Origin of the sequence: Streptomyces sp. NPDC008125 (assembly GCF_042957125.1) — a bacterium.
Lineage (GTDB): Bacteria > Actinomycetota > Actinomycetes > Streptomycetales > Streptomycetaceae > Streptomyces.
On sequence record NZ_JBIBHR010000006.1, the window covers coordinates 172,649 to 287,991 of the forward strand.

Annotated in this window: 73 protein-coding genes and 3 pseudogenes (2 of these 76 running past the window's edge); 43 read left to right on the forward strand and 33 right to left on the reverse strand. The window is 71.3% G+C overall.

The features are described 5' to 3' along the window. A protein-coding gene (aroC, locus tag ACFZAX_RS12660; protein ID WP_390961195.1) for a chorismate synthase crosses the window boundary here: on the reverse strand, positions 1 to 232 show its 5' end (the start). It extends 953 nt beyond the left edge of the window; only the first 232 of its 1,185 coding nucleotides appear in the window; its start codon is at positions 230 to 232; its stop codon lies beyond the left edge, outside the window. Between the two features lie 1,015 nt (positions 233 to 1,247). On the opposite strand from aroC, the gene ACFZAX_RS12665 reads away from it, so the two are divergent. The 13 genes from ACFZAX_RS12665 (at position 1,248) to ACFZAX_RS12725 (ending at position 16,217) form a co-directional block, all read left to right on the forward strand. Continuing rightward, positions 1,248 to 2,273 (forward strand): 3-deoxy-7-phosphoheptulonate synthase, encoded by a 1,026-nt coding sequence (locus ACFZAX_RS12665; protein WP_390961196.1) that lies wholly within the window; start codon positions 1,248 to 1,250, stop codon positions 2,271 to 2,273. Between the two features lie 114 nt (positions 2,274 to 2,387). Further along, positions 2,388 to 3,758: an aldehyde dehydrogenase family protein gene (locus ACFZAX_RS12670; protein ID WP_390961197.1), complete on the forward strand. Its 1,371-nt coding sequence runs from the start codon at positions 2,388 to 2,390 to the stop codon at positions 3,756 to 3,758. After that, positions 3,745 to 5,172: an MFS transporter gene (locus ACFZAX_RS12675; protein WP_390961198.1), complete on the forward strand. Its 1,428-nt coding sequence runs from the start codon at positions 3,745 to 3,747 to the stop codon at positions 5,170 to 5,172. Before ACFZAX_RS12670 ends, ACFZAX_RS12675 begins: the two co-directional genes overlap by 14 nt. Further along, positions 5,162 to 6,487, forward strand: coding sequence for an AMP-binding protein (locus tag ACFZAX_RS12680; protein WP_390961199.1), 1,326 nt, complete (start codon positions 5,162 to 5,164; stop codon positions 6,485 to 6,487). The genes ACFZAX_RS12675 and ACFZAX_RS12680 overlap by 11 nt, the downstream gene beginning before the upstream one ends. Further along, positions 6,484 to 8,214 carry a prenyltransferase/squalene oxidase repeat-containing protein gene (locus ACFZAX_RS12685; protein ID WP_390961200.1) on the forward strand — a complete coding sequence of 577 codons (1,731 nt, stop codon included), beginning with the start codon at positions 6,484 to 6,486 and terminating at the stop codon, positions 8,212 to 8,214. Before ACFZAX_RS12680 ends, ACFZAX_RS12685 begins: the two co-directional genes overlap by 4 nt. Before the next feature lie 13 nt (positions 8,215 to 8,227). Further along, entirely contained in the window at positions 8,228 to 8,650 is a 423-nt protein-coding gene (locus ACFZAX_RS12690; RefSeq protein WP_390961202.1) for a hypothetical protein, read from the forward strand. Positions 8,651 to 8,685: 35 nt separating this feature from the next. Then, entirely contained in the window at positions 8,686 to 8,961 is a 276-nt protein-coding gene (locus ACFZAX_RS12695; protein ID WP_390961203.1) for a phosphopantetheine-binding protein, read from the forward strand. Further along, a complete protein-coding gene (locus tag ACFZAX_RS12700) occupies positions 8,958 to 9,992 on the forward strand; it encodes an acyl-CoA synthetase (RefSeq protein ID WP_390961204.1) in 1,035 nt (344 codons plus the stop codon). Before ACFZAX_RS12695 ends, ACFZAX_RS12700 begins: the two co-directional genes overlap by 4 nt. 1 nt (position 9,993) lies before the next feature. Continuing rightward, positions 9,994 to 11,385, forward strand: coding sequence for an amidase family protein (locus ACFZAX_RS12705; RefSeq protein WP_390961205.1), 1,392 nt, complete (start codon positions 9,994 to 9,996; stop codon positions 11,383 to 11,385). Positions 11,386 to 11,473: 88 nt separating this feature from the next. After that, a complete protein-coding gene (locus ACFZAX_RS12710; RefSeq protein ID WP_390961206.1) occupies positions 11,474 to 12,223 on the forward strand; it encodes an SDR family oxidoreductase in 750 nt (249 codons plus the stop codon). 65 nt (positions 12,224 to 12,288) lie between these two features. Next, positions 12,289 to 13,341 (forward strand): phenazine antibiotic biosynthesis protein, encoded by a 1,053-nt coding sequence (locus ACFZAX_RS12715; protein WP_390961207.1) that lies wholly within the window; start codon positions 12,289 to 12,291, stop codon positions 13,339 to 13,341. A 515-nt stretch (positions 13,342 to 13,856) separates the two neighbouring features. Beyond that, positions 13,857 to 15,101, forward strand: a complete 1,245-nt coding sequence (locus ACFZAX_RS12720; RefSeq protein ID WP_390961208.1) for a hypothetical protein — start codon at positions 13,857 to 13,859, stop codon at positions 15,099 to 15,101. Between the two features lie 69 nt (positions 15,102 to 15,170). Continuing rightward, positions 15,171 to 16,217, forward strand: a complete 1,047-nt coding sequence (locus ACFZAX_RS12725) for an alcohol dehydrogenase catalytic domain-containing protein (RefSeq protein ID WP_390961209.1) — start codon at positions 15,171 to 15,173, stop codon at positions 16,215 to 16,217. A gap of 253 nt (positions 16,218 to 16,470) precedes the next feature. Here the strand turns inward: ACFZAX_RS12725 and ACFZAX_RS12730 are convergent, their stop codons facing one another. Beyond that, complete coding sequence (locus ACFZAX_RS12730; protein ID WP_390961210.1) at positions 16,471 to 16,971, reverse strand: hypothetical protein; 501 nt, start codon at positions 16,969 to 16,971, stop codon at positions 16,471 to 16,473. Between the two features lie 195 nt (positions 16,972 to 17,166). Then, positions 17,167 to 17,295: a hypothetical protein gene (locus ACFZAX_RS12735; protein WP_390961211.1), complete on the reverse strand. Its 129-nt coding sequence runs from the start codon at positions 17,293 to 17,295 to the stop codon at positions 17,167 to 17,169. A 213-nt stretch (positions 17,296 to 17,508) separates the two neighbouring features. Between ACFZAX_RS12735 and ACFZAX_RS12740 the strand changes: the two are divergent. The 7 genes and pseudogenes from ACFZAX_RS12740 to ACFZAX_RS12770 all read left to right on the forward strand — a co-directional run. Beyond that, positions 17,509 to 17,622, forward strand: a pseudogene (locus tag ACFZAX_RS12740) (hypothetical protein); the annotation flags it as partial. 299 nt (positions 17,623 to 17,921) lie between these two features. Next, a pseudogene (locus tag ACFZAX_RS12745) lies at positions 17,922 to 18,357 on the forward strand (NADP-dependent phosphogluconate dehydrogenase); the annotation flags it as partial. 136 nt (positions 18,358 to 18,493) lie between these two features. Then, positions 18,494 to 19,552 (forward strand): Dyp-type peroxidase, encoded by a 1,059-nt coding sequence (locus tag ACFZAX_RS12750; protein WP_390961213.1) that lies wholly within the window; start codon positions 18,494 to 18,496, stop codon positions 19,550 to 19,552. Then, positions 19,552 to 20,349 (forward strand): family 1 encapsulin nanocompartment shell protein, encoded by a 798-nt coding sequence (locus tag ACFZAX_RS12755; RefSeq protein ID WP_390961214.1) that lies wholly within the window; start codon positions 19,552 to 19,554, stop codon positions 20,347 to 20,349. Before ACFZAX_RS12750 ends, ACFZAX_RS12755 begins: the two co-directional genes overlap by 1 nt. 215 nt (positions 20,350 to 20,564) lie before the next feature. Next, positions 20,565 to 21,920 carry a tetratricopeptide repeat protein gene (locus ACFZAX_RS12760; protein ID WP_390961530.1) on the forward strand — a complete coding sequence of 452 codons (1,356 nt, stop codon included), beginning with the start codon at positions 20,565 to 20,567 and terminating at the stop codon, positions 21,918 to 21,920. A 207-nt stretch (positions 21,921 to 22,127) separates the two neighbouring features. After that, entirely contained in the window at positions 22,128 to 23,828 is a 1,701-nt protein-coding gene (locus tag ACFZAX_RS12765) for a helix-turn-helix domain-containing protein (RefSeq protein ID WP_390961215.1), read from the forward strand. Between the two features lie 175 nt (positions 23,829 to 24,003). Beyond that, the gene (locus ACFZAX_RS12770; RefSeq protein WP_390961216.1) at positions 24,004 to 25,404 is read left to right on the forward strand and encodes a diaminopimelate decarboxylase; all 1,401 of its coding nucleotides are present in this window, start codon (positions 24,004 to 24,006) and stop codon (positions 25,402 to 25,404) included. Positions 25,405 to 25,838: 434 nt separating this feature from the next. On the opposite strand, the gene panD is transcribed toward ACFZAX_RS12770, so the two are convergent. Both panD and ACFZAX_RS12780 read right to left on the reverse strand, forming a co-directional pair. Continuing rightward, the gene (panD, locus tag ACFZAX_RS12775; protein ID WP_390961217.1) at positions 25,839 to 26,264 is read right to left on the reverse strand and encodes an aspartate 1-decarboxylase; all 426 of its coding nucleotides are present in this window, start codon (positions 26,262 to 26,264) and stop codon (positions 25,839 to 25,841) included. A gap of 1,104 nt (positions 26,265 to 27,368) precedes the next feature. Then, positions 27,369 to 27,581: pseudogene (locus ACFZAX_RS12780) on the reverse strand (integrase core domain-containing protein); the annotation flags it as partial. Between the two features lie 738 nt (positions 27,582 to 28,319). Between ACFZAX_RS12780 and ACFZAX_RS12785 the strand changes: the two are divergent. Together ACFZAX_RS12785 and ACFZAX_RS12790 are read left to right on the forward strand one after the other, a co-directional pair. Next, a complete protein-coding gene (locus ACFZAX_RS12785; RefSeq protein ID WP_390961219.1) occupies positions 28,320 to 34,367 on the forward strand; it encodes a DNRLRE domain-containing protein in 6,048 nt (2,015 codons plus the stop codon). A 117-nt stretch (positions 34,368 to 34,484) separates the two neighbouring features. Continuing rightward, positions 34,485 to 34,709, forward strand: coding sequence for a hypothetical protein (locus ACFZAX_RS12790; protein ID WP_390961220.1), 225 nt, complete (start codon positions 34,485 to 34,487; stop codon positions 34,707 to 34,709). Positions 34,710 to 34,768: 59 nt separating this feature from the next. Here ACFZAX_RS12790 and ACFZAX_RS12795 read toward each other — a convergent pair whose 3' ends face one another. The 15 genes from ACFZAX_RS12795 to ACFZAX_RS12865 form a co-directional block, all read right to left on the reverse strand. Next, positions 34,769 to 36,268, reverse strand: a complete 1,500-nt coding sequence (locus ACFZAX_RS12795; RefSeq protein WP_390961221.1) for an FAD-dependent monooxygenase — start codon at positions 36,266 to 36,268, stop codon at positions 34,769 to 34,771. A gap of 650 nt (positions 36,269 to 36,918) precedes the next feature. Beyond that, positions 36,919 to 37,623, reverse strand: coding sequence for a DUF4232 domain-containing protein (locus ACFZAX_RS12800; RefSeq protein WP_390961222.1), 705 nt, complete (start codon positions 37,621 to 37,623; stop codon positions 36,919 to 36,921). 559 nt (positions 37,624 to 38,182) lie between these two features. Next, the gene (locus ACFZAX_RS12805) at positions 38,183 to 38,536 is read right to left on the reverse strand and encodes a hypothetical protein (RefSeq protein ID WP_390961224.1); all 354 of its coding nucleotides are present in this window, start codon (positions 38,534 to 38,536) and stop codon (positions 38,183 to 38,185) included. A gap of 482 nt (positions 38,537 to 39,018) precedes the next feature. Next, positions 39,019 to 39,609: a pyridoxamine 5'-phosphate oxidase family protein gene (locus tag ACFZAX_RS12810; RefSeq protein ID WP_390961226.1), complete on the reverse strand. Its 591-nt coding sequence runs from the start codon at positions 39,607 to 39,609 to the stop codon at positions 39,019 to 39,021. A gap of 41 nt (positions 39,610 to 39,650) precedes the next feature. Further along, positions 39,651 to 40,886 carry an amidohydrolase gene (locus ACFZAX_RS12815; protein WP_390961227.1) on the reverse strand — a complete coding sequence of 412 codons (1,236 nt, stop codon included), beginning with the start codon at positions 40,884 to 40,886 and terminating at the stop codon, positions 39,651 to 39,653. Continuing rightward, positions 40,883 to 41,947, reverse strand: coding sequence for a methyltransferase (locus tag ACFZAX_RS12820; RefSeq protein ID WP_390961228.1), 1,065 nt, complete (start codon positions 41,945 to 41,947; stop codon positions 40,883 to 40,885). The genes ACFZAX_RS12815 and ACFZAX_RS12820 overlap by 4 nt, the downstream gene beginning before the upstream one ends. After that, positions 41,944 to 42,834, reverse strand: a complete 891-nt coding sequence (locus tag ACFZAX_RS12825; protein WP_390961229.1) for a 4'-phosphopantetheinyl transferase superfamily protein — start codon at positions 42,832 to 42,834, stop codon at positions 41,944 to 41,946. Before ACFZAX_RS12825 ends, ACFZAX_RS12820 begins: the two co-directional genes overlap by 4 nt. Before the next feature lie 5 nt (positions 42,835 to 42,839). Then, the gene (locus tag ACFZAX_RS12830; RefSeq protein WP_390961230.1) at positions 42,840 to 43,763 is read right to left on the reverse strand and encodes an EamA family transporter; all 924 of its coding nucleotides are present in this window, start codon (positions 43,761 to 43,763) and stop codon (positions 42,840 to 42,842) included. Continuing rightward, positions 43,760 to 49,333 (reverse strand): amino acid adenylation domain-containing protein, encoded by a 5,574-nt coding sequence (locus ACFZAX_RS12835; RefSeq protein ID WP_390961231.1) that lies wholly within the window; start codon positions 49,331 to 49,333, stop codon positions 43,760 to 43,762. Before ACFZAX_RS12835 ends, ACFZAX_RS12830 begins: the two co-directional genes overlap by 4 nt. Next, the gene (locus ACFZAX_RS12840) at positions 49,330 to 50,172 is read right to left on the reverse strand and encodes an aminoacyl--tRNA ligase-related protein (protein WP_390961233.1); all 843 of its coding nucleotides are present in this window, start codon (positions 50,170 to 50,172) and stop codon (positions 49,330 to 49,332) included. Before ACFZAX_RS12840 ends, ACFZAX_RS12835 begins: the two co-directional genes overlap by 4 nt. Next, positions 50,165 to 50,425, reverse strand: a complete 261-nt coding sequence (locus ACFZAX_RS12845) for an acyl carrier protein (RefSeq protein WP_390961234.1) — start codon at positions 50,423 to 50,425, stop codon at positions 50,165 to 50,167. Before ACFZAX_RS12845 ends, ACFZAX_RS12840 begins: the two co-directional genes overlap by 8 nt. Continuing rightward, positions 50,425 to 51,303, reverse strand: a complete 879-nt coding sequence (locus tag ACFZAX_RS12850; protein WP_390961235.1) for a diiron oxygenase — start codon at positions 51,301 to 51,303, stop codon at positions 50,425 to 50,427. The genes ACFZAX_RS12845 and ACFZAX_RS12850 overlap by 1 nt, the downstream gene beginning before the upstream one ends. Before the next feature lie 113 nt (positions 51,304 to 51,416). Continuing rightward, positions 51,417 to 53,417, reverse strand: coding sequence for an AMP-binding protein (locus tag ACFZAX_RS12855; RefSeq protein ID WP_390961236.1), 2,001 nt, complete (start codon positions 53,415 to 53,417; stop codon positions 51,417 to 51,419). An 835-nt stretch (positions 53,418 to 54,252) separates the two neighbouring features. After that, positions 54,253 to 55,014 carry an isocitrate lyase/phosphoenolpyruvate mutase family protein gene (locus ACFZAX_RS12860; RefSeq protein WP_390961238.1) on the reverse strand — a complete coding sequence of 254 codons (762 nt, stop codon included), beginning with the start codon at positions 55,012 to 55,014 and terminating at the stop codon, positions 54,253 to 54,255. Positions 55,015 to 55,316: 302 nt separating this feature from the next. Beyond that, positions 55,317 to 56,786 carry a non-reducing end alpha-L-arabinofuranosidase family hydrolase gene (locus tag ACFZAX_RS12865; RefSeq protein WP_390961239.1) on the reverse strand — a complete coding sequence of 490 codons (1,470 nt, stop codon included), beginning with the start codon at positions 56,784 to 56,786 and terminating at the stop codon, positions 55,317 to 55,319. Between the two features lie 580 nt (positions 56,787 to 57,366). Here ACFZAX_RS12865 and ACFZAX_RS12870 point away from each other — a divergent pair. The 3 genes from ACFZAX_RS12870 (at position 57,367) to ACFZAX_RS12880 (ending at position 61,749) form a co-directional block, all read left to right on the forward strand. After that, positions 57,367 to 58,821: an endo-1,4-beta-xylanase gene (locus ACFZAX_RS12870; RefSeq protein ID WP_390961240.1), complete on the forward strand. Its 1,455-nt coding sequence runs from the start codon at positions 57,367 to 57,369 to the stop codon at positions 58,819 to 58,821. Positions 58,822 to 59,046: 225 nt separating this feature from the next. Continuing rightward, a complete protein-coding gene (locus tag ACFZAX_RS12875) occupies positions 59,047 to 60,582 on the forward strand; it encodes a family 43 glycosylhydrolase (protein ID WP_390961241.1) in 1,536 nt (511 codons plus the stop codon). Positions 60,583 to 60,744: 162 nt separating this feature from the next. Beyond that, positions 60,745 to 61,749 carry a substrate-binding domain-containing protein gene (locus ACFZAX_RS12880; RefSeq protein ID WP_390961242.1) on the forward strand — a complete coding sequence of 335 codons (1,005 nt, stop codon included), beginning with the start codon at positions 60,745 to 60,747 and terminating at the stop codon, positions 61,747 to 61,749. An 11-nt stretch (positions 61,750 to 61,760) separates the two neighbouring features. Here the strand turns inward: ACFZAX_RS12880 and ACFZAX_RS12885 are convergent, their stop codons facing one another. After that, the gene (locus tag ACFZAX_RS12885) at positions 61,761 to 63,272 is read right to left on the reverse strand and encodes a CocE/NonD family hydrolase (protein ID WP_390961243.1); all 1,512 of its coding nucleotides are present in this window, start codon (positions 63,270 to 63,272) and stop codon (positions 61,761 to 61,763) included. A gap of 57 nt (positions 63,273 to 63,329) precedes the next feature. Here ACFZAX_RS12885 and ACFZAX_RS12890 point away from each other — a divergent pair, with 57 nt between their 5' ends. The 4 genes from ACFZAX_RS12890 (at position 63,330) to ACFZAX_RS12905 (ending at position 70,004) form a co-directional block, all read left to right on the forward strand. Beyond that, positions 63,330 to 63,908 carry a SigE family RNA polymerase sigma factor gene (locus ACFZAX_RS12890; protein WP_390961244.1) on the forward strand — a complete coding sequence of 193 codons (579 nt, stop codon included), beginning with the start codon at positions 63,330 to 63,332 and terminating at the stop codon, positions 63,906 to 63,908. Further along, positions 63,905 to 64,639, forward strand: coding sequence for a hypothetical protein (locus ACFZAX_RS12895; RefSeq protein WP_390961245.1), 735 nt, complete (start codon positions 63,905 to 63,907; stop codon positions 64,637 to 64,639). The genes ACFZAX_RS12890 and ACFZAX_RS12895 overlap by 4 nt, the downstream gene beginning before the upstream one ends. Before the next feature lie 604 nt (positions 64,640 to 65,243). Next, positions 65,244 to 68,540: a right-handed parallel beta-helix repeat-containing protein gene (locus ACFZAX_RS12900; RefSeq protein ID WP_390961532.1), complete on the forward strand. Its 3,297-nt coding sequence runs from the start codon at positions 65,244 to 65,246 to the stop codon at positions 68,538 to 68,540. A gap of 213 nt (positions 68,541 to 68,753) precedes the next feature. Further along, entirely contained in the window at positions 68,754 to 70,004 is a 1,251-nt protein-coding gene (locus tag ACFZAX_RS12905; protein ID WP_390961247.1) for a S8 family serine peptidase, read from the forward strand. 240 nt (positions 70,005 to 70,244) lie between these two features. Here the strand turns inward: ACFZAX_RS12905 and eccCa are convergent, their stop codons facing one another. Next, positions 70,245 to 74,210, reverse strand: a complete 3,966-nt coding sequence (gene eccCa, locus ACFZAX_RS12910) for a type VII secretion protein EccCa (protein WP_390961533.1) — start codon at positions 74,208 to 74,210, stop codon at positions 70,245 to 70,247. Between the two features lie 294 nt (positions 74,211 to 74,504). Here eccCa and eccD point away from each other — a divergent pair, with 294 nt between their 5' ends. The 10 genes from eccD to ACFZAX_RS12960 all read left to right on the forward strand — a co-directional run bounded on the left by eccD (position 74,505) and on the right by ACFZAX_RS12960 (position 99,017). Further along, positions 74,505 to 75,905, forward strand: coding sequence for a type VII secretion integral membrane protein EccD (gene eccD, locus ACFZAX_RS12915; RefSeq protein WP_390961248.1), 1,401 nt, complete (start codon positions 74,505 to 74,507; stop codon positions 75,903 to 75,905). A gap of 19 nt (positions 75,906 to 75,924) precedes the next feature. After that, positions 75,925 to 77,484: a type VII secretion protein EccB gene (eccB, locus tag ACFZAX_RS12920; RefSeq protein WP_390961249.1), complete on the forward strand. Its 1,560-nt coding sequence runs from the start codon at positions 75,925 to 75,927 to the stop codon at positions 77,482 to 77,484. A 178-nt stretch (positions 77,485 to 77,662) separates the two neighbouring features. Beyond that, positions 77,663 to 77,995 (forward strand): hypothetical protein, encoded by a 333-nt coding sequence (locus tag ACFZAX_RS12925; protein ID WP_390961251.1) that lies wholly within the window; start codon positions 77,663 to 77,665, stop codon positions 77,993 to 77,995. 55 nt (positions 77,996 to 78,050) lie between these two features. After that, positions 78,051 to 78,374 carry a WXG100 family type VII secretion target gene (locus ACFZAX_RS12930; protein ID WP_390961252.1) on the forward strand — a complete coding sequence of 108 codons (324 nt, stop codon included), beginning with the start codon at positions 78,051 to 78,053 and terminating at the stop codon, positions 78,372 to 78,374. 86 nt (positions 78,375 to 78,460) lie between these two features. Further along, positions 78,461 to 78,898, forward strand: a complete 438-nt coding sequence (locus ACFZAX_RS12935) for a type VII secretion system-associated protein (RefSeq protein WP_390961253.1) — start codon at positions 78,461 to 78,463, stop codon at positions 78,896 to 78,898. Between the two features lie 76 nt (positions 78,899 to 78,974). After that, positions 78,975 to 82,079, forward strand: a complete 3,105-nt coding sequence (locus ACFZAX_RS12940; protein WP_390961255.1) for an AAWKG family protein — start codon at positions 78,975 to 78,977, stop codon at positions 82,077 to 82,079. Positions 82,080 to 82,137: 58 nt separating this feature from the next. Beyond that, positions 82,138 to 82,587, forward strand: a complete 450-nt coding sequence (locus tag ACFZAX_RS12945; RefSeq protein ID WP_390961256.1) for a YbaB/EbfC family nucleoid-associated protein — start codon at positions 82,138 to 82,140, stop codon at positions 82,585 to 82,587. 3 nt (positions 82,588 to 82,590) lie between these two features. Next, positions 82,591 to 82,941, forward strand: a complete 351-nt coding sequence (locus tag ACFZAX_RS12950) for a hypothetical protein (RefSeq protein ID WP_390961257.1) — start codon at positions 82,591 to 82,593, stop codon at positions 82,939 to 82,941. 7 nt (positions 82,942 to 82,948) lie between these two features. Further along, on the forward strand, positions 82,949 to 97,621 hold the full coding sequence (locus ACFZAX_RS12955) for a hypothetical protein (protein WP_390961258.1): 14,673 nt from the start codon (positions 82,949 to 82,951) through the stop codon (positions 97,619 to 97,621). Between the two features lie 79 nt (positions 97,622 to 97,700). Beyond that, positions 97,701 to 99,017: a ricin-type beta-trefoil lectin domain protein gene (locus tag ACFZAX_RS12960; protein ID WP_390961259.1), complete on the forward strand. Its 1,317-nt coding sequence runs from the start codon at positions 97,701 to 97,703 to the stop codon at positions 99,015 to 99,017. A 170-nt stretch (positions 99,018 to 99,187) separates the two neighbouring features. Here ACFZAX_RS12960 and ACFZAX_RS12965 read toward each other — a convergent pair whose 3' ends face one another. The 3 genes from ACFZAX_RS12965 to ACFZAX_RS12975 form a co-directional block, all read right to left on the reverse strand. Beyond that, positions 99,188 to 99,907 (reverse strand): methyltransferase domain-containing protein, encoded by a 720-nt coding sequence (locus tag ACFZAX_RS12965; RefSeq protein WP_390961260.1) that lies wholly within the window; start codon positions 99,905 to 99,907, stop codon positions 99,188 to 99,190. Between the two features lie 268 nt (positions 99,908 to 100,175). Beyond that, positions 100,176 to 101,105, reverse strand: a complete 930-nt coding sequence (locus ACFZAX_RS12970; RefSeq protein ID WP_390961261.1) for a M48 family metalloprotease — start codon at positions 101,103 to 101,105, stop codon at positions 100,176 to 100,178. 15 nt (positions 101,106 to 101,120) lie between these two features. After that, positions 101,121 to 101,480: a BlaI/MecI/CopY family transcriptional regulator gene (locus ACFZAX_RS12975; RefSeq protein ID WP_390961262.1), complete on the reverse strand. Its 360-nt coding sequence runs from the start codon at positions 101,478 to 101,480 to the stop codon at positions 101,121 to 101,123. A 354-nt stretch (positions 101,481 to 101,834) separates the two neighbouring features. Here ACFZAX_RS12975 and ACFZAX_RS12980 point away from each other — a divergent pair, with 354 nt between their 5' ends. Next, positions 101,835 to 102,671, forward strand: a complete 837-nt coding sequence (locus ACFZAX_RS12980; RefSeq protein WP_390961263.1) for an undecaprenyl-diphosphate phosphatase — start codon at positions 101,835 to 101,837, stop codon at positions 102,669 to 102,671. A 106-nt stretch (positions 102,672 to 102,777) separates the two neighbouring features. Beyond that, positions 102,778 to 103,422 carry a VTT domain-containing protein gene (locus ACFZAX_RS12985; protein ID WP_390961264.1) on the forward strand — a complete coding sequence of 215 codons (645 nt, stop codon included), beginning with the start codon at positions 102,778 to 102,780 and terminating at the stop codon, positions 103,420 to 103,422. Positions 103,423 to 103,449: 27 nt separating this feature from the next. Here the strand turns inward: ACFZAX_RS12985 and ACFZAX_RS12990 are convergent, their stop codons facing one another. Continuing rightward, complete coding sequence (locus ACFZAX_RS12990; RefSeq protein ID WP_390961266.1) at positions 103,450 to 104,385, reverse strand: M48 family metalloprotease; 936 nt, start codon at positions 104,383 to 104,385, stop codon at positions 103,450 to 103,452. Between the two features lie 427 nt (positions 104,386 to 104,812). Between ACFZAX_RS12990 and ACFZAX_RS12995 the strand changes: the two genes are divergently transcribed. Beyond that, positions 104,813 to 105,181, forward strand: a complete 369-nt coding sequence (locus tag ACFZAX_RS12995) for a BlaI/MecI/CopY family transcriptional regulator (RefSeq protein ID WP_390961268.1) — start codon at positions 104,813 to 104,815, stop codon at positions 105,179 to 105,181. A gap of 94 nt (positions 105,182 to 105,275) precedes the next feature. On the opposite strand, the gene efeU is transcribed toward ACFZAX_RS12995, so the two are convergent. The 3 genes from efeU to efeO all read right to left on the reverse strand — a co-directional run bounded on the left by efeU (position 105,276) and on the right by efeO (position 108,689). After that, a complete protein-coding gene (gene efeU, locus ACFZAX_RS13000) occupies positions 105,276 to 106,136 on the reverse strand; it encodes an iron uptake transporter permease EfeU (RefSeq protein WP_390961269.1) in 861 nt (286 codons plus the stop codon). A 63-nt stretch (positions 106,137 to 106,199) separates the two neighbouring features. Then, positions 106,200 to 107,441, reverse strand: a complete 1,242-nt coding sequence (gene efeB, locus ACFZAX_RS13005) for an iron uptake transporter deferrochelatase/peroxidase subunit (protein WP_390961270.1) — start codon at positions 107,439 to 107,441, stop codon at positions 106,200 to 106,202. 105 nt (positions 107,442 to 107,546) lie between these two features. Then, a complete protein-coding gene (gene efeO / locus ACFZAX_RS13010; protein WP_390961271.1) occupies positions 107,547 to 108,689 on the reverse strand; it encodes an iron uptake system protein EfeO in 1,143 nt (380 codons plus the stop codon). 1,133 nt (positions 108,690 to 109,822) lie between these two features. Here efeO and ACFZAX_RS13015 point away from each other — a divergent pair. Continuing rightward, entirely contained in the window at positions 109,823 to 110,026 is a 204-nt protein-coding gene (locus ACFZAX_RS13015) for a hypothetical protein (RefSeq protein ID WP_390961272.1), read from the forward strand. Positions 110,027 to 110,579: 553 nt separating this feature from the next. On the opposite strand, the gene ACFZAX_RS13020 is transcribed toward ACFZAX_RS13015, so the two are convergent. The 4 genes in view from ACFZAX_RS13020 to ACFZAX_RS13035 are tightly spaced (each overlapping or abutting the next) and all read right to left on the reverse strand, a layout consistent with a single transcriptional unit that may run on beyond the window. Further along, positions 110,580 to 111,968: a phosphomannomutase/phosphoglucomutase gene (locus ACFZAX_RS13020; protein WP_390961273.1), complete on the reverse strand. Its 1,389-nt coding sequence runs from the start codon at positions 111,966 to 111,968 to the stop codon at positions 110,580 to 110,582. After that, positions 111,952 to 113,574, reverse strand: a complete 1,623-nt coding sequence (locus tag ACFZAX_RS13025; RefSeq protein WP_390961274.1) for an alpha-amylase family glycosyl hydrolase — start codon at positions 113,572 to 113,574, stop codon at positions 111,952 to 111,954. The genes ACFZAX_RS13020 and ACFZAX_RS13025 overlap by 17 nt, the downstream gene beginning before the upstream one ends. Beyond that, entirely contained in the window at positions 113,571 to 114,815 is a 1,245-nt protein-coding gene (locus tag ACFZAX_RS13030; RefSeq protein ID WP_390961275.1) for a Gfo/Idh/MocA family oxidoreductase, read from the reverse strand. Before ACFZAX_RS13030 ends, ACFZAX_RS13025 begins: the two co-directional genes overlap by 4 nt. Continuing rightward, positions 114,812 to 115,343, reverse strand: partial view of a glycosidase gene (locus ACFZAX_RS13035; protein ID WP_390961277.1) — the final stretch only. The gene runs 545 nt beyond the window's last position; 532 of the gene's 1,077 nt are visible here — the last part of the coding sequence; its start codon lies off the right edge, out of view; the stop codon is at positions 114,812 to 114,814. Before ACFZAX_RS13035 ends, ACFZAX_RS13030 begins: the two co-directional genes overlap by 4 nt.

A 115,343-nucleotide genomic window follows, 5' to 3' on the forward strand; every position in this document is an offset into this window, starting at 1 on the left:
TGATCGCGACGGGCGAGCCCAGGGTGAGCCCATGACGGACACCGCCCAGGAAGGTCACCTCATCGCGCTCGAACTTCATCCGGGCACCACGCCCATGGCCAAGCCGTCGCCGTGCCAGTTGGTCGGCCACGAGGGCCGCAGTGACCGGAACGCCGGCCGGAAGCCCCTCCAGGGTCGCGACAAGTGCGGGTCCGTGGGACTCTCCGGCGGTCAGCCAGCGCAACCTGCTCAACGGTGCTCCTTCGTCATGTCAGCGGTGCTGACGGGAGGCCCGTCGGATTCGACGGGAAGTTCGTGGCGGGGAAACCGCCTTCGCGGTTCTGTGCCGAAGCCCATGGCGACCTCTCCGCCGTCCGGGCCGTCGCTCGGATCAACAGCGGCAGTCCGCCGCCGGGGCGGTGTCCGCATGGGCACCGGGTCCCAGGGCGCGCCGGACAGGGGCTTGTGCGGGCGGGCCCGCGACTGCGGGGAAATCGCCGAAGGGGAGGGTCCCCTGGCGGCTCAGGGCGGCGAGGACCGCCCTGCGGTTTCCGCGTCCGCACCACGCACCCGGGTCCGGCCGACGGCCCCCCGACCGGTTCCGGTCACGTCCCAGGACCCGTCCGACGGCCGTCGTCCACCGGCGTTCCGAGTGCTGCCGACGCCGTCCGGAACGCGATTTCGTCGTCGCCGACGGGCAGAGCCGGCACTCGGCTGGCGCCCTCCGCCACGGCGGGCAGCAGCGGCCTGTCGGCCGCACCCTTCGATCCGGGTATCCCGGCGGCCCCGACCACTCCACGGCCCGGACCGGTACACGGCGAGTGCCACGGGGCATCCGCCGTCACATTCCCCAGCAGAGCACACTTCAAGGCCTCTTACTGAGCGCCAATTTCGCCGGTGGAGGCGAATGGGTGAAATGCAGCGAGTCCTGCCGTCACAATACTAGGCGGCCACACCCTCGCTCGAACGTGCAGCAAGGTGCACGACAGCTTGCTGCACTCGGCAGAGGTGGCGTGCCACCCTCCGGCCGGGCCAGGGTAGGAGCGCGAGTTCCGCAGGATTGCCAGTCCAGACGGGCCGACAGGAGTGGGCGCCGACGTCGCCGCCCATCCGCCCGAGTAATGCGCTGAGAATGCACAATTGCTGTGCTGAGCAGGACGAATTGAGGAACGATGCAGAGTCTTGATGTGCTGCCCGAAGAATACGCGGAGCCTGCGGCCGGGAAATTCAGGTCGGACGCGGTCGGCGGAAAACACCGGACGCGCCAGGTGACCGCACCGGATGAACTCCTGAGTGAACTGCCCCTGAGCGGGCTCGCCTCCCGCACGGTTCGCGCCGGGCGCCTGATGACCCGCCAGGTACTGAGCGGCAGCGACGACCGCCTGCTCGTCCTGGTGGGTCCCTGCTCGATCCACGACGTGAACGCCGGTCTGGCGTACGCGAAGTCGCTGAGCGAGCTGGCAGCCGGTCTCTCGGACGACCTGGCGATCGTCATGCGTGTGTACTTCGAGAAGCCCCGGACCACGGTGGGCTGGACCGGGTTGCTCGCCGACCCGGCCCTGGACGGCAGCCTGGATGTCGACCGAGGGCTGCGCGCCGCGCGTGCGCTGATGCTGGAGATCGCCGAACTGGGCGTCGCCATCGGGACGGAGTGGCTGAGCCCGGCGGCTCCGGCGTACCTGGCCGACCTGGTCTCCTGGGGCGCGATCGGCGCGCGGACCGTGGAGAGCCAGGTGCACCGCCAGCTGGCGAGCGGGCTGCCGATGCCCGTGGGTATGAAGAACGGCAGTACGGGCTCGGTGGCAGTCGCCGTCGACGCCATCCGCTCCGCGGCAGCCCCGCACGCCTACCTCGGTGTCGACCCCGGCGGCCGGCCGGTGCTGCTGCGCACGAGCGGGAACCCCGACTGCCACGTGGTGCTCCGGGGTGCTTCCGGACGGCCGAATTACCACGCCGGGGACGTGCGCGAGACGGCACGCAGGCTGGCTGCCGCCGGACTGCCGACCGGAATCCTGATCGATGCCAGCCATGGCAACAGTGGCAAGAGCCACGAGCGGCAGGCGCTGGTCGCCCGGGAGATCGGGTCCCAGATCGCCGCAGGCAGCACGGACATCCGGGGCGTCATGCTGGAGGGTTTCCTGATACCCGGACGCCAGGAACTCGGCACCGGAGAACCCGTTTTCGGTCAGAGCATCACTGATGCCTGCATGGGCTGGGACGCCACGGTGGACGTGCTGCGCGACCTCGCGGACGCGGTCCGCCGACGCCGCGACGTGGTGTCCCAGCCGAGCTGACCGGACCACCCGCGGCCGGCGGGTCCGCCTACGCGCCCATCCACCCAGGCATCACGACCGTACGCACCACGACCGTACGCATCACCACTGGCCGAAAGGAACTGGAGACCGAGCATGTTGGAAATCGCCGCGCTGGGGCCGACCGGGCACTACAGGACGCGGACCCGCATCTCCGTGGCGGACGCCCGGGGCGTCCCCGCCCTAGAACTGGCCTCGGTCCCCGGCCTTGTCGTGTCCCACTGGATCGAGTCCCTCCGGAGCAGTGCACCGCTGCCCTTCGCGGAGAGGGCGGACGTGCTGCGCAAGGCGGCCGACGTCTTCGAGGACCAGCAGATCCTGGGAGACGGCCTCGACGCACATGAACAGCGGGTGTCGGCCCTCACGGGCACCCCCATCACGATCGTGCGGGAGTGCGACCGCCTCATCACCGCGACCTTGCGGGACGTCCTGCGAGCGCCGTTCCTGGCGAAACCCACGGGGTGCGGAAGCATCGGCGGGTTCATGGCGGAGGCTCCCCCGGCAGGCGCCGCCTGGTGCCGCACCGGTGAGGTCTTCGCCGTGCACGCGGCGGGCAACAGCCCGGGAGTCCACTCCATGTGGCTTGAGGCCCTGGCACTCGGCTACCGCGTCGTCGTACGCCCCTCCAACCGTGACCCGCTCACCCCCTTCCGGCTCATCACCTCGCTGCGGCGGGCGGGGGTTCCGGACAGTCACCTGGTCATGGCACCCTGCGACTACGCCACGGCGGACCTGATCATCGACCGGGCCGACCGTGCTCTCGTCTACGGCGGCCAGTCCGTCGTGGACAAATATCGCGACCGGCGCGACGTCCTGACGCAGGGGCCGGGCCGCTCGAAGCTGGTCGTGGCCGCCGACGCCGACCGCGCGGCGGGACTGGAACTGGCGCGGGCGGGCGCTCTTTACCATGCGGGCACCGCGTGCACCGCGACCACGGGTGTGCTCGTCGAAGAGGACGCCACCGGCTTCTCCGTTGAACTCGCCGAAGCATTGGCGCGGGTCACGCCGTCCCCGCTTCCCGGTGACGACGAGGCCCGGCTGCCGTGCATGCCGCGGAGCGACGCCGAACGGCTGGTGGAGGCGGTGCTGGAGCGGGTCGCCCCGGCGGCCGTACGGCTGCCACCGAGGGTCGAACTGCTGGACGAGGAGGGCGCGTCGGCCGTCATCACTCCTGCGGTCATCGAATTGGATTCTCCGAAGGACCCGCTCCTGTCGCGCGAGATGCCCTTCCCGTGCGTGTGGGTCGCCCCCTTCGAGCGGGACGCCCTGGACACCCTCGACGACTCGCTGGTGCTTTCGCTGCACACCCGGGACGCCGGACTGGTCGACCGAGCCCTGGACCTCCCGGCGGTCTCCAACGTGTACCGGGGCAAGCCGACGTCGTGGACCCATCCGGATGTACCGCACGACGCGTTCCTGGGTGAGTTCCTGATGCGGGCCAAGGGAGTGGCCCATGGCGACCAGTGAACAGCAGGCACGGCTCGCACCGGAACAGCCGCGGGAGTCGTGGGCCGCGCTCTGGGCGCTGCTGGCCGGAGCGTTCCTCGGCACGCTGGACACGACCGTCGTCAATATCGCGCTCAGGACGGTCCAGGAAGCCTTCGGGGCGAGCGTCGAGCAGGTCCAACTGGTGGGCACCGGCTACATCCTGGCCTTCGCCGCATCACTTGTGCTGGGCGGCAAACTCGGCGACAGGTTCGGCCGGCGAGCGGTTTTCCGCACCGGCGTGCTTCTCTTCCTCCTGTTGTCCGTCGCCTGCGCGCTGGCGCCGAGTCTTGCGGCGCTCATCGTGCTGCGCGTACTGCAAGGTCTGTCGGCCGCGCTGATGGTTCCCCAGGTCCTGGCGATCATCAAGGCGTCGTTCCGGCGGAAGGCCGAGATCGCCATGTCGCTCTACGGAGCGACGCTGGGCACGGCGACCATCAGCGGCATGATCGTCGGAGGGCTCCTGGTCGGGGTGGCCGGCTGGCGGTCGGTCTTCGTCATCAACGTTCCGATCTGCGCGTTCATCCTGCTGGGGAGCCGCCGCGGACGTGTTCCCGAATCACACGGCGATGTCCAGGGATTCGACGTTCTCGGGCCGGTTCTGCTGGTTTCGGCGATGGTGACGATGCTGGTTCCGCTGTCGTACCCCGGCTTCCTCTCGCCGCGCACGGTTCCCGCGGTGGTCGTCGCGCTGGTCGCCCTGGTGGCCTGTTTCTGGAGCTACGAAAGGTCCCTGGAGCGGCGGAAGGGGGACGTCGTGCTGGTCCCGCCCGCCATGTTCGGGCGGGGAAGCGTGGGCGTGGGCCTCACCGTCCTCGGCATCTATTTCGTGGGAACGGCCGGTTTCAATGTCGTGCTGGCCTTCCATCTCCAAACGGGATACGGAATGACCCAGCTCCGCACGGGAGTTCTCACCTCGACCCTGGGCATCGGATTCGCCCTGGGGTCGGCACTGGCGCACAAGGCGACGCGGCGGCTGGGTCCGACGGTGATCGTGGCCGGCTGCGCCGCGATGGTGGTCACGCGCATCGTTCTGATCGCCGGCCAGAGCCTGCCCGCGTCGGGAGCGCTCGCCGTGACGTCCGTCATGGCGGGAGCCACGGGAATCGCCCAGGGCGTCGTCGTCCCGCCGCTCATGAATCTCGTCCTGCGCTCCGTGGCCACCCGGTTCTCCGGAGTCGCCTCCGGTGTGCTCCTGACCGTCTGCAACTGCGCGATGGCCGCCGGACAGGCCCTGTTCCTCGCCCTGTACGCCGGCCACGGGGAAGCGGACGCATCGGCATCGTTCATCTCGACACAGTGGGTCATGGCGGCTCTGGCCGCTCTGACGGTTCTGGTGTCGCTGTCAGCACTCGGAATGTTCCGCCGCGATCAAGGAGTGGCACATGAAGATTAACTCCCGAAACGACCTCGACTTCATGGAGCGGATACAGCGGGACGTGACCGCCCACCACCGTGACGAGGAGTACGACGAGCAGTACTACGAGGGCAAACTCCAGGAGGTCTGGCACCGTGCGGTCCAGACACCCGCGTACGGTTCGCTGGGCGCCTTCTCCGTGCAGACGTTCCGGGGCCTCCCCGCGACCACGAAGGACCGGTTGAAGGCCCAGCCTCTCGAATTCCTGCGGGTACCGGTGGGCGGCGGCCTGAAGTACTACCAGACCACCGGCACCACGGGAACGCCCACCCCCACGCCCAGGACCGCCCAGGACATGATCGCCAACACGGTGTCCGTCGCCGAGGCCTGGCGCCCGATGCTGGCGGACAGCGACCACCGTGCGCTGATTCTGCTCCCGTCGGACATCGTCCCGGTCGCCGACCTGATGGTCGGAGTCTGCGAGTTCCTGGGAGTTCCGCACGTCAAGGCCTATCCGTTCACCACGGGGATCTCCGACTGGGACCGCATAGTCGGCCTCTGGGAAGTCTTCGAGCCGACAGTGCTGTTCGTCGCGCCCGGGGTGCTCCTGCAGTTGTCACAGATCTTGAAGAAGCGCGGGCTGCTGGACCGGCTGCGCGAGTCGGTCCAGCTCCTCATGCTGCTCGGCGAGGTGAGCACCCCCGAGTTGCGCGAGATGGTCGGTCAGTGGTGGAACGCGCGGGCATACGACGCGAGCTACGGCAGCACGGAGAGCGGAACCCTGGCCGCGTGCTGCGCCCAGGACAGACTCCATCTCCTGCGCGGCGCGAACTACTTCGAGATCGAGGGCGAGAACGGCATCACGCCCGCCGAGGCCGGCCGCACCGGCCGTTTGGTGGTCACGCCCCTCAACAATGACGCCCGTCCGTTCCTCCGTCTGGACATGGGCGATGAGGTGTCCCTGACCGGGGACTGCGCCTGCGGCGCGGACGCACCGGCCGTGACGGTGCACGGCAGGGGAAGCGACGGGACAGCGATCAAGGGCAAGCGGGTGCGCACCAGGGACGTCGAGGGAATCGTCTACTCGAACTACGACGTCATGGGGTATCTGATCGAGGTCGACGAGGCGGGCTCGATGGCCCGGCTCCTTCTGGAGCGGGACCCGGAAACCGGCCGGGACACCGAGGACGCGAAGAAGGATCTCCTCCAGCGGCGCACGCACCAGCGTTTCGGCTTCCGCTGGGACGAGGTGCGGTTCGTCAACCGCCTGCCGATGACCACGAAGAGCGGCGGCTCGCAGAAGAGCTGGAAACGTTCCAACTTCCGTGTCGTCAGTGAGGCGGGCCAGTCATGACGTACGAGACGCTGCTGCGGTCGTCCGGGGTCGTCTCGGGCGAGTCCGATCTGTGGTGCACCTACGCTGCCGTGCGGACACTGACATGGCTGGACCGCGTGGGCGACCTCCCGTCACCCGGGAGCGCACTCGGCTTCCTCGCGTCGCGCCGGAACTCCGACGGGGGCTACGCCTGGTCGGCCGGTATGCCCTCGGACGCCTGGGCCACGTACTACTGCACTCAGGCGATGCGCGACCTGACGGCGGACGGCGAGAGCGTCACCGACCGGCCGAGTTCCGCCTGGGTGTGGAGCGCCGAACACGCCGACGGCGGGTTCGCCATGTCGCCGGGCCAGGCGTCGGACGTGTGGGCCACCTACTACGCCGTACGCACGCTGGTGGAGATCCACGGCGAGAAGCCGCCGCCCGGCCTGCACACCTGGCTCGGGGCACTGCAGGCGCAGGACGGGGGGCTCGCCTGGAGCCCCGCCCACGCGAAGGACGGCACGTCCGACGTTCGGGCCTGCTACTACGCCATCACCGCCTGGAGCGCGGCGACCGGAGGGCAGGGCCCGCTGCCGTGGGACCGTGAGCGGCTGACTGGCTGGCTCAAGGACCGGCAGAGCGCGGCCGGCGGGTTCACCTTTCAGGCCGGCGACACGACGGACTGCCTGTGGGCGACGTTCCGGGCCACCAGCGCGCTGCGGCGTCTGGACGAGAGCCCACGCGATGCCGAGGCCTGCGTGTCCTGGATCCGCGGGCGGCTGCGGCCGGGCGAGTCCTTCACCAGGTGGCCCGGCTACCCGGTGCAGGATGTGTGGGCCGCGTTCTGCGGCGTCGGCGCGCTCAGAGAACTGGGCGCCGCTTTCGGGGACATCGCCGACGGGGTGGTCGAGGCCCTGCTCTCGTTCCGGACCGGGGAGGGCGGGTTCACGTACCGCACGCCCGACCTCGCGTCCGACGTGCTGACGACCTCCGCCCACCTGCTGTCCGGCGACTTCCCGGTCGCCGATGAGCCCGGTGTCGTGCGGTGGATGGAGAACTGCGTGATGCCGAACGAGGACGGCATCATGTATATGCCCGGCCGGGGCAGTGAGGTGCGGTGCACGCTCTGGGCCCTGTCCGGAGGAGCGTTCGCGGAGGATCGGTCGGCCCGGACCCGGATCGCGGACTGGCTCGCCGGCTCGATCCAGAACCCCGACGGGGGGTTCGGATTCTGGGAGGGCCGCGCGTCGGACATGGTGTCGACGTGCGCGGCCGCCGAGATCTACCGGCTGACCGGCGGTGACTCGGTACCGGTACGCATGCGGGGCGTCGCCCGGTTCGTCGCCTCCTGCGAGATCTCGCCCGGCCACTACGCCAACGTGCCCGGAGGCACGCCCACCCTGCGGGCCTCTCTGCAGGCGCTCAGGGCGCTGCACCGGGCGGGCGAGCCGGACGCCGGACGCGTGAGCAACACACTGGCCCGGCACCGGGTGCGCGGCGGGGGCTTCGCGAACACGGGCAGGCGCGTGCCCGATCTGCTGAGCACCTACGAGGCCACGCTGGCGGCGGACATGTCAGGCCTGGAATGGGACACCGAGCACATCCGGAAGTTTCTGGGCAGCGTGCGCACGGCGGACGGCGGCTTCGCCTGGACGCCCCTGATGGCCGTGAGTGGCGGTCCGCTCGCCGACTGCCTGGGACGGCGCCTGGAGCTACGACTGTCCGCGGAGCGGCACGCGCTGCCCCCGCTGGCGATCTCATGAGAGGACAAGACCGTTGCCCACCATCGAAGTGACCAGCACCCCCCTGACCGCCTCCGCGAGGCTGAAGTCCGCGCTGCGCCTCACACGATGGCTGGCGGCACACGGTTCCGACGCCGCGCACGTGGTGGTCGTCTTCCGTACCGCGGAGCCGATGACCTACTTCGCCGGCGGGATGCCGCTGACCAGGTACGGGGACGAAACCGGCGCGGGCGAGGACAGGCGGGCCCACTGGGCGTCCGTCGTGTGCCATGTCCATCCCGGTCGTGACCATCCGTACCTGTCGGAACTGGCCCAGGAGATCCGGGAGTCGCTCGGTCTGGCCGAGAGGTCCCCACATTGCCTGGTCCGTTTCGAACCCACCCACCCCGACCGGGTCTTCTACCTGGAATCGGGATCGATGACGAGCAGCGGCCCACAACAGGCAAGCCGCACCTGAGAGACCGGCCACCACAGCGAGAAGGGTCCATCGACATGCAGACCACCGACCGTACGGTCATCACCACCCGCGTTCTCACGGTCCTCGAAAAGCGATTCGGCGAGGCCGCCCGCTCGCTGCCCAGGGAGGCCGACCTGTCCGACGCGCTGCCGGGCTTCGACAGTCTCGCAGCCCTCGAATTCGTGACCGCCGTCGAGGGAGAGTTCGACATCGAGGTCGACTTCGTGGGCGACGACGTGCGCTATTCGTTCAGCACGCTCGACCGGGTCACCGAATACGTGCGTGAGCGCGTGGAAGACCAGGGGGCATGACGGCGACGGAGGATCGTACGGGCGAGATCCGCTTCGAGACGTCCGGCAGCACGGGTGTCGCGCGCCGCTGGTTCCGGCTCCCTCTCCAGATGGAGCGCGAGGTGGAACTCATCGGCACCGGCCTGGTGGGTCCCGTCGACCAGGTGATCAACTACGCGCCGCCGCAGCATCTGTTCGGCGCACTGTTCGGACAGTGGCTGCCGCGCATGGCGGAGGTCCGCGTCCATCACGCGTGGGCCGACCCCTTCGAGCCTCCGGCCGTCTCCCCCGGCGCCCGCGTCCTGGTCGTCTGCGTCCCCATGGCCTGGGATCTGCTGCGCCGCACCTGGCCGTCCCTGCGACACGCCGGCTCGGTCGTAGCCCTGCACAGCGCGGCGGCGCCGCCGGGCTCCGCGTACGAGTTCGTCCGCCGGGCCGCCCCCTTGCTGCGGGCCCACGAGATTCTCGGGTCCACGGAGACAGGTGGCATCGCCCACCGGCCGCTCGGCCCCGATGGGGACGGAGCCGCGTGGCAGGTGTTCCCCGACGTCACCTGTGTCCGCGCTGCCGGTGCGGGGCAGGGCGAGGAGCTGGTGGTACGCAGCCCGCGTCTCGCCCGCCCGGAGAACGAGCCGCGGCCACCGGCCAAGTGGTCGACGGGCGACCTCGTGGACTTCCTCGGCCCCGGCGCCTTCCGGCTGGTCGGCCGGAGCGGTTCCCTGCTGAAGGTCAACGGAGTCAAGGTGCATCTGGCCGAGGTCGCCAGGCAGTTGAGCGCACGGCTGCCGGACACGGACTGCGCGGTGATGCCGTTGCCCGGCGATCCGCTGGCCGGCGAGGGATACGCCGTCTTCTGGTCCTGCGGCCCCCGCCGCGCTCGAGGAGACACTCTCGCTGACATCAGGTCGGCCCTGCGCGGGTTCCCGAGCCCGTCGCGCGTCATCGAGCTGACGGTCCTTCCGCGGACAGCCGCCGGAAAACCTGACACACGTCTGCTGACCGAGGCGCTTCGACCGCCGGCCGGAGCGCGCTTTCCCGAGAAAGGTGAATGACATGGAGGTGAACGACATGGCGCAGTTCTTCCCCGGTGCGATCGCCGGCGGGACGGCCGACGGCCCGGACATCGGCCGCAGGGACGACGACGGCACCGGCACCGGCCCCGCCGCAGCCGGCCACCGGGCGATGCCATCGATACTGAGCGGGTCGCTGCGCGACCGGTTCCGCGCCGCCGCCGAGAACCCTGAATGGGCAAAGGCGTGCGCGGAGTCGGGTCGGCAGTGGGCGCGTGACGCCGATGAGCGCTATCGGGCGATCAGCGAGATGCATCCGACGCGACAACCGCTGCTGCGCGTCGGCGTGAAGGACAACATCCACTGCGCGGGGTTCTCGACCCGTGCGGGATCGCGCCGGTTCCGTACGTATCCGGGGGAAACGGCGGCCGTCCTCGCGGGCGTACCGGCCGACCACATCACCTGCAAGACACAGCTGACCGAGGCGACGCTCGGGCTGGACGCGGGCTGCGGAAATCCATTGGCCCCCGGCGGCTGGCCGGGTGCGTCGAGCACCGGGAGCGCGGTGGCCGTCGCCGCGAACATCTGCGACGTGGCGGTGGGCACCGACTCCCTCGGCTCGGTGCGAATCCCGTCCATGGCGTGCGGTGTGGTGGGGCTGCGGATGACCCACGACGAGGCGCTGCTGGACGGCGTGCTGCCGGTGTCCCCCTCGCTGGACGCGGTCGGATGGTTCGCCAGGACCCTGGACGATCTGCGGTTCGCCCTGGAACGGTTCGAGGTCGTCGAACCCCTCACCCCGGCTGAGCGGAAGCCTCTGCGGGTCGCGCTGGTCACGGAGGTCCTCGGGGACGACGACTGCGAGCCGGGCATCCTGCGGGCGTACGAAGCGCTGACGGACACCACGACGGGCCACGGCGTCGATGTCGTGCGCATCGCGCTGGGCGATGCGTGGAAGGCCCGCCTGCCCGCCTGGGCACTCTGTGCACGGGAGGCGTTCGACTCGCTGTCGCCGCACACCGGCCTGCTGGATCCCCTCGGCGAGGACGTGGCGAACGTCCTACGGCTCGGCGAAGGCGTCGCGCGACACGAGGCCGAGGAGGTGCGGGCGCTCCAGCGCCCGCTCGGGGAGGAACTGCGCGCGAGGCTGGATGCCCTGGAGATCGACGCATTCGTCCTCCCGGTCTACCCCTTCACGCTGCCGTCCCCGGAGGCCGTCCACTCCTGGCCCATGCTCTTCCCCGACGTCCGGGATCCCGCGGCCGAGGCCCTCGCCGGATACACGCCGATAGCCAGTCTGCTGGGCTGGCCGGCCTTGTCCGTTCCCACCGGCGGGCAGTCCTCCGGAGGGGGCCGTCAGCTGGGTGTGCAGCTGGTCGGGCGCCCAGGCGCCGAGGGCTTGCTGATCGAGATGGCTGAACGCATGTTCGCCTGAGCGGCCCCCACCCGGAATATCCTCTTTCTGAGCATTCGAAGTATTTCGCATCACCCGAACCGACGTGATTGATAAGAGGAGTTGAGCCATGTCCAGGTTGATCGTGGTGACCGGCGCGAGCGCCGGTCTCGGCAAGGCCACCGCGCAGCGGTTCGCCGAGAACAACGACAAGGTGCTGCTGATCGGGCGGCGGGAGGGCCGCCTCGCCGATGCGGCAGCGGAGATCAGGTCGAACGTGGAAGGCGCGGACGTGGACCTGCTCGCACTCGACATGTCCGAGGCGAATTCCGCATCCCTGCTCCAGGAGTACGTGCGGTCGAGCGGACTGACCGTCAGTGGGCTCATCTGCTGCGCGGGTTCGGCCCCTCTGTCCGAGGGCGAGGACGTGAAGTCGGTCCTCACCGAATGGCAGGAGGCCTATCAGTCGAACGTGCTGACCTCGGTCATCGCCGTGGAGGGAACCGCTCCTGTCATGGCCGACGGCGGCGCCATCGTTCTCTACAGTTCCATCGCCGCCTACCGGGGGTCCGGCGGGACGGGTGCCTATGGCGCCGCGAAGGCCGCCCTCCACTCGTACGTCCACACCCTGGCGGCGCGCTTCGGCCCGCGCGGCATCAGCGCGAACGCCATCGCACCCGGCTATTTCGCGGGCACCGACTTCTTCGGCGACCGCCTCACCACGGAGCGGGAGACCTTGCTCGTCAGCCAGACCGCACTGGGCCGCGCCGGCGATCCGGCGGAGGCCGCAGAGCTCGGCTTCTACCTGTGCTCGGAGCGCGGCCACTATGTCACCTCGCAAATCCTGCAGATCAACGGCGGTTCCTACCACGGTGTCTGACGGAACGCCAAGCATGCGCTCTTCGCTCTTCGATCTTCTGAACCGAGAATGTGTGGTGACACGCCATGAACGCCCGTGAACAGGCTGACGAGCACATCCGCGCCATGATGCGCTGGCACTTCGACCCGGCCACGGGGTCGCGCTTCTGGCTGGACCGCCGGGACCGGCTGGGCTTCGACCCGGTCGAGGACGTGCGGTCGGTGGACGACCTGCTCAAATTCCCCAACAGTGTCGACGAGTTGCGGGATGCGCCGATCGAGGATCTGATCCCCCGGGGCCTCGGCCCCTCCGAGCCGGTCTACGCCGTGTACGAGAGCGGCGGCACGTCCGGTGCGCCCAAGCGCTTCGTGATGTTCGAGAACTGGTTCGACCAGTACATGGAGTGGGAGAACTCCCACTACACGGAGGACGGCGAGGGAAACGCCCTCGCCGTCGCACCCAGCGGGCCCCACATGCTCGGCGACTACTCCAAACGGATCGCCAGGGCCAGGGGCGGGGTCCGGTTCAGCATCGACCTGGACCCGCGCTGGGTGAAACACCTCATCGGCACCGGGGACACCGCCGGCGCGAGCGCGTATGTCGACCACCTGGTCGACCAGGCGGAACTCGTCCTGAAATCCCAGGACATCGCATTCCTCATCACCACTCCCCCGCTCCTCGCACGGATGGCCGAGCGCGCCTCGGTCCGCTCGCTGATCGGGGAGAAGGTGCGTCTGGTGGTGTGGACCGGGGCTCATATGGATCTCGACACACTCGACTACCTGTCTGCGGAGATCTTCCCCAAGACACGGTTCCGGGGCTCGTACGGCAGCACCTCCGTGCTCAGCGGTACGGTGCAGCGGCCCGACCCGGAAGGAACGGGGAACGTGGTGTTCGACTCGTACGCGCCTCATGTCATCTACCGCGTGGTCGACCCCGTCTCCGGCAGTCCGGTCGCCTTCGGGCAGGAAGGGGCGGTGGTCATGAACTACGTGACCAAGTACGGCCTCGTGCCCAACAGCCTCGAACGCGACCTGGCCACACGGGTCCCGAGCCCGACGGGCGCCGGGGACTCCCTGCAGAACATCCATCCCGTCGCGGAGATGGACGGCCAGAAGATGATCGAGGGCGTGTACTGAGGCCGTGTCCGACCATTCACGTCGGATCAGCGGGCGGTGTGCCATGCATCGCAAGGCTGAGGACCGCCCGTGTACATCCGGTACACGGGCGGTACGACAGCGCCGCAAGGTGCCGTGTCGGACGGACACATCCATCTGCTCGCCCTTGCCCACGCGATCGACCTGCGGGGCGTGGACCGGGCCTCGCCGGCCGTCAGGGCGGTGCACGCGCTGGTTCGTGAGCAGAGCGAGTACGTCGACCGGGACCGACGTCTCGACGTGGGCATCCGGGCCGTGACCGACCCTGGTCGGGACCGGAGCCCTGCGTCGCGCCGCCGGCCTCAGCGAAGAGGACTTCGCCGCGGGCCGAGAGTTCGGCCCGATCGCCCCGCCTCGGCCCGTGGGAGAGCGCACCGTGCCGCGGCCGAAGGGGCCCGACCGGGACGACGATCGTGTGCCCGTCCGTCACTGAAGAGCCGCCCGTACCGGGCACGTCGACAACAGGCCCCCTCTCCACTCACGAGAAAGCAGGTGCCATGACTCGCACGACGGCAGCACACACCAGAGTGCTCGCTCCCTCGGAGAGCGTCAGCTCGCCGGCCCGCAACACCATTCGTATGGCGGTCCACTGCAGCGGTCCGCTCGCCCCGGACATCCTGCGGCGCGCCTGGAAGCTCGTGGGCCACGAGGACCCGGGCCTCGCGGGAACGCTCCGCCACCTCGACGGCGCGTACGTCTTCGAACCCAGCCAGGACCGGGCCGGCCTCGTCAAGCAGGTCGAGGAGATCCCGGACGGCGAACGGCTGACGGCCCACCTCACGCTGGACGAACTCGACTGTGTCGCGGCCCTGGAGATATGTACCGTCGGCGAGGACTCCCACATCGTCTCGCTGCTCATGCGCCATTCACTGGCGGACGGCAAGCACGGGCTCCACGTGCTCGACCGCCTCTGGAAGCTGTACACCGAGCTCACCGAGGGCAGTGAGCCCACCGTGCTCGAACCGATCGTCTCCGGCTCGCTCGAAGCCTCGCTCGGAGGGCGGCGCATTCCGAAGGGCACCCGCCGCGAACCGGAGCCGGGTGCGCCGGCGGTGTACCGCTCCGCGCCGGACTGGGACGGAACCCGCCTGAGCGGGCTCGAACACGGCCGCGTACGACTGACCACCGGCGAGACGGAACAGCTGGTACGGAGCTGCAAGGAGCGCTCCATGTCGCTGCACGGAGTGGTCTCGGCCGCAGTACTCCTCTCGCTGAGCCGGAGCCGAACGGACCTGCACAGGTTCGACCTCACCTCGGTGATCAACGTCCGCCCGCACATGGACCCCCCGCTGCATCCGATCGAGGGGACCTACATCCTCGGCTACTCGGTCTCCACCGTCGACGTGACGCTCTACTCCGACGTCGACAGCATCGCCAAGGCAGTCGTCGACAACCTGCGGGCCGACCTCCAGTCGGGGGCCGCCCAGACGTCCAGCGTCGACAACGCCGGGCTGCAGAACGCCGGAGCGGTGCCCACCATGCTCTCCAACCTCGGCGTCGTACCGGAGTTTTCTCACCCGGAGAACATCGTCTTCACCGACTTCAGCGCCTGGAACGAGATGGACCTCGCCCGTCCGGGGAGCCCCGACGTCCTGGCGGCCTACGGAAACATGCTCGTGGCCTCGACGTTCGCCGGCCGGCTGGGCATCGACCTGTTCCACGGGCGCGAGATGTTCCCCGACGGCTGGAGCGCCGCGCAGGTACGGCAGATCACCGAGATCCTGACCTCGTACGCGTCCTAGGGCGCCGTCCAGACGCGAGGCTCAGCCTGCGCACTCCTCTCTTCTCGTTCTCCGACCCGAGGGATCGCCATGCCCCACACCCTTGCGCTGTCTCTGCCCTTCAAGGGAGCGCAATTCAGCCGGACCACCATCGAGCGACGCGCGCTGCGCCCCGACGACGTACGCATCGACATCAGGTTCTCCGGCATCTGCCACACCGACCTGCACTTCGGCCACGACGACTGGGGCGGGACCTTCTTCCCTCTCGTGCCCGGACACGAGATCGCCGGTGTGGTGGCCGAAGTCGGTGAAACGGTCACCCGCTTCAAGGCCGGGGACCGGGTCGGCGTGGGCTGCATGGTGAACTCCTGCGGGAAGTGCGGCCCCTGCAGGTCGGGTGAGGAGCAGTACTGCGCTGACGGCTTCGTCAAGACGTACTCCGCCCGTGACCACGACGGAACCGTGACGCTGGGCGGCTACAGCCAGTCCGTGGTCGTCTCCGAGCATTTCGTCCTGCGGATTCCGGATGCGCTCGAACTCGACTCCGCCGCACCGCTGTTGTGTGCGGGCGTCACGGTCTACTCACCTCTGCGCAGGTGGCAGGCGGGTTCCGGCAAAAAAGTCGCCGTGCTCGGTATGGGCGGCCTGGGGCACCTCGGTGTCAAGATCGCCGCGGCCATGGGGGCCGAGGTCTCCCTGCTGGGCCACTCGCCGGACAAGGAGGACGACGCGCTGCGGTTCGGCGCCGCCCGCTTCGTGGACACCCGGAATCCGGACGTCCTCACCGGTCTCGCGGGTCACTTCGACCTCATCGTCAACACCGTACCGGCCCGCCTTGAGCTGGACACCTACCTCGGCCTGCTCGATGTCGGTGGGACCCTCGTGAACGTGGGCGCACCGGGCGACCCGGTCGCCTCGTACAACGTGTTCTCCCTGCTGGGTGCCGGCCGGAGCATCGCGGGCTCCTCCATCGGAGGCATTCGGGAGACGCAGGAGATGCTCGATTTCTGCGCCGGTCACGGCATCGCCGCGGAGATCGAGCGGATCTCCGCGGATCAGGTGGCCGAGGCGTGGGAAAACATGCCGGACGTCCGATATCGCTACGTCATCGACGTCGCGACCCTCGCCTCGGACTGACCTCCTGGAGCGGGCCGCCGTGCCGCCCTCCGTCGGCACGGTGACCGGGCGCCCACGCGGGAGTCGGAATCCTCTCGGGCTCGCCACCGATGGCCCGCCCCGCGCAGGGCGGAGCGACCCGGCGCGGCCCAGGTTCGCCTCTTCTGCGGTGGGCGGACGGCGCGAGGAGTGTGGTGGGCCGCGCGGCCGGCCGAGGGCCGCTGCCGGGCCGGGCCGATCCGGCCCGGTGGTCGTACGGAGGGGGTCGTGCCGGTCAGCCGCGCGGCTTCTGGAGGTAGTCGTAGTAGTGCTCGTCGCCCACCAGGACCGACGTGACGTACGCGGGCAGCCCGTCGGCGTCCCGTTCGACCTCCTGCGAGGTGTGCCGGGTGAAACCGAGCGACACTCCGGGGATCACCGGGTACTCGGGGCGTGAGGTGTCGACCGTCCAGCCCCGTCCGGTGGCGTGCCGGAGGAGCTCCGCGGCGGGGGTGGTGAACACCTCGTCCTTCTCCAGCAGGACGCGCGTGCCGGATGTGCGGCCCTCGCCGGGCCACCACAGCTCGACGGTGGTGACATGGGTCCCGTCGCCTTCGAGCAGTGCCTGTACGCCTACGTGGTCGAGGGTCCACGAGACCTTCGCAGAGTTCCTGCCGGGGCGCCGCAGCACCCGGGGCTCGCCCCATGCCTCGGGCGCGGCGGCGAGTACCTCGTCGAGCGTCATGCCCAGGAGGATCGGCGCGACTCCGCGCGGCGGGTCGAGTACCAGATCCATGGCCCGCCCTCAGTCCTTCGGCGTCTGCGCCTCGTCGTTCCAGCCCGTCATTTCCGGAGGTCGTAGTCCATCCTCCCCCCTTGTCCTGAAGCATGGCCTGGAACTTCCTGGTGTGCTGGAGGCTGTCGACCATGTCCTTGATGTGGGTGTCGCACTTGTCCCCGTAGAGCGCGCGGATCTCGTCGATGTCCATCTTCATGGCCTGGTGCGGAAGCCGGCCGCGTCGAGATGCGCGTAGGCCCCCTTCGCCGGGATGTGGTTGATCTCCTGGTCGACGGAGTTGACACGTTGGCCGTGCTCGTCCAGCAGGTTCGCCTGTTTCATCCCGCTGTACCAGCCGCCGTCTCCGTGCACCCTTGGCGATCAGGCCCTCGGGGTCCATCCGGGTGGACGGGTTGGTGGCGTAGGCCACCAGGTCGGGCGCCGGGCCAAGGCCGAGAGGGTCGGGGGCCGCGCGTGAAACCGGCTTGGGCAATGCTGCTGGTCTGGGGTTCCCCCGAGATGCGGTGGGCGGTGACAGCGGGTCAGATGGATGTCATGATCAAGCGGCTGGCAACCGATCTCGGGGTGTATCCCGAGGCCCTGCGCGGCTGGATCCGCCAGGCCGATGCCGAGGCCGAGGCCGGCGAGCGTGACGACCGGCCGACCACCGCCGAGCGCGAGGAACTCGCGGCCCTGCGCGAGGAGAACGCCCGGCTCAAGCGGGCGAACGAGATCCTGCGGACGGCCTCGGCTTTTTTCGCGGCCCAGCTCGACCCGACCCGGCCCAGGTGACGCGCTCTTCACCGAGTACCCGCATCCGAAGGTCGAGCCCACGCTCCAGGGACTGCACATTGCCTCCTCCACCTACTACCGCTGGCGCCGCGCCGAGAAGCAACCGTGCGAACGGGTCCGCAAAGACGTCGAACTCACCGACAGGATCCGCGAGATCCACACCGATTCCGGCGGGATCTACGGCTCAGGGCTTCCACCGGATCCGGGCGGGCAGCGAGGAGTACGGCTGGAACGTCGGCCTGGGCGCCGTCGCCGGGATCTGGCGGGCGGGCTGCATCATCCGGGCGGCGTTCCTGGACCGTATCCGGGCGGCCTTCGACAATCGGCCCGCGCTGCTGAGCCTCCTCTCCGACAAGGACTTCGCCCGGGGGATCGGCGCGGCGCAGGCCGGCTGGCGGGCGGTGGTGGCCCAGGCGGCGCTGCCGGGGGTGCCGGCGCCCGGGTTCGCGGCTGCCCTCTCGTACTACGACGGGCCGCGCCGAGCGGCTGCCGGCCGTGCTGACCCAGGGGCAGCGGGACTTCTTCGGGGCGCACACCTACCGGCGTACCGACCGGGAGGGGTCGTTCCACACGCTGTGGGGCGGCGACCGTTCGGAGGTCGACGCGGGCTGAACACCCGGCAGGACGCGCGGGTCCGTCCCCGCCCGGACGGGCCGCGCCCGGGTGCGGCCGGACCGCGCCTGTGGGTGAGTGGCAGTAGCCCCTGCTCCCGCCCCGCCGCCCCGCCGCCGTCCCTGGAGTGCGCCCGATGCCCGATGCCGTTCCGGACCCCGTCGCAGTGCAGCCGGTGGTGGCTCCGCTCACCGAGGCGGCTCTGATCCTCGTCGGCACGATCGAGCCGGGTGGCGAGGAAGACGTACGCTCCGTGCTGCCGGAGGTGGCCTCGATCGCCCGGTCCCTGGGCTTCCGTTTCCCGGACGCCGGGCTCTCCTGCGTGCTGGGTTTCGGCTCCCACGCCTGGGACCGGCTCTTCGGCGGCGGCCGTCCGGCGCTGCTGCACCCGTTCCAGGAGCTGCGAGGACCGCGCCACACCGCTCCGGCCACCCCCGGCGACCTGCTCCTGCACATCAGGGCCGAGCGGGCGGACGTCTGCCACGAGTGGGCCGCGCAGCTGCTCGGCCGTCTCGGCGGGGCGGTCCGGATCGTGAACGAGACGCAGGGGTTCCGCTACCTCGACCACCGTGACCTGCTGGGGTTCGTCGACGGCACGGAGAACCCGGTGGGCGACGACGCCCGGGCCGCCGCACTGGTGGGCGGGGAGGACCCCGCGTTCGCCGGAGGCAGCTACGTCCTCGTACAGAAGTACCTGCACGATCTGACCGCCTGGAAGGCGCTGAGCACCGAGGAGCAGGAGCGGGTCATCGGCCGCACCAAGGCGGACGACGTCGAACTTCCCGAGGGTGTCCAGCCCGCCGACTCGCACGTCGCGCTCAACACCATCACCGACCCGGACGGCACCGAACGGGACATTCTCCGCGCCAACATGCCGTTCGGCAGCTTCGGACGGGGTGAGTTCGGTACGTACTTCATCGGGTACGCGGCCGATCCCGGCGTCACCGAGCGGATGCTCCGCAACATGTTCCTCGGCGACCCGCCCGGTACCCACGACCGCATCCTGGACTTCTCCACCGCGGTCACCGGCACGCTCTTCTACGCCCCTGCCGCCGGCTTCCTCGACGCGCCGCCCCCGCCCCCCGCCGCCGCGGGCCTCCGGCCGGTGCCGGAGACGGCCGCCCCGCCGATCCTCCCCGCCCACCCCGCCGACGGTTCGCTGCGCATCGGCAGCCTGCAAGAAAGCGCCCAGTGATGAACAATCTGCACCGAGAACTCGCCCCCGTCACCGAAGCCGCCTGGCAGCAGATCGAGGAGGAGGCGCGGCGGACGTTCAGCCGCCATGTCGCGGGCCGCAGGGTCGTCGACGTCACGGACCCGGAGGGCCCCGCCCTGGCGGCAGTCGGCGACGGCCACCTGCGGCCCATCGACCCGCCCACCCCGGACGTGCTGGCGCGGGCCCGTACGTCGATGCCGGTGATCGAGTGGCGGGTGCCGTTCACCGTGGCCCGGCAGGCGGTGGACGACGTGGAGCGCGGTTCCGACGACAGCGACTGGCAGCCCGTCAAGGACGCGGCGCGCACCTGTGCGTTCGCCGAGGACATGGCGATCATCGACGGGTACCCGGCGGCCGGGATCACCGGTCTGCGGGACGGCTCCTCGCACGATCCGCTGCCGCTGCCCGCCGACGCGCGCGACTACCCCGCGGCCGTCAGCCAGGCACTGACCCGGCTGCGGCTCGCCGGTGTCGACGGCCCGTACCGGCTGCTGCTCGGCGCCGACGCCTTCACCGAGGCGACCGAGACCTCCGACCACGGCTACCCGGTGGCCACCCACATCGGCCGCCAGCTGGACGACCCCATTCTGTGGGCGCCCGCGATCAAGGGCGGGGTGCTGCTGTCCACCCGGGGCGGGGACTTCGAACTGCGGCTCGGCCAGGACCTGTCCATCGGCTACCAGAGCCACGACGCCACCGACGTGCACCTCTACTTCCAGCAGGCCTTCACCTTCCGGCTGCTCACCCCGGAGGCCGTGGTCCCGCTCATCGCCTGATCCCTCACGGCAGCCGCCGCGCCGCCTCCGTACGCGGTGACACAACCGCCTTCATCGGGCAATTGACCCGAGGACGCACCCCTCGCCCCCGCCCCGGGACGATCTGGTCGATACTCATCTCCCGTACCTCTCGCGGTCGGGGTGTGTACCGAGGCGAAATGAGGGGCCACGTGGCGGAGAAGAACCCGACCGGGCGTCGGACGGAACGCGGACCGGTGGACGATCCCACGACGATCGGCCGACGCGTCCACCGGCTGCGCGCGGAGCGCGGCCTCACCCAGCGTGAGCTCGCCGAACCCTCGTACACGCCCGCCTACATATCCACGCTGGAGGCCGGCCGGGTCCGGCCCTCCGAGGCGGCCGTCCGGCACCTCGCCGAGCGGCTCGGCGTGAGTTACGAGGAGATCGCCACCGGGCGCCCCGCCCACCTCGCGACCGAGTTGCGGCTGCGCCTGGTCGAAGCCCAGCGCACCCTGGCGACCGGCGCCGCCGATGACGCGGTGGCCGACTTCACCGAGCTGCTCGCCGAGGCCGAACGGCTCGGACTCGACCAGGAGAGTGCGTCGGCGGCCCTGGGACTCGGCGAATGCGCCCTGGAGACCGGCGATCTCCCCACTGCCCGGCGGCACTTCGAGGCGGCCGAGCGCCTGCTCGCGGACTCCCCGCTCTCCCAGCGGGCGCGGGCCGTCCGGGGCCGGGCCGTCGCGCACCTGCTGGCGGGCGAACTCCGCTACGCCTGCTACCTGCTGGAAAACGCCATCGAGGAGCTGAACTCCTCCGGTCTTCCGGACCCCGGCGCGCTTCTGCTGCTGTACACGGCGTCGATCGCGCCGTACATGGACATGGGCGCCCACGCACGGGCCGCACAGGCGGGTGAGCTGGCGCTCGCCCTGGCCCCCCGGGTCGACGATCCGGAGCTGGTGGCGGGCATGCACCGCGGGGTTGCCCGGTCCCTCATCGCGGCCGGGCGCACCGCCGAGGCCGACGCCTCGCTGGCCCGGGCGGCGGAGATCTACCAGCAGCTCCAGATCCGTACGGAGATGGCGCACTGCCATTGGATGCGCGGCTACGTACGGGCCCAGGGCGGCGACCTCGCGGGCGCCGAGAGCGAGCTGCGCGCCGCCCGGGACATGCTGGCGTCCAAGCGGGCGGCCCTCTACACGGCCCAGGTCGAGGTGGAGCTCGCGGACGTCCTGCGCCGCCAGGGCAAGGCGCGTCAGGCCGAGGACCTGCTGCACCGGCTGCTGGGCGAGCTCCAGCCGGACCGGGGCGCGGTGCACGCGGCCGGGGCGCACCGGCTCCTCGGGCTGATCCACGAGGACGACGGGGAAACCGACACCGCCGAGGAGCACTACGTCAAGGCGCTGGCCCTGCTGGAGCGCGCCGGGGCGGCCGGGGACCTGGCGGACGTCTGCCGGCTCCTCGGCGACCTGTTGCGCCGGGCGGGGCGCACGGAGGCCGCCCTGGACGCGTACCGGACCGGCCTCGGGCACCGGGCGGCCCCCGGTTCCACCACCCTGGGTCCCGCTCCGGTGAGCCCGCGCCCGATCCTGGGGGGCGCCGGGCAGTAGGAGGCGCGCCCCCGCTGCCCGGCGGATCTCCTCCCGAAGCGCGGGGCGACGGGCGGGGCGACGGGCGGGTGGGGCTACGGCGGGCGCGAGAGGCGGGCGTGCCGGGCTCCTTCGACGGGGCGGGCGCGAGAGGCGGGCGTGCCGGGCTCCTTCGCGGGGCGGGCGACGCCGTCCGGGCGGGCCGGCCCGCCTCCTATCCTCGGTGCCATGACCAGTGGCCCGGCTCCTTCGACCGAACCGCCCTCGCCCTCGCCCGCGCCCGGGGTCACGCGCCGGGACGTCACCCTGCGGGACGTCCTGGCCTTCGACGACAGCGGCACGCTACGGCTGCTGCTCGCCCCGGCCGGGCAGGACGTTCCCGTCCTGGGCACCGCGTTCGCCGAGCGCGGCACACCCGGGTCCGCCCGGGGGCTGCTGCTCCTCGCCGTGGGTACCGGCACCTCCTCTCCGGACGCGGTCACCGCGGTGCGCCGGGCCGCCCGGCAGGGAGCGTGCGCGGTGGTGCTGCGCGACGGTGGCGATGCCGGACCAGCACCGGAGGTCCTGGACGCCGCGCGGGAGCAGGGGATCGCCGTTCTGGCCCGCGCCGCGTGGGCGGACTGGACGGACACGGCGACGCTACTGCGCTCGGCCCTCGCGTTCGGGGCAGTGGACGGCGCCGCTCGGGAACCGTCGGCCGACGACCTCGCGCCCGGTGGGCTGAGCGCGCTCGCCGCGGTGATCGCAGCCGCCACCGGCGGGGCGATCACCATCGAGGACACCCGGTTCCGGGTGCTGGCCCACTCCGCGACCCGTCCCGAGGCGGACGGGGTCCGCCGCTCCACCGTTCTCGGCGGCCGGGTACCCGAATGGCGGGTGGCCGAGATACGCCGCAGCGGCCTGCTGCGCACGCTCTGGACCTCGCGCGAGGTGATCCACCGTCCCGCCGGAGGAGACAGCCCCGAGCGCCTGGTCGTCGCGGTGCGCAGCGGCCCCGAGATGCTCGGCTCGATCTGGGTGGCGGCGGACGGCAGCCCCCTGTTGCCGGACGCGGCCCGCGCGTTGCTCTCCGCCGCCGCGACGGCCGCACCCCACCTCGTACGCCACCGGCTGCGGGAGAGCGGCGAGGTGCGGCGGCGCGATCACGCCCTGCGCGGGCTGCTGCGGGGCGAGGGAGACCTCAGGACCCACGCCTGGTCGCTCGGGCTCGCGGCCGGCACGCCGTGCGCGGTGGTGGCGGTGGCCGCCGAATCGGTCGCTGATCCGGTGACTCCCCCACTGGACCGGACCCTCGACGTACTGACCCTGCATGCCGCCTCGTACCGCCCCGACGTGCGGGTGCTCCGGGAGGAGGAGCGGTTGCTCGCCCTGCTGCCCGTCGGCTCGGGAAGGGACCGGGAGGCCCTGGGGCTCGCCCGGGAACTGGCGGCCCTCGCTTCCTCGCTGTCCGGCGGGATGCCGGTGCTCGTGGGTGCGGGGGCCGTGGTGGATTCCGTCCTCGGTGTCCCGGCCTCGTGCGAGGAGGCGTCCCTCGTCGTCCGGGTGCTGCGCGAGAGGCTGGCCGCACGCGACTCGGGTCTCAACGAGGACCGGGCGGCGGTGCGGTGGGCGGGCGCCCCGGGACTCGGGCCGGTGGTCGACGTGCGGCGCATGCTCGACGCGGTGCGGCCGCTGTGGGAGGCGGGCGGAGGTCCGGTGCACGACCTGGTGCGCGCCGATCTCGCGGCCGGCGGCGAGCTGGTCCGGTCCCTCGCCGCCTACCTGGACGCCGGGGGTGACGTCCCGGCCGCCTCGCGCCGCCTCGGCCTGCATCCCAACACCCTGCGTTACCGGTTGCGGCGGGTCGGGGAACGACACGGGGTGAACGTGGACGACCCGGACACCCGGCTCCTGCTGACGGTGGCGGTCCGCCTCGCCGCCGGCTTCTGAGACTGCCCGACGCGCGCCGGGCACCTGGACTTTTTTCACCTGTTCGCACCGGTTCGGTCGGTGCTCACACCTTCTGAGGCCATCTGCCCGGCGTTTGACCGACAGAACGAGTCTCACCTGCAGGCTTGGCCCCGCCGACGAAGACCGGGGCCCGCCGATCGGCGATCGTCACCCCATGACCCAGACGTTTTCGGCCTCCGGCACACCGGCCACCCCGAAGTACGCCCATGTCGTGCGCCGCGCGATCGCCGACGGCCTGCTCGGAAGTTCCCAGCCCGTCGTGGGCTTCCTCGACCCCCAAGGGGTCCGGAACTCGGTCGACGCCCTGCGGGAGGCGTTCGCCGGTGCCCCGCAGGTCCTGCACACCTTCGCGGCGAAGGCGTCCCCGCTCGTTCCGGTGCTGCGCCTGCTCGCCTCGTACGGAATGGGGTGCGAGGTGGCGAGCCCCGGGGAACTCCGGCTGGCCGTGGACGCCGGTTTCGCGCCCTCGACGATCGTGCTGGACTCCCCGGCCAAGACCCGCGAGGAGATCCGGCTGGCGCTGGCGCTCGGGATCGCGGTCAACGCCGACAGCCTCGACGAACTGCGCCGCATCGGCACCCTGCGCTCGTCCAACTCCGCCTCGGTCATCGGACTGCGGGTGAACCCGCAGGTCGGAGGCGGTGCGATCGGCGCCATGAGCACGGCCACCGCGACGTCGAAGTTCGGCGTGGCACTGCGGGACCCCGGGGCCCGCGCGGCCGTGGTGCGCGCCTTCGCCGAACACCCCTGGCTGACCCGGCTGCACTCCCACGTGGGCTCCCAGGGCTGTCCGCTGGACCTGCTCGCGGCCGGTGTCGCGGAGACGTACCGGCTGGCCGAGGAGATCAACGCCCACCTCGGCGAGCGCAGGATCACCAGCCTGGACATCGGCGGCGGGCTGCCGGTGAACTTCGCCGACGACGAAGTACGGCCCACCCACGGCGACTACGTCACCGCGCTGCGCACGGCCGTACCGGACCTGTTCGACGGGCGGTACGCGCTGGTGACGGAGTTCGGCCGGTCGCTGCTGGCGAAGAACGGGTTCATCGGGGCGCTCGTCGAGTACACCAAGGACGCGGGCGGGCGGCGCATCGCCCTGACCCACGCGGGCGCGCAGACCGCGACCCGTACCGTCCTGATGCCAGGGGCATGGCCACTGCGGGTGGGCGCCTTCGGGCCGGACGGCCAGCCGAAGAACGGGCCTCTGCTCGCGCAGGACATCGCGGGTCCCTGCTGCTTCGCCGGCGACGTGGTCGCGTACGCCCAGGAGCTCCCGGAGCTGCGCGAGGGCGACTTCGTGGTGCTCTACGACACGGGTGCCTACTACTTCTCGGCGCCGTGGGCGTACAACAGCCTGCCGAGGCCGGCGGTGTACGGCTTCCGTACGACGGACGGGGGCGACGGGCACGGCGGGGTTCGTTTCGCGCCGGTGCGCGATGCCCAGACACTGGAATCGATCGCGGCGGAGAACGGCCTCGGCCACGCCGACGCGCTGGTGAGGCTCGGCGGAGTGAACAGCGACGTGCACGGAGAGGTGGGCAGCGCCTTCGCGTGACCGCGGGCGCCCGCGCCGCCCCGCACCCGGGCGGGCCCGTCCGGCACCTCGCGCCGGACGGGCCCGATGCCCGGGATCAGCCCGCGGGCTGCGGGGACGGCTCGGGATCCGGTACCGGCTCGGGGCCCGGCGCCGGCGGCTGCGGAATCGGGTCCGGAGCCGGGCCGGGCGGTACGGGCCCGGGGCCCGGCGGCGCCGGAGGCGGGGTGGGCACCGGCGTCGGCGGCCCGGGCACCGGCGGCGGGCTCGGTACGGGCGACGGGTGGACGGGATCGGGGTACGGCTGAGTCATCGCGACCCTCCCATGGTGCGAACGGTACGAGTGGGGCTCATCCCCACCGTCTCCCGCTGCGGCTGCCCGCGCCTGCCGGGACCACACCTCCCACGCCCGGACCGCACCCGGTCGGCCGGGGCCCGCCCGATGCCCGTCGGCGTCAGCGGGCGGACGGGACCGCGTGCGGGCTGCGCTCGGTGGGGGTGCCGGGTACCGGCGCGGAGGCGTCGTTCCCCAGCGCGACGATCCGGTTCTCCGCGTCGACGTGCACCACGCTGGGGACGAGCGTGCGCGCCTCCGCGTCCTCGACCTGCGCGTAGCTGATCAGGATGACCAGGTCGCCGGGGTGCACGAGGTGCGCGGCGGCGCCGTTGATCCCGATCACGCCGGAACCCCGCTCGCCCTCTATGACGTAGGTCTCCAGGCGGGCGCCGTTGGTGATGTCGACGATGTGCACCAGCTCACCGGGGAGCAGGTCGGCGGCTTCCATCAGCTCGGCGTCGATCGTGACCGACCCCACGTAGTGCAGGTCGGCCTGGGTCACAGTGGCACGGTGGATCTTGGACTTGAACAGAGTGCGCAGCACTTTGGACTCCTCTAAGACGGCTCCCTGCCTGCTTTCTGCAGGTCAAAGGCGGCCCCCACCTTACACCGGCGCGTGCCGAACGATGCCAGTGAGGAACATCGCTCCGGTCAGCCGAGACGGGTTCCTCCCTGGGTCTTTCCCCCCGCTCAGGCGTCTGTTGGGGCGATCGCCCCGGAGCACGTAGAGACTCATACTGACCGGATGCCGACCTACCTGATGAGTCATCAGGCTTCCGGGGGACCCACTGCACATGGACGACGTACGCCCACGCACCACCAAACTGTCGGGCACCGACATCGCTCCGCTTCGCGGAACACGGCCACTTCGGCCATCAACCGGTCGACGCCTGACCGCTCCGGAAGTCGGCTCGCTGCCTGCCGCCCGTCCGAGGCCCCTCGGCAGCGTGAAGCTCGCGAGCGACGGCTTCCCGCCCGGCAGCCCCGCGAGCCGCAGGCACGGACGGCAGGAGAACGACCCCGGCCGGCGACGCACAGCCCCTGCGGCACTGAGAGCGGAAGCGCCTGTGGGCCCGGCTGCCGACATTGCTAGGCGAGTAGGGCTGAGTGTTTGGGATGCGAACGTCTATTCCATGATCCGACAGAACCCATCAGCACGCGGCCGGTCGCGACACGATAAAAACGGAACAGCAGGGTCTCCCCCGGGTGGTCGTCATGGAGCCGGACGACAGCCGGCACCCACGCGAGCCGATTCTGAGGGAGAACCGCGAACCAGGGCTCGCCGCTCGCCCCGAAGCGCGAGAATCGTCGCATGGTTTGCCCATACCCCCGCACTCCTTCCCCCGACTGCGAGGATGCGGGGCGCCTGCGCAGTGAGGCGGCCGAGGCCAAGCACACCGCCGCGATGCGGGCGGACGGGTACGAGCCGCTGGAGCCCTGTCCCGGGAACGGGAGCCGCGGCGGTCCCGGCACCTGCCGTGCGGAAACATCGTCTCCCCGCGACCGGCGTATCTCAGCGCTGGGCGGGTCGGGTGCACGGAGTGCGCGAAGGAGAGCCGTCGGGCGATCCTCCGGGAGCGCGCCGACGGGGCCGAGCGGGCCGAGGCGGACATGCGGTCCGTCGGCCTGGAGCCGCTGGATGTATTGACGCAGGGTTGTTGACGCGGCTGATCGGGGCCGGCCTCCGAGTGCGGTGTGGCAGCGGTGGTGGTTGTAGGTGTGAGAGGAAGTCTGCCCGGGCTGTGGCTCGTTCGTCGTGTGACGTGCAGGGCCGTTGGTGGGCCCACTCGTCGGCCAGGGTGCGGTTGAAGCGTTCGGCTTTGCCGTTGGTCTGGGGCCGGTAGGGGCGGGTGAGTTTGCCGGCAGCGCCGAGTCCCGCCAGGGCGGCCTTCCAGGCCAGGCCCTTTCAACTAGGCCCAGGCGAAGCTCAAGCGGCTGGCCGACCGCGGGATCCCGGCCGAGACCGAGCCAGGCTTGTTCACCCAGCCCCGGCCGTCATCGACCAACGTCGCCACAACCTGCCCCCTTGGCCAGCACGAAACGAAGAATCGAGCATCAGGCCCCATACCGTGCTCTGACGTTCCGTCACCGACTACCGCATCCCGGGGAACCTCAGTCCAACTGCAGGGCCGTCCGCTCCCCGCGCGCCCACTGCGGATGCCGCCCAGCGGGCAGCGAAAAGCAACGGGCCGCGCCGCGTGCTCCAGACGTCCCAGACTCCGCTGCTCGGCGGCACCGCGCCAGACCTGAACGGCGTCCAGGACAAGGAGAGCCGTGCCCACCTGTACCAGAGGTCGCAAATGCTGCATCGCGGTGATCGTTTACCTCTATGATCACGCCACCCACAGCGTGGAGATCGTGTGGGGAAGTAGTGACTACAAGGGGAGGACTGATGAAACGAAGACTTCAAGGCGCGCCTCGGCAGCGCCACAGATCGCCAGCGGCTCTAGGGCGAATAGCCCTGACTTTGGCCGCGGCGATGGCCGCCCAGGCTGCGACGGTTTCGGTCGCTACTGGGACAGCGTTCGCAGCCAACTCGGTTGCGGCGGAGGTCTCTGCGTCTACGGAGACCAAGCCAACTGCCTCATCGGCGAATTCAGTGGCGGCGGCGCTGCTGATGGCCCGCCTGCAGGACCGGAAGATCGAGGTGCTGTCGGAGCGTACGGCATCCGCAACGACGTATGCCTTGCCCAGTGGAGAGCTTCAGACCTCTACCTATGCCGGGCCGATCCGGCAGAAAGTGGGAGGCACGTGGAAGGACATCGACACATCGCTCACCGACACCGGAGCGTCACTGGAGCCGGATGTGGCAGCAGCCGACATCACGGTGTCCGATGGCGGGGACACCGCGCTGGCTGCAGTCGACAAGGGAGACAAGTCCTTTGGTCTGGGCTGGACGTCGAAGCTGCCGACACCGTCCGTGGACGGCGACACCGCGTCCTACAAGCTTGGTGACGCGGAAACCCTCACGGTAACCGCGCTTGCCCAGGGTTTCTCCCAGAATGTCGTGCTGAACCAACGTCCGGCCGACGCGCCTGAGTACCGAATCCCCCTGCTCCTTGAAGGGCTCAAGCTGTCAGTGGCCGATTCCGGCCACTTGATGCTCAAGGATTCTGACGGCAAGCTCGTCGCCGAGGCGCCGGCACCGATGATGTGGGACTCATCAAAGGACGCCACCTCGGGTGAGTCGAAGCACGCTGCCCGCGTATCGACGAAGGTCGAGACCGCGGACGACGGAACCCAGGTCCTCACCCTGGCCCCGGATGCAGACTTCTTTGCGCAAGAGCTGACCTATCCGGTCACCGTCGATCCCACGACCACGCTCGCAGCCAGCACCGATACGTGGGTGGCCACCAACTACCCTGACTCACAGGTCTCTTCGACCGAGCTCAAGTCGGGTACCTACGACGGCGGCACCACCAAGGCACGCGCATACCTGAAGTTCGACGTGTCGGCCTTCAACGGCAAGCACATCACTGACACCAACCTTGCCCTGTACTCGTACTACTCGTCGACATGTGGCACGTCGGGTTCGGGCACTCAGGTGCGTCGTATCACCTCGACCTGGTCGTCGTCGGACATCACCTGGGGTGCCCAGCCGTCCACCACAGCCACCGGTGAAGTGATCAACAAGGCGGCGCTGGGATACGACAGTTCCTGCCCAGCGGGCACGATGAACTTCGACATCGATGCGATTGTGCAGGCGTGGGCGTCTGGTTCGGTCAACTACGGCATCCGGGTCGCGGGCGCCTCGGAGACCGACTCCCTGACGTGGCGCCGCTACCGTTCCGCCAACTACGTGTCCGGCGACGGTTCGACAGAGCCGCACCTGACGGTGACGTACAACTCCTACCCCTCGGGCGCCAGTTCGCCGGCGATCGCGCCCTCGCAGGTCAACGCGTACAACGGCATGCGCTATGTCACCTCCCTCACTCCGACCCTGTCGGCCAAGGTGATCGACCCGGACGGTTCCAGCACCAAGGCGCAATTCGAGCTCACCGCCGACCCCGCATACGCGGACACAACGTACGCGTACACGGGTACGACCTCATCGGTGGCCTCGGGTTCGACGGCGAAGCTCACCATCCCCTCGGCGAACTCACTCCCGTCGGGCAGGACCCTGCGCTATCGGGTACGTGCATACGACGGCGTCGACTACGGCCCGTGGTCCGGATACACGACATTCAGACTGAACACCGGGCTGCCCGAGGCTCCGACAGTCACCTGTGACCAGTACGAAGAGAATGGCTGGACGGCGAAGGCCGCGAGCGCAGTGTCCTGCACCTTGGACACCACCTCCACCGACGGCGCCGGCTACCTCTGGGGGCTGGACAACAACAGCCTGCCGAACAAGAAGCTGGACACCACGAACGGCACCGGCGGTGATGCGCTGACGATCAGCATCGATCCGGCAAACGGCTGGCACACCCTCTACGCCCGTACGATCGACTCTGGAGGGAACGCCTCTACCGCCACCACCGCCTACAGTTTCGGTGTCGGGGCGGACGGCGCGGCGATTCTGTCCCCGCAAGACAGTGCCGAAACAGCCCGCCGACTGACTCTCTCGGCCAAGGGACTGACGACCTACACCGGGGTGACCTGGCAGTACCGCCGTGGCGAAGAGGACTCCTGGCGTTCCATTCCGGTCAAGGACGTCACCGCCTCCGGTGCTGCGGTCTCGGCCTGGCCGGTCGGTGTCACCAACGGCAGCGCAACCAAACTGGTGTGGAATACCGTTGCCTCGCTCTCCGAGGACGGCGTGATCGAGCTGCGTGCCGGCTTCACCAACGGCAGCAGCACTGGCTACTCGCAGACCGTCGATGTGACTCTGGACCGCGACGCCGGCGCCGCACCGGACGCGCCTGCGGGTCCGGGCTCCGTAAATCAGCTGACCGGTGACTACACCTTGTCGGCTCCCGATGCCTCGGCGTTCGACACCACGGTGAGCCGTTCCTACTCGTCCCGGGCGAACGACACGGACCGTGAGGGCCAGGCCGACATCTTCGGGCCGGGATGGACCTCTTCAGTCACCGCCCAGGGAGCGGCCTACACCCAGCTACGCGCCACATCCAGCACCTCGGTCGAGATCTTGACCGAGGATGGCAGCGCCATTGCATTCACCAGCACCGCCAACGGCGGCTGGAAGGCTCAGCCCGGCCAAGAGGCACTGACCCTGACGGGCGCACTGTCGGGGACAAAGTTCACCCTGACCGACACCGATGCCAACAACACGGTGTTCACCAAGGCCACCTCTGCGGCTCCGACTTGGACGCTGTCGTCCACGGCGTCGGCTCTGAGCGACTCATCTGTCACCGTTGCGTCGGAGTCGGTCGTAGTCGGTGACCAGACGCTGGCCCGGCCCAAGTACGTGATCTCGCCGACTCCCGCGGTCACCACGTCCACCTGCCAGGCGGACCCGTCGACCAAGGGCTGCCGTGTACTGGAGTTTGTCTACGCCTCCACCACCACAGCCACCAGTAGTGCCTTCGGGGACTACCAGAACCAGGTCAAGGCCGTGAGGTTGTGGGCCACCAGCCCGGGCGCCTCTGCGTCCACGGCCGAGGCAATCACGTCCTACGCCTACGACTCCGCCGGACACCTGCGTAGCGTGTGGGACCCGCAGATCAGCCCGCCGCTGAAGACGTCCTACACCTACGACTCCGACGGCCGCATCGCGACCCTCACCGAGCCAGGTGAACTTCCGTGGACCTTCACCTACGGCAAGGCGGGCTCCGCTTCGACCGCCGGTGAGGGCATGCTGCTGCGGGCATCGCGCTCGGCACTCGCCAGCGGGTCGAACAGCGAGGTCTCCGGGACCGCCGTGACCAGCGTCGTCTATGACGTGCCGCTCTCCGGTTCCACTGCCCCCTACCAGCTGGACAAGGCGACGGTCGCAACGTGGGCACAGGACACTGCGCCGACGGATGCCACGGCGGTCTTCCCGCCGGGCTCTGCTCCGTCCTCCCCCACTGGGAGCAACCTAGCCTCGGACGCATATGCCAGCGCCACCATCACCTACATTGACGCCAACGGTGAGGAGACGAACACCGCGGCGCCAGGTGGATCGATCACCACAACCGGGTACGACGAGTTCGGCAACACGGTCACTGAACTCAGCGCGGCCAACCGCGAACTGGCCCTGGGTAAATCCAGCGATGCTGCAGACACGCTGACGACGCTCGGCCTGACCGACTTGTCGACAGCTGACCGAGCCCGACTGCTGTCCGTGGTCTCCGAATACTCTTCCGACGGTGAGCGCCTCCAGGACGAGTACAGTCCCCTCCACGAGATGACTCTCAGTGAGAAGCTGGCTGGTTCCGCCGCCGAGACCTCACTACCGGCAGGCACGGTTGTTCCGGCTCGTACGCACACGTCGTATCGGTACGACGAGAACCGACCCTCCGACGCGGTTCTGTCGGATCTGGTGACCACAACCAAGACCGGTGCCTTCATCGACGGATACGGCGCAGAGGGTGACGTCCGCACCGTAACCACCAGCTACGACTGGGCTACAGGCCAGACGAAGGGGAGCGGCGGCGACGATTCGACCGGAATGGTGACCACGTACAACGCCGATGGGAAGGTCGCAACCACACGTACCTCGGGATCGAACGGAGGCGACGCCGCGACCGTCACATATGAGTACTACACCGCCGGTGGAAGTGGCGTCTGCGCAGGTCGGCCCGAGTGGGCCGGCCTGGTCTGCAAGACCTCACCTTCAGCCAAGATCGCCGACGGCGGCAGCAACCCGGACGAGGCCACCACCACTGTCTTCACCTACGACAGGTGGATACAGATCGCTACCAAGGCTGAGACGGCCAATGGCGTGACCCGCACCACCACCATCGGAAAGGACAGTGCGGGCCGCCCGACCGGTACCACCATCACGGGTGGTACCGGTCAGGAAGTCCCCTCGGTCACCGTCACCTACAACGAGACCAACGGCCAGGTGGCGACTCGGAGCGCCGGCGGGCAAACCATCTCCTCCACGTACGATGTGTTGGGGCGTCAGACGTCCTACGGCGATGGCGCGGGAAACACCACCGTCATGTCCTACGACGTCGTTGACCGCCCGGTGAAGGTCACGGATTCGGCGCCGGCCAGCGTGACTTACACCTACGACGGTTCCGGCAACCGGAAGACCCTGACAGACTCGGTCGCCGGCACTTTCAGCGCTACGTACAACGCCGATGGCGCACTCACCTCCGAGACCCTTCCCGGCGGCAATCGGCTGACGGTGAGCATGGACACCACCGGCAGAGAAACCGGCCGCCTCTATGCCGATGCCAACGGAAACACGATTCTTTCGGACAATGCGCGCTACAACACCCGCGGTGAACAAGTCGGTCACACCCAGACCGACGGCTCCACCACGGACACCTCCTATGCCTACGACAGTGCCGGACGCCTCATCCAGGCCGCCGACACCACCGCAGCCGGCTGCACGACCCGCGCCTACACCCTTGGCGCAAGCAGCAACCGCACCGCACTGCAGACCAGCTCGGACGACTGCGACGCAAGCACTGACGACGTGAGCACGGTCACTGCGTCGTACCGCTACGACAGCGCTGATCGACTCATCGCCGATGGTGTGACCTACGACGCGCTGGGCCGTACCCAGACCAGTGGCGACAGCACCCTGACCTACTACGCCAACGACCTCGTACACAGCGAGACCGTCGGCAGCAGCCGCCAGACCTGGAACCTGGATCCGGCCCGACGACTTGCCGTCTCCGTTGACCAGACCAAGGCAACCGACGGCTCCTGGAATACAACGGGCACCGTCACCAATCACTATGGCTGTGACTGTGACAGCCCCAGCTGGAGCAAGTCCTCGGCGGGTGACGTCAGCCGGAATATCGCCGATCTGAGAGGCTCTCTCGTTGCCGTCAGCACAGCTGCCGGCAACGTGGTCCTCCAACTGTCCAACCTGCACGGCGACGTCGCGGTCCAGCTACCGCTGGACACCTCTGTGGCGCCGACCGTCCAGCAGTACGGCGAGTATGGCAACGCACTCGACGGGACCGTGTCGACCGCATACGGATGGCTGGGCTCCTACCAACGGGACAGCGGCACCTTGAGCGGGATCTCGCTCATGGGAGTACGTCTCTACGACCCCGCCTCTGGCCGATTCCTGCAAGCCGACCCGGTCTATGGAGGGAACGACAACAGCTACGAGTATTGCCGCGGAAACCCCATCTCCTGCACGGACCTGACGGGCGCCTACTCCTACTCGTTCTCGTATAATCTCGGGTTCTATTGGAGCTCCGCCAAGACGGTATTCACGTGGATTCGCACCCACTTCTGGGTCTTCCCCCTCAGCGGGTGTGGCGCCAACCTCAATCGGGGAGAGCGCTGCAACCTGAAGCCCGTTCTGGGGCCGGTGAAGGTGGAGAAGCTGACGTCGACCTACTTCCAGTTCCTGTCCTTGAAGGGACACTTCGAAGGTCCTGGCAAGAGACTCAGGTTCACCTTCAAGAAGAGCTGGGGCATGGTCTACATGAAGGTCAAGGCGTGGGGGCCGAACAAGACGAAGTGCGACAACAACAAGTACTGCTCAACAGCGAATAAGATCGCTGCTAGAACAGGGTTCGGTGTCTTCGCCGTCGATATCTCGTTCTACACGTCCGTCTACGGAATCTGGTGATGCATCATTGACACTCCAGTCCACAATCCGGTACGGCCGAGATGGAAATACCTGCTCATCGCCCTCCTGGCCGCGGTTCCGTGGCTTGTCTCTGTACTGCCACTCACGTTTGACGGCATGCAGCAGGTGCAGGAATCGGGTGGGGCAGGGAGCGGCTCGGAGACGCTGGGCCTGACGATGCTGGCGTTCGCGGCACTGCCTGTTGTTGCCGCGCTCCTGGTTCTCATGGTCAGTCGCGCCACCCGGATCCGGTGCCGCCGGGCAGCGGTTGTCGCCGCGGCAGTGCTGTTCTTCGGCGGATTGGCATCCTTCCTGCTCGCCTCGCTGCTCGCCATGGCGTAGAAGGCAGGCGCTGACCCAGGCAGGTGTGGTCCTCCAAGCGATTGGGGGACCACACCTGTTCAGGCGAAGGCGCGAGCCAGCCAATTTTCCAGGGAGCTCGGCGAGGTACCCCTCCACCCGAGATGACCATCGGGACGTACCAGCATGACCGTCCGCTTGTCTCCGGGCTCGGCGGAGGTGATCACAGTGACGTCTTCTCCCAGGCGTCGGCGAGCGATGGACGCAAGCGCCGCGGTGTCCGCGCCCGATGCGACAAGTGCCCACCGGCAACCGAGCTCATGGTGCAGGCGCGTTTGGCTGCCGTTGCCTCGCAGGCATCGCAGGTCCGGTACCCGATCACCAGGGCGCAAAGCGGCTCCGATGCGCCAACCCGGCGACTGCATCGCAAGGGGACCGTTGCGGTAGTTGGTTCTGAGCTGCGAGGACTTCTCCCACAAGAACCGCTGAGCGGTTGGAAGATTGAGTACCGGGGCCAGAACGCGGTCACGGATGACTCGTGTCAGCAGGTTCTCCCCGACCGCCAGGCGAGTAAGGCTGCTTGTGGCCGCCATCACTTCGCGTGCCACCGGCCGGCGCTCAGCTTCGTAGGTGTCGAGCAGCCGTTCCCGAGCTCGCCCCGAAGCTACCAGGGCGAGTTTCCAGGCCAGGTTCTCTGCATCACCAAGGCCGGTATTCATGCCCTGGCCACCGAACGGACTGTGCACATGAGCGGCGTCTCCGGCCAGGAGCATCCGGCCGGATCGGTACCTGGCAGCGAGACGGCGCTGAATTCGAAATGTAGACGTCCACGCAGCATTCCAAACCTCTGGCGGCCGAACTCCCGCATGGTCTTCCAAGGCCGTCTTGAGCACGGTGGATGCCTGATCGGGATCAAGATTATCACTGTCCCGTGGGGTGGAGGCTACGAGGCGCCACACATCGCTTCCCGGCAGAGGGAAAACGTTGAAAATCCCCTTCTTGTGCAGCCATACGGACACCACATCTCTAGGGAATGGTAGCGCTGCGTGAATATCCGACAGGAAGAACCCTTCCGCCATGGACGTCCCCGCGAAGTCAATCCCGGCCAATTCACGTACACGACTGTGCGCTCCGTCGCAACCAACCAGCCACTCCGAGTGAATTACTTCGTCATTGAGCTGAACTGTCACGCCCTCGGCAACCTGGTCAGCGCCGACAAGATCCCTGCCCCATTCCACATCGACACCCAGCACGCATAGCCGACGACGAAGTTGCGCCTCCACCTCGGCTTGCGAATTGATCAGCACAGGACGATTCACCAAAGTGGCATGCGCGCCAACTCTCAGGCGAATCAGCCGCTTTCCATTCACATAGGTAACAAACTCCGCCGCATGAACCGATCGCTCTGGTAGCTCCCCCAGGGCTCCCAGTCGGTCCAGGACCTCGGCGCCTCTGGGTTGCAGACCCAATGCTCGTGAAGCGGTTGACGGTCCCTCTCGCCTGTCAATGACTCTGACCGGCACCCGCGCCGCAGCAAGGCCGCACGCCAGGGCGAGTCCGGTCGGCCCTGCCCCCACAACCAGAACCGTAGGACGTAGCACTTGAACACCCTTCGCAGCTCGTTCCCGACAGCGTCGACGCGTTGATCGTAATGCGGCGATAGGCTGCCTCGTGGAGTCAGTCGCCCTTGACCTCGATTCTTCGGGGGTGATCGTTGCTGGACAGGGTGGTCATTTCGCTCCGTTTCTCCCCACTGACTTCTTTCGACACGAGCGTCAGCATTCCACTGACGCGAGCTGACCTCCTCCAGGACAGAGAAGTCGGCCACTGAAGCGGGCGAGCAGCCGTGCGCTGGAGGCGGCGAACCGGCGCACCGTGGTGTCGGTCGTGTCGATGCTGGCGACGTCGAGGACATCCTCGTGCCAGCCGTTTTGGACCGCTCCTGTGACCCACTCGGGGCGCCGCTCCCGGAGATCCAGGTGTGGGCACCGGCCACCGCCCCGGCGGTCAACACGATGTCGTCGGCCTGCTCGTGTCCGATGCCAGCGGCGGCCAGGGCCCGCAAGACCGTGATCAGTGCCGTCGTGCCGTCGTGCCGTCGTGCAGGTGTTGGCCGAATGCGGACCAGCTTTCCTGTCGTAAAGCGTCCGCGCCGTGCTGCTCGGTGCTCATGCGGCGCTTGGTCCGGAAGGCGGCGGGACGGCAGGGAGGCGCCGATTCACAGAGCGGTCGGAGGACGGCGGGGAGTCGCCTACTGCAGGGCCAGCTCCTCGCTGACCTGCCAGTACGTGACCTCAGAGCTGTCGTCGAGGCCGAGACCGGAGCCGGAGGCGGGGGCGGTGACCGTGACGTGGCCGTCCGTGCCGCCGCCGCTGGGGTCGGCCAGGGTGACGTTGAGGGCCTTGGTGCGGTGGGTGGGCTTGTCGGAGAGGTGAATCGCCGCGTACGCGGTGTGGCCGGGAGCCAGTTCCACCACGGCCTGCGGGACGGTGTCCTTGTTGACCGGCAGGTTCTTGCCCGCGACCGGGTCGGAGACGAAGGGTGCGTTGTAGACCGCGCAGTCCTTGCTTCCGGTGTTGGTGAGCGTGAGCAGGATGGAGGGGATGGTGCCGCCAGTCTCCTCGAGCTTGATGCTCGACGAGTCGAGGGTGCAGTCGTCGTCTCCGGAGGAGGCCGAGGAACCGGACGAGCCCGAGCCGCCGGACGTCGAGGTGCCCGAGGTGTCCTCGGCGGCGGGGGTGGCGGTCACTCCGGCCGAGCTGTCGGAGGAGGTGGCCGCCGGGGCGGAGGAGGTGGATGGGCTGGTTGCCGCACCCCCCGTCGCACTCCCTGCGGCGGAGCTGGCGGCCGGTGACGCCGATCCGTCACCGTCGCCACCGCACGCGGTGAGGGCGAGTGCCAGGGCGGCCGTTGTGAGGGCGGCAGAGGCGGAGGTGGCGAGTCGGACAGAGCGCATGGCTGGTGATCCCGTCGTGTGTGGACATCTGGAGCGCGGCGGAGGCGCCGGTCGCGCTGGAGAACAGGACGTCCCGAGCAGACGGTTCGCCCCCCGTCGAAGGGGCGGCCGGGGCCGCCCCTTCACCGAGACCAAAAGTAGGCGGAGGCAGGAAACCGCAGGTGACGAGGTCGTCCGGCCTCTGTGGCGATCTCGTAACGGGCGAACCGGGAACGCGCAGGGGGGACCCACCAGACACAGCACGGCGTCGCCGGCCGCGAGCGCGGCGGCCGCGGTGGCGAAGATGCCCATCACGACCACCGCATCCCGGCCTCGGACAACTGCTCCATCCGCTCCGGGGCCAACGCGCCTGCCTTGCTCCGCTGCCTGTTGACCCACGGCCCCGGGCGGTACTGGTCCTCCCGGCCGTTCTCGGCGAGATCGGTCTCTCCACGTGCTTGCGCGGGGCCTTGAGGTGGCCCGCGAACTCGGAGTAGCCCGGGCGGCGGTGAGGCTGGCGGTCCACTCGTCGGCCTGCACAAGAGTTGTCCCGCAATTCCTGGCGGGTGCGCGACGACGGCTACGACACCTCGCCGCGTTGTCGGAAGGTCCGCATACATCCAGTATGCGGACGCCTTTCCGCCTTGCGATGCACCGCATCCGACGCCGCACACTGATCCACCACGAATTGCGGGACAACCCTTTCGGGGGCCGCTGCAACTTCTCGTCCTCGCTGGCAGGGATCTAGGTAGAGGATGTCGGTCGCGCGGTCCTGGATGAGGGGAAGCTGTTCGGCGCCGGTGCGCGAACCGGGGGTGACGGGGTTGAGTACGAAGGCGCCGTTCCTCTGCTCGCGCAGGACCGGGGTGAAGTCGGGGGCCATGGTTTCCATGACGTGGAGGTAGGCCGGTCCCAGAGGGGTGATGGTTTCCAAGAGGAGGAGGTAGCTCTCCGTGTAGTCCCCACGCACCCGGGGGACCGTCGGCCATCGCTCCCTTGCCGTAGGCATCTCGGAGAATGGCCTTGAGGGCGCGGAAAATGTTCACCTGGGTTCCTCGGCCGGCCCCCGTCACCCTCCATCTCATCCAGGAACCGCTCAACCACGATCGGTGAGACGGAATGCAGCTTTCGTGATCCGAAACGGGGGACAATGCGCACCTTGATCGAGCTGTCCACGTGCTCGCCGGTCGAGCAGTCCGTCATCTTTCGCTGCCGGGGCCGCCACTGCTTGGCGTACTCCTCGGCCGTCTGCTGGCCCAGTTCCCGGGGGGTCGCAGCTACGGACGGTGCCGCGGCTGGAGCAGCAGAAGATCCAGACGGGCGGAGGCTAAGATCTCCCCCGGTCGACGACGATCGTCTCGGGCCGCACGACCGGGGCCGGGGGCACGACCGGGGCCGGGCCGCCGTCCCGGCCGGTCAGCCTCGCTCCCGCAACCTTTTCCGCAACTCCCTGTTCTCCGCCTCCAGTTCCGCGAGACGTTCGGCGACCTTTTCCAGCGAGTCCGCGAGTTCCGCCTGGGAGTAGCGAGGAGTGATGTGCTTGGCGCAGTTCCACGCCAGCCCTTCGACCCGGATGAGCATCAGCCGTTCCCGAGGGCCGTCGGTGCCGAGCCCCGCGATCTCCTCCGCGACCCGTTGCGGTAGCCCGGTGTAGTCGTCGGCGTCCCTGGTCTCCGCGCGGCCGAGCACCTTCAGCCGTGCCTGGTGCGCGTAGTCCATGAAGAAGAGCGAGACCCGGTCGTCCCCCCGGAGGTTGCCGGCGGTGATGTACTGCCGGTTGCCCCGTACCTCGGCGAACGCCAGCGTTCCCTCGTCAACGACGTGCACGAATCCGGCCGGACCGCCCCGGTGCTGGATGTACGGCCACCCGTCCTCGCCCACCGTGCCGAGGTAGAAGCCGTCCCGCGCCCCGATGAACGCCGCCTCGCGGGGGCCGATCCGGTCGGGTTCCACCGGCCCGTCCCGCAGCCGGTCCATCGCGCGGAGGCTTCCTCTCTCTTCCTGCACGCTCCGGACGTTGCCGGTAAAGGCCACCTGGGCGTACCGGCTCACGCGGGTGCCCGTCCCGCCGCTGCGGCCAGCCGGTCCGTGGCCAGACCCGCGAGGAGGCGGGCGCCGTCGCCGAGGGACTCGTTGCCGAAGACGGCGTCCGGGCTGTGGTTGAAGCTCGCCTTCGCGGGGTCGCGGTCCGGTGGGCAGGCGCCGAGGAAGAGCAAGGCGCCGGGGACCTGGTCCAGCACGAAGGAGAAGTCCTCCGACGGGCTGAGCGGGGTCGGGGACCAGACGAGCCGGCCCGGCCCCAGCGTCCGGTCGACCACCGCCGCGGCGAAGTCCGCCTCGGCCGGGTCGACGACGGTGACCGGGTAGTCCATGGCGTGGTCCACCTCCACCGTCACCCCGTGGGCCGCCGCGACACCTTCCAGCACCCGGGTCACACCGGACAGCACCTGCGCCTTGGCCCCCGGCCCGAAGGTCCGTACGCCGATCTTCAGCTCGGCCTCGTCCGGGACGATGTTGGCCGCTGTGCCCGCGTGGATGCTGCCGACGGAGAGCAGCACCGGGTCGAAGGGGTCGAAGCCGCGGCTCGCGTACGTCTGCAGGGCCAGGACCATCTCGCAGGCCGCCGGGACCGGGTCCCGGAGCAGGTGCGGCTGGGAGTCGTGGCCGCCCCGGCCCCGTACGGTCACCCGCAGCGCGTCGCCGCCGGCCAGCAGCGGACCCTTGCGGGTGAGGACCGCGCCGGACGGGAGCAGCGAGGACGCCACGTGCAGGGCGTAGGCGGCGACGGGGCGGCGGCCGGGCCCCGCCGCGTCGAGGACTCCTTCCTCGATCATCAGCCGTGCGCCGTGGTGCCCCTCCTCCCCCGGCTGGAACATGAGGATCACGTCGCCGGCCAGGTCGTCCCGCTGCGCGGCGAGCTGCCGGGCGGCGCCGACCAGCATGGCGGTGTGCAGGTCGTGCCCGCAGGCGTGCATCCGGCCTTCGTGGACGGAGGCGTACGGGACGCCGGTCGTCTCCGTCAGGGGCAGCGCGTCCATGTCGGCGCGGAGCAGCACCACCGGAGGGTGGCCGTCCGCCCTGCCGCCGCCACGGCCGCGGAGCACGGCCGTGACGGACGACAGGGCGCTGCCCGTCGTGATCTCCAGGGGCAGTCCGTCGAGCGCGGCCAGCACCTTCGCCCTGGTGCGCGGCAGGTCAAGACCGATTTCCGGCTCCCGGTGGAGGTCCTCACGCAGGCGTACGAGGTCCTCCACCGGGCCGTACGCGGGCAGCGGGCCGGTCACTTGGTCGCCGTGATGATGCCGTGCGGGGTGATGGCGTCGGTGCAGCGGGTGCGCAGCACCGAGTCGAACCCGACCTCCTTCAGGGACTCCTCGTACTTCTCCCAGGCGTAGAGCATCCCGCCCTCGCCCGCGACCGCCGCGAAGAAGGGGCTGGCGAGGGCGGCCATCAGGGGACCGTCGTAGCCGTCCTCGGACATGGAGTTGAGGATCATGACCCGGCCGCCGTCCGGCAGTACCGCGTGCGCGTGGCCCAGCAGCACCCGGATGCGGTCCTGCGGCCAGATCTGGAGCTGGTGCACGAACATCACGGTGTCGTACCCCTCGGGGTAGGCGTCCTCGAAGATGTCCCCCTCGACGACCTTGACGCGGTCGCTGAGACCAGCCTCCTCGACCCGCTTGCGGGCCAGTTCGACCACCTTCGGGATCTCCAGCACGGTGACCTCGACCTCGGGGTGCGCCTTGGCCACCGCGATGGCCATGGTGGCGTCGCCGCCGCCGACGTCGAGGATGCGGCGGGACGAGCTGAAGTCCCCGTAGTTGATGAGGTGCTTCGAGGCTACGGCGGACCAGGTGCCCATGAAGTGGTAGAAGACCTGGAGGAGTTCGGGGTCCTCGCTCAGCCGGTGGTAGACGGTGGCGCCGTCTCCGGGGTAGCGGCGCAGGCCGACGTTGGTGTTGTCCCGCAGCGACTCGGTGAAGTCGACCAGGCCGGGGTAGGTCACGTACGCCTCGAATCCGACGACCGCCTTGACCAGCTCCCAGTGGCCGCCGGTGAACAGGTCGGAGACGGACTTGGTGTTGAAGTAGCCTCCGTCCGTGCGTTCCACCAGCTTCAGCGAGCTGACGCCCAGGATCAGGATGTCCAGGGCCCGCTCCTGAAGGCCGAGCTCTTCGAGGAGTTGCTGCCGGCCGGCTCCGGGGCTGCGCTCCAGCAGGTCGAAGAGGCCGAGTTCGACGCCGGCACGCATGAACTGGAAGGCGTTGTGGCCGAGCAGCACCGTGGTCAGGGCGTCGGGGATGACGCTCTCGTGCGGGGTGAACGGGTTCTGTACCTCGGTCATGGTGTGTCTCCCTGGTCTGAGGGGGTGTCGATCGGTTCGTCGGGGCCGGGCGACCGCAGCGACCGCATGCCGGAAGCGGCGGGGGAACAGGGGCGGTACGGGACTTCGGGTACGGCGACCGCGACCGCGCCGATCACGCCGGACGGTACGTCGGCCAGGTCGGTCAGGTCGTGGGGTACGGGGCTGCCGGGCACGCGGATCCGGTACGGCCGGCCGGGGGCCGACGGGCCGCACGGCAGGTCCGAGAGGTCCAGGCCGGCCATGACGGGCAGGCCGTCGCCGGTCGCCTTGACCAGCGCCTCCTTGCGGACCCAGACGCGCAGCAGGGCGTCCGCGGGGGCAGGTGATCCGCGGATGGAGGCGGCCTCGCCGGGCGTCAGGAAGCGGCGCAGTGCGCGGCTGTCGCGGCCGGGCACGCCCCGGCGCGGCAGTCGCTCGACGTCGATGCCGACCGGGCGGTCCGCGGCGGCGGCGGCCACCACCCCGCCCGCGTACGAGAGACTGATCTCCGGTGCCGGCGCCCCGCCGCGCGCGGAGACGCGGGGGCGGCCGTGCGGGCCGCCGCAGTGGGGGCAGAGCTGGTGCAGGACGACGTCGAGCGGTGAGCCTCCCGTCCGGCGGGCGGCGCACAGGCGGGCCAGGTAGTGCGCCGCGACGAAGTCCGCGCGGGCGGCTTCGGTACGGGCGTCCGCGAGGCGGAGCGTCTCGGCCGGGGTGAGGTCGAACGCCTGGGCGCCGGGCAGCGCCAGTACGTCCCGGGTGTCCGCGACCGCGACGGTCGGGCCGGCGGCCCCGGCCACCGGGCGCGGGGCCGGGCCCCGTACGCCCGGCACCGTGTCCGGGCGCTCTCCGGCGCCCCGGTGCCGCTGCGCCGCCGTGTCGCGCACCGCTCTCACTTCTTGCGCTGGCTGAAGACGACGCCGCTGAGGGAGAGCGCGCCGCCGACGATCGCCAGCCACGGCGGGGTCTCGGAGAGGACCAGCCAGGCGAGGGTGACGGCGATCGGCGGCGAGAGGTAGGTGAGCGCGCCCATCTTCCCGGCGGTGGATCGGGCCAGCGCATAGCCCCAGGTGGTGAAGGCGACCGAGGTCGGGAAGACGCCGAGGTAGATCGTCCAGGCGATCGACTCGCCGCTCGCGTGCGAGAGGTTGTCGATGAGCTGCGGGAGGAACGGCAGGCACAGCACCGCCCCCACCACGCAGGCGAGCCAAGTGACCACGAGGGCCGAGCTGTTGGCGAGCAGGGGCTTCTCGGTGACGACGCCGCCCGCGTACGCCACGGCGGCCAGCAGGGCGAGCAGGCTGCCGGTCCCGGCGTCCAGGCCCTTGCTGGAGGTGGCCAGGCCGATCAGCAGGACGCCGGCCAGCGCCACGCTGCCGCCGACGACCAGCGAGCGGGGGAACCCCTCCTTCAGCAGCAGCCCGGCCAGCACGGCGATGAGCACCGGACCGAGGCTGATGATCATCGAGGTGGTGCCGGCGTCGATGCGCTGTTCGGCGGCGTTGAGCGCGACGTTGTAGACGCCGAACCAGAGGAATCCGCAGAGGATCAGGCGTGGTGCGTCCGAGCGGGGAGGCAGCGGCACCCGGCGTATCAGGACCACCGCGCCCAGGAGCACGGCTCCGATGAACAGCCGGGCGAGGGTGAGGGCGCCCGGGTCGATGTCGTCGCCGGCCGCCCGGATGCCGATGAACGCGGAAGCCCACAGGACGACCGTGACCACCCCCGCCACGACCGCCAGCGGAGGCGTGCCCGCGGCGGGCGCGGGGTTCTCCGGCGGCGGGGTGGTCCCCTGATTGGCTTGCGCAGAGGTCACAGCTGTTCACTTCCTTCTCGTTCTGGCTCGTTACCGGTGGAGGGTCGGTGGGAGACCGGCGGGGGTGCGTCCCCGTCCGGCGGTCCGGGCGCCGGGGGCGGCCCCGGGTCCAGGGCCGCCGCCAGCCGCCTCGCCACCTCGGTGACGTACGGCGGGCGCAGCAGGGTGAAGTGGTCGCCGGGGAGGGTCGCCTCCTCACGGATGCCGCCCCGTGTCAACTGCGCCCAGTCCGCGCGGGGTTCGCGCAGCCGGTCGCGGGCCCACCACACGGTGAGCGGGGCGTCGACGGCGGTGGGCCGGTGGCTGAGGACCACCTGCTCGTGGTGCTCGGCCAGTTCCGCCTGGTGCAGCAGTGCCTCGGTGGGAGTGGCCGGCCGGCCGCGCTCCTCGGCGCGGGCGACCAGCAGTTTCAGCCGTTCCTGAAGCGGGAGTCCGCGCAGCCGCTCGCGGAGCCCGGCGGCTTCCCGCGGGGTCACTGCCAGGTCGGGGAGGGTGTCGGCGAGGGCTACGGCGGGGGCCAGCAGCGGGTCGGGTTCGCCCGCGCCGGGGACGGACGAGTCGAGCAGCGCGACCAGTGCGACCTCCTCGCCCGCCGCCTCCAGCAGTGCCGCCACCTCGACGGCGAGGGCGCCGCCCATGGACCAGCCGGCCAGGTGGTAGGGGCCGGTGGGCCGGTGGCCGCGGACCAGTTCGGCGTACTGGGCGGCCATCGCGGCGAAGCTCTCCGCCTCGGGCTCGCCGGACAGGGCGCGGGACCGGATACCGAGCACCTCCCGTCCCCCCGGCAACAGGCTGACCAGTTCCCGGTACGCCATGACGTCGCCGCCCGCGGGGTGGAACAGGAACAGCGGCGCCGGGGTCACCGGCGCCCGCAGCGGGAGGACCTGGGCGTGCGCTGATCCGGCGGACAGCAGCGCGGCGAACCGGGTCACGGTCGGCGCCTCGAAGAGGGAGGTGAGCGGCAGCCGCACCCCGAAGCGGCGGCCCACCGCGGCGACGAGGCGGGCGGCGAGCAGCGAGTGGCCGCCGAGTTCGAAGAAGTCGTCGTCGGGGCCGATCGCGTCCGGGTCGCGTCCGAGCAGTCCCCCCCACAGCTCCGCCACGGCGCGCTGGACCGGGGTCCGCGTGGACGCGGCGGTCCCGGGGGCGGTGGAGGCCGGGTGCGGGCCCGGTTCGGGGAGGGCGGCGCGGTCGAGTTTGCCGTTGGCGGTGACCGGGAGCGCGTCCAGGGGCACATAGGCGGCCGGCACCATGTGGTCGGGCAGTGAGCGCGCCAGGTAGGCCCGCAGCTCGTCCCGGCCGGGGGCCGCGTCGGCTCCGGCGGCCGGCACCACGTAACCCACCAGGCGGTCCTGCCAGGTGCGGACCGCGGCGGCGCGGACGCCGGGGTGGGCGGTCAGGCGGGTCTCGATCTCGCCGAGTTCGATCCGGAACCCGCGCAGCTTGACCTGCCCGTCGGCCCGGCCGAGGAACTCCAGTGCGCCGTCGGGTCGTTGGCGTACCAGGTCGCCGGTGCGGTAGAGCCGTCCGCCCGGCCGGCGGGGGTCGGGGACGAACCGTTCGGCGGTGAGCTCCTCCCGGTTGCGGTAGCCGGCGGCGAGCTGCACCCCGCCGATGTGGAGTTCGCCGACGATGCCGAGGGGCACCGGACCCAGCCGGTCGTCCAGCACGTCGAGGGTGGTGTTGGCGACCGGGCGGCCGATGGGCACCGGCCCGTCGGCGTCCTCGGGCGCGCACTGCCACGCCGACACGTCCACGGCCGCTTCGGTGGGGCCGTAGAGGTTGTGCAGTTCGACCTCCGGGTGCGGGTACCGCTGGAAGAACGCGCGTACCAGATCCGGGGGCAGCGCCTCCCCGCTGACGAAGACGCGGCGCAGGCTCCCGGCGTCCGCGGTCGCCGGGTCGTCGAGGTGGACGCGCAGCATGGACGGCACGAAGTGGACGGTCGTCACCGCCTCGCGGCGGATCAGCCCGGCCAGGTAGGCGGGGTCGCGGTGTCCTTCGGGTCGGGCCACCACGAGCCGGGCGCCGGCCATCAGTGGCCAGAAGAACTCCCACACGGAGACGTCGAAGGTGAAGGGGGTCTTCTGCACCACCGCGTCGGCGGGGGTGAGTCCGTACGTCTCCTGCATCCACAGCAGCCGGTTGCAGATGGCCCGGTGCGTGACCTCGACGCACTTGGGGACGCCGGTGGAGCCGGAGGTGTAGATGAGGTAGGCGGGCAGGTCGGGATCGGCCATGACCGCCGGGTCGGCCGTCCCCCCGGGCCCGTCGGGTATGTCGGCGCTCCCCGGCCCGGCCTCCTCCACCTGCAGGACGGGGACGCCGCCGGGCAGGCCGCCGCGCGGCAGCGGGCGGGTGGTGAGGACGAGCGCCGCTCCGGCGTCGGACAGCATGAACGCCATCCGCTCGGCCGGGGTCGCCGGGTCCACGGGAAGGTACGCGCCGCCCGCCTTGAGGACCGCGAGCAGGGCGACGACCAGGTGCGCGGACCGGTCCAGGTGGACCGCCACCGCGGTGCCGGGCTCGAACCGCCCGCCGCCGGAGAGCCTCACGGCCTGCCGGATGCGCCGGGCCAGCCGGTCGGCGGCCGTGTCCAGTGCGGCGTACGTGAGGGTGCTGCCCTCGAAGACCACCGCCGGGGCGTCGGGGGTGCGCCGCGCCTGCTGCTCCACCCGTACGTGCAAGGGGGCGGAGAGGTCGTAAGGGCGTGCGGTGTCGTTGTACGCGTCGAGGAGGGCCAGCTCCGCGTCCGACAGCATGGCCGGGGCGGACACCGGCGCTTCGGGGTCGGTGATCAGGGCGTCGAGCAGGGCGAGGTAGTGGCCGGTGGCGCGTTCGCGTTGGGCCTCGTCGAAGCAGGCGGTCCGGAAGTCGAAGTCCAGCACGAACCGGGGCTCCGCGCCGGTGTCCGGGCGCAGCTCGCGCACCTGCAGGGTGAGCCGGTCCGGGGAGTGACCGGTGTCGACGAGATCGAATCCGGCCGGGGACCCGAACCCTTCGAACACGGCGTTCTGGTAGTTGAGGTAGACGTCGTAGAGACGGGTACCGCCCCGGTGCCGGGGGGCGTGGTCCTGGTGGCGGGCCGCGTCGAGGAAGGCGCGCTGGACCTCCCGGGCGAGCGTGCGCAGGGTGGTGTCCCCGTCGATGCGCACCTGGAGAGGCAGGACGTTCATGAAGAGGCCGACGGTGGAGCGGAATTCCGCGGGACGGCTGGCGAACGGCGTCCCGATGCGCAGGAGTTCGCCGCCCCCGACCCGGCGGAGGTAGGCGAAGAGCGCCGCGCCGAAGGCGGTGGCGGGCGAGGCGTACCCTTCCGCGCGGGCGAACTCGGTGATCCGGGCGCTGCGTCCGGGGCCGAGATCGATGCTGATCCGGGCGGTGCGGGTCTGCCCCGCGAGGTCCTCCTCGCGACCGTGGAAGGCGAGCCGCTCGACGGGCCGGGCCGCGAGCGCCTCCCAGTGGCGCCGGGCCCGCCGGCGGCGCTCGCTGCCGCGGCCCGCCCGCTCGTGGTCGGCGTACGCCTGGAACGGCGGCAGCGGCTCGGCCTCGTCGAGCCGCCCTTCCCTGTCCAGGTCGTAGTAGTCGGACAGGGTGCGCAGGATCAGGGCCATGGACCAGGCGTCGCAGACCAGGTGGTCGACGTCGAGGTACCAGGCCCAGGTGTCGGGGCCGAGCCGGAGCAGGGCGGAGTCGAACACCGCGCGGGAGGGGTCGAGGCCGGTGGTCGTACGCCGGCGGGCCCAGGCCAGGGCCGCCGCCCGCGGGTCGGCCGCGCCGGACAGGTCCACCAGGTCCACCGGGGCGGGCACGGCCTCGCTCACCCGCCGCACCGGGACGCCCTCCACCTCGTGGAAGGTGGAGCGCAGGGCGTCGCTGTGGTCCACCAGCTTCTGGAACGCCCGCTGGAAGCGCGGGTGGTCGAGGGCCCCGGTGAGGGTGAAGAGCGCGGTGACGTTCTCGTAGTAGAGCCGCACGTCGCCGGAGGTCTTCTTGCCGAAGTAGAGGGCGAGTTGACTGTCGGTGAGGTTGGTGTCCGGGCTCTCGTCGGGCGAAGCGGCCTCGGGGGCCGCGGCGGTCGTGGCCGGCGGGGTGAGGGCGGGCTCGCGCGTGGGCGGTGCGACGAGGGCTCGCGGGAAGCGGACGGCCCGGCGGACGGTCTCCAGGAACTCCTCGGCCCATCCGGCGACGGTGACCGCGTCGAAGAGATCGGTGCGGTATTCGAGGCAGCCGAGCAGTTCGCCGTCCTGCTCGCGCAGATGGAGGGTGAGTTCGAGGGGCGAGACGCCGAGGTGGAAGGCGTCCGGGGCGACCGGGGCGAAAGTGGTTCCGCCCGCCCGGAGGCTGCCGGCGACGTCTGGCTGGAGGGAGAAGGCCGTCTGCCGGAGCACCGGACGGCCGGGCGGCCTCGGCGGGTTCACCTCCCTGACGATGTCCCCGAAGGGCAGGTCGTGGGCCAGCGCCCCGGAGAGCACCTCGCCCGCGTGCCGGGCCGCGGCGGTGTGGGTCTGGTCCGGCTGCAGCCGCACCCGCACGGGAAGCGTGTTGACGTGGAAGCCTATGAGCCGCTCCTCGGCGGCGCCCCGGCGCTCGTCGACGGGCACGCCGATCATCAGGTCCTGCGCGCCGGTGACGCGGTACAGGGTCACGGCGTACGCGGCGAGCAGGAAGGCGTAGACGGTGGAGCGGTCCCGGCCGGCCGCCGCGCGCACCTCGGCGAGCAGCGCGGCCGGGAGGCGGAGGCCGTGGCGGGCGCCCCGTACGGTCTCCCGGGCCGGGCGAGGCCGGTCGGCGGGCAGGTCGAGGACCGGCAGGTCGCCGTCGAGCGCGGCGCGCCAGTACGCGGCCGAGCGGGCGTATTCCGCGTCGCCCGGTCGCCGCTCCTCAGGCGGGGCGGCCGGCGGGGGCGGCAGCGGGGACGGGCGGCCGTCGGCGAACGCCCCGTACAGCGCGGCCAGTTCCTCCGCGAAGACGGCCACCGACCAGCCGTCGCAGACCAGGTGGTGGGCGACGACCGTCAGCACGTGGTGGTCGTCCGCGCAGCGGAAGAGGGTGAACCGGATGAGCGGCGGGCGCTCCAGGTCGAACGGGCGGGTGCCGTGTTCCCGGTGCAGCGCGTGGGCCCGTGGTTCCCGGTCCTCCGGCGGCAGCGCGCCGAGGTCGACGGTCCGCGGTACGACGGCTGCGGGCTCCACGACGTACGGGACCGGCTGCCCGCCGTGCTCGCGGAACCCCGTGCGCAGGGCCGGGTGCCGTACGCCGATCTCCGTCAGCGCCGCGCCCAGTGCCCCGGTGTCGAGTGGCCCGGCCAGCCGGAACGCGGCCGACAGGTGGTGGGCCGGGCTCGCGGGGTCGAGCCGCTGCAGCAGCCACAGCCGCCGCTGGGCGTCGGAGGCGGCGGGGCCGGCGGGACCCTCGACGGGGATACCGGCGGAACCGGCGTCGGGACCGGCGGCGGTCTCTGCGGGGGGACCGGCGTCGGGACCGGTGCCCCCCTGCCGCAGCCGGGCCATCAGCCGGGCCCGTTCCGCTGCGGGCAGCGACGCCAGCCGGCCCAGGAGGTCGCTCACGAAGTGGCCTCCGCGACCCGTACGAGGAGGTCGTCGAGGTCCGAGTGGGTCTCCAGCAGGGCCGCGATCCACCGCTCCAGGCCGAAGGCGACGCAGCCCGTGTAGGCGGGACCTCCGTCGGCCAGGGAGATGTCGCAGCGCTCGCCGAAGAAGTTGCGGTGGAAGTTGAGCGAGCCGATGGCCAGGGTGGAGCCGTGCACGAACTCCTCCTTCACCGGGAAGAGCTGGGCCAGCAGCGCCCTTCCGCCGTCCTTCTCGAAGAAGGGGTCCGAGGCCGCCTCGACGGTCAGTCCCAGCCCGAGCCTGGACGCGAACTCGACCACCTTCGGGCGGAACGCGGCGAGGTGGTCCAGCACCGCCTCCCGGGGGCCGAGGCAGACGATCTCCCGCATGGTGAAGCCGCGCAGCCGGCGCAGCCCGTCGTAGTGGTCCTCGTTGCGGAAGCACTTGGCGACCGTGGTCACGAACGTGGGCCCGGCGAGACTGGCTGAACGATGGTGCAGATAGACGTTGTAACAGGCCGCGGAGACCAGCCCGTACTCACTCGGTCCGAGCCGGTCCGCGGCGACCACCGGGCCGTCCACCGGCGGGCCGGATCCGTCCGCGCCCCCCTCGGCGGGAAGCCTCAAGGGTGCTGTCATGAGGGCCAGTTGGGGGAAGTTGTCGAAGTAGTCGATGGAGGCCAGGTCGGTGGCGCCGATCACGGTCGGGAAGAGCATCGGGGCGGCGCCGGTCTCGGCCGCCCAGCGCCGGAACTGCCCGTCCAGCAGGTCCATGAGGTGGACGAGCTCCGGCCCCAGGGTGACGAGTCCGCCGCGCGCGGTGTAGAGGTCACTCATGGCCCACCCCACCGGTGACGCCGGCCAGCACCTTGTCGCGGATGCCGCGCAGGGTCCGGAAGCCGGTGACGTTCTCCGCGGTCAGCTCCAGCTCCTGCCCGGCCAGGTCCTCCAGCAGGAACAGCAGTTGGGGGAAGTCGAGGGAGTCGATGAGCCGGCTGTCGATGAGGTCCTCGTCCCAGCCGATCGCGGACACCTCGGGGTTGCGTGTCAGCAACCAGGCGCGCACCCGCTCGATCGCGTCGTCCGCCATCAGATCCCGGCCCCCTCGAACGGGGAGCCGCTGATGATCTCCTGGCTGGTGAGGAAGCCGGTGATGCGCTTGAAGAAGGTCTCGTGGTACCCGCTCCGCGCCGGGTCCGCCAGAAGTTCCTCGCGGAAGGCGAAGGGTTCGGGGATGCCCGCGTCACGGTAGACCGACGGGTTGTAGAGCGACTGGACGCTCGCGGTGACATAGCGCCGCAGGTACAGGTCGAGGCGGTCGCGCAGCTCTTGGTCGCCGCGCTCGCGCAGCGGCTCGTAGAGCAGCCCGACGAGCTTGCGGCCCATGATGATGTGGCGCCACTCGTCGTCGTGGTGGACCTGGTTCACCTCCCTGATCAGGGGGTGGAGAGTGGTGTCGCGCCCCATCCGGAGGTTGAAGTGGTCGACCAGTTCCTCGAAGATCAGGATGCGGGCGAAGACCAGGAAGTGAGCGACGTCGCGGTCCTCCTCCGCCGTCGTCGAGGGGAGCGACTTGTCCGGGTAGATCTTGCCGCCGTAACGCAGGCAGAACTGGGCGAAGAACCACATGTGCCCGTTCTCCTCGCCCAGGAAGCGGTGGAAGAACTCCGAGGGCAGCTCGAACCCGGGGGTGTGGATGCGCCGGGTCACCTCGATGAGCAGCTCACGGATTCCGTGGATGTTCAGGCTGAAGAAGTTGACGCTCTCCCACTTGCTGAGCCGCATGAGCTGCTTCTCGTCCAGCTCGTGCGCGTACCGGGTACCGGCCACGCTGAGCAGGTCGGGCGTCATCCACCACTGCTGCTCGGCGAGTTCGTCGACCCAGTCGAAGCGCGTGTACGGGCTGTAGTGGTGATCGGTCGCGTCGGCGACCAGGTGGTCGAGCGTCTCCACCACTGACGTGTCCATGGTCTCCCCTGCGGTTCGGCGGTCGGCGTGCGTACGAGAGGTGCGGGGCGGGCGGCCGGGTCGCGGTGCGGCCGGACCTGGGGCGGGGGTACGGGGCGGAGGTACGGGGCGGCTCAGCCGTCGTCGCTCCGGGTGAGAAGACCGGCGGCGTGGTCCTCGTCCACGGCGAGCGGCCGGCTCTCCAGAAGCGCGGCCAGCTTGGCGACGGTGGACGCCTGGAAGAGGTCGCCGACGGTGACGCGCACCGGCAGCTCGGCCTCGATCCGCCCGGCCAGCCGGGCGAGCAGCAGCGACTGTGCCCCCGAGGCGAAGAAGTCCTCGTGGACCCCGACGTCGGGCCGCTCCACCAGTTCGGCCCAGACCGTGGCGATCAGGGATTCCAGGGGGGTGCGCGGCGGCGTGCGGTCGGGACCTCCGGGATCCGCCGCCGCGCCGGGCCGCAGTCCTCCGATCCGGGGCAGTTCCCCGGCGAGGTACGCCTCGCGCGTCGCGCGCCGCTGGATCTTCCCGCTGGAGGTCTTGGGGATGGTGCGGGGCGGCAGGAGCACCAGTTCGTGGAGTTCCGCCTCGCACTCCTCCCACACCGCGCGCCGGCCGTGCAGGGCGACGTCTTCAAGGTCCGCGCCGTCCGCCGTCTCCACCACCAGGACGAGCCGTTCCTCGCCGTCGACGGGCACGGAGAACGCCGCCCCACAGCCGGGACGCACCGCAGGGTGCCCCAGCTCGGCGGCGTTCTCCACGTCGTGGGGGTAGAGATTGCGGCCGCGCAGCACGATGAGGTCCTTGAGCCGCCCCGTGACGGCCAGGGCGCCGTGCTCGTCCAGCGCCCCGAGGTCGCCGGTGCGCAGGTAGGGGCCACGACCGTCGGGCAGGGTCGCACCGAACAGCGCTTCGCTCTCGGTGGGGCGGCCCCAGTAGCCGGTGGCGACGCTGGGACCCGCCACCCAGATCTCGCCGACCCGGCCCGGTGCGGCGGGGGCGAGGGTTGCGGTGTCCACGACGACGACCGACTGGCCGCCCCGGGCCGTCCCGCAGGCGATCCTCTCCACGCCCTCCACCGGGAAGCGCCGGACCTCCTCGCCCAGCGGGTCACCCGTCACCAGCAGGGTCGCCTCCGCGAGGCCGTAGCTGGGGCGGCAGGCGGCGGGGTCGAAGCCGACCGGGGCGAACCGCCGCGCGAACCGCTCGACCGTCTCCACCCGCACCGGCTCGGCCCCGTTCACCGCCGCGCGCCAGGAGGACAGATCGAGCGACGCCAGTCGCTCGTCGTCGATCTTACGGATACATAATTCGTAACCGAAATTCGGGGCCGGGCTGATGGTGCCACGGTGCACGGATATCGCCCGCAGCCACCGATAAGGATTCTGAAGGAAATGTAGCGGCGCCATCAGAACGGCGGGAAAACCGCCGTGGAGCGGCGCGAGAATGGCACCGATGAGGCCCATGTCGTGGTAGGGAGGGAGCCAGCTCACCATGACGTCGCGCGGCGTTCCGGCGAATGCCCGGTAAATGCTTTCCGCGTTGTGCATGAGGTTCGCGTGGGTGAGCACCACCCCGCGCGGCAGCCGGGTGGAGCCCGACGTGTACTGGAGGAAGGCGACCTGTCCGGGCTCGGGACGGACGGAGTCCGCGGCGGCGGGCGCCTCGGCGGTCTCCCCCGGCGGGGCGTCCGTGGCGATCCAGGCCAGCGGCGCCCGCAGCGCGGTGCGGGCGACCGGCAGCAGGTCCTTCGTGGTCAGCGCGATGCTCGCGCCCGCGTCGGCCACGATGGCGCCCAGCCGCCCGAGGCCGCGGGCGTCCTGGGGCGGATAGGCGGGCACGGCGACGATGCCGGCAAGGAGGCAGCCGTAGAACGCGACGACGTAGTCCGGCCCCGGCGGGAAGAGCAGCAGCGCCCGTTCGCCCGGCCGGTGCCGGGCGGCCAGCGTGCCGGCCACCCCTGCGGCGGCGCGCAGGAGATCGCCGTACCCCATGCGCAGTTCCTCCTCCTCACCGTCGATGAGGAAGACGTAGGCGGTGTCGTCCGGCTGCTTGTCCGCCCGGTGCCGGAGCACATGGACGAGCGTGGGGAATTCACGATCCGACAGCGCTGGTATCTGTTCTGCTGCAAACATGCTCACCGCTCCTCAGGGACGCGATAAGACCCGTGTTCTAGCCACCGGCTGGTCGCACGAGGCGCAACGCTAAAACACTCCCCACGGGGCGTCAACGGGGCCGATGGTTTCACCGATCAATGGCCACTGAAATCCTGCCACTTCGGCACTTTCCTCGATCGTTTCGCCAGTATTGCCGCATGGTGTCGCCGGCACCGCACGAGCACCGGCCGAATTCCGGATGCCCCACTGTCGCGCCCCACGCATGCCCCGGCCGTCCGTCGTCTGCGCAGGCCGCGGACCCTCCGCCGGGGCCGCACGCGGGAACGCCCGCCGCCTCCGCCGAGCGCCCGCGCCGCCGGCCCGGCAGGGCCGGAGCGCCGCGCGGGACGGCTCCGGGGCGGACGGGGCCCCGACATTGTCCGAAACATGACACATGAACGCGGTGGGCGACGGGAACCGGCCGTGGCGCCGGCGGGCGGCGGCGCACCAGGGGGAGGGGCGCGCCGGAACCCTGACGCAGTTCCTCGCCTCCGTGCTGAGCGGGGAGACGGTGGTCCCGCGGTACCGACCTCCTGGACGGCGCCATCGGCTTCGCGCCCTCCGAGCCCGATCAGCCGTCCCCACCGCTGCCGTGGGTCCAGCCGCCGTCCGCCCGGAGAAAATCCGTGAGGAGGGACGCGCGAACGGCTTCACCGTCCCCATGCGCGGGGCGAATCCAGCCGATGTGGCTTCGCCCTGCGGCCCCTGCGCCGGCCCCCGCTCGACCGCACCGACGTGGATGGCGGGGCGCGGCCGTAGGACGGCGGAGGCACCTTGAGTCTCGCGGGGCTCCTCCCCGCGGTCGGTGCCCCCGTCAGGGGGCCCACGGCCCGAGCATGCCCTTCATCGCGTCGGTCATCGCGAACTGCAGCAGCGGGCCGTAGGTGATCCGGCCGACGCCGAGACGCCGGAACCGCTCGAGATCGTGCTTGACGGGATGTGCGGTGGAGTTCACCGGGACCGCGACGGCGCTGGTCACAGCTGTGAGCAGCTCGTCGTCGTCCTGAATGCGCACCGGGTAGACGCTGTCGGCACCGGCCTGCTCCAGGGCTCGCAGGCGCTCGATGGCCTCGTCGAGGACGTCGGAGGGGTTCGCCGCGTGCAGGAAGAGGTCGGTGCGCCCGTTGACCCAGACCGGGATGCCCGCGTTGTCGGCCGCCGCGCGCAGGCCGCCGATGTAGCGCGCGTGCTCCTGCGTACTGCGCACTCGGCCGTCCTCGGAGTGGACGGTGTCCTCGAGGTTCAGACCGACGCCGCCGGCCTCGACGAGACCGGCGATGAGGTCAGCGGGCTCTTGTCCGTATCCTGCCTCCAGGTCCACGGATACGGGGACGTCGACCGCGGCGATGATCGGCCGGACGGCGGAGAGTACCTCCTCGAAGGTCTGCCCCTCCTGGTCGTCGGCGCCCCGGGAGTCCGCGAGCGGATGGCTGCCGATGGTCAGCGCGGGAAAGCCGGCGGCGACTGCTGTACGCGCGGACCAGACGTCCCACACGGTCGGCAGCACGAGTGGTCCGTGCTCGGCGTGCAGCTGCTGGAGGCGTCGAGCGCGCTCGACGGCGGTGCGGAAGTCCATGATCGGCACGCTACCGCCGGACGGTGCCCGGCTGCGGAGCCGGCCTGCGGTGAGGCGGGCAGTTCTGTGCGGGCGGCGTGCGGCGCGCATGGTGGACGGAGGCCCGGTCCCGGTACGTTCTGCCGCCTGGACATGCAAGCCCGGCTTCTCCCGCCACGTGAACCGACCGCCGCTCTTCTCGCGTCGGCCTTCGCCCGAACGGGGTCCTGCCGGGCCGTGGATGCGGTCGAGGCGGCGCCGAGGCGATCCGGCCCGAGAACACGGCCGGCCCGGTACGCGACCGAGCCGGCCGTGCCGTCCTGTCAGTGCTGCAGTGTCAGCAGGCCCGGCCGGTAGGGCAGGAGGCCGTAGTCACCCCCGGAGCTGGGGCTGCGGCCCTGGTAGAGCAACTGCAGGTTGCAGGGATCGACGGTCATCGTCTGATCGGCACTCGTGCGGATCAGTTCGCCGTGGCTGATGTCGTTGGTCCACGTGGCACCGCTGTTGGCCTTGCCCGCGAACGGGTTGCTCTCGGTCGCGGCCTGGGGTGTCCACGACCCGTTCGGACTGGTGGCCGTGAACGAGCGGAAGTAGCGGCCCTGCGCACCGATCGCCTCGACGATCATGAGGTACCGGTTCTGCCCCTGCAGCTTGTAGACCTGCGGCGCTTCGAACAGGTTGTTCGTCGTGTCGCTCATGACCACGGTGGAGGCCGTCCCGAAGCTGCCCGGGAAGTTCCCGATCGGCATGGAGGCCCGGTAGATCTTGCCGTTGTCACCGGCGAAGAACAAGTACATGTTCGTACCGTCACCGATGAGCGTCTGGTCGATGGGTCCGGTTCCGGAGTCGCTGATGCTTCCCGAGAAGAGCACCTGCGGGGCGGACCAGCCGTTCGGGTTGGTGGGGTCGCTCGACGTCCGGTAGGAGAAGGCGGTCCCGCCCCACTGGTAGGTGAGCACCCAGATGTTCTTCGGAGCGAAGTAGAAGAGCGTGGGCGCGACGGTCGCGGACGACATCGTGTTCTGGCCGGCCGATGCCATCTCCGACCAGTTGGTGAACGGGCTGAAGTTCATCGAACCCCAGCTCGACCCGGTGTCGTGCGTCGTCGCGTAGACGAGCTGCTTGCCGTTGTAGGGGACGACCGTGAAGTCCTTGAGCGAGGCCCATCCCTGCTTGGGCTGCGCCAGCGCGCCCGTCGACGACCAGCGGTAGGCCGACGGAAGTTCGCACGTGCCGGAGGTGTCGCCCCCGCCGACCTTGACCATCTTCCACTGCTGGTTGGTGCCGCCCCAGTCGTCGTACTGGACGACGTTCGCGTTGTCGGCGGTGGAGGCGCCCTGCACTTCGAGGGCCTTGTTGCTGAGCCGCGAGATGAGCCGCACGTATCCGTCCGAGCTGTCGGCCAGCCGCCATTGCTGGTTGGTGGCGTTCAGGTCGGTCCACTGGACGATCGAGCCGCCGTTCGCGGTGGACCAGTTGTAGACGTCCAGCACCTTGCCCGAGTGGACGGACTTGACGCGGTAGTAGCCGTCCCCGGAATCGGTGAACCGCCACTGCTGCTGGGCCTGATCGTTCCGGGCCCACTGGGCGATGCGGGCGCCGTCCTCGGTCGCCAGGTTGTAGACGTCCAGGGCTTTGCCGCTGTTGCGGTTGACCAGTACGTACGAGGCGCCGGTATCGACGGTCGCCGCGTGGGCCGGCTGGGCGCCGAGGAAGCCGGCCACCAGCAACAGGGGTGCGAGGAGGGCGAGTAGGCGTTCCGGGCGGACCGGGAACGCGTGGCGGAACCACATCGAAGGACCTCCTGGGAGGGGGTGGGGTGAGGTGACCCGACGGGCCGCGGTGCGGGGGTGGGAGAAGAGCGAAGCCTTTTCGATAAGTTTCGCAAAAGCTTCGTTTCCCATGACGCCACAAGCTAGGAATGTGAGCGCTCGCAGTCAAGGTGTGCGGCAGATCTTCCCGCGACCGAGTCCGCCCCGGCGTAGGCAGTGTTGCCGTCAATCCGGGCGGTCAAAGCCCGAAAGCAGGACCGGGTCGACCGCTGGTGAGCATGACGCGCGCCTGCGGATGCACTCACCCGCACCTAAAAAGTTTCGCAATGTTAGCGTGCACAATATCTGTGCGAAGTATTGACGAGCAGCCGTCAAAACCTCAATCATCCCTGTCTGAGACACCCGACGTGGTCCGGGACGCCCCACCACGTCGACTCCGGCCGATCACTGCCACCCGGCCGGTCCGCGCACAGCAGCACGACAGATCCGTGCACCACTCGCGTACGCGCCGGCCTGCCCGTCCGTCCGTCGACCGTGCCGGCGGACGACTCGGCCCGCCACGATTCGGTCCTCTGCGATTCCTAGTTCTGGAGGCACAGCCATGGGCTCCTACGCCCTTTCTAGATCCGCTCTCGGCCGGCCACTCCGCGCTCTGCTGCCGGCCTTGCTCGTCGGCGTCCTGGGAGCGTCCGCCGCGCTGGTCGCACCGTCGGACGCGCACGCCGCCGAGACCACGCTGGGCGCCGCGGCGGCGCAGAGCGGCCGCTATTTCGGTACCGCAATCGCCTCGGGCAGGCTCGGCGACTCGGCGTACACCTCGATCGCCTCCCGTGAGTTCAACATGGTGACGGCCGAGAACGAGATGAAGATCGACGCCACCGAGCCGCAGCGGGGTCAGTTCAACTTCACCAACGCCGACCGCGTCTACAACTGGGCGGTGCAGAACGGCAAGCAGGTGCGCGGTCACACCCTGGCCTGGTACTCCCAGCAGCCCAGCTGGATGCAGAGCCTGAGCGGCAGCTCACTGCGCCAGGCGATGACCGACCACATCAACGGCGTGATGGCCCACTACAAGGGCAAGATCGCGCAATGGGACGTCGTGAACGAGGCGTTCGCCGACGGCAACTCGGGTGGCCGCCGCGACTCCAATCTGCAGCGCACCGGAAACGACTGGATCGAGGTCGCCTTCCGCACCGCGCGCGCCGCCGACCCGGCCGCCAAGCTCTGCTACAACGACTACAACATCGAGAACTGGAACTGGGCCAAGACCCAGGGCGTGTACAACATGGTCCGGGACTTCAAGTCGCGCGGCGTGCCGATCGACTGCGTGGGCTTCCAGTCGCACTTCAACAGCGGAAGCCCCTACGACAGCAACTTCCGCACCACCCTGCAGAACTTCGCCGCCCTCGGCGTCGATGTGGCCATCACCGAACTCGACATCCAGGGCGCCTCGGCCACGACCTACGCCAATGTGGTCAACGACTGCCTGGCTGTCTCGCGTTGCCTCGGCATCACCGTCTGGGGTGTGCGTGACTCCGATTCCTGGCGATCGGGGGACACACCGCTGCTGTTCAACAACGACGGCAGCAAGAAATCCGCCTACGGTGCTGTCCTCAACGCCCTCAACAGCGGCTCGTCCGGCGGTGGCGACGGCGGTGGCGGCGACGGCGGCCAGAGCGGACAGCTCAAGGGCGCCGGTTCGGGCCGCTGCGTGGACGTGCCCAACTCCGCTACCGCGGACGGCACCGCGGTCCAGTTGTACGACTGCCACAGCGCCGCCAACCAGCAATGGCAGCTGACCTCCGCCGGTGAACTGCGGGTCTACGGCAACAAGTGCCTGGACGCCGCGGGCAGCGGCAACGGCGCCAAGATCCAGATCTACAGCTGCTGGGGCGCCGACAACCAGAAGTGGCGCCTCAACTCCGACGGGTCCGTGGTCGGCGTCCAGTCCGGACTCTGCCTCGACGCCGTGGGTGCCGGCACCGCCAACGGCACCCAGCTCCAGCTCTACACCTGCGCGAACGGCAGCAACCAGCGCTGGACCCTGTCGTCCTGACACGGCCCTCCGCCGCCCTCCCGACGAGAACATCGCCGACCGCCCGGAGGTCGCCGCCCGTGACGGCGGCGGCCTTCGCGGCGCGGACCGGCGCTCCGGCGGGGCCGGCCGCCCCGGCCACCCCTGGGTGCGGCAGGCGGCCCCTGGGGCGGACGGACGAGCTGGAACCGAACGACCGCCCGGACGTGATTCATGGCTCCCGGCGGAGTTGAAGGGAACATTTCTGTGCGCGTGTACGACAACCCGGTGATCGGCGGGTTCCACCCCGATCCGAGCGTGTGCCGGGTCGGTGACGACTACTACCTGGTGTGCTCCAGCTTCGAGTACTTCCCCGGGCTGCCGCTCTTCCACAGCAGGGACCTGGTGCACTGGGAGCAGATCGGCAACGTGCTCGACCGGCCCGGACAACTGCCGCTGCCCCTGCCCGGGTCCAAGGCCTCCGGGGGCCTCTACGCCCCCACGATCCGTCACCACGACGGCCGCTACTGGGTGATCAGCACCAACATCGACGGGGGCGGCAACTTCGTCGTCTCGGCCGAACGGCCCGAGGGACCGTGGAGCGACCCCGTGTGGATCGACCTGTCGGGGATCGACCCCGACCTGGCGTGGGAGGAGGACGGCACCTGCTGGTGCGCCTTCTCCGGCCCCCGAGGGGGCATCAACATGGCCAGGATCGACCCGGTCACCGGCGAGGTACTGGAGGGACCCTTCCGCACGTGGTCCGGCAGCGGCCTCAAGTTCCCCGAAGCGCCGCACCTCTACCGCATCGGCGACTGGTGGTACCTGCTGATCGCGGAAGGCGGCACCGAACGCGGCCACGGCGTCTCCATCGCCCGCGGCCGCTCGCCGCGCGGTCCCTGGGAGGGCGCACCCGGCAACCCCCTGCTGTCCCACAGCGGCACCGCCCGCTCCATCCAGAACACCGGCCACGCCGATCTGGTGCAGGCCCCCGACGGCAGCTGGTGGATGGTGCTGCTGGGTGTCCGCCCCCGTGGCTTCACGCCCGACGTGCACGTACTCGGCCGCGAGACGTACCTGACCCCCGTGGAGTGGCGGGAGGACGGCTGGCCCGTCGTCGCGCCCGTACCCGAGAACCACGCGGCCCCGGGCGGTGCCTGGCACCCCGTACCGGCCCCGCCCGCCCGGGACGACTTCGACGCGGTCGCCCTCGCGCCGCACTGGATCTCACCGTTCGCGCGCCCCGAGGCCTCCTGGTCGCTCACCGAGCGACCGGGCCGGCTGGTCCTCCACGCCACCGGCCCCACCCTGGACGCCCCGGGGTACACCTTCGTGGGCCGCCGCCAGCAGCACCACGACTGCCGCGTCAGCACCCTGATCGACCCGGGGACGGGACGCGGGGGACTCTGCGTACGCCTGGACGAAGCCCACCACTACGAGCTGGAGGCCGGCGACGCGGAGGTCTCCGTCGTCGCCCGGATAGGGCCGCTGCGCCAGACCCTGGCCCGCAGGCCGGCCCCGGCCGGGCCGCTGCACCTCACCGTGAGAATGCGGACGTCCGACCTCGTTCCCGCGTCTCCCCACCTCACCGGCGGCGGCGCCACGGGCCCCGACACCGTCGACTTCTGGCTCGGCGATCCCGACGCCCCCGATGCCCGTCCGATCGCCGAACTGGACGGGCGCTACCTGTCCACCGAGGTCGCCTGCGGCTTCACCGGCCGGGTGATCGGCATGTACGCCACGCAGGGCTCGGTCGCCTTCGACTGGTTCGAGTACGTCCCGTCCCCGACACCGTCCGTATGACGCCCGTGCGCGGGCGGACACCACGCCCCCGGGTGTGCCCGCCCGCAGCCGGCCCGCCCCGTCCGAGGTGCTTCTCCGGCCCCCGGCAGGCCCCCTCCTCGGTTGGGCTAACCTTTCCCCATGCCGCCTCGACCAGCCGGATCGCGTCCCACACTGTCCCTGGTGGCCAAGACCGCCGGCACGAGCATCCCCACCGTGTCCAAGGTGCTGCGAGGCGGAACGGACGTCTCGGCGGAGACCCGCACGAAGGTCATGGAAGCCGTACAGGCCGTCGGCTACACCCGCCCGGCCGGGGCCAAGGGCGAGAACGCACGGGACGAGAGCGGCCTCTCCCAGGCGCTCGACCTCGTGGTCACCCATTTCGAGGGATCGTGGGCGAACCTGCTGATAGCCGGCGTCGGACGTGAAGCGGCGGCGGCGGGCATCGACGTCGTCCTCACACTCGCGGAGCCGCACAGCGACTGGGTGTCGCGGCTGCTGAGAAGGCGCACCATCGGCGTGATCGGGACACTGGTCGATCCCGCGTCGCGGCAGTTCGGCACGCTCTTCGCCGCGGGTGTCCCCCTGGTGCTCGTCGACCCGATGAGTTCGCCCCCCTCAGGGGTGGCGAGTATCGGAGTCGCGAACTGGGAGGGCGGCCGGATGGCCTGCGACCACCTGCTGTCCCTCGGCCATACACGGATGGGGGTGGTCGCTGGTCATGCACGCCACCTCTTCAGCAGGGCGCGCGTCGACGGTTTCCGTGCGGCGGCCGACACCACGACCGTCGGCAGCGCCACGGTGTCGGTGGCCCACGGCGGATGGAACCGCGCCAAGGCGGCGTCCGCCACCCACACCCTGCTCGACGGCGACCCGGAGATCACGGGCATCTTCGCCTGTGCGGACTCGATGGCCCTCGGCGTCTACGACGCGCTGGCGGCCCGGGGCCTGCGGATACCCGAGGACATCAGCGTCGTCGGGTTCGACGACCTGCCCGAGGCGCAGTACATCACCCCCGGCCTGACGACCGTCCGACAGCCCAGCACCGAGCTGGGCGCCGCGGCCGTCAAACGTCTGATCGAGCTCTCCCGGGGCGAGAACGCCGGGGCCCGGGCACCCGCTCGCATGGAGCTGGCCACGGAGTTGGTCCTCCGCGCATCCACCAGAGCCGCCCCGGGCCGGGTCTGACCCAGCCCGCGTCAGCGCGGTGCCGGCGCCACGAGCTGGAGGACGAGGCGGCTCGGACGGGCGGCGCCGTGACGGATCGTGTACTCCGCCGCAGTGGGATCCACCGGCTCCGAGGACGGAGCGAAGGCGTTGCGTCCGACCTCCCAGCGGGGCGACGAACTCGGCGCGATGTCCACGCGCACCCGGTGGCCAGGCATGAAGGTGTGCGCCGTCGACCAGAGGTCCACGACGAACTCGTGGTCCCGGCCCGGCTCCAACGGCCGTCTCGCGCCCGCGCCCGTCACCGGGTCGACGGACCGTGCCGACCCCCGCTGTACCCCGTCGGTGACGACACGACTGCTGCCGTCCGGGTGTTCGTCGCACAGCCGCACCACCACATCCGCGTCGGTTCCGGTGGTCCCGAGGTGGACGACGGCACGGACCGCGCCCATCACCGTGAGTTCCCCGGAGAGCTGCGCGGTGCGCCACGAGAGCACGTCCTGCCGCGCCTCGATCGCCGACTGCTCGGCGGGGCCTGCCTCGAACGGCCCGAACAGGAGCACCGCACCGCCGCACGTCGGCACCGCGGAGGCGGGATCGCTGGTCAGCCGCCGTTCGCCGGCCCCGGCCGGCTCCGTCGTCAGCGCGCCCCCCTCGTTCAGGTAGAGCTCCAGCGTGCGCGTGCCGGTCGGGGGGAACTCCTCCAGTTCGATCCACCGGTTCGCGCCCATCAGGAACACGCGCACCGCCGGCATCTGCGCCGCGCCCGCGCGCAGAGTGGCGTCGAACCACCGTATGTGCTGCGTGGTCAGGTCCCCGCCGCCGAGGTCGTCGGCGGACGCGCCCGGTCCGAAGTCCACACCGGCCGTCCGGCCCGAGAGGTTGTCGTGCGTCCAGGGGCCGACCAGAAGGCGGGGCGCCGCATCGCCGGTCTCCTTCGCGCGGCGCACCAGCCGCCGGTGGAGTTCCAGGGTCGATCCGAGGAAGACGTCGAACCACCCGCCGATCAGGAAGACCGGAACGTCGACCGCGTCGATCCGGTCGACGATCTTCCCCTCGCGGTGACGCGCCGAACCGAGCGGCTCCCGCAACCGGTCCAGACCCCACCCGACGATGGCTTCGACGTCCAGTCCCCAGTGCGGAGTTCCCGCCCGGAACGCGTCGTGGCCCGCGATCGTCCGCTCGGTCGCCTCCCACCGCTTCTGTTCGGCCTCCCGGCCGTGGGCGGAGCCGATGCGCGCGATCATGTCCGGGGCGATCGCGTAGTGCGTCCACGCCAAGGTGCTGCCGATCTCCGGCACCCCGCCGCGGAACCGGAAACCGTCGAGCGCCGACATCGCCGGCGTCAGGGCGGGAGCGATCGCCCGCAGCGCCGGTGCGCCTCCCAGCAGGGCGCCGAACTGGGTGTCCGACGCGTAGGAGGCGCCCCACACCGCCGCCGGCCCGCTCGTGGGCCGACGGCGTACCGAGCGGGGGAAACGGGTCGGGCACTCGGCCCTGCTGGTCAGGAGAGGGTGACGATCCCGGGACCGAGCACGGGCCACATGACGAGGGCAACGGTTTCCGGTGCCCTCGGACTCTGTGGTACGAGGAGGTGAACCGTGAAAGACACGGTAGGAGCGGCAGCGGACGCCGGTGCGCGTTCCGAGGATTTTCAGGCGTTCGTCGTGGGGCGTTGGTCCCGGCTGATGCGGACCGCCTATCTCCTGACAGGAGAGCAGTACGCGGCGGAAGACCTCGTACAGGGCTGCCTGGAGCGGACGTTCGTCGCGTGGCGCAAGGTGTCGCAGGCCCGGGACCCGGACGCCTATGTGCGGCGCATCATGGTCAACACACACGCGCGCAGGTACCGCAGAGGACTCAAGGAGTACCTCTCACGAGGTGACGACCCCGGGCTCGGGCACGATCTGCCGGGGCGCGGCGACGACATGGCCCAGGCCGTCGAGCGGTCCGACCTGGTCGCCGCACTGGCCCGACTGCCGCTGCGGCAACGAGAAGCCGTCGTGCTGCGGTACTGGGAGGACCTGAGCGAAACGCAGACGGCTGCCGCGATGGGGTGCTCGGTCGGCACCGTGAAGAGCAACGCGGCCAGAGGGATCACCCGGCTCCGGTCGGCCATCGGGCCGGCCCACACCGGTACGGACACGACTCACCTGGTGCACGAAGGGCGGATGTCATGACGGATACGGGCACCGATATCACCAAGCTGCTCGCCGACGCCGCGCAGGGCGTCCGGATCGAGTACGCACCCGTCGACGCGATCGTTGCGGGCGGCAGGCGGCGCAGGAACAGGCGCCGGTACGCCGGGGCGGCCGTCGCCGCGCTGGCCGTGGTGTGCACGGCCGGGATGCTGACGTCGGTCTCCCCGCACGAGGGTTCCGGGGCGACGTCGGTCGCCGCGGAACCGGACGCGGTGCCCCGGCCCACCACCGAGGTCATCGCGAGTGGGCGGCTCGACGGGAAGCCCTGGACCCTCAGCGTCGACGTGTGGAAGCGCGCCGCCGACGCCCGGGAGGCGGGCCGCGTGTGGGACGCGATGGAGGAGGCCGAGTACCCCGACCCACAGCGCGCGGGCGGTGCGGGGGGGCCTGAACTCGCGGACACGGGCTGGTTCTTCGCCCGTCTCAAGGTCGGGGAGCGGCTCTCGTTCGTGGATGACGGAGCGCTGTCCGCAGCCGGTGACCGCAGGGTCGGGACGAGCTGGGGCACACTCGCCCCGACCGGCTCCGGCTGGTTCGTCTTCGGGCGGACCGCTCCCGGAGTCCAGGCCGTCACGTGCACCTGGGACGACGGACGCAAGGCCGCGCCCCGGCTGCGGACGGTCGCCGGAACCGACAGGCGGTTCTTCGCGATCGAGGCGCCGGCCCCGAAACCGACTGCCGGACAGCCCCGGTGCACGGCGGCGGACTGACCTGTCCGTACCCGCGCGCCCCGCACAGGGTCTGTCCGACGGGTCAGGGCTCTCGCGCGGTCTGCTCGCCCCGCTCGGAGGCGCCCCCGGTGGTGCCGCTTCCGAGTGGGGAGGAGGCGGAGTGAGTGGCTCGCCGGGCAGACGGCCCGGCGGACCGTTGCGACGCACGCGCGTATCTCCGACGATCGGCCGACGTGGCACCCCCTCGGGCCACGACCGGGACCGGGGAGCTCCCACCTGTCGTGCGGGGCGACGGGGCCGGGCGGTCCCAGTCGCCCTGCCCGGCCCCCGCCCCGCGCCGGAGGCCGGTTCCGGGCGACGCCCCGGCGGGCCGCCGTCGGTGGTCCCCCGGTCGTCCTGCCGAAGATTTCACGTACCGGAAACCTGAGGTGTGCGGTCGTACGGCCTTCCGGACGACGAGTCGCGCCGAGACCGGCGCAACTCCTGTGATGAAGAGTCCTCTTCATCTCCGCACTCCTGATCGCGGTATGAAGTATCCGCTGTTCGCGGCATGATTGGGGGGCCAGGGCCGGGCACCGTACGCGGACAGTCGTCCGCAGCGATGCCGAACTGAGGAGGATCCCGCGTGTCACGCCAGGTACTGATGGTCTGCCCCGACGGAACCGAGGGGTTCCGGACCGTCACGGAGGCACTGGCACAGGCCCGTAGCGGGGCCGTCATCAGTGTCCGGCCCGGGACGTACGAGGAGAGCCTGACAATCACCACTCGGGTGACGATCGTGGCCGAACAGGCCCGCGGGACCGTGGAGATACGGCCCCGGCGTGGCAGCGCGATCTCGCTGAAGGCCGACGCGGTGATGCTCACCGACCTCGTACTGCGCTCGCGCGACGAGGAGTTGCCCGCCGTCGATGCCGTGCGGGGGCAGGTGGCGATGGATGGCTGCGACGTCACCGGAGCGGCCTGGACCGCGGTGCTCGCCCGCGGGAACGGCTCGCTGGCCATGCGTGACTGCCGGGTCAGCAACCCGGGCGGAGCCGGTGTGGTGGTGACCTCCGCGGTGGACAGCTCCGTGGAGTCGTGCACGCTGGAGCATTTGGGCACCTCGGGCATCGTGATAGGCGAGCGGGGGCGGGTCACCGTGCGCGGGTGCACCATCCGCGACGCGCGGGGCAACGGTGTCCTCGCCAACGGAGAAGCGCAGGGCTCGGTGGAGGAGTGCGACATCTCTTCCACGGACAAGCCGTCGATCGCGCTGGAGGGACGGTCGACCACCCAGGTGCTGCGCACCGTCGTGCACGACACCGCGATCGGTGTCCATCTGACCAGTGAGTCGCGCACGCTGCTGGAGGAGGTACGGGTCACCACCACCACCGGTCCCGGTTTCGTGCTGTCGCACGGCACCGATCCGCTGCTGCGACGCTGCCGGACCGCCCGCACCCAGGGCAGTGGCCTACTCGTCACGGACCGTGCCCGGGGCACCTTCGAGGATTGCTGGCTCGACTCGGCGCAGGCCCCGGCGCTGCGCGTGGCCGGCTCCGCATCGCCCGCGCTGACCTCGCTGACCGTGCGCGACTGCGAGGGTACGGGCGTGCTGCTGGAGGAGGAGTCGACCGCGGAGCTGGACCGGCTGGAGGTGCTGGACGCGGCGGGCGCCGGGATACATGTCCGGTCCGGTGCCAACCCTCTGCTGCGCCGGGCCAGAGTAGGACGATCGGGCGGCCACGGCATCGAGGTGGACCATGACGGCAGGGGGCGGCTGGAGGACTGCGAGGTCGACCGCGCGGGCGGATCGGGTATCCACGTCTCCTCGGACGGCAACGTCTACATCGGCGGCGGATCCGTGACCGCGGCCGACGCGGCCGGACTCACCGTGGGCCCGCGGGGCAGCGCGACCGTACGCGACTGCGAGATCCGTTCGCCCGGCGCCGACGGGGTCGCCGTGGACGCGGAAGGCGAACTGACCGCGACCCGGATCAGGGTGGTCGAGGCCGCCGAGCACGGTCTCGTCGTGCGCGAGGGCGGGCGCGCGTCCCTCAACGCCTGCGAGTTCTCCGCCAACGCCAGGGACGGCGTGCGCGTCGAGTCGGGGTCACCCGTCTCCCTGGTCAACTGCACGGTCCGGGAGAACCGGGGCGGCGGGGTGGTGCAGTCGAAGGCGGGTGACCGGCTCGCCGTGGAAGGGCTGACGAGCTCGGACAACGCCCAGCGCGATGCCTGGGGGCACGGGGACGTCGAGGGCACGGACCCCGCGGGTTCGGCGTCCGTGGACACCGCCAGGGAGGACGGCCCGTTGCTGGCCCTGGACGCGCTGATCGGCCTGCAGAACGTGAAGCAGCAGGTCCGCACGCTCGTCAATCTCAACCAGCTGGCCCAGCGCCGCGCGCAACTGGGCATGTCCGCTCCCCCGATGAGCCGCCACCTGGTCTTCGCCGGACCTCCCGGGACGGGTAAGACCACGGTCGCCCGGCTGTACGGCACGATCCTCGCCGAGCTGGGGGTACTGCGCTCCGGCCACCTGGTGGAGGTGTCCCGGGCCGATCTGGTGGCGCAGGTGATCGGTGGTACCGCGATCAAGACCACCGAGACGTTCAACCGGGCCTTGGGAGGGGTGCTGTTCGTCGACGAGGCGTACACGCTGACCAGCGACAGCAGGGGTTCGGGGGCGGACTTCGGGCGGGAGGCGGTGGACACCCTGCTCAAGCTCATGGAGGACCACCGGGACGACGTGGTGGTGGTCGCCGCCGGCTACTCCGAGGAGATGGATTCGTTCCTCGGCTCCAATCCCGGTCTCGCGTCGCGCTTCTCGCGGACCGTCGAGTTCGAGAACTACACCGTTCCCGAACTGGTCGCGATCATGGAGAGCATGTGTCTCCAGCACCAGTACGCCCTGGCCGAGGAGACGAAGAAGGCCCTCGCGGTCCGCTTCGAGCGCATGCCGCGGGACGCCTCGTTCGGCAACGGCCGTGCGGCACGGCAGGTGTTCGAAGAAATGATCGACCGTCAGGCCCAGCGCCTGTCCTCCCAGCGGGAGGTCGGCGCCGAGGACCTCACGCTGCTGCTGCCGCAGGACGTGGGCGACGACGTGGTGGAGTCCACCGGAGCCGACGGCGCGCCTTCGACCGGCGACGCACTGACCCGGCTGGGCGACATGGTCGGGCTGTCGGCGGTGAAGCGGGACGTCACCGACATGGTGAATCTGCTCTCCACGGCACGTCAGCGCGAGGCCGCCGGTCTGCCGGTACCGCGCATCAGCCACCACCTCGTCTTCACCGGCCCTCCTGGCACCGGCAAGACGACGGTGGCCCGGCTCTACGGGGAGCTCCTGGTGTCGCTCGGCGTACTGCCGCGGGGACAGCTCGTGGAGGTGTCCCGGGCCGAGCTGGTGGGCCGGTACGTCGGTCACACCGCCCAGTTGACCCGGGAGGTCTTCGAACGGGCCCTGGGCGGAGTGCTGTTCATCGACGAGGCGTACACCCTGACCCCGGAGCACTCCGGTTCGGGCAACGACTTCGGGCGGGAGGCGGTGGACACCCTGCTCAAGCTGATGGAGGACCACCGGGACAGGATCGTGGTGATCGTCGCCGGCTACACGCGGGAGATGGAGGGGTTCCTCGCGTCCAACCCGGGTCTGACGTCCCGGTTCTCGCGGCGGGTGGAGTTCGCCGACTACACCTCCGACGAACTGGTCACCATCGTCCGGCAGCACGCGGCCGAGAGCGGCTACGAATGCGGCCCGGGCACCGGGTCGTTGCTGCGCGCCCACTTCGACGGTCAGCCGCGGGACCGGTCCTTCGGCAACGCGCGGCTCGCCCGACAGGTACTGGAGGGCATGATCACCCGCCAGGCGGGGCGGCTCAGTTCTCTGGCCGCTCCCACCCTCGACGACCTGCGGCTGCTGCTGCCCGAGGACGTCACGGTCCGCGCTTCGGGCGCGGTGTGAGCGGCGGGCGGCCCTCTCGTCCCTTCCGCCGAGGCGGGAGACCGGCCCGTCCGACCGGGCGGGTGAAGAGTATGGTCGTCCGGTCGGCTCCGCCGACCGGCGCCGGGAGCAACGGGGACCGATGGTCGGGCCCGCCGAAAACGCTTTCCAGCGGGGGAGTTGGCCGACGAGTACGGTGGACCGGCCTCGGACGCCCGGGGCGTCCCGCATAGGATGCGCGTCATGCGTCGCCGCCGCCCGCCACGTCTCCTCCTGACACCGCTCGCCGCCTGCCTGGTCGTGCTGCCGGCGGCCCCCGCCGTCGCGGACGGGACGGATTCCGGGACGACCGTCGCACTGCCCGTGCTGAGTTCCGCGCTGGACGAGAACCAGGCGTGCCGGAAGTCCTCCCCCGCTCGGGCGACGGCGGTGCCGTGGGAGCAGCAGAGCCTGCAGCTCTCCCGCACCTGGCGTTTCGCCTCCGGTTCCGGCGTGACGGTCGCGGTGGTGGACACCGGTGTGTCGGTGAAGGCGCCCGCCCTGAAGGGGCGCGTCACGGCGGCGGGCGAGGCGGGCGCGGACTGCGTCGGGCACGGTACGTTCGTCGCCGGTCTGGTCGCCGCGGCGGCCTCGGAGGGGATCGGATTCGCGGGGGTGGCCCAGAAGACACGCATCCTCGGCGTGCGGGGTACGGACGTCCGGGGCTCGGCGACCGCCGCGACCGTGGCCTCCGGCATCCGTACCGCGGTCGCGCGGGGCGCCGACGTCGTCTCGGTCTCGGCCGCACTGCCCTCGGGATCGGCCGCCCTCACCTCCGCCGTGAAGGAGGCGGTCGCGCACGATGTGCTGGTCGTGGCGGCCGCGGTTCCGGACGCGCCGACCGGCTCCGAGGCGTCGGAGACCGCCGCTCCCGCTCCCCGGGACTTCTGGCCCGCCGCGCAGGACGGTGTGCTGTCGGTGCTGGACGTCGCCGTCGACGGCAAGCGCCCCACCGGCTCGTACGGGACGAATTCGGCGGACCTGGCCGCTCCCGGTGACGGAGTGGTCGGGATCGGTCCGGAGGGGCCGGGCCACTACATCGGTTCGGGTGCCTCACTCGCGGCCGGTTTCGCGGCCGGTGCCGCTGCCCTGGTGCGATCGGCGCACCCGGCGCTGAGCGCCGAGCAGACCGCGACGCGGCTGAGGGACACGGCCTACCCGGACGTGGTGCCCCGGCTGGACCCGTACGCGGCGGTCACCAGCGTCGCGGACGCGTCCGACGCCGCGGGGGCCCCGCCCGCCGCCGAACGGCCGGGCCCTGCTCTGCGGCTGCCCGAGGACGCCGGGGCGGGCCCGGCCGGGCGCGCGGTGCTGATCGCCGCGGTAGCGGCGGGTGTCGTCCTGCTGGTCGCCTGGGCCGCGGTCGTGGTGCCCCGGGGCCGGGCGAGGGGCTGGCGAGGGCCCGGCGACCTGGCCAGGCCGTCCCGCGAGGACGAAGCGGGCTGACCGGCAGGCCCTCGCGGGACGGGCGGGGCCGGGCGCAGGGGACGCCGTGACGAGGGCCATGGGCGCGGGGCCGCCCCGCGGCCGGTCCGACGCCCACGGTCCCCGTACCTCTCCCCCGGCCCCGGCACCTCTCCTCCAGGACTGTCCACCGGCAATCCGGGGTGGGCCTCCGGCCCTCGGGGCGGGCTCCCGGGGCGGGCTCACGGCGGAGGGCACGGTGGGGCACCGGGTGGCCGGCCGTCACTCGCTGCTGGTCCGTGTCGGACCGTTCCCGCCGCCGGGGGCCTCGGCCGCCAACGCCGTCTGGATCAGCGTCGCCTTGCGGCGGGCGATGTACTGGGCCCGTCCCGCGGGAAGGTTCTTCGGCTTGATGTTGCCGAAGACGTAACCCTCGGACGGCGGGCAGGACATCAGGAGTCCCGGCGTGTTCACCTCGTCCAGCCTTCGCAGCAGCTGGTCGTTGAGTCCTCTTCCCGCCCCCGTCGCCGAGCGGGCGACGATCAGGTGCAGGCCGACCTCGTGGCCGAGCGCCAGGTGGTCGAAGAGCGGCGCGAAGGGGTGGTCGAAAGCCGTTCCCGCGCCGACCATGTCGTAGTCGTCGACCAGCACGAACAGCCGCGGTCCCGACCACCAGTCGGCCAGCCGCATCCGGGCGGGGGTGATGTCCTGCCCGGGCAGGCGGGTGGCAAGTGCCTTCGCGGAGCCACCGACCAGTTCCTTCAGCGCGTCCACCGCGACGGCGTGACCCAGCCGGTACTCCGCGGGGACCGCGTCCACCAGCTCACGGCGGTAGTCCACCACCAGGATGCGGGCCTCCGTCGGGGAGAACCGCGCGGTGATCGCCGCGGCGGCGAGGCGCAGCAGGTTCGTCTTCCCGCTCTCCGTGTCGCCGACCGCGACGAGGTGCGGGGTGCGGCTGAAGTCGTGCCAGACGGTGGACAGGGTTTCCTCGTCCTGTCCCAGGGCGAACCGCAGGCGTCCCTCGTCGAGTTCGGGGGCAGGCAGTTCCGCGGCGGGCAGCCGGTGAGGCAGCATCCGTACCCGTGGCGCGACCGGTCCCGTCCACGCCCGCGCGACACGTTCCACGAGGGCTTCCACTCCCTCGGTGAGGTTCTCGGCCCCTTCGGCGCCGTCGATGCGGGGCAGCGCGGTGAGGAAGTGCAGCTTGGAGTCGACGGTGAGGCCCCGGCCCGGTTGCTGCCGCGGCACGCCGGCGGCCTTGCGGATGTCCACCACGGAGTCCATGGTGTCGCCGAGCCGCAGCTCCAAGCGGGTGGCGGCCTGGTCGCGGACCTGTGCGGTGAGTTCGACCCAGCGGGCGGTGGTGACGATCAGGTGGATGCCGTAGTTCAGACCACCGGTCGCGATCTGGTTGAACGTCGGCAGCAGATGGTCGAAGTTCTGCCGGACGGCCGACCAGCCGTCGACCACGAGGAAGACGTCGCCGTACTCCTCGTCGGCGAACTCGCCGCCGGCGCGCCTGCGCCGGTAGGTGGCCATGGAGTCGATGTGGTGGTCGAGGAAGAACTGTTCACGGTGGTTGAACACGGCGGTCACCTCGGCCACCGTGCGGCTGATGCGCTCGCTGTCCAGCCGGGCCGCGACGCCGCCGACGTGCGGGAGCCCGGTGAGCGCCGAGAGCGACCCTCCGCCGAAGTCCAGGCAGTAGAACTGGACTTCGGCGGGTGTGTGGGTGAGTGCCAGCGAGGCGATGAGGGTACGCAGCACGGTCGACTTCCCGCTCTGCGAACCGCCCGCGATGGCGACGTGGCCGCCGCCCGCCGACAGGTCGACCACCAGCGGGTCGCGGCGCTGGTCGAACGGCTTGTCCACCAGACCCACGGGGGCCCTGAGCCTGCCGGTACCCGGCCAGCGGGAGGCGACGAGCCCCCGGCCGGATTCCGCGGCGAGTCCGGGCAGCAGACCGTCCAGGGTCGGTGACAGCCCGAGCGGCGGAAGCCAGACCTCGTGGGCGGGCGGTCCCGAGTCGCGCAGCCGGTCGAGGGCGGCCGAGAGCAGCGTCTCCTGGTTTTCCGCCTCCTCCTCGGGCGTCATGGGGGCGGGCGCGGGTGCGGGGGTGCGGGGCACCACCCAGCCGGCGGACCACGGCACGATCTGGCTCGCCACCTGTGCCTGGGCCACTGCGCCACGGCGCTGGCGGTAGGGGCCGGAGACGTACGCGGCTCGGAAGCGGGTCAGTGCCTCGACGCCACTTTTGAGGAAGCCGCTGCCCGGCTGGGGCGGCAGCTGATAGGCGTCCGGCACACCGAGCACGCCCCGGCTCTCCATGGCCGAGAACGTGCGGAGCCCGATGCGGTAGGAGAGGTGGCTCTCCAGCTGGTGCATGCGCCCCTCGTCCAGGCGCTGGGAAGCCAGGAGGAGGTGCACTCCGAGCGACCTGCCGAGCCGGCCGATCATCACGAAGAGGTCCATGAACTCGCGGTGCGAGGCGAGCAGCTCGCTGAACTCGTCGACGACGACGAAGAGGCTCGGCAGGGGCGCCAGCGCGGCGCCCTGGGCGCGGGCCTTCTCGTACTCCAGCGCCGAGATGTAATTCCCGGCGGAACGCAACAGCTCCTGGCGGCGGATGAGTTCGCCGTGCAGGGCGTCCTGCATCCTTTCGACCAGGGCGACTTCGTCCGCGAGGTTGGTGATCAGCGCTGAGGTGTGCGGCAGTTCGTCGAGACCGAGGAAGGTGGCGCCGCCCTTGAAGTCGACCAGGACGAAGTTGAGGGTCTCGGAGGAGTTGCTGAGGGCGAGCCCCAGGACCAGGGTGCGGAGCAGTTCGCTCTTGCCGGAGCCGGTGGCGCCGATGAGCATGCCGTGCGGGCCCATGCCGCCCTGCGCGGACTCCTTGATGTCGAGTTCGACGGGTGTGCCGTCCGCGCCCACCGCGATCGGCACGCGCAGCCGCGCGGCGCCGGCGCTGCGCTGCCAGAAAGTGGCCGGATCATGACGGTGCAGATCGGGTATGCCGAGCAGGGTGGTCAGTTGCACGTCGGTGGCGAGCGGTTCCGCGGCGTCCGCGGCGAGGCTCATCCGGTACGGCGCGAGCATCCTGGCCAGCGACTGGGCGGCCACCGGCCCCATGGTGTCCGGACGGCCGAGGAGGGTGGTCTGCTCCTTGCGGGCGCGGTCGGTGCGCACCAGCCGGACGGCGTCCGGGGTCACGTCGAGCCGCAGCCCGCTGCGGCCGGGCCGCCAGGTGAGCGATCCCGAGAGGTCGAGGACGACGGCGTTGCGGAAACCCGGACCGTCGATCCGGTGGCCCGCGGGCACGCCGGCCCCGTCGACCACGATCACGGTGAAGGGCTCCTCCCTGCCGGGCACCGCCTCCGGGTCGAAGGCCGGACGCTCGGCGAATTCGGCGCCCAGCAGGTCCTCCAGGTCGGCGAAGGTGGAGGCGATCAGGCGGGCGGGCCCGGCACCGTCCTGCTCCTGGGGGTGCAGATTGTGGGGCAGCCACTTCGCCCACTCCCACTCCTGGCGGTTCTCGTCCGAGACGCAGACCGCGATCCAGAGCTCCTCCGGCGGGTGGAACGTGGCGAGTTGGCAGATCGCGGCCCGCACCATGGATCGGCGGGCCCGGTCGTCGCCGCGCAGCAGCACCCGGGACCAGGTGCGCAGGTACAACGCGATGGGCTGTGCCGGAACGGAGCTGTAGGCCCGGACGAAGCGCCGCAGCGCGTGGGCGCAGAGCGGTTCGAGGTCCTCGACCGGCTTGGTGGACAGAGGGGTGAGCCGGAGCGACAGCTGCTGGTCGCCGACCGCCACGCGCACCTCGCCGAAGTCGTCGTCCTTCGTGCGGCGTTCCCACAGGCGGGTGGTGCGCACCATGGAGCGCAGGGTGGCCGGTGCGGGGTGGCGCCAGGCCAGCGCGAGCTGCTGTTCGACGACGGTGCGCTGGACCTTGCGGCGGGTCTGGGAGAGGTAGCGCAGGTAGTCCCGGCGTTCGCCGCGCAACCGTTGCTTGCGGTCGCCGCTCTTGCGCATCACCTGGCCGATCATCATGGCTCCGGACGCCAGGACCATCATGCCGAGTGCCAGGTAGGTGAAGACGCCGTTGGATCCGCCGGGCCGGATGAAGATCAGCATCATCGATACGGACATCATCGCCATCGGCAGGTACGTCCACACGGCGGAGGTGTCGGGGACGGTCTCCGGAAGCGTGGGCGGCTCCTGGAGGCTGAGCTCACCCTCTGGCATGTCGGGTCCGCGGCGGCGGGCGGGGCGGCGTATCAGTACGACACTCAACGCACGGGCTCCTTAGGGACTGCCGGAGGTCGGACCGTCGGAGGCGAGCCGGGCAGGGGCCGTTCACCGAGTCCGTTCGAGGATCAGTAGTCTGCATCCGATCAACTCACGCGTCCAAACCACCCCCCGGAGTTCGCGTTTGATCAACTAGCCTGCGCGAAACACCCTTCGGGGTCTGCATCCGAATCAACTCGCGCGTCCCCGCGCGTCCCCCTCCGGCCACGCACTGGGAGAAGTGATTCCCCGATGACCGAAAGCTCCGTCGCGGGCCTCTGCCGCCTGACCGTGCGCGCACCGGCCAGAACCATCGATCTGGCGGTACCGGCCGACGTGCCGGTGGCCGACCTCCTGCCCACCGTGCTGCGCTACGCCGGTGAGGAAGTGGAGGAGAACGGCCTGGAACACGACGGCTGGGTGCTGCAACTGCTCGGCGGCAGACCACTGGACGAGGAGAGCACCCTGGGGGCTCTCGCTCTCACGGACGGAGACGTCCTCTACCTGCGCCCGCACACCGACGCCCTGCCCGAAGTCCGTCTGGACGACCTGGTCGACGGCATCGCCGACGTGACCCGGGACCGGCTGCACGGATGGACCCCGGAGACGGGACGGCGACTCCTGCGGGCCCTGATCGTCGTGGTGCTGTTCGTCGCGCTGCTGGTGCTGTGCAAGCCCGGCGGTTCCGCCGCGGTGCGCGCCGCGACCGCGGGGGCGGCGGGCATCGTCCTGCTGGCGGGCGCCGCGTCGGCGGGCCGTGCGGTCGGTGACGCCGCGACCGGCGCGACGCTCGCTTTCATGGCCGCCCCCTGCCTGGCGCTGGCGGGCTGGCTGCTGCCGGGTGGTGAGATCACCGGTCCGCAGGGCCACGAGGTCTTCGGCGCCCGGCTGCTCGCGGCAGGAGCAGCGTGGGCCGGGGGCGCCGTGCTCGGGCTGGCGATGGTGGCGGTGTACACGCCCCTGTTCCTCGCTTCTGCCGTGGTGGCACTCGTCGCGGCAGCCGCCGGGGCCCTGATGACCCTGCTGGGCGTCGCGGTGGACGACTCCGCCGGCGCGGTCGCCGCCGTGGTGGTGCTCCTCGGTGGCTTCGTGCCTGCCCTCTCGTTCAAGCTGGCGGGAATGCGCATCCCGGCCCTGCCGAGGAACGCACGGGAACTCCAGGAGGGCATCGAGCCCTACGGCGGTCCCGACGTGGCGACCCGGACCGAGCTGGCGAGCAAGTGGATGACCGCGCTCTACGGGGCGACCGGGGTGATCTGCGCGGGCTGTCTCGCGGCGCTCGCCCTCAACCCCGACCTGCCGGAATCGCTGACGGCCGTCGCGCTCTCCCTCCTCCTCCTGCTGCACGGACGGGGCATGGTGAACGTCCGTCAGCGTCTGACTCTCGTGGTGCCCGGCGCCTGGGGCACGGCACTCCTGACGCTCTCCCTGGCCGGCAGCGCTCCGTCGTCCGACCGTCCTTGGCTGGTGGTCGGACTGATGGCCCTGGCTGCCGCGCTCGCCATCGCGACCTGGACCGTTCCCGGGCGCCGGATGGTCCCCTACTGGGGGCGGGCGGCAGAGCTGCTGCACTCGTTGCTCGCGATCGCTCTGCTCCCCTTGACGCTCTGGGTCCTGGGCGTCTTCGGCGCGCTGCGCGCCCTCACCGGCTGAGCCAGGAAGCAGGCGACCGATGCAATCGAAGCGTGATCAGGCGCAGGCCCATTCCTTCATCATGGGGCGGCTCACCTCCGGGATGCTGCTCGCCGATCCGGACGCGGCCGAGAGCCCGTTGGGGCGCACCACCCGAGGTGCGGTGATCGGGCTGGTCATCGCCGTGCTGCTGTCCGCGGGCGCGGTGGTGTTCGGCCTCATCTCCCCCGGGGGCAAGGACGCGTGGCGCAGCGGCGACACCCTGGTCGTGAACAGGGAGACGGGTGCCCGGTATCTCTTCATCGGCGGGCGGCTTCGGCCGGTGCGCAACTACTCCTCCGCCCTGCTGATCGGCGGTGCCGGCCTCGCCACCACGAGTGTGGGGACGGCTTCCCTGCGGGGCACGCCGGTGGGGGCCACGGTGGGTATACCCGGGGCGCCCGACACGGTGCCCGGTACCGGCGATCTGGAGACCGGTGCCTGGCAGGTGTGTTCCGCGGTGAAGGCGGAGGCCGGTCCCGCCGGAGGGCGTCGGGACCGGGCCGTGACGGCGGTCGTGACCGGGGCTCCGGTGGAGGGCACGCCGCTCGCGGAAGGCTCGGCCGTCGTGGTGCGCGGGCCCGACGAGGAGATGTACCTCGTGTGGCAGGGAAGCCGGCTGCGGCTCGACGCGAAGTCCGGCGCGGTACTCTCCCTCGGCTACGGGTCGGTGACGCCACGTCCCGTGTCGGCGGCCTTCCTGGACGCCCTCGTGGCGGGTCCCGACCTCGCACCCCCGGACGTGCCGGGGCTGGGTTCCGCAGGGCCCTCGCTGGGCGGTTCGGAGACCAGGGTGGGCCAGGTGTTCACCGTGCGGGTGCCCGGTTCCGGATCCCAGCAGTACCAGCTGCGGTCCGGGGGGCTCGTGCCGCTGACGACCACCGGGACGGCTCTCGTCCTGGGAGATCCGGCCATCCGGGAGAAGGCGTACGGGGGAGGGTCTCCGGCGGCCCGGCAGATCGGCGCCGACGTCCTCGGCGACCATCAGGCGCCTGCCACGGCGAGCAGGGGCGCGTCGGTCGAGGGGCTGCCGGACAGCCCGCCGAAGGCGGCCCCCGTGGCGGACGGTGCCGCGGTCTGCACCCGGGTGAGCACCGACGCGAAGGGCACCCGCGTGACGTCGGCCCTGGTGCCGGTGGGCTCGCTGGCGCCCGTCGCGCAGGGCACGTCGGACCGGGCCGCGGCACCGTGCCTCGCGGTGGACGCGGTCGTCGCCCGGCCCGGTCACGGAGTTCTGGTGAGGGCCCTGGGAGCGGCGGGCGGCACGGTCGGCAGCACGACGTATCTGGTGGGTGACGACGGCATCAAGTACCGCGTGGCCGACAAGGCGGCGCTCGACGCCCTGGGGTACGGAGGGGTGACGGCGCAGTACCTGCCCTCACCGCTGCTCGCGATGCTGGCGACCGGCCCCGACCTCAGTTCGCCTGCCGCGTCCGGCGGTGCCGCACCGTTCGCCGGGGCTTCCTGCCAGGAGGCGGATCCGGCCGGTGACGGCCCCCGGGACGGTGCGGTGCAGGCACAGGGCTCCGGGAACGATCCGAAGAGAACCGGAACCGGCTGAATCCCGCCGTTGTCGTCCCGCCGAAAGGCGTCGGTGTCACACGAACGACACACGAATGAGGTGGAGTTGCGCGTACCTCAACGGAAGCTCTGGAATACGGAGACCTGTTGCACAGTCAACTTGCTGAACCCTAGTCTCCACAAATCGGAATGACACCGGGTACGGAAGAGGTGGAACCATGGCAGGACAGCAGTCCAGTGAACAGTCGACCCGCAACGGCATCCAGGCGCTGGAGAGTGCCTTCAGCGGCATCCTCAAGTCGCGCCAGGACGTCGACGCCACCCGCGCCACGCTGTCGAGCGGCTACCAGGGAAGCGACGGTGGCCAGTTCGGTCAGCTGCTGAAGCAGTGGGACGACCAGGCCAACGTGATCCTGCGGAACCTGGAGGACATGGTGGACAAGCTGAACCAGAGCCTGGCGCAGCACAACAAGACCCAGGGCTCGTCGAACGACTCGATCAACCAGGCCTACACGCAGTCGCAGTCGGCCTTCGACCAGCTCGCCGGCTGAGGCCTCGTCCCGAAGTCCGTACTCACACCACCCCACTGAGCGAGAGAAGACTTCCGTGCCCGACAACCTGAGCGACGGTTACATCTACGTCGACTACAACCACATGAACAACGCCGCCGACGACATGGTCCAGCAGACGAAGGCCATCGCGAACACGCTGTCCTCGCTCGAAGCGGAACTCGGCGAACTCATCAAGACGTGGTACGGCACCGACGCCGACACCTACCGCCAGAAGCAGGCGGCCTGGGACGGCGCGGTGAAGAACATGGAGACCCTGCTCACCTCGCACTCCGGTCTGCTGACGGACATCTCCGACAGCTACAAGTACAGCGAGAACTCGCTCACGCAGATGTGGTCCGAGGTCACCATCGGCCGCTGAAGCGGCTCAGGGCGGGGCGGCACCCGGCCGGACCGGGCCGCCCGGCCCTCATCTTCAGGGCGCGGGACACTCAGCAGGAGGACGTCATGGCAGATCTCACCCATCTGGACTCGGCCGGTCTTCAGCGGTTCAAGGACAACGACATCGCGGACTTCATCGCCGACCTCAAGGCCATCGGCAAGGACGAGGCCGGCGTCCGGGCGTTGCACAGCATCGTGAAGGGCATCACCACGCCCGAGCACATCGACGAGAACCCCGTGCTCGCGATCGGGCTGATGGCCGGCGACGAAACCGTGAGCGGCTCCAGTCTGGTGACCGTGGTCAAGACGGCGGCAGAGGCGATCGACGAGATCTTCGACGCCCAGAGCACCCTCTTCGGCGACATCGACCGGGACTTGGGCGAGACGATCCGAACGCTGCTCAAGACCCAGGGGGCCTCGCTCACCTCCATCGACGGGGAGAAACTGCTGGACATCTTCTCCGACGTCGACACGGACCTGGGCGGCGGTTCCACGGAGGCCTGACCCGGGCCGTACGCCCTGCCGGGGCCCCGTCCCCGGCCTTCCTGTCCGCACCCCCACCTTCCGCGGAGTTCTCGCCATGCCGGCCAACTACGACACCGATGACTACTGGGGCAAGGCCGTCACTCTCTTCACCGGGTACGGCGTCCCCAGCCGAAAAGGGCTCTTCGAGAAGCTGAGCAGCAAGGAGGGCATCCCGCTGTTCCGGATGGACATCCAGGGCACCGGTATGCGCGCGGTCACCGCGAACGACTTCTCCGCCCTCAGCGGATGGATGACGCATGCGGGCGAGGACTACGACCTCACCTTCTACAACGCGGGCGGGGACGGCAGCCACAGCGGGGTGTCGATGCGGCGGGCCCGCATCGTCTTCATCGGCGTGCCGACCGACGCGAACGGCCAGGCGCGGCTGCTGGAGCAGGGCGAGACGATGGCGGGCGGTGAGTTCACCGGCCACTACGGCGACGAGTGGGACTTCGGCCCGCTGGGCCAGTACGTCAGCGGGTCGAAGGGGGCCCTGGACGAACTGCTCGACACCCGTTCGAGCCGGGGTTTCTCGTACAGCGGTCTGGCGGTGCTCAACAACGAGGCCGTCGACCTCGACTCGTTCGAGCGGACGGGCCGTGCCTTCGACCGCGCACTGGGGTTCTTCAACGAGCACGCGACAGCGCTCGCGCAGTGGGAGACCTCCCTGGGCAGTGAACAGTCCGCCTGGCGGGGGAAGGCGGCGGGACTGTTCTGGCACCTGGTGCACCAGCTGCACAAGAACTACGACAGCTACGTCGAGCAGATGGGCGGAGCCACGTACACCGGCACCCACACCAGCCCCACGGGCTACGTGCCGAAGTCCCGCCTGAGCGACGCGCTGATCTCGGCGCAGAAAACGCTGATCGACGAGGCCACCAACCTGCGCAACGCGTGGACGACCTGGGCGAACACCCGGGAGCACGACCCGCACCGGTCGGTGCTGGAAATCCTCGACCAGGTCTCGGCATGGGTGCTGGAGAACAACATCCCGCACATCCAGCAGCACACTTCCGGGGGCTACTACTCGACGACCGTCACGTACTCGTCGACGGCCGCGTTCAAGCAGAACCACCCGGTCTACGGCGATCTCAACGACACGGCGAACTGGAAGAAGATCGGCGAGGCCGCCGTCAAACGGTGGAACGACTACATCGAGGCGCAGCTCATCCCGGTGGCGACGACGGCACTGACCAATGTGAACAACGCCTGGATCGACGTGCAGGACGCGTTCGACGAGCCGCTGAAGACGAAGGACACGTCGACGCTGTCCGAGGAGTACCAGAAGGACGAGGCCGACCTCGCGCGGGAGGAGGCCGAGAACAACAGCAACAACCTCAACGACGCCCTGAACAATCTCGGGAACGGGCTGGGAGACGGGCTCAACGACCTCAACGACAATCTCGACAAGAACCTCAACGACATCAACGACGGGCTGAACGAGAACCTCAACGGCGTCACCAGCGGGCTCAACGACAGCCTGAACGGTCTCGGGGACGGGCTGGGCGACGGGCTGGACAAGGGCCTGAACGACATCAACGACGGGCTGAACGAATCCGTCGACAACCTCAACAGCGGGCTCGACGGAATCAACGACGGGCTGAACGAGACCGTCAGCGGCCTCAACGACGGTCTCGGCGGGCTGGGCGGTGATCCGGGCACCGGCGGCCTCGGAACCGACACCACCGACCTCAACGGCATCACCGGTCCGAACCTGGCGGGGCTCACCGGCGGCCTGAACCTGCCGGGGCTGATCCCGCCGTCGAAGAACGACGGGAAGACCTCGGACCTCAACGGCGGGATGGGCCTCGACACCCTCACCAACCCGGACGGCAGCACGACGCAGCTGAACGCGGACGGTTCGCTGACGACGACCTACCCGGACGGAACGGTCCAGAAGGTCGACCCGGTCGCCGGAACGGTCACGACCACCGCCCCCGACGGCACCGTCATCACCAGCGACCTGAACACCGGCGTCGGCTTCACCAACCCCGACGGCAGCGTCACCACCCTCAACCCGGACGGCACCCTCACCACCACGCGGCCGGACGGCACCGTCCAGCATCTCGACCCGGACACCGGAGCCGTCTCCACCACCGCGCCCGACGGGACCGTCACCCAGAGCACGCTCAATCCGCACACGGGCGCGTTCACCACGGCCGACGGCAACACCGCCCAGCTGAACCCCGACGGTTCTCTGGCGACGACCTACCCGGACGGGACGGTCCAGAAGATCGACCCCGCCACCGGGACGGTCACGACCACCGCCCCCGACGGCACCGTCACCACCAGCCACCTGAACACCGGCGTCGGCCTCACCAACCCCGACGGCAGCATCACCACCCTCAACCCCGACGGCACTCTCACCACGACGTATCCCGACGGGACCAAGGAGATCCTCGACCCCGACACGGGCGCGCTCACCACCACCTCGCCGGACGGGACCAGCACGACGACCGACCTCAACGGCTCGTCACTGGGCGGGCCGGACCTGCACTTCCCCGACATCCCGACCACGGGTTCGAGCTCACTGAACGGTTCGTCGGGGCCGGGGACCGCGGGCTCCTCCCTCGATGCGCTCACCTCGCTGAACCATGACGGCCTGTCCTCGGGCGGCCTCTCCTCGGGCGGTGGGAGCGGCTCCCTCCTGGACGACGCGCTGACGTACGAGGACTACGACAGCACTCCGTACACCGGTGGCGCGCTGGGGGCTCCCGGGAGTTCCTCAGGAGCACTCGCGACCGCCGCCGACGGGTCGTCCGCATCGTCGGGATCGCCCAGCGGTGTCCCGCTGAACCCGTCCGGCATGGGCGGCGGCATGGGCGGCGGAGGGATGGGCGGGATGGGCGGCGGAGGTGGCGGTGGCTCCTCGGAACGCGTGCGCAATGTGCTCTCCGAGACCGGGGGCGCCGTCAGCAGGCGCGCGTCGGGGTCCCGGTCGCGCGGGGCCGTCGCGGACGAGGACGAGGAGATCCGGGTCACCCGGGGCGGTACGGCGACGAGTTCCAGCCCCTTCTATCCGGGCGGCGGCGGGGGCGGCGGCGCTCAGGGCGGTCAGTCCACCGAGAGCGGAGACCGGGCGCGCAACAGCTGGGTCGCCGAGGACGAGGACGTCTGGGGCACCGACGAAGGGGGCTCGCCCGCGGTGATCGGACGATGACGCGTACGAGCCCGGTCTGCAGAGAGGTTTGTGGCGTGGCGGAGACGGAGGTCCAGCGGTGAAGGAGTCGATCGAGCAGCGGCTCGCGCAGGCGATCGCCGAACTGGAGGCGACCGAGGCCGCCGTGGCGCGGGCCGAGTCGGAACTGAGCGGGGCCAGTTGCACCGTACGCTCGCAGGACCGGTCCGTGGAGGTGACGGTCACCGCGCAGGGCGACCTGCAGGCGCTGAAGTTCCTCGACGGAAAGTACCGCACGATGGCGGCCTCGCAGCTCGCGGTGAGTGTGCTGGAGACGGTCCAGGAGGCGAGGGCGCAGATGGCCCGCCGGGTGATGCGGACGTTCGAGCCGTTCACCGCGGCCAGTTCCGGAGTGCCGGAACTGACAGGAGTGGATGTCGACTGGAACAAGATTTTCGGGCCGGGTGTGCTGGAGGGACCGCGTGCCGAGGACGGACGGCCCTCGGCCCGGCGGCTCCGGGACGAGATCAGCGACGACACGGAGGACTGAGCGATGCCCGAAGGAAACGCCTACTTCGCCGAGCCGGGCAGGCTCCAGGCGGGTTCTCGTCAGATCGACCAGATCAGCGCGCTGGCACGGGAGATCGTGCACGACTTCGTCTCGTCCGTGAACCTCACGCGGGACTGGCCCGGCACGGACGACAGTTACGCGGAGGAGGTACTGCCGCAGGAGCGGAAGGAACGCAAAGCCGCGGTGGAGACCGGCGTGGCGCTCTCCGACGCCATCGTCGGTGTGGCGGACGGCACCCTGGCGAACCTGGGCAACATCCTCTCCACGCAGTCGGGTGTCCTCGACTCGATCCACAGGTCCTCCGGCAGCGGCTCCCACGGCGGAAAGCACTGATCTCCCGATGTCCATCCAGGTCTCGCCCCAGCTGAACAACCTGCTCTTCGTCCTCATCGGCGAGCGGATGCTCCAAGCGGACGAGGACAAGGCCTACGCGAGCCACGAGCCGTACCACCGCCTGGGCAAGCGGGTCGTGGACCTGTCGGACCTGATCGAGCAGTCCGTGGCCGGGGTGGGGCGGGCCCTGCCGCCGCAGGTCGGTGACAACTACGTCCGCGCGATGCACCTGTTCGTGGACCAGGGCGGTACGAACCATCTCAAGGAATTCGCCGGGCAGTTGGACACGATCGCCCAGGGCAGGATCAAGAGCTCCATGGACATCATGGAGTCGAAGTGGCAGATCATCGCCGAGCTGGTGCGGCTCCTCATCGAACTGGCCGTCATCCTCGCCCTGTCGATCTTCACAGGCGGTTCGGCGTCGAGCCAGGCCGCCGTGGCGAAGGCGCGCAGCCGGGTCGCGATCCTGACCACCCTGGACACTCTGCTCAAGCGCACCCACCTGCTGCCGAGCCTGTCCGAGGCGTTCCAGGAGGCCTTCCAGACGTTCGCGGTACGGCTGGCGATGATGACGCTCGCTCCGGCGGGCCGGCGCCCCGACGGATTCGACTGGGGGCAGATCTTCAAGGACGGCGCGTTCGGCGCACTGGCCGGGGCCTTCCACGGCCTGTTCTCGTCGGTGACGAACAACTTCGGGAAGGCGTTCAGGAACGTCTTCGACAATCCGGGCGGCAATCCCTTCAACAAAAACCTTTCGGACATCACCACGAAGGTCACCAACCCGCCGAAGTCGAAGACGAAGAACATTCTCGACGGAGCCGCGGACGTCGGCGACAACTTCCTGGTCTCCGGAGCGTCGGAGGCGGTCGCGGAGATCTTCGTCGGCGGACTCTTCGACGGCAAGTGGACGACCAGTTGGGACACCTTCCTCGGTTCGGGCATCAGCTCGGTGGTGGAGAAGGGGATCGAGGACGGTACGGAGAAGTTCGGCAACTCGCTGGGTGAGGGGCTGGGGTTCAAGAACATCGAAGTCGACACGGTCGGTCGCGGCGACGGTGACCCTGAATCCAAGGGCAACGGCGACCGCGAGCCCCGAGCGGACACGCGGCCGGACTCCGAAGGCCGGCCGGGGACCGTCGGAGGCGGCCCGGGGACCGTCGGGGGCGCCGGAAGCGTCGGAGGAATCGGAAGCGTCGGAAGCCTCGGAGGGAACAGCGGCACCGGCGCGATCCGGTCGGACACGACCGGGCTACCCGACATCTCCACGATCGGTGGTACCCGATCGGCCGGCGGTCCGGACGCAGGTGTGCGGGTCCCCGGCCGTACTCGGACGGGCGACGGTCCCTCCGCGCTCACGGGGGACGACGTGGACTCGTTCACGCTTCCGGGCGGCGACACCAGGGCCGGGACCGGCGAGAACGGCGGCGTTCCCTCAGTCACGGGTACGGAAGCGGGCGGCACACCCACGCCCGCCCGGACGCACGGCGCGCAACTGCCCACGGTCGCGGGTGGCGCGCCGGCCACCACGTCCGGCGCCGGCACCAGGAACGGCACGCTGGGCGGTGCGCCGCTCCCCGCCACAACCTCGGACACGGAAGCTCCGGACAGGCAGACCCCGGGCACGCAGGTCCCGGAGACGGAGATCCCGGGCACGGACTCCGAGGCCGGGACCAGGGCCAATACCGGCGTCTCGTCGGGCAGTTCCGGTACGGAGGCGACGGGCGACCGACCGGACGCCGTCGACCGACCGGCGCCCTCCGCCCCGCCCACGAGGGCGCCCGGCTCGCCTCGTCCGTCCACCGGATCCACCCAGCCGGTGCCAGGAGCCACGGAAGGTTCCGGGGGCCAGGACGCCGGTCTCGAAGCCGGGACCGAATCCGGCCCCGGGACCGAGCTCGGTCCCGGCTTCGACCCGTTGTCGCCTGCCATCGCCGGCCCCGAGGCGGGCATGCCGTCGGCCACGTCGGCATCCCCCGCATCCGTGCCCGCGGACACGGGCTCGGCCCCGGACGTGAACGTGGCGGTGGGCGCGGCCCCGCTGGCCGTTCCCCCCGTCCTCTCCCCCGTCGCCGTCTCCCCCGCGACATCCCCGTCCGCCCCCGGATGGGCCGAAGCCCGGGCGGCGGCGCCCCCGGTGGAGCGGCAGCACACCTGGGTCGACCCGGTTTCCGCGGCACCCGCCCGTGACGGCTCGGGTACCACGCAGTACATGGTCCACTCGGGCTTCGACGTGCGCCGCTTCGTCCACGAGGGCGTGCCGGTGACCGACCTCACCGTGGAGGTCGCCCTGACCGGGGCCGACAGCCTCCCGTCCCCAGCCCGGCAGGAGCTGTGGCAACGCATGGCCGAGGGGGTGGAACGGGTCTTCAACGCCCCGGGGCACCTGCTGCCCAACGGCGACACGCTGCACGTCAGCGTGGTGCCCGCCGATCCGGCGCACGGCGCTCACCTGGAAGTGGGCGTCCAGGCTCCCGGCCCGCACCTGGTGATGTCGCAGCACACCTGGCTGCTCGACGCGACGGAGAACGACCTCGCCCACGAGATCGGGCACCAGCTCGGACTGCGCGACGAGTCCCGTGACGCCTCGGCGCCGCACCGTCCGGACGTACCGGGCAGCCTGATGGGGCGTTACGACCGGCCGGTCACCGAGGCCTGGGAAACAGCGGGGACGGCGGAGGCCGAAGACGTCGGTTCCGACGCCGGGAGTTACGTCCAGGCCGGACTGCGTCCCCGCCATCTCGCCCTGCTGGGCGCTCTCATCGGCGAGGTTCCCCCGCCCGGCCCCACCACGACCGGCGACGGTTCTCTTCCCGCGCGGGTCGCGTCCCGTGCTCCAGGCGAGCGACGTGCCCCGGATCTCACCGTCGGAGCCGACCCGCGTGCCCCGCGCCCGGCCGGAAGCCCTCTCGGCGGGGCAGCCGCACCGCCGGCCCACGGGCAGCCGGCGACCATCAGCTCTTCTCTGCCGGTGTCGTTCACGACCTCCGTGACCTCCACGACCACGTCGGTGGCCACACCCGTCCCGGACGCGGAGTCCGGACCGGACGTCCCGAAGGACGGGGAGACCGTCTCGGCCGCGGTGCCGTCGGTGTTCGTGATGTCGAAGACCCCGGTGCCGGGGACGCCGGGGTTCGCGGGGACGCCCGAGTTCACGACAACCCCGGTCGGCCCGTCGGACGGCCTCACGGCGCCGAACACCCCAGGGACTCCCGAGCCACCCGCGTCGCCCGAGTTGCCGGACGTCCCCGAGACGCACGGGCTCCCCGAAACGCGCGGGCTTCCCGAGACGCGCGGGCTTCCCGAGACCAAGGATCCCGCGGAGCCCGAGAAGTCCGTTCCCCCTCCTCCGCCTCCCTCCGCCTACGTGCGTGCCTACGGGTCGCGGCACGACGGTGTCGTCGGGCTGGTCCAGGTGGAGCCGCTGCCCGCCGCAGTCGTGGACGGGGTGCACCGCCAGGTCCTGCGGTCCCTCGGCGTGGTCGCACCCGCCGACGGTCACCCCGTGCTGACACGGCTCCAGGACGTGCTGAGCGCCGAGCAGATGGCGATCAACCTTCCCTATCTGCTCTCCAGCGCCGGATACCGCGTCACCGTCGATGTGGCGGGGCGCAGCCGGGTGGTGGACGTACGGCTGGGCCTGAGCGACCCGGTGAGATCCGGGCGCAGCGGGCGGCTGGACCCGACCGACCCCGACGTCCGGGTCGAGCGCCGGGGGCAGGGCGGTCAGGAGACCGCCGACACCGCGACCTCGGGGACGTACCGCACCGTTCCGGTTCCCTGGTCGGGGTCGTTCCCGATTCTGGCGGCGGGCGCGGTACGGGCCGTCAACGTGTCCCCGTCGCTCTCCCTGACGCACAATCAGTACTCGTCCTCGACGACCGTGACGCACGCCGTGCAGTCGACGACGGCACAGCGCAGCAACGAGCTCTCGCAGGCGTACGAGTTCGCCTCCGGCTGGGAGGTCAGGGTCGACACTCCGCGGATGGCTCCGGGCGACACCTGGGGTCCGCCGGAGCGGCACGGACCGGTCACGGTCTGGTTCCCGGAGCACCTGGCGGTCGACGACACCTCGGGCGACCCGCTGCCCGCCCCCGCGGGACTGGACGACCTCCCGGTGTGGGGCGTGGACGCGGTGGCGGAGCCGCAGCGGCTGCTGGAGGAGGCACGTGAGGTCTTCCGCGCGGATCTCGCCGGGCTGTCGCCCACGTCGGTCCAGGAGCTGGAGACCTTCCTCTCGGAGCCCACCCTGCGCGGCACGCTTCCCATGCAGCGGCGCGGTGGTCTGTACTCGCCCGTCCTCCTCGACTCCTCCGGCCGGGCCATCGGCATGTTCAAGCTGACCACGACAGCCGTTCCCGGTGCCCCGACCCGCAGGAGCGTGGACACCAAGATCAATCTGGAGAGCCATGTCGTCCAGACGGTGAAGGTGGACGGCCAGGCGAAGTTCACCAGCGGTGTCGCGCTGAACGTCAGCGTCGGACCGTCGCTCACCCAGGACACGTCCCGCGGTCATGCCGCGGCGGCCACGGCGCTGGGCGGCAGTGTCGTGGGGAAGGGCGGGGCGACCTGGCAGACGAGCGAATCCCTGTCCAGCGGCGGGACCGCGGCGATCATGCACGCCGTGCGCAGCAACCGCAGCCATCTGCTCACGCCCACCACGGTCACCCACACCCTGACGCTGGTGCGGCCCGGGGGCGGCGAGACGTCCCACACGTTCGCCCCGTGGGCCGACGGGATGCAGCTGAGGGTCCTCACCGCCGAGGACGCGCAGGGCACCGTGCCCGGTGACGCCGAGCGGCGCGCGCTGCCGTCCGAGCTGGAGAACCTGCAGGGCATCGGCATCACCGCGACCCCCCTGGAGATCACCGGCACGGAGACGCTGTTCCGGCAGGCCGAGCAGTGGCTGCGCGCCGAGGGCTATCTGCCTGCGGCCGTCCACGGGCGGAACAGGGTCCTGCCGGACGAGGCTCTGGTACAGGCCCAGTTGTCGAATCTCCGACGCTTCGAGCAGGCCCGCTCCGAGATCGGGCAGCGCGCCGCCACCGATGCCATGGTCGAGGGTGGCCACTCCCTGTGGCTGGACCGGCCCACCCCCACCGGGACCCGCCGGGTCCAGCTGCGGCTTTCGGCCGTACGCGACACGCGTCCGGAGGCGGTGTCACGGCACGTGCGGACACTGCCCCACATCCAGGGCATCGGACTTGCGACGCTGGGCGTCCCCGGCACGGAACAGCAGGCGACCGGATACGGTCTCTCGGCCGGATTCGGCGCCGGGGTCAACTTCCCCGCCGGGTCGAACGGCTGGACCCTGGGCGGGGCGGGCGACTACCTCTTCTCGTGGCAGGCGGGCCACTCGGCGACCGTGGGCGCGGGCGTGGGCCACGACCAGCTCTTCATCAGTTCCGGGCAGTCGAGCGAGCGTTTCGAGATCCCCGCCCGGTTCTCCCTGGACCTGTACGGCGAATCGGGCGACGTTCCCCGCGTGCGGTTCGCCGAGCTGACCGCGGGAGCGGACCATGCCGGTCCCCCGCCGGCCTCGGTGGCCGGGCACGTCACCCTCTCCGTGCCGCACCACCGCACGCTGGCCGTCCCCGAGGGCACGGAGCCCGTGAGGACACCACCGGCGCCCGGGGCCGTCGTCCGCCCGCCGCGCACCGCTCCCGGTGCCGGCAACGACGCGGACCTGCTCGCCATGACCGGCCCCGACGGCACCCCCCTGCCGTCGGTGGTACGTCTGCCCGACGACGCGCTGGTGGACGTGGTGCGGGGGTCGGGTGCTCTGCGGGAGGCCTTCCGTCAGGTCACGGCCGGCCCGCCTGCCGCATCGGACGACGGTGGTGTGCTGCCGCTCCACAACCCGCCGCCCGCCGCGCCCCACGCGCCGGGCATGGTGGCCTCCGTGACCCGTCTGGTGTCGGAGTCGCTGGCCGGGCAGAGTCCCACCGACCCCACCACGGTCGCGCACGAGGTGCTGCTCGCGGCGACGGCGCCGGGTACCCTCACCGCGCGCGCCCACCAGATCTTCAAGAGCGGGTACGTGATCGAGGGCATCACCCTGCCGGGACTCGGCGCCGACCAGGAGTACTCGGTCGAGATCCGCGGCTACCTGCACCACCCCACACTCATGCACGGCGCGAGGCAGTACCTGGAGACGGGCCTCAGCTCCAACGACACGGCGACGCAGGCGCAGTCCGTCGCCACGAGCCACCGGCTGGGGTTCACCGGGACCGCCTCCCAGGGCACCAAGCCGACCGCCTCGCCGGAACCGTCGTCCGACTCCCCCACGACGCAGGGGAAACCGTCGCCCGCCTCCCCCGCGACGCAGGAGAAGCCGGACCGGCCCGACCGGTTCGGCCCGTCCGGCGCGTACGGCTGGACCTCGAAGTCGGACACCGCGGACTCCCTCGGGTCGGCCACCGCCGTGAACCGTACGGCGACGGAGAGCGGGGAGCAGCACCGGATCGGCGCCGACGCGACGTACCTGGTGACCGTTCGCCGAGGCGCCCGTAACGCTGTCGGCAACGCCTTCGGTGTGGGCAGCGGTACGGACGTCACGCTGGCGGTGGACGTCCCCGGAGCGGTGCAGTTCCTCATGACGGAGCATCAACTGCGCCGTGACGCACGGTGGTTCTCCGGACTGGATGACGCGCCGGAGCAGCCCGCGCCGCCGGTGGCGAGCCTCCGGCTGCCGGAGCACTATACGCGTACGGGCGAACTGGGCCTGGCCGGAGTGCTCTCGGTCACCCAGCTGGACGGGGCGGGAAGCGCGGCGCCGTCCGGAAGCGGCACCGGTCAGGGGCCGGTTGCGCCCGTCGGGGCATCCGGCACACCGTCCTCGGGACCGGAGGACGGGGCGGACGCCACGCCGTCCGGCCCTTTGGACGGGCCCGAACGGCGCGACCGGCTGCGGGAGGAACTGACGGCTCTGATCGAGAGGGAGGCGCCGGGATCCACCCGGCCGGGCCACGCTTCCTACCTGCCCGGGGTCCGGGCACGGATCGCCGACTACACCTCGCCGAGCGCCATGCGGGCGCTGCCCGGGCGGGGCCCTGCCGGGACCCAGCGCTTCCACTTCCGCCATGTCGCCCTGGGCGGCGCACGGTTGGTGGAGGTCACTCTGACCGCGCGCCCCCGGCCGACCCCGGAGCAGCGGGCCACGGTGAGGGGTGTCCCGGCCGGCGCGGGTACCGGTATGGAGCAGTACCACGCGCACACACCCGCCGCGACGAGTCACGGCACGGCGTCGACGAGGCAGCACGCGGTGACGCTCAACCCGACGACGCAGTACCCGCGCCCCGAGTCCGACACCCGGACGGACCGCGCAGGCCCCTCGCTGACGGCGGGCAGCACCCGCACGCAGACGGCCAAGGCCACCGAATCGGCCGAGAACCGGTTCTGGCTGAGGACGGACAGCGCGGCGGACTTCGAGGTCGGATACGACTACACCGCCACGGTCCGCTCAGCTCCCGTCGTCGACTGGCCCCTCAACTACTTCGGCGGAGTTCTGGAGAACGGCCTGATCTCGCTCGGCGACGAGGACGCGGACCTCGGTACCTGGATCACCAGGACCCTGACCGGTCGGCCGGAGAGTTCGGTGCGGGTCCCGGCGCGGTTGGCGCTGCGGTTCACCGGCAGCGAGGCGACGGCCGACGACCGGGTGGCGCAGGCTCCGCCGCCGCCGACCCTGTCGGCGGAAGACCCTGCGGGCACCGGCCCGTTCCTGCCGGAGAACCGGCTCGTCCCGACCGGCCCGGCCCCGGTGTTCGGATTCGACGCGTGGGAACAGCTCGTCGGGGCGATCGACACCGTCGCCCCCGACCAGGCCGCGTCCTTCCGCGCGCAGGCGGTCTCGTCGTCCGGAGAGGCGACCGCCGTGCGGATCGGCGAGCTGGTCCAGGCCGGCGAGATGGCGCTGGACTGGCCGCGCACCACCGGGGGCCTCACCGAGTCGATGCCGGGGGCGTGGCCCACGCGTACCGGCCCGTCGGGGGTCCCGGTGCTCTCCGTCTCCCTGCACAATCCCCGTCCGACCAGTGACGGCGGGGACGTGACGCTCGACCGCCTGCGGGTGGACGCCGTCACCGCCGGCTCCTCGCTGAGCAGCGGCACCACCGGCGGGGTGTCGTTCCAGGGAACGTACAGCGCGGACGACCCGAACCGTGATCTGGTCGGCGCCACGGTTCCCGTCCTCGTCCAGCAGCCCCAGGGACAGGGCAACGCGTCGGCCGTCGCCGGCGGCCGGCGCGAGTGGCTGAAGACCGGGAGCACCTCTCTTCCGGCCGACGGGAGGGGGACCCGTACGTACGCCGTGCTCGCCGACACCCACATCACCGTGCACGGACCGGACGGCACGCGCCATGTCACCGGAACGACGACCCTGCGCTTCCAGGAGCGCGACGTCCTCGGTCACGGCATCACCGAGGCACGCCCCCGGCCCCACGTCTACGATCTGCCCGCGATGCTCGCCGGTCAGGAAGCGGCCGATCTGCGCGACTGGTCCCGCCACCCGGTCACGGATCTTCCGGCCGTCCTGCGGGAGGGAATCGAGGCGGACGACTCCGCGCAGCTGTGGCTCGCACTCGGGCCGGACCCGGACGGGGGCAGGCTGGGGCGGGCCCTGTTCGTCGCGTCGCGTACGGCGGCACTCGCCGGGAAACCGGTCGAACTGATGATCCGTACCGGCGAAGAGCTGCGGCACTGGGGTTTCGGCGCGGACGGAACGCTCGCGGCCGACCCCGGCGTCGATGCGGCCGTGCGGCGGGCCTGGCAGGCCTTCGGCGATCAGGCGGCCTCACTGTCCGAGGCTTCGCGTGACCAGCGAGAGGCACGGTTGCACGAACTGGAACTGCGGCCGACGCAGTCGGAGGCCCACCAGCTGCTGGCCGACCGGGAGGACGCCCTGACCGCCCGGGAACTCGCCGCCGACACCGGCCGGGAGAATCTCCGGGCCGCGCGGCAGCAGGCCGTCGACCGCGCGAAGGAGGTGTCGGACGCCGAGCGCGACCGGACGCGGTGGACGGACGCGCGGACGCGTCTGAGCGCTTCCGTGCCGGAGCTGCGGGAACGGATCGCCTCCGCGGAGCGCACGGAAGTGGTGCTGACCACCGAGGTCATCACCGTGGAGGCCGAACTGGGCCGGATCGGAAGGGCGCTTACGGCCGCCCGGGAAAAGCGCGGCGCAGCTGAAGTCGTCGCAACCGAGGGGGGAGAGTCCGGCGGGGCCACCGGGGCGGGGCCGGCGGAAGGGTCCTCCTCCCAGGAACCGGCCGCGCCCGGGGAGAGCGCCGGCTCGCCGGAGAGGATCGACGCTCTCGAAGGGAGCGCGGAGAAGGCGCGCCTGCGTATCGCGCAGGCCCGTGTACGGCTTCAGGCGGTTCGCGACGGACTCGCGGAGGACCGGAAGACGCTGGCCGGGCAGACCGCCGCCCTCGACACCGCAGGGGCGGAACTCACCCGGGCGCGCGACCGGCTCGCCGCCGCGCGGCCGCGGGCCGCGGAGGCTCGGAGCGAGGCGGAGGACCGCGAGAACGCTCTTCAGGAGACGGAGCGCGACGTGGCGAAGGCAGCCGCGCTCCGCGACGAGGCGCTGGCCGGCCGGGACTCCCTCGACCGGCAGGTGGCGGCGACGCTGCGGGAGCAGAGCCGGCTGGCCGACGTCCGGACCGCGGCGGTCGGCAGGCTGCCCGCACTGGCCACCGCGCTGGACGAGGAGCGGAACCGGGCCGGGGTGGGCACCATCCCCACCCCGCTCAGTTCCCTGGCGTCGGCTCCGGCCCGTCGCCCGGGCCGTGACGCCCCTCCCCTCGCACCCCCCGCACCCCGGGGCGCCCCCGTACCGGGCGTTCCTCCGGTCGTGAGCGAGGCGACGTCGAAGCCGGCCGTGAAGCCGAAGGCGCCTTCGGCGGACGGGAGTACGCACGCCGGAGCCGAGAACGAGGAAGCGGAAGGCAAGGGGACGAAGGGCGAGGAAGCGAAGGACGGGAAGGGAAAGGGCAAGGCCGCCGAGGACGCCGGCAGCGCACCGGGCGACGACGCGGCACCCGGGGAGGGGACCGGTGGGAGCGGTCCGTCCAGGCGGCCCCGCGGCCGTCCGGTCAGCACACTGGCCAACGGCGAGTGCCTCCTCTACGCGTTCGTGGGAAGCGATCCGCAGCTCGTACGCGAGAGCCTTCCCACCCTGTCCGGGCAGGCCGCCCGGTGGCTGGACGATCCGGCGCGCGTGAGACAGGATCTGCGGCGGGTCGCGGATTCCTACTCCCCGCGAGCGGCCGCCCTGCCGCCCCATCCGCACGCGCATCTGGTCGTCGCCGCGCTGCGCGACCACGTGGAGCGGTATCTCGCCACGGCGAACGCGGAAGGCAGGCTGCCCGCCCGGATCGTCGGCCAGCTGCGCAGGACCCGGACGGCCGCGTTCACCGGGAGCCTGGGCTCGATGCGGCGTCCCCGGCTGCTCGAACTGCTGGGAGAACTGGGGGTGGATGCCGTCACCCATCCCGCCACCTTCGACACCGAGGTTCTCCACGCCCGCTTCCACACGTCCCTGGACAGCTCCGGCGACGGCACGAGCACGCCGTCTCCCGCAGACGGCGACGCCGTCACCGACCAGCAGATGCTGGATCACCTCGCGGCCAGGGGCCTGCTGCCCGGCATCGACGAGCTGGACGACGCCGAGCTGCGAAGGCTGCTGAGCGCTTCCTACCCGTTGAGCGAGGCGCCTTTCTCGAGCGAGGAGTTCGCCGCCGCCCTCGAAACGGTGCGGAACTGGCGGCAGCGCTGGGACACCCCGCAGGGCGAGCTCCTCCTGCCGCTGCTCGCGCACGCGGTCGGAGTGGAAGCCTGGATCGCGCGGATCCCGGACGGCGGCGGGGAGCCGACCGCCTTCCCGACGGCGGGGCCGGAAGGCGCCTCCCGCCGGGTGGAGCTCTTCTACAACGGTCGCAACCACTACAGCACGAGCGACGCGGGCCCGCCGCCCGCCGCCGGGGCCGCACCCCCTCAGCATCCGACGTCCAGGGCGCCCCGCGCCGGGGCCGCCCCGCAGTCCCGGTCGACGGACGGAGCCGAGGGCCGTGATCACGACAGTCCGCCCGCCCGCAGGGTCCCCTCACCGGTGACCCGTGACGACTGGGCCCACCGCCGTGCCGGCGCGCCCGCGGGGCAGCTCCGCACCGAGCGCTTCGACCCGGCCGCGGATCCGTCGGCGGCACCACCGCGGCCGGGCACGTTGGGCGGCGCCATGACGCTCGTCAGGGCATCCGTGCGGCGCATCCAGGCCGAGAACGGCCAGTGGGTACGGGACTTCACGGTCTCCCTGCCCGTCGCGCCCGCCTCCGGTATCGACTCCGCGCGGCTCGCCGCGTTCCGCGACCGGTTGGCGGGCGTCCTCGACCGGTACGTCAACACCGGCTACGCGCTGCCGGCTTCCGGCGACCAGCTCCACGTCGGGATCGAGTTGACCGAGGCCCCCGGCCACGACGAGCACGTCACGCTCACCGACAGCCCGCAGCCGGGTGACGCGGATCAGCGCTCCTGGGACCTGGCACACCCTGACGCGGTCCTCCTGCACGAGGTGCTCCACTACCTGGGTCTCCCCGACGAACAACGTGACGAAAGGTTCCTCTTCCGGATCGGCGACGGTGCGCACGCCGTGCACTCCTCCGGGGTCATGGCGACCGCCGGCCCCGTCGGAGAGCTACCGCAGCGGTACCTCTCGGTCATCGAGCAGGTGGCGGCGTCCGGCCCGGTGGTACGTGACCACGCCTGGGGCGCCCCGCCCACCGCCCCGTCGGCGGCTGCCCCGGAGGGTGAGGCCCCATGGCCCGGGACCACCGACTGGCCCGTGTCCCGGGCTCCGTTCGACAGCCAGGAGGACCTTTCCGCCGGTCTCGAGTTCGACGCGGACTTCCTGCTCGACGCCGAGGACGCCGACGCGACGCCCGACCCTCTGCGGTTCTCGATGGATTCGCTGCTCCGCGGCAACGCCGTGGCCGGCCCGAGCACCGGCCCCGGCACGCAGGCCGGTGCCGGAAGGCCGGCCGGCGGCCGCGACAGGTACGCCGCGTGGCGTGCCCGGCCGCACGTCCTGACGGCGTCGGACTACCAGGTGAACATCGCCGCCCCCGGCGACGATCCGCTCTTCCGCATGGTGTACCCACCGTACGGTCCGGTGCTCCAGCCCATGGCCGGGGACGGCAGTCCGGACGACCCGATGATCGCGCTGCCCCTGGAGGAGGAGCATGTCATCGCCGATCCGGACCTCAGGGTGTCCAACGACCGTACGCTGGCCGTCATCGACGGGGGCGGGCACGCACAGGAGGCGTACGCGACCCAGGCCGTCATCACCCGGGCGGTGACCCGTCTGCGGTCCGCGGGCAGTGGCGTCTCGCTGATCACGGACGGCGCTTCCCTCACGGTGCGGACCGGGGAGGGCGAGGTCACCCTGCTGCGGGTGCGGCCGGTGTTCGAGGGCGGAAGACCGCCCGTGGAGATCTGCCGCGATTTCTCGGCGGGCGTGCTCGGCGGCTTCCCGTCGTACGCGGTGTTCCGCGATCCCACGACCGGGGTCACGGCACCGGTGCGGATGAACGCCGAGGACGAGATGGAACTGACCGGCACCCACCTGCTCGCCGAGGCCATGGCGACGGCCGCCGCGAACCCCGCCGAGGCAGCCGGCACCGGTCCCGAGTGGGCCGCCCGGCAGATGGGCCGGGACCCCCGCACGAAGGGCGGCCGGGAGCCGTGGTTCCTGCCGGGCGAGGCGTACGGCGGGGCGCTGCGGCTGGACGGCCCGGAGCCGGACCGGTTGCGGGCCGTCACGGACGTGGCACGGCGCATCGGCGCGAACCAGTTCGCCTGGGCCGCTGTCGGAGAGGGCTATGTCGTGCAGTCCATCGGCTCGCCGGACGCGAGCGGCGGATTCGGGCTGGAGACGAACTACGCGAAGCCGGGCGACACCCGGCCTTCCATGCCGTTCGGTTACCACTTCGCCTCCGTGGTGCTGGAGAGCGAGGACGGCAGCTCCCAGGTGACCCTGGAGAATTTCGCCCGCCGCCGGCACATCCAGACCTCGATCTACTCGGCCATCGAGGGGGGACTGAGCACTCACGGACCCCAGTTGGAGGCCCTCCTGGGCCAGGTGGAGCAGCGGATCGCCGCCTTGCCCGCCGATCAGGACCCGCCCCGCCGCCTCGAAGGCATGCGGCGCTACATCGGCGCCCTGATCCGGGTGCGGGACGGGCGCGCGGAGGTGAACAGGCTGGTGGCCGCGCAGCCGCCGGACAGCGACCCGTCGGAGGAGCTCGGCATGGCCCGCCGGATGCTGGACATGGCGGAGAAGACCGCGGGGCTGCACATCGTCCAACTGCCGCCCACGATGGACGCCCGCCGGTGGTGGCACATGAAGATGTATGCGCGCAGGCCCGGTGAGACCTTCCACGAGTACAACGCCTCCCTGCTGCCCGACGAGCCGAACGCGACCTCGGCGGTCTTCGACCCGCTGACGCTGGTCGTCCTCGGCCAGGAGACGCCGGCCCCGCGCGACGTGGAGTTCACCGAGGGCGACAAGGGCCTCAGTGACACGGCGGGTTACCGGGTCGACGGGGCGACCCGCGAAGTGGCCCGGCTGAGCCTGTGGAACGAGGAGCACGGCCTCCGGCCCCCGGTCGTGACCCTCACGGGCTACGGGAACGGCACCAGGATTCCCGGCTTCGAACGGGACCGGCGGGCCCGACGGGCCCGGGAGACGGCGGGCGAGAGGGTGGCCGTGACCGCAGCCGAGTTCGAACGGGTGCTGAACGAGAGCCTGGAGCGGCTGCTCGCGGAGCCGCCGTCCGACGAACGTTCGCGTGCCCTGGTGGAGTTGCAGCGCGAGGCGGCCGGACTCGACCTGCCCGCCGGCGATCCCGGGGCGGAGCCCGGGGCCGCGCGCCGGGTCCGCGCGGCTCGCCGGCGTCGGGTCACGCTGAGCGTCGACGCGGGGCGTGACCCCGGCACGAGCGGATCGGTCCCGCCTTCGGCCGTGTTCGCCACCCCCGGTGCGTGGGAGGCTCCGGCCCCGCCGACGCCTCCCGTCGTGCCGCCGTGGGACGGCGGCTCGCCCACCGGGCCCGCCACCCCGGTGGACGGGCCGCCGGTACCCTCCTCCGACGACCGGAACTTCTCACAGGCACTGCTGGAAGGGCTGCGCGCGACGGCGCCGGCGATGATCTGGTCCGACGGGTTCGCCGAATCCTTCGGATTCGGGTGGCTGGTGGCGCAGGACGTACAAGAAGCGCTCGCGGACTGGGCCCGCCTCCGGCTCCCGATGAACAGCACCGCCTACGGAATCTCCCTGCCCGAGGGGGACGACCTCGTCTCGCTCGACGAACTCGCGGCCCTGGGGATTGATCTGACGTCCGGCCAACGGGCCCAGGCCGTCCTCATGGGCGATCTCCTCACGGTGACGGAGGCCGCCCTGACCGATGGTCAGAGGATCGACGTGCTGCTGAATCGCGCGTCCTCACGGGCATACGCGGACACCCTCACGGCCCTGGTGGCCGAGGGTCTCGGCCTCCCCGTCGAGATCGTCGGCCCGGGGTCCGAAGTCAGAGCCTTCGGACCCCGGAGCGGTGATCCCCTCCGCATCCGGTTCGACGGTTCCGCCTATACGGTCCAGCTCCCCGACCCGGTGCAGGAGGAATGAGCCGCAGCACGCCGGCAGCAGCGCCGGTACCCCGTCCCGCCACACCGCCCTCTTGCCGACCTCTCCCCAGGACGAAGCCATGACCCCGAAGAACGCCCCGCAGGACCAGCCCCGGACCGCCGCCGTACGGGAAGAGCCCGCGCCTCTGCCGCAGGGCGACGCTGTCGCGGGCGAGGCCGCCGCTCCGACGGCGCGGGGAGAACGCTCGGGCGGTGCACTCGACCCGGCTCCCGCCGCCGTACCCGGCAGTGCCGCGCAGCGGCTCGCCGACGGCGGCGGGGCGAGCTCCGTCGAGCCCGCAGCCTCCCCCGCCCCGCCGACGGACGCCGGGTCACGGACCACTGCGGAACCGGCCGCCGCCGTCGCGACAGCGGCGGCCGAGGAGCCCGACGGCTCTGGCGCGAGTGGGGCAGCCGCCGAAGGGACGGCGCTGGAAGAGGGCGAGGCGACGACCGCTGTCGTCGCGGCGGCCGACGGCGAGCAGGCGGCGGACCGGGCCGCCGTGGCGGACCGGGATCCCGCGCGCCCTTCGAAGGGCATCCTGGCCGGGGCCGCCCTCGCGGGTGCGTTGCTGATCGCCGTACCGTTCCTGGTGCACGGTGGGAACGACGAGGTGAACACCCGGAACACCGCCGCCACGGGCGACGCGTCCGGAACCGTGCTCGGCGGGGCGCGGGACGCCACTGTGCCCGGCGCCTTCGCCTCCGCCTCCGCCTCGCCCGAGTCCCCCGTCCCACCCGCCCCCGCCGCCTCGCAGCCCCGGGAACCGCAGGGAGCACCGGCCGTCGACGCGGGCGGCGGCGCGCGGGCCGACTCGGCGCCGGGGTCGTCCGGCGGGTCGGGATCCAGGACGACCGGCGGCAGCGGCACCGCGCCGCGGACGGCACCCTCCGCCACGAAGGCACCGGCCGCCAAGAGCGGTTCGAGCGGTTCGAGCGGTACGAGCGGTACGAGCGGTACGAGCGGTACGACCGCGAAGCCCAGCAGCAGGCCGAAGGCCGCCGCGGTCGTACCGGGCATACTCATATCCAGTCATGCGTCGGGACGTTGCATCGACGTCGTCGGCGACAAGGGCAAGGACGGAGCTCCCCTGGAGATCTACAACTGCTCGGGCTCCGCCTGGCAGAAGTGGGATTTCCGGTCCGACGGCACCGTCCGGTCCATGGGGCTGTGCATGGATGTCGCCTGGGGCTCCCGGGAGAACGGTGCGGTCATCCAACTGGCCCGGTGCAGCGGCAACCCGGCCCAGCAGTTCCGCCTCAACGCCGCCAGCGACCTGGTGAACCCGCAGGCCGACAAGTGTGTCGACGTGAAGGACGCCCTCACCGGCAACGGCACACGCCTTCAGCTGTGGGAATGCAACGGTCTTGACAACCAGAAGTGGAGCCGCCGCTGATCCGGGTGCTGCCCGTACCAGCCAGGTCCAGTGCGGCGCCGTACGACTCCGAGCTAGGCGGCGACAGCGCCGCGGGGTGAGCTGGAGGGCGATCCTGCGGTAGTCCGGTTCACGGGAGTGCCGGGCGGTTCGGGGCAGGTCCCCCGCCGCCCTCCCGAATCAGGGGCGCATCAGGGGCGGCCGGCGACGAACCAGCGGGCGGGGAGTTCGACCCGGGAGCCGTCGGGGCGCATCTCGCTCATGGCGAGGGCGGTGGCGCCTTCGCCGAGCACGGTGAGCCCCGATGCCCGCAGCAGGGAGGCTACTTCGCCCTCGGCGACCTCGCCGGGGCGCAGGTCGTTTTCCTTGACGCGGCGCAGTTTGGGTGAGGGCCCGCCGGGCTGGGCGGCGACGGCGGCGATGACCGCCTTGGCCTGGCCGGTCGGCTCCAGGATCAGGGCCCTGCCGCGCGCGCCGACCAGTCGGGCGACGGTGGCGGCCACCGCGGGGCGGTCCTCGGGGTCGCTCTGGTGCAGGACGGCTCGCATGTAGACGTTGGTGTCGCCGAGACGCTCGCACAGCGCGCCGGTCTGCACCGGGTCGGCGAGGTTGAGCTGCTCGTACGTCGCGGCACCGCTCGGATCGGCCCGGCGGGCGTGGGCGATGGCGGCGGCGGAGAGGTCGACGCCGACGGCGGGGGTGAAGCGGGTGGCGAGGAAGCGGGTCTGGGTGCCGTTGCCGCACCCGAGGTCGGCGACCGGGAGGGAAGGGTCGGCGTACGGGGTGAGGTACGCGAGGTCGCGCCTCGCCGTCAGGGCCGGATCGGCGTCCCAGAAGGGTTCGCCCTGCTCGCCGGAGTCCTGCTCCCAGAAGCCTTCCCACGAGGTGCGGTAGCGGTCGGACACGGTCATGGATTCTCCTGGCGGTGTGCGGGCGGAATGTCGCGCGGGGGCCGGCGTCCGGATGCCTACCCGGCGGACACCTCACCCAGCCTCCGGGCCGACCCGGGAGGAGTGTCCCATCCCGGACGCGGTGGCGAAGGGGAGCACGGCCACCGTGAGCATGTCGGGGGAAGTAGTGTCCGAGGTTCTGGGGGCGACGACGCGATCCGGGACCAGGACTGCGGCGACCCGTCGAGCCCGTGCAGCACGCTCCCCCGCAATGTCCGTGATCGCCGTCTCAGCGGATCTCCGCGAACTCCAGGAACGCGTGGAGATCGTAGGTCGCGTCCAGGAGACCCAGGCCGCTCACGACGACGAGGACGACTGCGGCCACGAGGAGGTGTGCCGGGCTGCGCGGGGCGGGGTTCAGCAGGGCGGCGACCCGGCGCGGCACCACGCCGGGGGCCGGGCGGCGTCCCAGCACGCCCAGGGCCGCCGCGGGCAGCCGGCCGGTGCGGCCGCGCTTCGTCGCCACCGCGGCCCGGGCGACGGTCTCGGCGACCGCGCGCCGGTCACCGGTCTCCCGGGCGGCGCTCTCGTCCGCCCATCGCTCGACGGTGAACGCGACGGACGCGGCCAGGGGCCGCAACAGCGGGTTGGCGGCGGCCGAGATCTGGGCGAGGGCGACGAACGCGTAGTGGTGGTGTTCGAGGTGCGCCCGCTCGTGGGCCAGGACGATGTCGTGGCCGGCCGGGTCGAGGGCGGCGAGCATGCCGTGGGAGATCACGATGCGGCCCGGGAAGCCGGGCACGGTGTAGGCCTCGGCCCGCTGGTCGTCGGTGATGACGACAGGGTCCCGGCCGGGCAGGCAGGCCGCATCCCGGGCGGCCGCCCACAACGCCCGGACCCGCCGGACGGCGAAGCGGAGGGTGGCCGCCGCCGCGCCGGCGAGCAGTACGGCGCCCACGGCCGTCGCGGGCCAGGCCGCCGGGTCCTGGCGGGCGATCACCTGCGGCGAGTACCCCGTGAGCGCGGAGACGAGCGGGAGTCGCACCAGCCCGGCGAGGGCGAGCAGCCCGAGTGCGGCGGTGCTCGACGCGGCGAGCAGCAGCCCGGCGACGGTCAGCAGCCAGGTAGCCAGTCGGGGTTCCAGGCGTCGGGCCAGCGGGCCCGCGCACACCCAGGCGAGTAGGGGGAGCAGCAGCGGTACGTAGACGGCCAGGCGCATCGGCGTACGGTCCCGTTACTCGTCGCCGGCGAGCAGACGGCGGAGCAGGCCCTCGTCGTCGTCGGACAACTCGTTCACGAAGTGGGAGAGCACGGAGGCGCGGTCGCTGCCCGCCTCCAGGACCTTGTGCATGTGCCGGGCGGTCAGCCCCGACTCGTCGGTGACGGGCGCGTAGGCGTAGCTGCGTCCTCGCCGTGAGCGCTCCAGGACGCCCCTGCCGTGCAGCCGGGCGAGCGTGGTGGCGACCGTGGTATGGGCGAGCGGGGTGGCCAGTCCGGTCACCACGTCACCGGGTGTCAGGGGGCCTTCGGCGGAGTGCAGCAGCGCGAGGATCTCGGCCTCCAGTGCACCGTTCGCGCGACGTCCGCCGCCCACCCCGCCCCCTTCTCGCTGATCGCCCAACGCCGTCTTCCCGCCTCGATGGTCTACAGTCTCACTAACTTCTATTCGCGAATAGAAGTTAGTGCCCGTTCGGCCCCCCGCTCGTTCTTCACGAGCCGGGCCCTCCCACAGGATGCCTCATGCCCTCTCCGCCTGCTCGCGGCTCCCCGGTCTGGGCGTTCGCGGTGGGCCTCAGCCGTGTCCCGGCGTGCACCGGCCGCCCGACGTCGTGGCGGGATGGCTCTTCGCGGCCTGCTGGGCGGCGTCGACGGCACTCCTCGTACTCCTGCGACAGCAGCGGGCAGCGGCCCGTGCCGTCCCCCTCCCCTCGGACGAAAGGTGGCTCACGTGAGCGCCATCGGCATTGGACAAGCTGCGATCCTCGGTGTGGTGGAAGGGGTGACGGAGTTCCTGCCCGTCTCCTCGACCGGCCACCTGAAGATCGTCGAGGGGCTGATGGGCGTCCCCGTCGACGACGCCTCCGTCGTCGCCTTCACCGCCGTCATCCAGGTGGGAGCCATCGCCGCGGTCCTGCTCTACTTCTTCGAGGACATCGTCCGGATCGTCGGTGCCTGGGGGCGCGGGCTGCGCCACCGTGACCAGCGTCACGACCACGACTACAAGTTCGCCTGGTGGGTGATTTACGCCACCGTCCCGGTCGTCGTCGTCGGCCTCGCGGCGAAGCCGCTCATCGACGGCCCGCTCGCCTCGCTCTGGGTGGTGGCCGGTTCGCTGATCGCGGGCAGCGCGCTGATGTGGGCGGCCGACCGGATGGGCCGGCACAGGCGCGGTGAGAGCGACGCGACGTTCAAGGACGCCATGCTCGTCGGCTCTTCGCAGATCCTCGCGCTGCTCTTCCCCGGCTTCTCCCGGTCCGGCGCCACCATGTCCACCGGTCTCATCCTCGACCTGGACCGTGTGGCCGCCACCCGGCTCTCCTTCTTCCTCGGGATTCCCGCCCTCACGGGAGCCGGTCTCTACGAGCTCAAGGACGCCGTCGGCACAGGCACGGCCGTCGCCCCTCTCGTCGTGGGGACGGCGGTCTCCTTCGTCGTCGCCTACGCCTCCATCGCCTGGCTGCTGAAGTTCGTCGCCCGGCACAGCTTCAACGCCTTCGTCGTCTACCGGGTCGTCGTCGGCCTGCTCCTCTTCGCTCTGCTGGGCGCCGGGGCCCTGGACGCCTGATCCGCGAACACCCGGTCCGCATCCGGTCCGGGCGCCTCGAACGCCGCACGCCCGCGGCCCGCCGGATCGACACCTCCCCCCTCCCTCAGCACCCAGGAAAGTGACCATGGCACTGGCTCTCGGCCCGCACTGGATCGACCCCGACCACCTGATCTCGGCCTTCGGACTCATCGGCGTCCTCGCCATCGTCTTCGCCGAGTCCGGCCTGCTGATCGGCTTCTTCCTGCCGGGCGACTCCCTGCTGTTCACGACCGGGCTCCTGGTGGCCGGGAACGAGTACCTCACCCAGCCGCTCTGGCTCGTCTGCCTGCTCGTCGCCGTCGCCGCCGCCCTGGGGGACCAGGCCGGGTACCTCATCGGCCGCAAGGCCGGACCGGCACTCTTCCGCCGCCCCGACTCCCGGCTGTTCAAACAGGAGAACGTCGAGAAGGCGAGCGCCTTCTTCCAGAAGTACGGTCCCCGCTCGATCGTGCTGGCGCGTTTCGTGCCGGTCGTCCGCACGTTCACGCCGGTCGTCGCCGGGGTCAGCGCCATGGACTACCGCACGTTCGCCACGTTCAACGCCGTCGGCGGCACGGTCTGGGGAGTCGGCGTCACAGTGCTCGGCTACTTCCTCGGACAGGTCGCCTTCGTCAGGGCGCACATCGAGCTCATCCTGATCGCCATCGTCCTCGTCTCCGTCCTGCCGATCGCCTGGGAGTACCTGCGCGCACGGCGGACCGGCCGGGCCCGGCGCCCGGACGTTCGGTAGCACGCCCGGTGGGCCGTGGGGGCGCCGTCAGCGGGCGACCGTGCCCCGGGCCTCGCCCACCTCGTGGCTCATGTGGGCGAGGCCCGTGACCGCGACGCCCATGGACAGCGACACGGCCACGGCGACGACGAGCGCGAGCGACCGGGGCCGGAGCGCGGAGCGCGAGGGCGGTGCGAGGAGGGCGGCGACCCGTCGCGGTACCGGACCGGACGTCGCCCCGGGAGCCAGGTGCGGGCGCATGGATTCCCCGCCGTTCTGTCCGGCCAGAGCGGCCCGCGCCACCGCGCGGGCAACCAGCTTGCGGTCCCCGAGGATCCGCGCCGCCGCCTCGTCGGCCGCACGCTCGGCGGCGAGCCGGATCACCCCGCGCACGGCGCGCAGGGCGGGATGGCAGTGGGCCGCGAATTCCGCGACGGCGAGGAAGTAGTGATGCCGACCCGCGTTGTGGGCGCGCTCGTGCGCGAAGAGGACCTCCCGCTCCGGGGCTCCCAGGAGGCGCAGCATCGAGGTCGTCACCACGATGCGGTTCGGGCTGCCGGGCAGCGCGTAGGCGTCGGGGTGGGGAGAGTGGACGACGCAGAGGTCACCGGCCATCGGCAGGGACGCGGCCTGCCGGTGGGCCGCCCTGAGGGAGCGCCCGTGCCGGACGGCGGCCCGTCCGAGGGCGAACGCGCCGAGCGCGAGCGTCCCGGACGACACCACGGCCGCGCCGACGACCATGGGCGGCGAGGGCGTGCAGAGCGGGTGGACGAGGTGCCCCATCCGCGCGAACGCGGGTACGAGCAGCAGGCCGGTCAGGCTGAGGGCACCGAGGGAGACCACGCTCGCGAGGGCGAGCGCCAGCGCACCCGCCGTGAGGATCCACAGCGCGGTGGCCGGGCGGGCCCACGCCATCACACGGTTCGCGGCCGGACCCAGCAGGAACGGCAGCAGGAGCGGCACAACGAACAGTGGAGTCAGCACCAGACGTCCTTCGGGTAGGGCAGGGCCTCACGCGGCGTGTCGTGTGTGTGCCCGGATTGCTCGGTCGTCGGCGACCGTCCGGACAGGACGCCTCTGCGCTCCACTGACCGTGTCCGGATGTCCGTTCGGCTCTGCGATCGTCGCACCACAAGTTACCTGCCCCGCCGAGTCGCCCACCCCGCGCGGCCGCCCGGCCGAAACGCTTCCCGGCGCCGCCTCCCCGGGGCGCTGCCCACTCCGCCCGCCTGCCGGGGCCGGGACCGTAGCGGGAACAGCCATGGGAGAAGATGGGAACGTCCACGACGGCCGACCGATGCGGCCCGCGGGATCGGGAGGCGACCGGACCGGGCCGGACAACCGTCGCGCCCGAAGGCGCGGCCGCGCCGGTGACGGCACCAGCAGACCGTTGCGGAGAGAGGACAGTGCCATGGCGGACACCGAAGGCGAGCGCCGGCCGGCGGGTGAGCTCGAGAGCAGCGTTCTCGCCGCGCTCTGGGCTTCGGAGAAGCCGCAGACCGCCGCCGAGGTCAGGACGGCCATGCCGCAGCCGCTCGCCCGGACCACGGTGGCCACCCTGCTGGGCAGGCTCCACGACAAGGGCGTCATCGGGCGCACTCCGGCGGGCCGCGGGTACGCCTACTTCCCGCTGGAGGACGCGCACGGGCTGACGGCGCGGCGCATGCACCGGGAACTCGATCAGGACGGCGACCGCAGCACGGTGCTCGCCCGGTTCGTGGACGGCCTCAGCCCGCAGGACGAGGCGGAGCTCAGGCGCCTGCTGGACGAGGACGCCTGAGCCTGCCGCTCCGTGGGAAGCGCCGAGCGGCTTCCCGCACGGCGCACCTCGGTGCCCGCCGCGAGGAGCCGCCCGGCGCTCTCGTCCGTACGGTTCACGCCCGCGCGGTACGTTCCGTTCCGGCGCCTTCTTCCTTCTTTCCGCCGGAGCGCGACGGGCCGGCGGGGGCGAAGAAGACCGCCAGTGTCGGGACGAGGTAGAGGACCCAGACGACGACCTGCACGACGGTCGGGTCGGGCTGGAAGTTGAAGATGCCCTTGAGGAGGGATCCGTACCAGCTGTCGACCGGGACCGCGGTGTGGATGTCGAAGGCGAGGCTGTTCAGCCCGCCGATGAAGTCGGCCTCCTGGAGGTCGTGCACGCCGTACGCGAGGACCCCTGCGGCCACGACGACGAGCATCCCGCCGGTCCAGGTGAAGAACTTCGCGAGGTTGATCCGCACCGCGCCGCGGTAGAACAGGTAGCCGATGACGACGGCGGTGGCGAGCCCCAGGAGCACTCCGATCAGGGGGCGGTGGGTACCGTCGCTGGAGGCCTGGACGGAGGCCCAGACGAACAGCGCGGTCTCGAGCCCTTCCCGGCCGACCGCGAGGAAAGCGGTCACCACCAGGGTGAAGGTCCCCATCCGGAGGGCAGCGTCGAGCTTGCCGTGCAGTTCGGTCCTGAGATGACGGGCGGTGCGCCGCATCCAGAACACCATCCAGGTCACCAGGCCCACCGCGATGATGGAGAGGGAACCACCCAGGGCCTCCTGCGCCTGGAAGGTCATCTCCTGCGACCCGTAGGTGAGCGCGCAGCCGAAGCCGAACGCGATCAGGACGGCGACGAGGATGCCGGTCCAAACGGGCCGCAGAGCGTCCCGTCGCCCGGTCTTCACCAGGTAGGCGATGAGTATGCAGACGATCAGGCTGGCTTCCAGGCCCTCTCGTAGCCCGATCAGATAGTTGCCGAACATGCCGTCGTCACCTTCTTGTTCTCCGTGGTCTTCATGGCGGGGCCGGGTCGGTGGCCCGGGTGGTCAGGTGTCGAACAGCGTGCGGCCCCACCAGTCGTGGGTGTCGCGGACGCCGGGCGGGATCGCGAACAGGGCCGAACCGACGTGCTGGATGTATTCGTTGAGCGCGTCGTGCCGGGACAGCTCCCGCTGGAGCGGGACGAAGCCTTTGCGCGGGTCCCGCTGGTAGGCGAGGAAGAAGAGGCCGGCATCGAGTCTGCCGAGGCCGTCCGTGCCGTCGGTGAAGGAGTAGCCCCGGCGCAGGATGCGGATGCCGCCGTTGCTGTCGGGGTGGGCGAGCCGGACGTGCGCGGTCGGCTTCATGCCCTTGAGGAACGGCGTGGCCCGCTCGGTGGTCTTGCCCGCCGGGGCGCCCACCTTCTTGTCGCGGCCGAAGACGTCCTCCTGCTCGCCGAGCGGAGTGCGGTCCCAGGTCTCGATGTTCATCCGGATGCGCCGGGCCACAAGATAGGAGCCGCCCGCCATCCAGGGGGCGCCGTCCTTCCCGCTCGCCCAGACGTGCTGGTCCAGTGCCCCGGTGTCCGTACCGGAGATGTTGCTCGTGCCGTCCTTGAATCCGAAGAGGTTCCGCGGGGTCTGCGCGTCGGGCGTGGTCGACGAGGTCTTCCCGAAGCCGAGTTGGGACCATCGGATGGCGACCTTGCCGAAGCCGATCCTGGCCAGGTTGCGGATCGCGTGCACCGCCACCTGCGGATCGTCGGCACACGCCTGGACGCACAGGTCGCCGCCGCCGCGCGCGGGGTTCAGCTGGTCCCCGACGAACTTGGGCAGGTCCGCGAGCGCGTCGGGCCGTCGGCCGTCCAGGCCGAACTTGGTGAACAGGGAGGCGCCGAACCCAACGGTGAGGGTGAGCTGAGACGGTTCCAGCCCGAGCGCCTCACCGGTGTCGTCGGGGGGCGCCTCCGGGATGCCGCCGTAGGCGCCCTCGCCGACGGTCCGGCCCTGCGTCATCCGGGCCGCCGCCCGCGTCCAGTCCTTGAGGAGTTGGACGAAGGCGGCGCGGTCCTCGGTGGTCACGTCGAACGCGGCGAAATGGAGCCTGCCCTGGACCGGAGTCGCGATCCCGGCCTGATGCGTGCCGTGGAACGGCACGGCGCCGCTCCCGGTTTCGTCGTCCGCCGGACGGGAAGCGGCCAGCGCCGCGGCACCGCCCGCCGCGGCGGCGCCGACGACCAGGCCTGCGCCGCCCCAGCCGAGCAGCGCCCGGCGGGAGGGAGAGACGGACGTGCTCTCGTCCTCGGTCATGCCCAACCCTTTCGCGGGGCCCGGGGGCCCGTGTTGCTTCGGTTCACGTGCCGTGCGCGACTGGCGCGCCCGGAACGAGGTGGTACGGGTGACGGAGCGCGGCCCCTACTTGACGACGGCCGCGGCGAGCTTGGAAACCGGCTCGGCCAGGGCGTTCACGGCGTCCGAGAGCCTCTTCCGGTCGGCGGTGGAAACCTTGTCGTAGGAGGCGAACTCGTACGACGAGGGGTCCTGGCGGTACTGGTCGAGGAGCTTGTCGACGTTCGCGAACTGAGTGTCCAGCTCGGTCGTGAGCGCCGCGTCGTTCTTGGCCGCAGTGGACTTGAGGAGGTCGTACGCCTTCTCGGCGCCTTCGATGTTGCCCTTGAAGTCGACGAGGTCCGTGTGCGAATAGCGGTCCTCCTCGCCGGTCACCTTGCCGGTGGCGACCTCGGTGAGCAGGTCGTTGGCACCGTTGGCCATTGATGCGGGCGTGATCTCCGCCTTGCCTACACGGTTCTGCCAGTCCGTCAGGTCGCCCAGGAGCTGCGCGGCCAGCTTCCTGTCGTCGTCGGTGATCTTCTTGTCCTCCCAGAGGGACTTCTCCAGCTTGTGCCAGCCGGTCCACTTCTGACCGTCCTCCAGACCGTCGGCACGGGTGTCGACCAGCGGGTCGATGTCCCCGAACGACTCGGCCACCGGCTCGGTGCGCTCCCAGCCCAGACGGGACGGCGCGTACGCCTTCTTCGCCGCTTCCAGGTCACCGGCCTGCACGGCGTCGGTGAAGACCTTCACCTTCGGGATGGTCTCGTCGGCCTGCTCCTGGGCGTAGGCACGGTAGGCGGCGACCGCCTTGTCCGCCTCGGGGTCGCGCTTCGCCGCGGAGGTGCCGGTGACCTTGAGCGGCTGCCGGAAGCCCTTGCCGGTCATGCCGGGGACACAGGCCACCTCGTAGGAGCCGGCCTTGAGTTCACCGGTGACCGTGTGGGAGGTGCTGGGCCCGATGTTCTCCCGCTCCGCCGCGATCCGCCCGTCGGGGTAGAGGATCTCCACCTCGGTGACCTTGGAGCCCGTGCTCTTGATGTCCAGCACCACCTTGCCCGCCACCACGGACGTCGAGGAGGTCTCGCACGCACTGTCGCTCGCGGTCACCTTGACGGTCTGTCCGCCGTCGGCCTTGGCGTCGCTCTTCTCCGTGCAGGCGGTGAGGGCGGCCAGGCCGACCACGGCGGCGGTCACGGTCATGGCGGAAAGGCGGACGGTACGCATGTCGGGTCTCCTGGGATCAGGGAAAGGTCATTCGGCGCCCGCGTCCTGGATCCGAACCGGCGATCCCATGAGGTGAGGCTGACCTAACTTAGCCCCCGGAACCGATCCCGATCGGCCCAATCTCCTGTGACATGAGCCTCATTGAAGCTCTCGACTCGTCAACGAACGCGCGGTTCACCACGCTTTGCCCCAGGTGAAGTCAAGGAAGAGCAAAGTATCGTGTGGTATAGGACCCACCGCACCCCAACAGGGCATGCCACACAACGGAGTCGGCACCCCTCGAACCGTCGCGGGCGAGGCTCCGCAGCCTGCGCCGACCGGTCCCGGGCAGGGATCGACACCGTTGGTCTACTGAACTGTAGACGATACCCGAGGGGTGCGCCGGGGCCACCGAGCCGACGAAGCCTCGGGAGCGGAAGGACGACGGGCTCCGCGCGGGCATGGCGGGCAGCCCGGCCGTTCCCCCGGAAACGAAGCTCGCGGGCCGGGATCCGGTCGGCCGTCCCGGGCGCCACGGTGCGGTCGGCCCACGCCCCGGCCGGGAGCCGGTCGGGCCGTCCCCGGCTGCGGCGCGGTCGACCCGTGACCACCGCACCCCTGCGCCCCGACCGTCCGCGCACGACACACCCTGACTCCCCGGGACGCACACGGCTCCGGGCGGCCTGGCGCGGCAGCGTCGCCGGCTGCGGCACTACCCCCTGGAAGTCCTGACTCCGTTTCCGGTCCGGCAAGGCAACTCGCGAGGCCCCTCGGGATGATCTCCAGGCCGACGTCGGGCCTCTCCTCGGAGGAGTCCGTCACCAACAGCCCGGACAGGGCGCGCTGATGAGGGAAGTCCGCCGTCGGCAGGGAGGCGAAGGGCGGGTTGGGGCCGGGGAATCGCGAAGCGGCCTGCCCACGCTCCGGGTCCCGGCCGAACCGGGAGTCTCGGTCTCGGCTCCGGCGGAGCAGGGTTGCGCGAGGAGGGTCTGCCCGGTCGCACGGTGCGCGGGGTCCGGCCGGGACGGTACGGGGACGCCGCCGGGGCCGTGCCGGGTTCACACCCCGGAGGGCAGAACGTCCGCGCGGCAACTGGACCACACTGGGGCCCGCTCGACGCGAGCCATGACCGAGGTGGCCTCGCCGGATGGCGGATGATCTTCCTGATCAACCTGCCGCTCGGCGCCGCGGCCTTCCTGTGCGCCCTGCGCCACCTGCCCCGGACCCAGGCCGGCGACAAGCCCCGCCTGGACATCCCCGGCATGCTCCTGGTCTCGCTCGCCGCGCTGCTCGTCATCTTCCCGCTGGTCCAGGGGCGCGAGTACGACTGGAGGCGGGCTCGGCATCCGGCACGATGACCGCCGTCCAGCAGCTCGGCGGCGCCTTCGGAGTGGCCGTCCTCGGCACCGCGTTCCTTCGGCCCGCTGGGCGGCTCGATCGCCGGTTCCGTCGACCACCGGGGGGACGGTCTGCGTGACCGGCTCAGCGCCGTCCACGTCACTCCCGCGGCCCAGGCCCGTGTCGTCGCGGATCTGCGCCACTGCGCCGCGGACCGTGCCGTCGCCAAGGACCCCGCCGCGATCCCTTCCTCCTGCGCCTCTCTGGAGAAGGACACCCGCTCCCCCGCCACGCCCGTCCCGAGCAGAACCCCGCCCACTGAGACGGCGCCTGGCCGAGCCGCCGCTCCACCCCGGCGGTCGGCAAGGCGCCACTCCCTCGGGATCGCCCCGGGACGGGCGCGTCGGGGCAACAGTGGCTCGCGCACGAGCCTGTCGAGGAACAGGTGCGACGCTTCGTCGAGCAGATCACATCCCAGCCGCCCGCCGCCGTGGGAGCGCAGCGGGCTTCTGACAGCGCCCCGGGCGCCCCGTCCATCAGGTCGCCCGGGAAGGGAAGTTCAGCTCCGCCTCCTCAGCGACGGACCAGGGCCAGCACCTCGTCGCGCAGGGTCCGCATGGTGTGCGGGTCGCGGGCCTCGGCGTTGAGGCGCAGGAGCGGTTCGGTGTTGGAGGGACGGAGGTTGAACCACCAGTCCGGGCCGCTCACGGTGAGGCCGTCGAGTTCGTCGAGGGTGGCCCCGTCGCGGTCGCGCCAGGCGGTACGGACGGCGGCGAGGCGCTCCGACTGGTCGGAGACGGTGGAGTTGATCTCTCCGGAGGCGGCGTACCGGTCGAAGCGGCGGGTGAGGGCGGACAGGGGGCCGTCCTGTCCGCCGAGGGCGGCGAGGACGTGGAGGGCGGCGAGCATGCCCGTGTCGGCGTTCCAGAAGTCGGCGAAGTAGTAGTGCGCGGAGTGCTCGCCGCCGAAGACGGCGCCGGTGCGGGCCATTTCGGCCTTGATGAAGGAGTGGCCGACCCGGGTGCGGACGGGTGTGCCGCCGTTCTCCCGGATGACCTCGGGGACGGACCAGGAGGTGATCAGGTTGTGCAGCACGGTCGCGCCGGGCCTGCGGGCGAGTTCGCGGGAGGCGACGAGCGCGGTGACGGCGGACGGTGAGACCGGCTCTCCGCGTTCGTCCACGACGAAGCAGCGGTCGGCGTCCCCGTCGAAGGCGAGCCCGAGGTCGGCGCCCTCGGCGAGCACGCGGGCCCGGAGGTCGACGATGTTGGCCGGATCGAGGGGGTTCGCCTCGTGGTTCGGGAAGGTGCCGTCGAGCTCGAAGTACATCGGTACGACGTCGAGCGGCAGCCCCGCGAGGACGGTCGGCACGGTGTGGCCGCCCATGCCGTTCCCGGCGTCCACCACCACCTTGAGCCGCCTGATCGCGGTGAGGTCGACGAGGCCGAGCAGGTGGGCGGCGTACTCCCGCAGGGTGTCGCGGTGCGTGAGGGTGCCGGGGCCGGCCGGCGACGGCGCGGGCGCGCCGGTGTCGGACCACCGCTCCACCAGCGTGCGGATCTCGGCGAGGCCGCTGTCCTGGCCGATCGGTGCCGCTCCGGCCCGGCACATCTTGATGCCGTTGTACTGGGCCGGGTTGTGCGAGGCGGTGAACATCGCACCGGGCAGGCCGAACGCGCCCGAGGCGTAGTACAGCTGGTCGGTCGAGCAGAGGCCGGTCTCGGTGACGTCGGCGCCCTGGGCCGTGGCTCCGCGTGCGAAGGCTCGCGCGAGGCCCGGCGAGGTGGCGCGCATGTCGTGGCCGGTCACGAGGGCGCGCGCCCCGGTGACCTGGACGAACGCGGCGCCGAAGAGCTCGGCCGTGGTGTCGTCCCACTGGTCGGGTACGACGCCGCGCACGTCGTACGCCTTGACGAGCCCGGAGAGGTCGGTGCGGGGGGCGGGTTCAGTGGGCGCGGCCATGGCCGTCTCCTTCGGGGGACTGCGGATCGGGGGCGTCGAGGAGCCACACGGCGGTGTCGGGCGGGATCGCGTCGCCGTCGAGCGGGCCGCTGGCCAGGACCGGGCGGCCGGTCACGCCGAGGGTGGTCCAGGGCAGGGGCCGGTCCGCGAGGTTGACGACGCAGGTCAGGCCGGAGCGGCGGAAGGCGAGGCAGGGGTCGCCGGGCGCCGAGTACCAGTGGGGCGGGGCCGTCGGGTCGGACGCGGGGTGGGCGCGGCGCAGGCGCAGGGCCTTGCGGTACAGGGCGAGCGTCGAGTCGGGGGCCTTTTCCTGGGCTGCGACGGTGTGGGGTGCCCAGTCGTCCGGTTGCGGCAGCCAGGTGCGGTCGGCGCTCGCGGTGGTGAAGCCGTACGGGGCACGGTCGCCGGACCACGGCAGCGGCACGCGGGAGCCGTCGCGGCCCCGGTCGGTGTGGCCGGAGCGCTCCCACAGCGGGTCGAGGATGCGGTCGTCGGGGACGTGGGCCTGCGGCAGGCCGAGTTCCTCGCCCTGGTAGAGGTATGCGGAGCCGGGCAGGGCGAGCATGAGCAGGGCTGCGGCCCTCGCGCGGCGGGCGGAGCCGAGGCGGGTGACCGGGCGGACCGCGTCGTGGCTGGAGAGCAGCCAGGTGACGGCCCCGCCGCCGGGGGCGGAGAGTGAGGCGTCGATGACGCGGCGCAACTCTCCCGGTTCCCAGGCGGCTTCCAGGAAGGCGAAGTTGAAGGCCTGGTGCATCTCGTCGGGCCGGGTGTAGCGGGCGAGCCTGGCCGGGTCGAAGACGGCGGACTCGGCGACCATGACCCGCTCGTGCGGGGGTACCGCGCCGTCCGGTGCCGGGTGGGTGTCGAGGAGGGCGCGCCACTCGCGGTAGAGCGGGTGCAGTTCCTCCTGGTCGTAGTAGGGCATGAGGTGGTTGCGCAGCGGGTCCTGGTGCTGTCCGGGTCCGGCGTCGGGAAAGCCCTCGGCCTTGAACAGGGCGTGGGCGACGTCGACGCGGAAGCCGTCCACCCCTCGGTCGAGCCAGCGGGTCAGGATGCCGGTGAAGGCGTGCCGCACCTCGGGAGAACGCCAGTTGAGGTCGGGCTGCTCGGGTGCGTGGAGGTGGCAGTACCACTGGCCGTCCGGTACGCGGGTCCACGCGGGGCCGCCGAAGGCCGACTGCCAGTCGTTGGGCGGGAGTTCACCGTGCGGCCCGCGGCCGGGGCGGAAGAGGTAGCGGTCGCGCGCGGCGGATCCGGGTCCTGCCGCCAGCGCCTCCCGGAACCAGGGGTGCTGGTCGGAGGTGTGGTTGGGCACGAGGTCGACGATGAGCTTGAGGCCCAGGTGGTGGGCGCGGGCGGTGAGTTCGTCGAAGTCCTCGGGGCTGCCGAGGTCGGCGGCGACGCCGGTGTGGTCGGCGATGTCGTATCCGCCGTCGGCGAGCGGCGAGGGGTAGAACGGCGTGATCCAGACGGCGTCGGCGCCGAGCTCCGCGATGTGGTCGAGCCGGGCCGTGGCTCCGGCGAGATCGCCGGTGCCGTCGCCGTCGGAGTCGGCGAAGGCGCGCGGGTACAACTCGTAGCAGACGGCGTCCTGCCACCAGCTCATGAGGACTCCTGGAGGTGCGGTGGTTCGGTGGGGCGCGGGGCGGTGCCGGGGCCGGGTACGGGCTGTTCGGTGCCGGTGTCGGCGGCGAGGGTGGCGGCCTCGGCGACGGCGACGGCGGTGAGCCCGGCGAGCGCGTCGGCGACCGGGGTGCCGCCGTCGCGGGCGACGCGGACCAGGTCGGCGACGGCGGCGCGGACGCTCTCGCGGTAGGCGTGGGGTTTGCGGGCCTCGCCGCCGAGGTCGAGGACGGCCCGGACGTGGTGCGGCACGGTGCGTACCTCTCCGCGTCCGCTCGCGGGGGCCGAGCTCCCGGCGTCGCGTTCGACGCTGACCGTGACGCGTTCGCCGCCGTGCGGGCGGAAGCCGTCCACGTGCAGCAGCGCGGCGGCCCGGCCCGGGAGACCTTCCCAGGCCCGGGCGCCCGCCTCATCGGTCCAGGCCGAGATCTCGGCGCGGACCGGGATCCAGCCCTCGACCCTGGTCTCGGCGAATCCGTGGTCCAGTCGCATCGACTGGCGTTCGCAGCGGTGGGCGTGGGTGAAGGAGTGGAGGTGGGAGGCGAGGACGCCGCCGGGGTGGAGGACGTCGGCGCTGACCATGTCGACGGGCCCGCCGGGCCGCCGTACGGCGGTCGCGCGCACGCTCACCGGGTCGGAGCCCAGCAGGGCGCGCGCCGCGTCGAAGAAGTGGACGCCGTGCTCGACGAAGATGCCGCCGCTGTGCTCCCGGTCCCAGAACCAGTGGCCGGGGCCGAGGTCCTGGTCGGAGGCGTCGTTCTCGAACATGAACCGGCGCGGGGCGGCGAGCAGCCCCTCGGCCATGAGCCGTTCCAGGGCGCGCAGCAGCGGGTTGTAGCGCAGGACGTGGTCGACGACCAGGGCCCGTCCGGCGCGTTCGGCCTCGCGGACCACGGCGCGGGCGTCCCGCACCGTGGTGGCGAGCGGTTTCTCGCAGAACACGTGCCGGCCGGCGCGCAGTGCGGCGGTGGCCATCGCGGCGTGCGTGGCCGGCGGGGTGGCGATGGCGACGGCCGCCACGTCCGCGCGTTCCAGCAGCTCTTCCAGAGAGCCGAACGCGGGGACGCCGTGCCGCTCGCCGAGCACCCTCGCTCGTACGGGGTCGGGGTCGGCGACAGCGGTCGGGCGCAGCCCGGGGAGGCCGGCCACGGCGTCCAGGACGTAGGTCCCGAAGCCACCGCAGCCGACCAGTCCGAGGCCGAGGGCGGCCGGCGCGGAGGTCATGCGGTGCGCTCCAGGAGGGCGACGCCGATGTGGGCGTCGGCCATGCCGTAGAAGACGTACAGCTCGCCGTCGATCTCCTCGATCGCGGTCGGGAAGACGACGTTCGGGACGGTGCCCGAGCGCTCCTCCTCGGTCTCGGGCGCCATCAGCGGCTCGTCGGAGCGGGCGAGGACCCTGGCGGGGTCGGCCGGGTCGAGGATCATCGCGCCGGCCGCGTAGGAGACCTTCTGGTTCTGGGCGAAGGGGTCCTCGATGTGGCCGGAGACGCCGTGGTGGATGAGGAGCCAGCCCTCGGGCACGCGGATCGGGGCGGGGCCGCCGCCGATCTTCAGGTCCTCCCACGGGTACGCGGACAGGGCGACGAGCCGGTGGTCGCGCGGGCGGGTCAGGGCGCGGATGTCGGCCTCGACCTCGGCGACGGGCACGTACGAGATCCAGATGCCGGGCCGTTCGTCGGTGATGCCGGCGGGCAGATGGACGCCCTCGCCGGGGCGGAACCAGCCGAGGTCCCACATCGGGCGGTGCAGC

What these genes read in the sequence shown, in the direction of transcription:
- ACFZAX_RS12895 (WP_390961245.1), top strand. Translation starts at nt 63,905, where the DNA reads ATGACGGATACGGGCACCGATATCACCAAGCTGCTCGCCGACGCCGCG.
- ACFZAX_RS12860 (WP_390961238.1), bottom strand. Translation starts at nt 55,014, where the DNA reads ATGGACTTCCGCACCGCCGTCGAGCGCGCTCGACGCCTCCAGCAGCTG.
- ACFZAX_RS12720 (WP_390961208.1), top strand. Translation starts at nt 13,857, where the DNA reads ATGACTCGCACGACGGCAGCACACACCAGAGTGCTCGCTCCCTCGGAG.
- ACFZAX_RS12700 (WP_390961204.1), top strand. Translation starts at nt 8,958, where the DNA reads ATGACGGCGACGGAGGATCGTACGGGCGAGATCCGCTTCGAGACGTCC.
- efeB (WP_390961270.1), bottom strand. Translation starts at nt 107,441, where the DNA reads ATGACCGAGGACGAGAGCACGTCCGTCTCTCCCTCCCGCCGGGCGCTG.
- ACFZAX_RS12715 (WP_390961207.1), top strand. Translation starts at nt 12,289, where the DNA reads ATGAACGCCCGTGAACAGGCTGACGAGCACATCCGCGCCATGATGCGC.
- ACFZAX_RS12935 (WP_390961253.1), top strand. Translation starts at nt 78,461, where the DNA reads ATGGCAGATCTCACCCATCTGGACTCGGCCGGTCTTCAGCGGTTCAAG.
- ACFZAX_RS12770 (WP_390961216.1), top strand. Translation starts at nt 24,004, where the DNA reads ATGACCCAGACGTTTTCGGCCTCCGGCACACCGGCCACCCCGAAGTAC.
- eccD (WP_390961248.1), top strand. Translation starts at nt 74,505, where the DNA reads ATGACCGAAAGCTCCGTCGCGGGCCTCTGCCGCCTGACCGTGCGCGCA.
- ACFZAX_RS12670 (WP_390961197.1), top strand. Translation starts at nt 2,388, where the DNA reads ATGTTGGAAATCGCCGCGCTGGGGCCGACCGGGCACTACAGGACGCGG.
- ACFZAX_RS12850 (WP_390961235.1), bottom strand. Translation starts at nt 51,303, where the DNA reads ATGGACACGTCAGTGGTGGAGACGCTCGACCACCTGGTCGCCGACGCG.
- ACFZAX_RS12750 (WP_390961213.1), top strand. Translation starts at nt 18,494, where the DNA reads ATGCCCGATGCCGTTCCGGACCCCGTCGCAGTGCAGCCGGTGGTGGCT.
- ACFZAX_RS12995 (WP_390961268.1), top strand. Translation starts at nt 104,813, where the DNA reads ATGGCGGACACCGAAGGCGAGCGCCGGCCGGCGGGTGAGCTCGAGAGC.
- ACFZAX_RS12925 (WP_390961251.1), top strand. Translation starts at nt 77,663, where the DNA reads ATGGCAGGACAGCAGTCCAGTGAACAGTCGACCCGCAACGGCATCCAG.
- ACFZAX_RS12960 (WP_390961259.1), top strand. Translation starts at nt 97,701, where the DNA reads ATGACCCCGAAGAACGCCCCGCAGGACCAGCCCCGGACCGCCGCCGTA.
- ACFZAX_RS12735 (WP_390961211.1), bottom strand. Translation starts at nt 17,295, where the DNA reads ATGAAACAGGCGAACCTGCTGGACGAGCACGGCCAACGTGTCAACTCC.
- ACFZAX_RS12855 (WP_390961236.1), bottom strand. Translation starts at nt 53,417, where the DNA reads ATGTTTGCAGCAGAACAGATACCAGCGCTGTCGGATCGTGAATTCCCC.
- ACFZAX_RS12705 (WP_390961205.1), top strand. Translation starts at nt 9,994, where the DNA reads ATGGAGGTGAACGACATGGCGCAGTTCTTCCCCGGTGCGATCGCCGGC.
- ACFZAX_RS12730 (WP_390961210.1), bottom strand. Translation starts at nt 16,971, where the DNA reads ATGGATCTGGTACTCGACCCGCCGCGCGGAGTCGCGCCGATCCTCCTG.
- efeO (WP_390961271.1), bottom strand. Translation starts at nt 108,689, where the DNA reads ATGCGTACCGTCCGCCTTTCCGCCATGACCGTGACCGCCGCCGTGGTC.
- ACFZAX_RS13015 (WP_390961272.1), top strand. Translation starts at nt 109,823, where the DNA reads ATGATCTTCCTGATCAACCTGCCGCTCGGCGCCGCGGCCTTCCTGTGC.
- ACFZAX_RS12680 (WP_390961199.1), top strand. Translation starts at nt 5,162, where the DNA reads ATGAAGATTAACTCCCGAAACGACCTCGACTTCATGGAGCGGATACAG.
- ACFZAX_RS12800 (WP_390961222.1), bottom strand. Translation starts at nt 37,623, where the DNA reads ATGCGCTCTGTCCGACTCGCCACCTCCGCCTCTGCCGCCCTCACAACG.
- ACFZAX_RS12870 (WP_390961240.1), top strand. Translation starts at nt 57,367, where the DNA reads ATGGGCTCCTACGCCCTTTCTAGATCCGCTCTCGGCCGGCCACTCCGC.
- efeU (WP_390961269.1), bottom strand. Translation starts at nt 106,136, where the DNA reads ATGTTCGGCAACTATCTGATCGGGCTACGAGAGGGCCTGGAAGCCAGC.
- ACFZAX_RS12950 (WP_390961257.1), top strand. Translation starts at nt 82,591, where the DNA reads ATGCCCGAAGGAAACGCCTACTTCGCCGAGCCGGGCAGGCTCCAGGCG.
- ACFZAX_RS12675 (WP_390961198.1), top strand. Translation starts at nt 3,745, where the DNA reads ATGGCGACCAGTGAACAGCAGGCACGGCTCGCACCGGAACAGCCGCGG.
- ACFZAX_RS12940 (WP_390961255.1), top strand. Translation starts at nt 78,975, where the DNA reads ATGCCGGCCAACTACGACACCGATGACTACTGGGGCAAGGCCGTCACT.
- ACFZAX_RS12900 (WP_390961532.1), top strand. Translation starts at nt 65,244, where the DNA reads ATGGTCTGCCCCGACGGAACCGAGGGGTTCCGGACCGTCACGGAGGCA.
- ACFZAX_RS12755 (WP_390961214.1), top strand. Translation starts at nt 19,552, where the DNA reads ATGAACAATCTGCACCGAGAACTCGCCCCCGTCACCGAAGCCGCCTGG.
- ACFZAX_RS13020 (WP_390961273.1), bottom strand. Translation starts at nt 111,968, where the DNA reads ATGGCCGCGCCCACTGAACCCGCCCCCCGCACCGACCTCTCCGGGCTC.
- ACFZAX_RS12955 (WP_390961258.1), top strand. Translation starts at nt 82,949, where the DNA reads ATGTCCATCCAGGTCTCGCCCCAGCTGAACAACCTGCTCTTCGTCCTC.
- ACFZAX_RS12725 (WP_390961209.1), top strand. Translation starts at nt 15,171, where the DNA reads ATGCCCCACACCCTTGCGCTGTCTCTGCCCTTCAAGGGAGCGCAATTC.
- ACFZAX_RS12790 (WP_390961220.1), top strand. Translation starts at nt 34,485, where the DNA reads ATGCAGCAGGTGCAGGAATCGGGTGGGGCAGGGAGCGGCTCGGAGACG.
- ACFZAX_RS12985 (WP_390961264.1), top strand. Translation starts at nt 102,778, where the DNA reads ATGGCACTGGCTCTCGGCCCGCACTGGATCGACCCCGACCACCTGATC.
- ACFZAX_RS13030 (WP_390961275.1), bottom strand. Translation starts at nt 114,815, where the DNA reads ATGACCTCCGCGCCGGCCGCCCTCGGCCTCGGACTGGTCGGCTGCGGT.
- ACFZAX_RS12765 (WP_390961215.1), top strand. Translation starts at nt 22,128, where the DNA reads ATGACCAGTGGCCCGGCTCCTTCGACCGAACCGCCCTCGCCCTCGCCC.
- ACFZAX_RS12685 (WP_390961200.1), top strand. Translation starts at nt 6,484, where the DNA reads ATGACGTACGAGACGCTGCTGCGGTCGTCCGGGGTCGTCTCGGGCGAG.
- ACFZAX_RS12820 (WP_390961228.1), bottom strand. Translation starts at nt 41,947, where the DNA reads ATGACCGAGGTACAGAACCCGTTCACCCCGCACGAGAGCGTCATCCCC.
- ACFZAX_RS13025 (WP_390961274.1), bottom strand. Translation starts at nt 113,574, where the DNA reads ATGAGCTGGTGGCAGGACGCCGTCTGCTACGAGTTGTACCCGCGCGCC.
- ACFZAX_RS12840 (WP_390961233.1), bottom strand. Translation starts at nt 50,172, where the DNA reads ATGAGTGACCTCTACACCGCGCGCGGCGGACTCGTCACCCTGGGGCCG.
- ACFZAX_RS12695 (WP_390961203.1), top strand. Translation starts at nt 8,686, where the DNA reads ATGCAGACCACCGACCGTACGGTCATCACCACCCGCGTTCTCACGGTC.
- ACFZAX_RS12970 (WP_390961261.1), bottom strand. Translation starts at nt 101,105, where the DNA reads ATGCGCCTGGCCGTCTACGTACCGCTGCTGCTCCCCCTACTCGCCTGG.
- ACFZAX_RS12845 (WP_390961234.1), bottom strand. Translation starts at nt 50,425, where the DNA reads ATGGCGGACGACGCGATCGAGCGGGTGCGCGCCTGGTTGCTGACACGC.
- eccB (WP_390961249.1), top strand. Translation starts at nt 75,925, where the DNA reads ATGCAATCGAAGCGTGATCAGGCGCAGGCCCATTCCTTCATCATGGGG.
- eccCa (WP_390961533.1), bottom strand. Translation starts at nt 74,210, where the DNA reads ATGCCAGAGGGTGAGCTCAGCCTCCAGGAGCCGCCCACGCTTCCGGAG.
- ACFZAX_RS12710 (WP_390961206.1), top strand. Translation starts at nt 11,474, where the DNA reads ATGTCCAGGTTGATCGTGGTGACCGGCGCGAGCGCCGGTCTCGGCAAG.
- ACFZAX_RS12865 (WP_390961239.1), bottom strand. Translation starts at nt 56,786, where the DNA reads ATGTGGTTCCGCCACGCGTTCCCGGTCCGCCCGGAACGCCTACTCGCC.
- ACFZAX_RS12965 (WP_390961260.1), bottom strand. Translation starts at nt 99,907, where the DNA reads ATGACCGTGTCCGACCGCTACCGCACCTCGTGGGAAGGCTTCTGGGAG.
- ACFZAX_RS12905 (WP_390961247.1), top strand. Translation starts at nt 68,754, where the DNA reads ATGCGCGTCATGCGTCGCCGCCGCCCGCCACGTCTCCTCCTGACACCG.